We start from the raw sequence: 115,343 nt of genomic DNA, 5'->3' as shown, positions 1-115,343 counted from the left end.
CTGGCGGCGGTCGTCACGTTGAGCGTCGCTGTCTCGACGTTCTCGACCAGTCTGGACAGGCTGGTGTCCACTCCCTCGCGCTACGGGGCGCCCGCCGACATCTCGCTGATGGACGCCAAGGCTCCGGACGTCGCACGCCTGGCCACCGATGCCAGAGTCGCGGCGATCGACGTCGTGAGCATCGGTGAAGTCGTCCTTGGAGGCGACATGGTGCGCGCCTACGCCTATCGGCCGGTCAGCGGGGCCCGAGAAGTGACCGTGATCTCGGGTCGGCGCCCCGCCGCGGCGGATGAGGTGGCCCTCGGGCCACGGCTCGCCGACCAGCTCCAGGCCCGGAAGCGGGACGGCCGTCTCGTCGTCACCCTCGCCGACGGATCCACCGCGACGCTGCGCGTCGTCGGCGTCATCACCAACCAGCCGACCGATGCGAGCGAGCGTCTCGGTGCGAGCGCGGTCTTCTCCCCATCCGGTCTCGACCGAGTGGCGGTGACACCGCCGAGACAGGACGCCCGCATCACGGCGGAGCCCGGCCAGCTCGAAGCCCTGCGGGCGTCCATGGAGCGGAACCTCGAAATCTACGGTGCCGAGACGCCCCAGGAGATCACGACGCTCGACGGGCTGCGGCCCCTGCTCGGCTTCCTGACCGGCGTGATGGCCTCCGGGGTGGTCGTGGCCGTCACCCATTCCCTGTGGCAGACGCGGCGGCGCAGCCGGCGGGCGACGGCCGTGGCCCGGGCACTGGGCTTCACCCCGGTCCGGGTCGGAGCGCTGCGCGTCACCATGGCCGCGGCGCTCGTAGCACCGGCCCTGGCACTCGGTGTGCCGATGGGGCTGGGCCTGGGGCGGCTGGTGTGGTGGGAGGTGGCGACCGCGTCGGGGGTGGAGGGGGATGTGCTCCTGCCGGGCGCATGGGTGGCGGCCGCTGCCGCGGCGGTGCTCGTCGCGAGCATCGTGCTGCCGACCGCCTGGACGCGGCGGGAAGACCGCGCGGTGGCCGCCGAGCTGCGGGCGGAATGAGGGCTGCCGCACGGCCCGTTTCCTTCCACGGGGCGGTCCCGGGGGCGTGCCCGTCCGCGCGGCGCCGGACGCTACCCGTCCTGGTCGAGGAAGAGCAGCACCGCCCGCACCCGCTTGTTGATGTCCCGTTCCTCTGCGATACCGAGCTTGGCGAAAATGGCGTTGGTGTTCTTCTGGACCGCCCCCTCCGTCAACCCGAGCACCTTGCCGATCGCCGCGTTGCTCTTTCCCTGCGCCATGTGACGGAGCACCTCCAGCTCCCGAGGCGTCAGTGCGTCCAGCGCGGACCGCTTGCCGCTGCTGCGGGTCCGCACCATGGTCTCGACCACGGCAGGGTCGACGACGGACAGTCCCGCGGCCACCTGCCGGACGGCATCCGTCAGATCCCGCACCTCCGCGACCCGTTCCTTGATCAGGTACCCACGACCAGCGACACCGTGTTCGAACAGCGCGTAGGCGTAGGCCGGTTCCTTGTGCTGGCTCAGCACCACCACACCGATCGAGGGGTGTTGCTCCCGCAGCAGCGCGGCGAGCCGGATACCTTCGTCCTTCTTCATGGGTGGCATCCTGATGTCGGTCACGACGACGTCGGGACGCAGCGTGTCGATCTGCTCGAGAGCCGTCGAAAGGTCCGCCGCCTCCCCTGCGACCTCCAAACCGGGCTCCGCGTCGATCAGTTGGGCCAGACCCTTGCGCAGGAGTACGTCGTCTTCGGCCAGTACGACTCGGATGGGCATGGCCACAAGCCTACTCAACGAGCCGAGCACACATGGGCCGACCTGACGGGTGATGGCAGCTACCCCTCGGAGGGGGAGGTTTCCATCCCCGTACACACACCCTGGGAGGATCGTCGGCTGCTCGCCGCTCTGCGACCGTGGAAGGGCGGCTCCCCGCGGGAGCCAGCGGGCGCAACCCGCGTCCCGACCACGAGGAGGCACAGTGACCGGCGAAGTCCCGGAGGAAGCCACCGCAACCAGGTCCACCATCGCCCAGCGCCTTCTGCGCGCCGTCCGGAAGGACGGGGACGGCGACGGCGACGGCGACCAGGTGGATCTCCGCCTCGTGCACCACAAGCGAGATGTGTACCGCCGGGTGGCGGACCGGATGGCGCAGCTCTTGCCCGCTCCGCCCGCGGCCCTGCGGGTGGCTCTGATGCGGCTGTGCGAGGAGGACGACCCCCGTGTCCTCTCGCCCGGGGGCGGAGAGCGGGTGGACGAGGCGCTCGTCGACCAATTGAGGGAGATCCTTATCGCCCTCACGGTGATCTTCGAGTACATCGAAGGACCGTACGTGCGGGTTGTCGAACTCGTCGTCCGCAACGGCGACAAGCCGGTGGTCTACCGGAACAAGACGTACGCGGACGGTCTGGACGTCCCGCACCGGGTCACCGAGGCGCGGATCATGGCCGGCGAGACGGAGACCCGCTTCACCGTTTATCCACCGACCGCGGCGGAGGTGTGACATGCCGCTTCCCATCCTGATCTGGATGGCTTTCGCCGGGGGTGCCGCCTGGCTGGCCGTCAAGGCCGTGGAGACCCTTTGGCTCCGGGTCCTGCAATGGGCCGAACAGAGCCTTCTGCCGTGGGCCGAGGCCCGGTTCCCCGCGCTGGCCCAAGACCTGCGGCTCGCCTACCTGCACATCCACGACCTCTCCGCGCGGAAGCTGGACGAGGTACGCAGGGCATGGCTCCGCGTCCGCCAGGTACTGCTCGACCAGACCGCCGAGCTGGTTCGCCGGCCGAACGGACACTGGGCCTTGAAGCTCACCAGCGTGGTGGTCGACGCCGCCCGACAGGGGCAGCCCCCAAGAAAGCAGCAACAGGAGGTGTGGACCGAGCTCGGCAACCTCTCCGAGGAGGAGCTGGCCCGCTGGCGCGCATTCCACGAGAAGGGGACGCTCCAGATCGTGCAGACCAGGGACAACGAGCTGTTCGGTGACGAGAACGGGGAGCGCTGACATGCCGGCATGGAGCACCAACGGAACAGCCCGGCCCGCCGCCGTCGCCGCACTGCCACCGGCCGCCAAAGACCCGGTCGCGGGCGAGCGGCGACGGCCCGTACGGAAGCTGGACGAGCTGATCGTGGCGGACGTCGTCCTCGAGCAGCTCCGGCAGACACTGACCATCGTCACCCACCGGCAGACGCTGCTGGAAACCTGGAACCTCGCCCGGCTGGTACCGCACCGGACCGGTATGGCCGTCAACCTGTACGGCCCGCCGGGCACGGGCAAGACGCTCTGCGCCGAGGTGATGGCCTCGGCGCTGGAGCGGGAGCTGCTCGTCGTCGACTACACCGCGCTCGTCTCCAAGTACGTGGGGGACACGCCGAAACACATCGCTTCGGTGTTCCGCGCCGCTGAGCGGACCGGTGCCGTGCTGTTCTTCGACGAGGCCGACGCGCTGCTCACCGCCCGGGAACACTCGGGCGGTGAGGCGGCCGACTCCGCCAACCTCAACCGTTCCGTGCTGCTCGGTGAACTCGACCGAGGCGGCTCGGTCGTGGTCTTCGCCACCAACCGCGCCGCCGACTACGACCCGGCGTTCGTGCGCCGCATGATCGCCCATATCGAGATTCCGTTGCCCGACGAGGCGACCCGGGCGCGCCTCTGGGAGCGCATGCTGCTCGACGAACTGCCCCGGGCCGCGGATGTCGATCCGCGCGAACTGGCTTCCCGCTCCGAAGGACTGTCCGGTGCCGACATCGTCAACGTCATCGTGCGTGCCGCCGCGCGGGCCGTCCAACGGGAGGGGGACGAGCGGCGCGTCGCCCTCGCGGACCTGCTGCGCGAGGTCGAGGCGGTACGTGAGGCGGCACGCCGTATCGGCTCGTCCTGGCAGGCGTCGTGTTGAGGTGCGCGCGGTGCGGCGCCTCGTTCCAGGGGGGCGCCGGGAGCAGCGTTCGTCTGATCGGTGAGACCGATGTCGTCCTCCTCGGCGCGCTCCTGCGCGGCGATCTGGACAGTGTGCGCTGCCCGGCATGCCGGGCAGCGCTGGGGCGGACCCCCATGCTCATCGCGGTCCTCCCCAGTAAGGGCGCCGCCTACTACACAGCGGGACAGGTAAGGGGACACAGCCCCACTGCCTCCGTCATGTGGGCGAATCTGCGGGCGTTGCTCCCCGGTGCGGCAGCCCCCCGGCTCGTCGAGCATCCGGACGCGGAAGCCCTGCGGCGGGCCGTCACGACGGAGCTGGCCGGGCAGCTCGGACCGCTCCGTTCCGTCGTCCGCGCGGTCGCCGACGGCACGATGCCGGTGCTGATCTCCGCCCAATGGCGGACGCTCACCCCGGCCGTGTTCGCCGCTGGACACCTCGCCGTGGCCGGCGAGTTCCCCCGGCTGGAGCTTGGTGGCGCCGACGCGGACGAATCCGACGACTCGGCGCTGGCCCCCCTGGTCGCGCCCCACCGATACGCCCACGCCGACCGCCTGGCCGCGCTGACCCTCGTACAGCTTGCCACGCTGGACGAACTGTGCAGGGAATGGAGCGCGTTCATCGACGCCAAGTGCGCGCCGCCGCCCGGCGTGACCTTCGAGGAGGATCTGCACGCCTACGTCGACCGGGGCCCGGACCGGTCCCGGCTGGCCGCGGCGGCGCACGAGGTCCTCCACGGGCAGGAGGGACTGGTGCCCTACGTCCTCGAAGCCGTCCTGGCAAGCCTTCACTCCGGCACCGGAGTTCCCAACCCCCGGGGCAAGCAGTGGGCGGAGCTCTACTTCGCGCACGAACTTGCGGCACGGGCGCGGCGGCCCCCGGCGCGGTACATCACGGCGAGCCGCGTAGCGGCCGAACGCGCGCGGGCGACCATCCCCCACGAGCACGCCTGGGGGGCCGCCGGAGCGGTACTGGCCACGCACATGACCGAAGGGCGCGGGGGCCTGGACCTGCCGGGCGGGCCCGCACTCCTCGAAGAGATCGCCACGGACGCCGGGCACCCCCACCTGATGGAAGCGGTGGGCCAGGCGCACCTGCGCAGCACCGTCAGCACGGTGGAGGGCGTGGTTCAGGAGTTGCGCCGCGAGGCGGCCACGCGCGGCCCCGATGAGCTGGTCGCGCTCGTCCGGCTCCATGCCGAGTTCCTGGTCGCCCAAGGACGGGTGGAGGACCTGGAGGCCGTCGAGGTGACCCTGCGGGAGTGTCTGGGCGGGGACGGCGTCGCGCGGGGCCGCTCGGAGACCTGGCTGGCCGGAGCGCTGAACCGTGCGCACCGGCCCGCGTCGGTGATCACCAGGCTCGGCACCGCCCCCCAGCCGTGGGAAGCGGAACTGGACACGGATCTGAAAGTGAACCTCCACCACGAACGGGCCACCGCGCTGGAGGGTTCGGGACGCTTGGCAGAGGCGCTCGCCATCCGGGTAGCGGTCCTCGGTCTGCTGGACGAGACGTCCCCGAGGCACCCTTGGGCGCTCACCAATCTCGCCCTGACCCAACTCGGCCTGGGCCGACCCGACCTGGCGCTGCCCGGAATCGAGAAGGCGATACAGCTCTCGGGGCCGGACCCGTCACTGCTCGAGTACAAAGCCATGGCGCACGAGGCAGTCGGCGACCGGTCGGCTGCCGAGGCCGCCCTGGCCATGGCCGAGAGGCTCTCGTCCTTGGACCGCTCCCGGCACTATGCCCTGCTCCGGGCGCACCAGCTGGCCGTCCGTGGGCGGAGCGACGAGGCGATCGGCCTCCTGACCAGTGGTTCGGGGCTCAAGGGCGCGGCAGCCGCCACAGCGGACGGACCCGATCTGCTGACGGAGTCCCGCGCCTGGGCGGCCCTCCTCGACAGGCGGGCCGAGCTGCACTCGGCGGCCGAGGCGCGGGCCGCCGCTCTGCCCCCGCTGCTGCACGCCTTCGCGGGGCGGAGCGAGGCGGCGGGTCACGCGACGCTCGCCGCCGCCGCCCACAGGTGCCGCGCCGAGCTTCTCGACGCCATGAACACCGGCGCCCCGGGGGACGACCTCGTGGCCGAGGCGTGGCGCGAGGCCCACGCGGTCGGGGAACGCCATGGCCTGGCGCCCGACGGGATGACCCTGCTGAAGCTGGCCTTCGACGCGTACGCCCACGCGGACACCGAAGCGGCCCGGCTTCACCTGGCGGCGGTCCCGACCGCCGTGGCCGCCGAGATCGGAGGCGTACCCGACGTCAGCAAGGTCGTCCACGGACCGGCGAAACTGGGCGCCCCGCTTGCCGATATCGGCGGCCTCCTGCTCGGCGTCCTCACCGACGGCGGGCCCGAGCCGTCGCAACGGAGCCACGGTGCCGCGCGAGTGGAGTGGCCGGACTTCCGCATGGTGGCCGAGCTCCAGCGCGACGCCGCCGGGCGGGCCGCATCCCGGCGCCGGTTGCCGGACGTGACCGTATTGGACGAGGGGTTCACCGACGCTGCCGTGGCCCGGCTGGCCCAGCCGGGCCACGGCCTGGTGGTGGTCGAATGGTTCTACGTACGTCACCAGGACGATCAACGCGACAGCGGTCTCTGCTCCGTGCTGACGCGCATCGACGCAGCCGGCCACGTCACGACGTATTTCCTCCCGCAGGAACAGATCGACTACGCCCGACTGGGGGCGCGTCTCCGCAAGCGCCTGTTCGACTGGAGCCCCCGCCGTCGGGGCGACCCCCTGGACCAGGCGGAGTGGCGCCGGGCCGAAGAGTGGATGGTCAATGTGCTGCGCACCTGTGCCGAAGCCGACGATCACGTCGTCGTCCTGCCCCACGCGGCGATGGCCGGCCTGCCGTGGCACACGGCGATCGGACCGCACTGGTCGGTGTCGTACGCATCGGGCTGGACGGCCCTCCACTCGCTCCTGCGGCAGCCTGTGCCGCCGAGGGAACGCATTGGGGTCCTGACCGTGCCGCGTTCGGGCGAACAACCCGAGGTTGCTGCGGCGCTGCGCGCGTCCGCAGGCCGCGCCGCGGCGCTCGGGGCGAGTGCGGTGGCGCCGCAGGAAGGCGCCTGTGACATGGCGGCCTTCGAGGAGGTGATGCGCCGCTGTGATGTCGCGGTTCTGCTGTGCCATGGCCTCGTCAACCACGTCGAGCGTGAAGTGGCGTTGATGCTCGCCCATCGCGGAAACGCGCCGCTGGCCGATTCGGTCGCCGCCGGCAGCTCGCTGGGCAATGCCCACCGGCTCAGTTGGCGTGACTGCGCCCTGCTGCCCCACGCCTCGCGCACGGTGTTCTCCGCGGCCTGCTCCAGCGGCGTGAGCCACCACGCCGGGCTGGGCGACCGTCTCGGCATCTTCGGGGCGCTGCGCCATGCGGGAACCTCGGCGGTTGTCGCTCCCGGCTGGGACGTGGTGGCCTCGGCGACACTGCCCGTCCTCGACGCCACCCTAGCGCGCTTCATGGAAGGACATCCCTTGGGACGAGCACTCCGGCAGGCGTCCCTGGACGCGACCGAGGACCTGCCGACCTGGTTGGCGTGGTCCCTGACCCTCGAAGGAGACTGGCGATGACGGAATCCCTGGCAGCGTTTCTCGAGCACATCGGGGCCGACGCCGACACCGTGCAGCAAGCGGCCCGCTACTACCTCGCCGCACACACAGACGACCTCGACTACGAGGAAATGAGGGACGAGGTACTGGCAGCAGCACCTGACGCGGCGGAGGCGGAGGAACTTCTCCACCTCCTGACCTCGCATTCGGAGTACCTCGAACAGGGTGCGCTGGTGATCCTTTCGACGGCCTGGGAGGAACCGGGAGAAAGGGACATGGTCCGCGACGCTCTGCTGGACGCCAAGGCGAAGCTGCCGGTCATCGAGGTCGCCATCCTGGGAATCGTGATGATGTACGGCATGTACCTGTTGGCCACACGCGGCCGGAAGAAGCACAAGAGGGTTGTGGAGCGCAGGCGGGACGGGTCGTTCAAGGAATCCGTGGAGACCGAGTACTTCCGGCCGGGCAATCCGCTTTCCGCGCTGGTCCAACTGTTCAACCAGCCGCCTCCGTAGAGGCTCCCGCTGCGGCGAGACAGCCTTCCTCAGGCGCGCGCCGGGCCCGGGCAACCGATGACCGGTGACCCGCTCAGCGAGTACGCGGGCCGCCGGTGACCCATCACCGACGGCCCGCGCCAGTCCCGGCGGTGGCCGTGCGGCCCACCGAACAGCGCTTGCGCCGTAACGGCGGCAATGCACAGCCGGTCAGGCACCTCGTAGGAGCCAGCGAGGCTAGGTTCCCTGCGAGGGCGTCCCGCAGGGCGACGGGGCCCGTACCGCGTCCGGGCCCTCGCCGGCGGACATCTCCCGCACCACGGTGCCCGCCTTCGCCGAGTGCCCGGGGACACGTTTGCCGCCGCTGCCCAGCTCCAGCGGCACCCTCAGACCGGGCCAGCCGACGAGTTTCATAGCCTGCGTGGCGACGACCGGTGTCCGGCCGCCGGGGGCGTGATCGACGTAACCCACGGTGTCGCCCTTCTCGACGACCGTGGCCGTGGTGAGGCCCTTGTGCGCCGCCTCGAACAAGCCACGGCTGCACATGTACATCGCCAGCCTGAACTTCTCGCGCAGTGTGCCCGCGTTCGCACCCCCATCACCATGCCGATGACGCGTCGCTCCTCGCCGTCCACGACGGCGTCGGCGGTCCAGAGCAGATTGGCGCCGGCTGGGGCGAGGAACCGGTCTTGACGCCAATCACCCCGGCAGGGTGAGGTTCGCACGAGGCTTTTCACGCCTGTCGCCTTTTGATGCCAGCTATCTGTGAGGGAAGCACAGCCGCTGCCCGAACTCGTGACGGCCGGACCACGACCCGACGGTCTATACGCGAACGCGCCGTGGTGGAGCGTGCCGCGCTGGAGGGAGTGGTGGGCGCCTGTGTCGAGTTCGCATCAAAGGTGACAACCCATCAGAACGGGCGTCAGCCGAGCGTCAAGACCGTCGGCCACCATCCATGCCGAGAGGGAATCGGAACTCAACCGTCATCCTCATTCCCCCTAACGAAACCCCATGTCAGACGGGAGGGTTCCGAGCGTATGGCGCCCTTCACCTGGTGGGGGTCGGGAAAAAGGTCGAGCACACCCGGCCGCGCCTGAGCGACCTAGGAAAACTCCAGGTCAGAGCCCCTTTGCCGTCGGTTCAAGAATCGCCACACACTCCACATGCGAGGTCATCGGAAACAGGTCGAACGCCCGCAGTGTGCGCGGCTTGTAGCCGCCCTCGCGGAAGTACGCCAGGTCGCGCGCCAGCGCCGCCGGGTCGCAGGCGACATACGCGATGCGCCGTGCGCCCAGGCCCGCCAGGTGCTTCACCGTCTGCTTGCCCGCCCCCGCGCGCGGCGGGTCGAGCACGATCAGGTCCGTCTCGGTGATCCCCGTGCGCGGCAGGACCTGTTCGACCTTGCCGTGCTCGATGCGTACCCGCTCCAGGTCCTGGAGGTTGTGCCGGGCGTCCTCGACCGCGCGCTTGGTGGACTCGATGCCGAGCACCCCGCCGCCCTCTCCGATCCGTTCCGCGATCGCGCCCGCGAACAGGCCCACACCGCAGTACAGATCGAGCGCCGACTCGCCCTTGCGCGGCATCAGGCCCTGCATCACGGCCTTGACCAGGATGTCCGCGGCCTGCGGGTGCACCTGCCAGAAGCCGCCCATGCCGACGCGGTACGTACGCTCGTCGGCGCGCTCCCGTACGAAGGCGCGGCCGTGCACCCGGTGCACTCCGCCGTCCCGCTCCTCCACGCGCAACACCGAGACCGGCTTGTCCAGTTCGACCAGCGGCAGCCGGCCGCCCGGGCGCGGGGTGAGGATGACCTGGCGGTCGTTGGATCCGGTCGCCGCGATCGCCTCGACCGAGGCCATCTGCGACCAGTCCTGCTTCTCGATGCCGAGCTCGGTGACCCCCGGGGCGGCGATCATGCAGTGGTCGATCGGCTGGACGTCGTGCGAGCGGTGCTTGCGCAGCCCCGCGCGGCCCTCCGTGTCGATCGCGTACTGCACGCGCGTGCGCCAGGCCGGCACCTCGCCCTTCGGCAGCTTGTCGCCCTCAGCGGGCACGACCGTGCCGTCCCAGCCGGCCTCCTCGGGGGTGAGGCCCGCGAGCCGCTGCAGCTGCTCGGCGATCACCTCGCCCTTGAGCCGCCGCTGGGCGCCCGGCTTGGCGTGCTGCCAGTCGCAGCCGCCGCAGTTGCCGGGTCCGGAGTACGGGCACGGGGCCTCGACGCGGTCCTTGGACGCCTCGATGATCCGTACGGCGTCGGCGCGCAGGAAGCGGGAGTCCTCCTCGCCCTCGGTGATCCGGGCGACGATCTTCTCGCCGGGCAGCGTGTGCCGTACGAACAGCACCCGCCCCTCCTCGGTGCGGGCGATGCAGTGGCCGCCGTGCGCTACGGGGCCGACCTCGACCTCGTACTCCTCCCCGACCAGCGAAGACTCAGGTGCGTTCTGCATGGTGGGGTGACTCCAGAAGATCAAAGGAAAAACGGCCGGACAACAACCCACCACTCTACGTGGGTGCTGCCCGGCCGCTCACCACAAGAACGCGGGAGCGTCAGCCAACGCGGGAGCCTCAGCCCTTGCCGCTCGGCTCCTTGGCACGCTGGTCCACGGGCCCGCGCCGGACCGAGCCCGGCGCGTTCCAGTCCTGGCGCTTCCTCGCCCGCTTCTTCGCGACCTCCGAGGACTCCAGCTGGTACGGCACCGAGGTCACCATCACCCCGGGGGTGAACAGCAGCCGCCCCTTGAGGCGCAGCGCGCTCTGGTTGTGCAGCAGATGCTCGTACCAGTGACCCACCACGTACTCGGGGATGATGACGCTGACCACGTCCCGCGGGCTCTCGCGCCGCAGCCCCTTGACGTACTCGATGACCGGCCGGGTGATCTCGCGGTACGGGGAGTCGAGGATCTTCAGCGGCACATTGATGCCGCGCCGCTCCCACTCCTCCTTGAGCGCCTTGGTCTCGGCCGGGTCGACGTTGATGCTGACGGCTTCGAGCTTGTCGGAGCGCATCAGCTTGGCGTACGCGAGGGCGCGCAGCGTCGGCTTGTGGATCTTGGAGACCAGGACGATGGAGTGCACGCGCGACGGGCGCACATAGTCGTCGGGGCGCTCCTCCGCGGCGGCGATCTCCTCGGCGACGCGGTCGTAGTGCTTACGGATCGCGGTCATCGTTCCGTAGAAGATCACCATGCCCAGCAGCGCCACCCACGCGCCGTGCGTGAACTTCGTCGCGAGTACGACGACGAGCACCAGGCCGGTGAAGAAGGCGCCGAAGGTGTTGATCGCCCGGGAGCGGATCATGTGGCGGCGCTTGGCCGGGTCCTTCTCGGTCCTCAGATGGCGGTTCCAGTGCCGCACCATGCCGGTCTGGCTGAGGGTGAAGGAGACGAAGACGCCGACGATGTAGAGCTGGATCAGCTTGGTCGAGTCGGCGCCGTAGACCCAGACCAGGAGGATGGCCGCCCCTGCCAGCAGCACAATGCCGTTGGAGAAGGCCAGCCGGTCGCCGCGGGTGTGCAGCTGCCGCGGCAGATAGCGGTCCTGGGCGAGGATCGAGCCGAGCAGCGGGAAGCCGTTGTACGCGGTGTTGGCGGCCAGGAACAGCACCAGCGCGGTCGCCGCCGCGAGCACCACGAAGAAGAACGTCCCGTCGCCGAAGACCGCGGCCGCGACCTGGGAGATCACCGGGTTCTGGACATAGTCGTCGCCGACCGGGGTGCCGTTTCGCAGCAGGTCGTGCGCGGGTGTCTCGGCCATCTTCACGTCGGTGGCCATGGCCAGGCCGATGATGCCGCAGAACATGGTGACGGCCAGGCCGCCCATGAACAGCAGGGTGGTCGCGGCGTTCTTGCTCTTCGGCTTGCGGAAGGCGGGGACGCCATTGCTGATCGCCTCGACGCCGGTGAGCGCGGCGCAGCCGGAGGAGAAGGCCCGCAGCAGCAGGAAGACCAGCGCGAAGCCGGCCAGGCCCTGCTGCTCGGCCTTGATCTCGAAGTCGGCGGTCGGGGCCTTCATGGTGTCGTCGAGCACGATCCCCTTGAAGGCACCCCAGGCGATCATGACGAATACGCCGGCGACGAAGACGTACGTCGGGATCGCGAAGAGCTTGCCCGACTCCTTCACGCCACGCAGGTTCATCAGGGTCAGCAGGATGATGATGGCGACGGCGCAGAGAACCTTGTTCTCGACGACGAAGGGGACCGCGGAGCCGAGGTTCTCCACCCCGGAGGAGATCGAGACGGCCACCGTGAGGACGTAGTCCACGAGGAGGGCGCTGGCGACGGTGAGACCGGCCCTGGGCCCGAGGTTGGTGTTGGCGACCTCGTAGTCGCCGCCGCCGCTCGGGTAGGCGTGCACGTTCTGCCGGTAGGAGGCGACGACGGTGAACATCAGCACCACGACGGCGACCGCGATCCACGGGCTGAAGTGGTAGGCCGACACACCCGCGATGGAGAGCACCAGAAGGACTTCGCCCGGTGCGTACGCCACCGAGGACAGCGGGTCGGAGGCGAAGACGGGAAGGGCGATGCGCTTCGGGAGGAGCGTTTCCCCCAGCTTGTCGCTGCGCAGCGCCCTGCCGATCAGGATCCGTTTGGGCAGGTCGGTCAGTTTGGACACGCAGAGGATCGTAAGCGTTCCGTATGGGTCAGGCCCACCCAGCACCCCCCTCCTTTGCGGAATCTCCCGCTCCATGCGCGCGAGGGGTCCCTGGGCGGACCGCGCGTGTGTAGCTTGGGCCGCGGTCTGAGACCCTGACCCTGTTAAGTCCTGCCGCGCAGGACCTAAGCCTGAGCAAAGACCATTGACAGCCGGAAGGACGGTCGTGCACATCGTCATCATGGGATGCGGGCGAGTGGGAGCAGCTCTCGCGCAGACCCTGGAGCAGCAGGGGCACACGGTCGCCGTTGTCGACCAGGACCCCACGGCCTTCCGCCGCTTGGGCTCCGGGTTCGGTGGCCGCCGCGTGACCGGAGTCGGGTTCGACCAGGACACGCTGCGCGAGGCTGGGATCGAGGAAGCCGGCGCCTTCGCCGCTGTCAGCAGCGGCGACAACTCCAACATCATCGCCGCCCGGGTGGCACGCGAGATGTTCGGCATCGAGAACGTCGCGGCCCGTATCTACGACCCGCGCCGTGCGGAGGTGTACCAGCGCCTGGGAATCCCGACCGTCGCCACGGTCCGCTGGACCGCGGACCAGATGCTGCGGCGGCTGCTGCCGTCCGGCGCCGAGCCGCTGTGGCGCGACCCGAGCGGCGGGGTGCAGCTCGCCGAGGTGCACACCTCGGCCTCCTGGATCGGCCACAAGGTCAGCACGCTGCAGGAGGAGACGGGCGTGCGCGTCGCGTTCCTCACCCGGCTGGGCGAAGCGATTCTGCCGTCGTCGCAGACGGTGCTGCAGGAGGGCGACCTCGTCCACGTGATGATGCGTACGGACGAGATCGAGAAGGTCGAGGCGGCCTTCGCCGAGGGCCCTGAGGAGGGCGGTCACTGATGCGGGTCGCTATTGCGGGCGCGGGCGCGGTGGGCCGTTCCATCGCGGGCGAGCTCCTGGAGAACGGGCACGAGGTGCTCCTGATCGACAAGGCGCCGACCGCCATTTCGGTGGAGCGGGTGCCGCAGGCGGAGTGGCTGCTGGCCGACGCCTGCGAGATCACCTCGCTGGACGAGGCCGCACTGCAGCGGTGCAACGTCGTGATCGCGGCGACCGGTGACGACAAGGTCAATCTGGTCGTCTCGCTGCTGGCGAAGACCGAGTACGGGGTGCCCCGGGTGGTCGCCCGGGTCAACAACCCCAAGAACGAGTGGCTGTTCAACGAGTCCTGGGGCGTCGATGTCGCGGTGTCCACACCGCGTCTGATGTCGGCGCTGGTGGAGGAGGCGGTGAGCGTCGGCGATCTCGTACGGCTGCTGCGCTTCAGCCACGGCGACGCGAACCTGGTCGAGCTCACGCTGCCCCCGGAGTCGGCACTGGCCGGCACCCAGGTCAGCGATGTGGCCTGGCCGGAGGACACCTCCCTGGTCACGATCATCCGCGGCTCGCGGGTGCTGACGCCGGGCGACGAGGAGACGCTGGAGGCGGGCGACGAGCTGCTGTTCGTGGCTGCGCAGGCGCGCGAGGAGCAGCTGGAGGACCTGCTGTCGGTCCGCCGCGAGGACGCGACGAGCTGAGTTCCGCCGGTCATACGCCGATGGGGCGCCCGGAGTGATCCGGGCGCCCCATCGGCGTATGCGCAAGCAGAGCTACGGCTTGCGGTGCTTGGCCGGGCCGTCCGCGACGCTCTGGACGGTCTCGTCGACCAGAGGCTCCATCGCCTCCCCGAACCGCTCCGCGGTGCGCTCGCGCTCCTTCTCGGCCTGCTCCTGCGCCTCCATCTCCGCGAAGACGTCGATCGGCGCCGGTGCCTTCGCCAGGAAGACCCACGTCAGATACACCGCGAGCAGGAACGGCGGGATCTTCAGCGCCACCAGCACCCAGCCGAGCTGGGCCGTGTCCGCCCACCAGTAGAGCGGGAAGAGGATCGCGCACTTGGCGAGCAGGATCAGGCCCCACGCCCAACTCGCTTTGGCGTACGCCTTCTTCCTGCCGGGGTTACGGGTCCGCCAGGAGAGGTTCTCCTTGAAGACCGGGCCGAGGATCAGGCCGATCAGCGGGACGCCCGCGATCGTCGTCGCGATGTACGCCACGGCCAGCCCGAGCGTGTAGAGCATGCCCGGCAGATAGAAGTCCTTCGCGTTGCCGGTCATCATCGCGAAGACCACACCGAAGGCCACGCCGAAGACGCCGCTGAAGGCGTGCTTGACGGTGTCCCGGCGGATCAGCCGCACCGCGACGAGCAGCAACGAGACCGCCAGGGCCGCGATGGCCGAGATATGGAGGTCCTTGTTGACCGTGAAGATCGACACGAAGAGCAGTCCGGGCAGGACCGTCTCCACCATGCCGCGCACGCCGCCGAAGGCCTCGAACAGCGCGGCCTCCGTAACGGCCTTCGCGTCGTTCTCCTGCTGCTTCTGGTCGTTCGTCGTGGTGGTCGGCTTGTCGAGAGACGTCACCGGCTACTCCTGTCCGAGCGGTCGGAGTTCGTATTTGGGGTTGAACAGCACCCGGCGGCCGTGGCTCATGGAGATCCGGCCCGAGGCGATGAGCCTGCGGCCCGGCTCTATGCCCACGATGGAACGGCGGCCGAGCCAGACGACGTCCAGCGGGGCCGTACCGTCGAAAAGCTCCGCCTCCAGCGCTGGCACTCCGGCCCGCGGACGCAGGGTGACCGTGCGCAAGGTACCAGTCACCCGGACTATCTGGCGGTCGCGGCATTCGGCGATGCGAGTACACCCCGAGGCCTGGGCGTCCTCCTGCAGCTCCTCGGACTCGAGGTCCTCCTGGGAGGTGGACAGCCGGTCGAGCATGCGGCGGAACCGGCCGGCGGGCTTCGCCGGCCGGTCGGCCTTCTCGGAACGGGGTACGGCACTCATACAGAAAGCGTACCGGCCACCGGAGTGCCGGTGCGGGGGCCGGGGGGTGTCAAACGGAGAACTCAGGAACGCTCGAAGCGGTATCCCATACCCGGCTCGGTGACGAAGTGCCTGGGGTGCGAGGGATCGGCCTCGAGCTTGCGGCGCAGCTGGGCCATGTAGACCCGCAGATAGTTGGTCTCTGTGCCGTACGAGGGGCCCCAGACCTCCTGGAGCAGCTGCTTCTGGCTGACCAGCCGGCCCGTGTTCCGTACGAGCACTTCCAGCAGATGCCACTCGGTCGGGGTCAGCCGGACATCGCGCCCGTCCCGGTGCACCTTCTTCGCCGCCAGGTCGACGGTGAAGCCCTCCGTCTCGACGGTGACGACATCGTCGTCACCGCTGCCGACCGGCTCGGCCCGGCGGACCGCGGCGCGCAGCCGGGCCAGCAGCTCGTCCATGCCGAAGGGCTTGGTGACGTAGTCGTCGGCGCCGGCGTCCAGCGCCTCGACCTTCTCGTCGGAGGTGTGGCGGGCGGACAGCACCAGGATCGGGACTCGGGTCCAGCCGCGCAGGCCCTTGATCACCTCGACGCCGTCCATGTCGGGCAGACCGAGGTCGAGGACGATGACGTCGGGGTGGCGTGCCGCGGCCAGCTGGAGCGCGGTCGCACCGTCGGGAGCCGCATCCACCTCGTACTTGCGCGCCTTCAGGTTGATCACGAGGGCGCGTACGATCTGCGGCTCGTCGTCGACCACGAGCACCCGGGTCATGGCGGGCCTGCCTTTCTGCACTGTCACTGTCGGCAGTGTCGCTGCCGACACTGCCACGGTCGCCCCGGTCATGAGGTGACCTGAGCGGAGAGATCGGGGCTGACCGGTGCGATCCCGGGCGCCGCCTTGAGGGTGAGGACCATGGTCATGCCACCTCCGGGGGTGTCCTCGGCGGTGAGTGTGCCGCCCATGGCCTCGACGAAGCCGCGGGCGACCGCGAGACCGAGTCCCACTCCGGCACCGCGTGGAGCGTCACCGTAGCGCTGGAACGGCTCGAAAATCCGCTCCTTCTCCTCATCCGGGACACCGGGTCCGCGGTCCGCGACCCGCACCTCGACACGGTCGCCGAGCGCGCTCGCTGCCACCGTGACGGGTGTGGCGTCGGGGCTGTACTTGACGGCGTTCTCCACGATGTTGGCGACGGCCCGCTCCAGCAGTCCCCGGTCGACGGCCACCATCGGCAGCGTCTCCGGGATGTCCAGCCCGACGCTCTCGGCGGGCACCCCGACGAGCGCCATCGGGACGACCTCGTCGAGGTCGGTCACCCGGATCAGCGGGGTGACGGTGCCGGTCTGCAGCCGCGACATGTCGAGGAGGTTGCCCACCAGATGGTCGAGTCGGTCGGCGCCGTCCTCGATGCCCTCCAGCAGTTCGGCCTCGTCCTCCTCGGACCAGGAGACATCGTCGGACCTGAGCGAGGAGACGGCGGCCTTGATGGCGGCGAGCGGGGTGCGCAGATCGTGGCTGACGGCGGCGAGCAGGGCCGTACGGATGCGGTTGCCCTCGGCGAGCCTGCGGGCCTCCTCCGCCTGCCCGACCAGACGCTGCCGGTCCAGCACGACCGCGGCCTGGGCGGCGAAGGCGGCCAGTACCCGGCGGTCCTCGGCGGGCAGTACGCGGCCCGACAGGGCCAGCGCCATATGGTCGCCGACCGGCATGTCCACGTCCGCGTCCTCGGGACGTACGACGGAGCTGGGGCCGACGCTGCCCGCGCAGGTCCAGGGGTCGACGTCGCTCACCCGCTCCAGCAGCGCCACCGACTCCATGCTGAAGGTCTCCCGCACCCGCTCCAGCAGCGCGTCCAGCGAGGTCTCACCGCGCAGCACGCTGCCGGCCAGGAAGGAGAGGATCTCGGACTCGGCGCGCAGCCGGGCCGCCTGGTGGGTACGGCGGGCCGCCAGGTCCACCACGGACGCGACCGCGACGGCCACGGACACGAAGATCACGATGGCGACGATGTTCTTGGGGTCGGAGATCGTGAGCTTGTGCAGCGGCGGAGTGAAGTAGTAGTTCAGCAGCAGCGAGCCGAAGGCGGCCGAGGCCAGTGCCGGGAGAAGTCCGCCGAGCAGTGCGGCCGTCACGGTCAGCGACAGGAACAGCAGCATGTCGTTGGCGAGACCGAGGTCCGCGTCGACGTTCGTCAGGAGCAGCGCCAGCGCCGCCGGTCCTGCGACGCCGACCAGCCAGCCCGCGATGATGCGGGAGCGGCCGAGCCGCGCGCCGCGTGCCACCGGCAGCCCGCGGCCCTTGCCGACCGCGTCGTGCGTGACGATGTGCACGTCGAGGTCGGGCCCGGAGTCACGGGCGACGGTCGCGCCGACGCCGGGTCCGAAGATGTACTGCCAGGCCTTGCGGCGGCTGGATCCGAGCACGATCTGGGTGGCGTTGACGCCGCGCGCGAACTCCAGCAGCGAGGACGGTACGTCGTCGCCGATGACGTGGTGGAAGGTGCCGCCGAGGTCCTCGACGAGGGTCCGCTGGACGGCCAGTTCCTTGGGCGAGGCGGAGGTCAGTCCGTCGCTGCGGGCGATGTAGACGGCGAGGATCTCACTGCCGGAGCCCTTGGCGGCCATCCGCGACGCACGGCGGATGAGGGTACGGCCCTCGGGGCCGCCGGTGAGGCCGACGACGATGCGCTCGCGGGCCTGCCAGGTGGAGCGGATGTCGTGCTCGCCGCGGTACTGCTGGAGGTATTCGTCGACCCGGTCGGCGACCCAGAGGAGGGCGAGCTCGCGCAGGGCGGTGAGGTTTCCGGGGCGGAAGTAGTTGGAGAGGGCCGCGTCGACCTTGTCCGACGTGTAGATGTTGCCGTGCGCCATCCGGCGACGGAGCGCCTGGGGTGACATGTCGACAAGCTCGATCTGGTCCGCCCGGCGGACGACCTCGTCGGGGACGGTCTCCCGCTGGCGTACGCCGGTGATCGACTCGACGACGTCGCCGAGTGACTCGAGGTGCTGGATGTTGACAGTGGATATGACGTCGATACCGGCCGCGAGCAGTTCCTCGACGTCCTGCCACCGCTTGGCGTTGCGCGAGCCGGGCACATTGGTGTGTGCCAGTTCGTCCACGAGAGCGACGGCGGGCTTGCGCTCGAGGACGGCGTCGACGTCCATCTCGGTGAAGACGGTGCCGCGGTACTCGATCTCACGGCGCTGGATCTGCTCCAGGCCGTGCAGCATCACCTCGGTGCGGGAGCGTCCGTGGTGCTCCACGAAGGCCACGACGCAATCGGTGCCACGCTCGACGCGCCGATGCGCCTCGGACAGCATCGAGTACGTTTTGCCGACGCCCGGCGCCGCGCCGAGATATATCCGTAGCCTGCCGCGTCCCATGGCCCCATTGTCTTTCAGAATCAGCTGCGTACGCTGCGTCGACCCTACGGCCAGAGATTCGGACAAATCGGACCGAAGGGGGCCCCTCTGCTGCGTATTGACGCGATTCTGATGCGGCCGGGGCCCTGCTGGGGCTCCGCCCCGGACCCCGCGCCTCAATCTCCGGCGAGGCTCGATCTGCCGGGCTCGGATACGTGGCCGTCGGTCAGGTCCAGGACCCGGTCCGCCAGGCCGAGCAGCTGGGCGTCATGGGTCGCCACCAGCGCCGTCACGCCCTCACCGCGTACCACCGCGCGCAGCAGCTCCATCACCGCGAGCCCGGTCTCCGCGTCCAGCTGCCCCGTCGGCTCGTCGGCGATCAGCAGCGCCGGCCTGTTGGCCAGCGCGCGGGCGACGGCGACGCGCTGCTGCTGGCCGCCGGAGAGCTCACCGGGGCGCTGTGCCGCGTGACCGGCGAGACCGACCAGGGCGAGCAGCAGCTCGACGCGCTCCTCGCGCTCGCCCGGGTCCGTCCTGCGCAGCCGCATCGGCACGCCGACATTCTCCGCGGCCGTCAGGATCGGGATCAGGCCGAATGACTGGAAGATGAAGCCGATCCGGTCGCGGCGGAGCTCGAGCAGCCCGTTCTCGCCGAGGCCGGAGAGGTCCGTGCCGTCCACGGTGACGCGGCCCTCGTCCGGCGAGTCGAGGCCGCCGACCAGGTTGAGGAGCGTCGTCTTTCCGGAGCCCGAGCGGCCCTTGAGCGCGACCAGTTCACCGCGCGGGATGTCGAAGGAGACGCCGCGCAGCGCGTGCACGGCCGAGGCCCCGGTCCCGTACGAGCGGTGCAGGTTCTGCACGCGCACCATGGGCCCGGCGGCCGGGTCCTCGGCAACGGCCGTCCCCGAGTGCGCGCTGGTGTCTTCGGTCATCTTCGGTCCCCCGTACGGAATCGGTCCGGGCTCAGTATGTGCAGGGGGCACCCGGCCCGGCAACGGCCCTCCCGCACGCGCACTCCCTCCCGCCTCCCGCCCGTGGGCGTACGACGAAGCGGCCCGCAATGGACTGGGACACCAGAACCACTGCGGGCCGCAGCCGAGTTGACGGAGATCAGCCCGTCACTCGATCAGCCGGTCCTCGATCAGCCCTTCGCAATGAGCTGCTTGAGTGCGATGTTGAGCTCGAGGACGTTCACCCGGGGTTCGCCGATGAAGCCGAGGGTACGGCCGTCGGTGTGCTCCTGGACGAGCTTCTCGACCTGCTTGACGTCGAGGTTGTTCTTCTCGGCGACCCGGTGGACCTGGATCTTGGCGTACGCCGGGGAGATCTGCGGGTCCAGGCCGGAGCCGGAGGAGGTGACGGCGTCGGCCGGCACGTCCGAGGGCTTCGGCGTGTAGTCGGCCGTGGTGTTGTCCGCGACGACGGCGTCCTGGGCCTCGACGACCCACTTGCAGAGGGTGCCTTCCTCCGCGTCCTTCGCGTCCTTCGGGCAGCGGCCGTCCTCGCCGACGCCGTTGTCGCCGGAGCGGTTGGTGGCGCCGGACAGGATCAGCGAGTACTGCGGGTTGACGCTGTTGCTGCCGAGGCCGTTGGACGGGCGCGGCTGGAACCACTTCAGGTCCGGGACCGCCGCCTCCTCCGCGTCGTCGGCGTTCTTCTTCGGGAGGTTGTACGTCTGCCCGATCAGCGAAGAGCCGACGACCTTGCCCTCGGACTTGACCTCGGAGCCGTTGGCCTTGTCGTTGAACAGGGCCTGCGCGACGCCGGTGATGGCGAGCGGGTAGATGACGCCGCAGATGACGGTCAGTACGAGGAGGGCACGGAGCCCGGCCCCGATCAACCGTGCAGTGCTGCCTACGGAGTTGTTCATCGTGAATCAGCCGATTCCGGGGATGAGGGAGATGAGCAGGTCGATGAGTTTGATGCCGATGAACGGGGCGACCAGTCCGCCCAGACCGTAGATCCCGAGGTTGCGCCGGAGCATCTTGTCCGCGCTCGTCGGCCGGTACCGGACGCCCTTCAGGGCGAGCGGCACCAGCGCGATGATGATCAGCGCGTTGAAGATGACCGCGGACAGGATGGCGGACTTGGGCGAGGACAGGTCCATGATGTTGAGCTTGTCCAGGCCCGGGTAGACCACCGCGAACATCGCCGGGATGATCGCGAAGTACTTCGCGACGTCGTTGGCGATCGAGAAGGTCGTCAGCGCGCCCCGGGTGATGAGGAGTTGCTTGCCGATCTCGACTATCTCGATGAGCTTGGTCGGGTTGGAGTCCAGGTCCACCATGTTCCCGGCCTCCTTGGCGGCCGAGGTACCGGTGTTCATGGCCACACCGACGTCCGCCTGGGCCAGCGCGGGCGCGTCGTTGGTACCGTCACCGGTCATCGCGACGAGCTTGCCACCGGCCTGCTCGCGCTTGATCAGCGCCATCTTGTCCTCGGGCGTGGCCTCGGCGAGGAAGTCGTCGACTCCGGCCTCGTCCGCGATCGCCTTGGCGGTCAGCGGGTTGTCACCCGTGATCATGACCGTCTTGATGCCCATGCGGCGCAGCTCGTCGAACCGCTCCCGCATGCCCTCCTTGACGACGTCCTTGAGGTGGATGACGCCCAGGACGCGGGCGCCCTTGTCGTCCTCGACGGCGACCAGCAGCGGCGTGCCGCCTGCCTGCGAGATCTTGTTGGCGGTCGTGTCCGCGTCCTCGGCCACCTGGCCACCGCGCTCGGTGACCCAGGAGACGACCGAGCCGGTCGCGCCCTTGCGGACCTTGCGGGCCTCGCCGTTCTCGGACAGGTCCACACCCGACATCCGGGTCTGGGCGGTGAAGGGCACCCACTCGGCCTGCGAGAGCTCACCCTGGTGGCGCTCGCGCAGGTTGTACTTCTCCTTGGCGAGGACCACGATCGAGCGGCCCTCGGGCGTCTCGTCGGCGAGCGAGGAGAGCTGCGCGGCATCCGCGAGCTCGCCCTCGGTGACGCCCTTGACCGGGACGAACTCGGCGGCCTGGCGGTTGCCGAGGGTGATGGTGCCGGTCTTGTCGAGCAGCAGCGTGGAGACGTCACCGGCGGCCTCGACCGCACGACCGGACATCGCGAGCACGTTGCGCTGCACGAGCCGGTCCATACCGGCGATGCCGATGGCGGAGAGGAGCGCGCCGATGGTGGTCGGGATCAGACACACCAGCAGAGCGGTCAGCACGACCATCGACTGCCTGGCGTCGGCGTAGATCGCGAACGGCTGCAGGGTGACGACCGCGAGCAGGAAGACGATCGTGAGGGACGCGAGAAGAATGTTCAGCGCGATCTCGTTGGGCGTCTTCTGGCGGGCGGCGCCCTCGACCAGGGCGATCATCCGGTCGATGAACGTCTCGCCCGGCTTGGTCGTGATCTTGATGACGATGCGGTCGGAGAGGACCTTCGTACCGCCGGTGACGGCACTGCGGTCGCCGCCGGACTCGCGGATGACCGGAGCGGACTCGCCGGTGATGGCCGACTCGTCCACCGACGCGACGCCCTCGACGACGTCACCGTCGCCGGGGATGACATCGCCCGCCTCACAGACGACCAGATCGCCGATGCGCAGCTCGGTGCCGGGCACCTGCTCCTCGGCCTTGCCGTTCAGACGCCGCGCGACGGTGTCGGTCTTGGCCTTGCGCAGGGTGTCGGCCTGCGCCTTGCCGCGGCCCTCGGCCACCGCCTCCGCCAGGTTGGCGAAGATGGTGGTCAGCCAGAGCCAGGCAGCAATCGCCCAGCCGAACCAGTCGGTCGGGTCCTTGATCGCGAAAATGGTGGTCAGCACGGAGCCGACCAGGACCACGAACATCACGGGGGACTTGACCATCACCCGCGGGTCGAGCTTCCTGACGGCGTCCGGGAAGGACTTGATCAGCTGCTTGGGGTCGAACAGACCCCCGCCGACCCGGCCGGGCTCGGTCTTGTGACCGGTGGGCACATCGCTGTGCGGCGCCCGGGTCGCAGTGGCGGTGGACATGGAGCCGGGCTCCTCTTGCTTCTTTACGTTGGTGGTCATGACGCCAGCCCTTCGGCGAGCGGACCCAGCGCCAGCGCCGGGAAGTAGGTCAGACCGGTGATGATCAGGATCGTTCCGACCAGCAGCCCGGTGAACAGGGGCTTCTCGGTGCGGAGCGTGCCCGCGGTGGCAGGGACCGGCTTCTGCTCGGCGAGCGAGCCCGCGAGCGCCAGGACGAACACCATCGGGAGGAAGCGGCCGAGCAGCATCGCGAGACCGATGGTGGTGTTGAACCACTGCGTGTCGGCGTTCAGACCCGCGAAGGCCGAGCCGTTGTTGTTGGCGCCCGAGGTGAAGGCGTACAGGATCTCCGAGAAGCCATGGGCACCCGAGTTGGTCATCGAGTCGCCCGGGGTCGGCAGAGCCATCGACGCGGCGGTGAAGCAGAGCACCAGCGCCGGGGTGATGAGGATGTAGCAGGCCGCCAGCTTGATCTCGCGGGTGCCGATCTTCTTGCCGAGGTACTCGGGCGTACGGCCGACCATCAGACCGGCGATGAACACCGCGATGATCGCCATGATCAGCATGCCGTAGATGCCGGAGCCGACACCACCGGGGGCGATCTCACCGAGCTGCATCCCCAGCATGGTGATGCCGCCGCCGAAGCCGGTGAAGGACGAGTGGAAGGAGTTGACCGCACCGGTCGAGGTGAGCGTGGTGGCCACCGCGAAGATCGACGAGCCGCCGACTCCGAAGCGGGTCTCCTTGCCCTCCATCGCACCGCTGGCGACGTCGAACGCCGGGGCGCCGTGGTGGAACTCGGTCCACATCATCAGCGCGGTGAACCCGATCCAGATGGTCACCATCGCGGCGAGGATCGCATATCCCTGCTTCAGCGAGCCGACCATCCGGCCGAAGGTGCGGGTCAGCGCGAAGGGGATGAGGAGGATCAGGAAGATCTCGAGGAGGTTCGAGATCGGGTTGGGGTTCTCGAAGGGATGGGCCGAGTTGGCGTTGAAGTAGCCGCCACCGTTGGTGCCGAGCTCCTTGATGGCCTCCTGGGAGGCGACGGCGCCGCCGTTCCACTGCTGCGTGCCGCCCGTGAACTGGCCGACCTCGTGGATGCCCGCGAAGTTCTGGATGGCGCCGCAGGCGACCAGCAGGATCGCCGCGATCACCGAGATCGGGATCAGGATGCGGACGGTGCCGCGGACCAGGTCCGCCCAGAAGTTGCCGAGCTCACCGGTGCGGGAGCGGGCGAAGCCCCGTACGAGAGCCACCGCGACGGCGATGCCGACGGCGGCGGAGACGAAGTTCTGCACCGCGAGGCCGCCGGTCTGTACGACGTGGCCCATGGCCTGCTCGCCGTAGTACGACTGCCAGTTGGTGTTCGACACGAACGACGCGGCGGTGTTGAACGCCTGGTCCGGGTCGATGGAGGAGAAGCCGAGCGAGCCGGGCAGACTGCCCTGGAGCCGCTGCAGCAGGTAGAGGAAGAGGACGCCCACGGCGGAGAAGGCGAGGACACCGCGCAGATAGGCGGGCCAGCGCATCTCTGCGGTGGGGTTGGCGCCGATGGCCTTGTATATCCACTTCTCGACACGCAGATGCTTCTTCGAGGAGTAGACGCCGGCCATGTAGTCGCCGAGCGGACGGTACGCCAGCGCGAGCGCGGCGATCAGCGCAAGCATCTGGAGCACACCAGCGAGGACGGGGCTCATATCTGTGCTCAGAACCTCTCCGGGTAAAGAAGGGCGAGGACGAGGTATCCAAGCAGGGCGACGGCCACGATCAGGCCGACGATGTTCTCGGCGGTCACAGCTTTGCCACCCCCTTGGCGATGAGAGCCACCAGCGCGAAGACCGCGACCGTGGTGACGACGAAGGCCACGTCGGCCATCGTGTGCTCCTAGATGAGGTTCGGATTCCTGGACCCCTTGAGGAAACCCCCTAATGGCCTGTTCCAGCCTCCCGTTGACGGCTCCCTTACGGCCATGGGCGCCCCCTTGACGACTCTCTTACGGGTGCGCCGCCAACCTGGCGCTGACCTGCGAAAAGGCCGGTGGCCCGTACTCCCTTCGGGGGAGTACGGGCCACCGGCCTCGTCGATTTTCGGTCGAGGTGTCAGCGCACCTCGGTGATCTCGGGTCCGCGCTGCAGCTGCCCCATGCCTCCGGAGAAGCGGGAGCCTTCCTGCTCCTCCTGCTGGACGCCCTCGGGCACCATCTGCGCGTCCTCCGGCAGCTTCAGGACGATCGGGTCACGCGGCGCCATCGGCCCGTCGCCGCGTACGACGACGGCGTCCCGGAAGATCTGCTCGAGCAGACCGGCGGCCTCGGGCTGCACCGCGCCCTGCCCGGAGATCACTCCGCGCAGGAACCACCGCGGCCCGTCGACGCCGATGAAGCGCACCAGCTGTACGCCGCCCGTGCCGTCGGGCAGCTGTACGGGCACCTGCGCCCGCAGCTCCCAGCCCAGCGGACCCTCGACCTCGTCGATGATGCCGCCCTGCTTGGTGATGCCTGAGGCGATCTCCTCGCGGACCTCGCCCCAGATGCCTTGCTTCTTGGGCGCCGCGAAGGCCTGCAGCTGTACGGCGCTGTCGCGCAGTACGACGGTGGCGGCGACGATCGCGTCACCGGCGACCTCGACGCGCAGCTCCATTCCCTCGACTCCGGGCACGAAAAGACCGCCCAGATCGACCCGGCCCTCGCCGGGCTTGGATACCTCGGAGACGTCCCAGGGGCCGTCGGGCCGGGGCGCCGGCGGAAGGTTCGCCCGGCGGGGCGCCCCCTCCTCGTCGGCGTACTCCGTGTCGCGCTCGTCGACGACCTGCTCGGCCTCGCCCGTTGCGTCCGCCGCGTCCTCGGCGGAACCACTCTTCTTGCGACGTCCGAACACGTCACTGTCCTTCCCGGTCGGATACGACCGAAGCGTATCGATTCCCACCCGTAGAGCCGTCCACAGCGGCATGACCGCCGGTGGACCCGAAGCCCCCCTCGGCCCGCGCCGAGCCGGGAAGCTCCGCCACCTCGTGGAAGCGCACCTTCTCGACCTGCTGGACGACCAGTTGGGCAATCCGGTCGAACCGATCGAACCGCACCGTCTCGCGCGGGTCGAGATTGACCACGATTACCTTGATCTCCCCACGGTACCCGGCATCCACCGTCCCCGGGGCATTCACGAGGGCCACTCCGCAGCGGGCTGCGAGACCGGAACGGGGGTGGACGAAGGCGGCGTACCCGTCGGGGAGAGCGATGGACACCCCGGTGGGCAGCACGACCCGCTCGCCAGGGGCGAGTTCGACGGCCTCGCAGGTCACCAGATCGGCTCCGGCGTCGCCGGGGTGCGCATACGTCGGGAGCGGTACTTCCGGGTCCACACGACGGATCAGGACATCGACAGGGTCACGCATCAGGGGTTCACCTCGAAGGCGCGGGCGCGCCTGATCTGATCGGGGTCGGACATGGCTGCCCTGATCTCCTCCGGGCGGCCGTTGTCGATGAAGTGGTCGACCTTGACCTCGATGAAGAGAGCGTCGGCACGTACCGCGACGGGCCCGTCCTGGCCGCCGATGCGGCCCACGGCGCTGGAGAAGATCTTGCGTCCGGCGACCGCGGTCACCTCGGCCTGCAGATGCAGCACGGTGTCCACGGGCACGGGTCGTACGAAGTCGGTCTCGAGCCGGCCGGTCACCGCGATCGTCCGCAGCAGCCAGTTCAGCGAGCCCAGCGTCTCGTCCAGGGCCGAGGCCAGCACACCGCCGTGCGCGAGACCCGGAGCGCCCTGGTGGGCGGGCTTGACGGTGAATTCCGCGGTGACCCGTACGCCTTCACCGGCGCGCGCCTCCAGGTGAAGCCCGTGGGGCTGTGCCTCGCCGCAGCCGAAACAGTGCTCGTAGTGCGCACCGAGGAGCTCTCCGGGGGCCGGGGCTTCGGGGTGCCGTACCGGCGGTACGGCGTCGGCCGGGGGGATCATCGCCGCAGCCCGGCCCGAGGGTCCGGGGGTCGCCCCCCGGGATTTCGCAGTGCTCACGGCGCAGACCTTACCCGCGCGGCTACCCGCTGGTCGCACCGTGCCAAGCTTGGCTTCATGCAGCCTTCCGCCCCGCACTACGAAGAACGTCTGACCGCTCCCCGTTCGTGGTGGCTGATCACCGCGCTGGTGGGTGTCGCGGGCGGTCTCATCATGCTGCCGATCGGTCCTTTGGCGATGCTCGGCGGCCTGATCGGCGCGGCCGCGGTCGCGGGCGTCGTGGTCAGTTCGTACGGGTCGGTCCGCATCCGCGTGGTGGCCGGCTCGCTGGTCGCGGGCGAGGCCCGGATCCCGCTGTCGGCGCTCGGCGAAGCCGAGGTGCTGGACGAGGAGGAAGCGCGCGCCTGGCGTTCGTACAAGGCCGACGCGCGGGCCTACATGCTGCTGCGCAGCTACATCCCGACAGCGCTGCGGATCGAGATCACGGACCCGGCCGACCCCACGCCCTACGTGTATGTGTCGACCCGGGACCCGAAGGCGCTGGCCGCCGCTGTGACGGCGGTGCGCGCGGCCTGACGGCCGTGACGGCTCAGGTCTCCAGCTCCCGGCGGGTGACCGTCGTGTCCAGGGGGCTCTTGGGCTGCTCCAGCGGCGGGAGCGCGGGCAGCGCGTCCCAGGGGATCTGTCTGCTGCGCAGGTCCTTGCGGATGCGGTCCGCGACCTTCTTGGTGTCACGGCGGTTCATCCACGCGCCGACGGTCGCGCCCACCATGAACGGAATCAGGTTCGGCAGATTGCGGACCATGCGCTTCATGATCTGCTGCCGCAGCTCGCGTTTGAGGTGACCGCCGAGTGCGGCGTCGACCGTCGCCGGCCTGGCGGCGTCGATCCCGCGCTCCTCCGACCAGGAGGCCAGATACGCGGTGCTGCGCTCCTTGAGGTTGCCGGGCGGTCGCAGTCCATAGACCTCGTGGAGCTCGGCGATGAGCTTCATCTCGATCGCGGCGACGGCGACGATCTCCGTGGCCAGCTCGGCCGGCATCGCCGGCGGTACGGGCAGCATCGCGGCAGCGCCGATGCCCGCACCCACCGTGGATGTGCCGATCGCCGCGCCCGCGACCAGCTTGTCAGCGAGCTGCTCGGGAGCGAGGCCGGGGAACTGCTTGCGCAGTTTCGCGAGATCGCGCACCGGGACGCGTGGTGCGTTCTCGATGATCCGGTCGGCGATGTAGGCGAGCCCCACTTTGGCGCTCTCGCCGCTCTTGCGTACGCCTTGCCTGACTGCGGCCAGGCGGGGGGTCCTCGTCGGGGGCCCCGCCTGATCCGCGGTTTCGAGTGCTTTCTGTCCTTCGAGTCCTTCGAGCGAGGCCGTCAGGCCCCGCTCGTCGTCTCCTGCGCCGTGGGGCAGGAGGGCGGCCGAGTGCTCGGCAGACGCCGTGGCGCCTTCTGCCGGGCCCGTACCGCCCTGATGTGCCTCCGGCGGCTTCTGACGCCGGAAGCGCCGTTTCCTGGACGGTGTCTCGCCTGCCACGGCCGACCGGACCTCAGTCGCAGTCGCGGCAGATCGGCTGACCGTTCTTCTCGCGCGCCAGCTGGCTGCGGTGGTGCACGAGGAAGCAGCTCATGCAGGTGAACTCGTCGGCCTGGCGGGGCAGCACGCGAACGGACAGTTCCTCGTTGGAAAGGTCCGCTCCGGGCAGCTCCAGGCCTTCAGCCTGCTCGAACTCGTCTACATCGACGGCCGAGGTGGTCTTGTCGTTCCGGCGGGCCTTCAGTTCCTCAAGGCTGTCCGAATCGACGTCGTCATCGGTCTTGCGTGGGGTGTCGTAGTCCGTTGCCATGTGCCTCTCCCCCTCTGGGTGTCTGCGGTGTCTCCAGCGCACGTAACGCGTGAGAGGCCGGACTTGTGCCCGACCCGAGGCGGAGATTTTGCCTCACATCAAGGTCTGTTACTCAATCGACACCCAACCGGAGCCCTCAAGAGTGCTCGGGTTGGATGGCGATCGGGACCGTACACGGTCCGAATGTCGCACTTCACGGGCGCCACCCCGTGTACTTCCCGTGATCTCGACCCCCGGAAACCCGGACTTTTACCGGCTTTCCGGTAAGAGTCTTGATCACAGAGAGTAGATGGCCAGAAATTCGCCCCTGTGATCGATGCCACACGGACCTCTCGGACACGGGTCCCGAAAATTCAGCGTAAAGCGAACGAAGCGAACTCGCCGAGTCGCGTCGATCAGCATCTCAGACAGGGAGGGTGACACGCATCACGAGCCCGCCTCCCTCGCGAGGCTCCGCGATGATACGGCCTCGGTGGGCCCTCGCGACCGAGCGGGCGATCGAAAGCCCCAGGCCGACACCCTTGTCGCTGCCGGTCCGCTCCTGGCGCAGCCGCCGGAAGGGCTCGAAGAGATTGTCGATCTCGTACGCGGGAACCACCGGCCCCGTGTTCTCGACGACCAGGACCGCCTCGCCCTGCTGGAGCTCGGTGGAGACATGCACCCACCCGCCTTCCGGGATGTTGTAGCGCACGGCGTTCTGCACCAGGTTCAGGGCGATGCGCTCCAGCAGGACGCCGTTGCCCTGTACGACGGCGGGCGCGCGCTCCCCGCGGATCTCCACGCCGTTGGCCTCCGCCTCGGCGCGGACCTGGTCGACCGCGCGGGTGGCGACCTCGGCCAGGTCCACCGGTTTGCGTTCGACGATCTGGTTGTCGCTGCGGGCGAGCAGCAGCAGGCCCTCGACCAGCTGCTCGCTGCGTTTGTTGGTGGCCAGGAGGGTCTTGCCGAGCTGCTGGAGCTCCGCGGGGACCCCGGGGTCGGAGAGGTGGACCTCCAGCAGCGTGCGGTTGATCGCGAGCGGTGTACGCAGCTCGTGCGAGGCGTTCGCGACGAACCGCTGCTGCGCGCTGAAGGCGCGCTCCAGCCGGTCCAGCATCTCGTCGAAGGTGTCCGCGAGCTCCTTGAGCTCGTCGTCCGGACCGTCCAGCTTGATCCGGCGGGTGAGGTCCGAGCCGGCCACCTGCCGGGCAGTGCGGGTGATCTTGCCGAGCGGCGAGAGCACTCGTCCTGCCATGGCGTAGCCGAAGGCGAAGGCGATGACGCTCAGGCCGAGCAGTGCGAAGAGGGAGCGGCGCAGCAGGTCGTCCAGGGCGTGCTGGCGCTGCTCGTTGACACAGGCGTTCATCGCCGCGTTGAACTGCTCGGGCGGCGCCTCGCTGGGGAAGTTGCAGATGTCGCTCTTCACACTGCCGTTCACGATCTTGAACGGCAGCTCGCTGCCGATGTGCAGCGCCTGCGCGGCCAGCAGATAGATGATCGACAGCAGCAGGATGCCGGCGATCAGGAACATCCCGCCGTAGAGCAGCGTCAGCCGTATCCGGATCGTGGGGCGCAGCAGGGGCCGCACGGGATCGCGCGGGTCCCAGGTGGGTTTCGGAGGTGCCTGCGGTGGCGCCGGGGCGGTGGCCATCCGGTCAGATCCGGTAGCCGGAGCCTGGCACGGTGACGATCACCGGCGGCTCGCCGAGCTTGCGGCGCAGGGTCATCACGGTCACACGCACCACATTGGTGAACGGGTCGGTGTTCTCGTCCCAGGCCTTCTCCAGGAGCTGCTCGGCCGAGACGACCGCGCCCTCGCTGCGCATCAGGACCTCCAGGACCGCGAACTCCTTGGGCGCGAGCTGGATCTCCTTGCCCTCGCGGAAGACTTCGCGTCGGTTGGGGTCGAGCTTGATGCCGGCGCGCTCCAGGACGGGCGGCAGGGGCACGGTCGTACGGCGGCCCAGGGCGCGGACCCGGGCGGTGAGCTCGGTGAAGGCGAAGGGCTTGGGGAGGTAGTCGTCCGCGCCGAGCTCGAGTCCCTCGACACGGTCGCTGACATCACCGGAGGCGGTCAGCATCAGTACCCGGGTCGGCATGCCCAGCTCGACGATCTTGCGGCAGACGTCGTCACCGTGGACCAGGGGGAGGTCGCGGTCCAGCACCACTACGTCGTAGTCGTTGACCCCGATACGCTCCAGGGCGGCTGCGCCGTCGTACACGACGTCGACGGCCATGGCCTCCCGGCGCAGTCCGGTGGCCACCGCATCGGCGAGCAGCTGCTCGTCCTCGACGACGAGTACGCGCACGTCGCTGTCCTTCCGCTGTGCCCGTCAGACGTGATCGGGCAGATGTGTGAGCACTGGCTGTGCGCATCCATCCTGCCTGTTACGCGCGTAAACCGGCTGTAAGGCGAAGCCGGTCGACAACCGCCGACCTGGGGCTGAAGGAATTCACCGGATTCTCGGGCCAGTTGAGGTTTCTCTGAGGGAGCCCCTGGGGAGGACGACTAAACACCCTAGATCACGCCCTGTAAGTGGCACGCCACGACCTGTTCCAGGGTTGATCACCCACCGTCGGCACACCCCCGTGCCACCGACCCACGACGAGGGGGCGCACCATGGACGCATTCACCGCAGGACTTCTGCAGCGCATAAAGGCCGCCGAGACCGACCTCACGCTGGCTCAAGAGGCGGGCGACGACTTCCTGGCGGATGTCGAGCAGGCCGAGCTGGACGACCTGCACCGCCTGGCCGCGGAGCACGGCGTGCACGTCAGCGCCGCGTAGCGCCGGACCGTACAGGTACCGGACCTGAGAAGGGCCCCGACGCCGCGGGACGGTGTCGGGGCCCTTCTGTTGTGGCTCGGTTCACGCGCATCTGTTGTGGCTCGGTTCACGCGCACGGCCGGGTGTCAGTCGTGCCAGGCGCCGAGCTCGTCCAGCAGGGACTGGAGCGGCGCGAATACGCCGGGGCTCGCCGCCACCGCCAGATCGCCGCTCGCCGGTTCGCCGGGGCGTCCGCCGGTCAGGGCGCCCGCCTCGCGGGCGATCAGATCGCCCGCGGCGAGGTCCCAGGGGCTGAGGCCGCGCTCGTAGTAGCCGTCCAGGCGGCCGGCGGCGACGTCGCACAGGTCGATGGCCGCCGAGCCGCTGCGGCGGATGTCGCGCAGGCGCGGGATGAGCCGCTGGGCGACGTCCGCCTGGTGGCTGCGTACGGTCGTGACGTAGTTGAAGCCGGTGGAGACCAGGGCCTGCTCCAGCGGGGCCGTGGGACGGCACTGGAGGGGCTTGTCGTCGGCGTACGCGCCGCCACCGAGCACCGCGCGGTAGGTCTCGCGGCGCATCGGGGCCGCCACCACCCCCACGACCGTCTCGCCGTCCCGCTCGGCGGCGATGGAGACCGCCCAGGTCGGCAGGCCATAGAGGTAGTTGACGGTGCCGTCGAGCGGGTCGATGACCCAGCGGACGCCGCTGGTGCCGACGGAGGAGGCGCCCTCCTCGCCGAGGAAACCGTCGTCGGGGCGGTGCTCGGCCAGGAAGCCGGTGATCAGCTTCTCCGCCGCGATGTCCATCTCGGTGACGACGTCGATGGGGCTGGACTTGGTCGCGGCGACGCCCAGGTCGGCGGGGCGGCCGTCGCGCAGCAGCTCCCCCGCACGGCGGGCGGCCTCCAGGGCGAGACCGAGGAGTTCGGACAGCAGCGGATCGGACACGGGAGCGTCGGTCACAGGGCTTCCTTACGCGTACGGGCTGTCGGCACCGGCGGCCGCGGGCTTGGGCGCCCTGGCCGGGCAGCAGCCGACCGGGCAGAGGTCGTGGGAGGGGCCGAGGGCGCCCAGCGCGCAGCGCTCGGCGTGGACACCCCGCTCGGTCGCCGCGCGCTCCAGGACGAGATCGCGGACCGCGGCGGCGAAGCGCGGATCCGCGCCCACGGTCGAGACACGGCGCACGGGCAGCCCCAGTTCGGCGGCCTTGGCGGTGGCCTCGGTGTCGAGGTCGTAGAGGACCTCCATGTGGTCCGAGACGAAGCCGATGGGCACCATCGCCACCGCCGGTGCACCCGCGGCGTGCTGCTCCTCCAGGTGGTCGCAGATGTCCGGCTCCAGCCACGGGATGTGCGGGGCTCCGCTGCGCGACTGGTAGACGAGCTCCCAGGGGTGCTCGATGCCCGTCTCGTCGCGTACGGCGTCGGCGATCAGCCGGGCCACTTCCAGGTGCTGGCGTACATACGCCCCGCCTTCGCCGTGCTCTTCGGCCGGTCCTGAGGTGTCGGCCGCGGACGTCGGGATGGAGTGCGTGGTGAAGGCCAGCCGCGCGCCCGCCCGTACCTCCTCGGGAAGGTCCGCGAGGGACTCCAGGACGCCTTCGATCATGGGTCGCACGAAGCCGGGGTGGTTGAAGTAGTGCCGCAGCTTGTCCACGCGCGGCAGCTCAAGTCCCTCCGCCTCCAGGGTGGCCAGGGCGTCCGCCAGGTTCTCGCGGTACTGCCGGCAGCCCGAGTAGGAGGCGTACGCGCTGGTGGCGAGCACGGCGATGCGACGGTGGCCGTCCTGGACCATCTCGCGCAGTGTGTCGGTGAGATACGGCGCCCAGTTCCGGTTGCCCCAGTGCACCGGCAGGTCCAGGCCGTGCTCGGCGAAGTCCTTGCGCAGGGCGTCCAACAGGGCGCGGTTCTGGTCGTTGATGGGGCTGACCCCGCCGAACAGGAAGTAGTGCTGACCCACCTCCTTGAGCCGTTCCCCGGGGATGCCGCGGCCGCGCGTCACGTTCTCCAGGAACGGGACGACATCGTCCGGGCCCTCGGGTCCACCGAAGGAGAGCAGCAGCAGGGCGTCGTAAGGGGCTGGATCGCGCTGATCGGGCATGAGAACGATCCTGCCACCCCCTTCTGCCGGCGGGACAACCGCCGTGCGCGGGACAGCCACGGGGGCGTAACCTTCGAACGCCGCCTTTACGCCTTACGCTCGCGAAACCACCCACCGCACAGCAACCAACAACGCCCCCTGGCCCACGCCCACCACGGGCCACGGTGAGGCGCCTTACCGGAGAACTCCTTGCCCAGTCCGTACCGCGCCCTCTTCGCCGCCCCTGGCACCAAGGCGTTCTCCGCCGCCGGCTTCATCGGCCGGCTGCCCCTGTCGATGATGGGCATCGGCATCGTCACGATGATCTCGCAGCTCACCGGGCGCTACGGGCTCGCGGGCGCGCTCTCGGCCACGGTGGCACTCTCCGCCGCGGCGCTCGGCCCGCAGATATCCCGGCTGGTGGACCGGCACGGCCAGCGCCGTGTACTGCGGCCGGCCACCCTGGTCGCCGGCGTCGCGGCGGGCGGACTGCTGCTCTGCGCACACGAGGGCTGGCCGGACTGGACCCTGTTCGTCTTCTCGGCCGGGATCGGCTGTGTGCCGAGCCTCGGCTCGATGGTCCGGGCCCGCTGGGCGGAGATCTACCGGGGCTCGCCCCGTGAACTGCACACCGCGTACGCCTTCGAGTCCGTCGTCGACGAGGCCTGCTTCATCTTCGGGCCGATCGCCGCCATCGGTCTCTCCACGGTCTGGTTCCCCGAAGCGGGCCCGCTGGTCGCCGGCCTCTGTCTGCTGGCGGGCGTCTTCCTGCTGACCGCACAGCGGTCCACCGAGCCCGTACCGCAGCCGAAGGAACACCACACCAAGGGCTCGGCGCTGCGCGCTCCCGGCCTGCAGGTCCTGGTGGGCACGTTCGTCGCGACGGGCGCGATCTTCGGTTCGGTCGACGTGGTGACGGTGGCCTTCGCCGAGGAGCAGGGCCACAAGGCGGCGGCAAGCCTGGTGCTGGCCGTGTACGCGCTCGGTTCCTGCCTCGCCGGAGTGGTCTTCGGACTGCTGCATCTCAAGGGGTCGGGCGAGCGCAGGTGGCTGCTGGGCGTCTGTGCGATGGCCGTGAGTATGATCCCCCTCCAACTGGCCGGGAACCTGCCGTTCCTGGCCGTGGCGCTCTTTGTCGCGGGCCTTGCCATCGCACCGACGATGGTGACCACCATGGCCCTGATCGAGCAGCACGTACCACGCGCGAATCTGACCGAGGGCATGACCTGGGTGGGCACGGGGCTCGCGGTCGGGATCGCGGTCGGCTCGTCGGTCGCCGGCTGGGTGATCGATGCCGCCGGGGCGGACGCCGGGTACCTGGTCTCGAACGCGGCGGGAGCGCTCGCGGCCGCGGTGGCGCTCCTGGGGTACCGCCGGCTGAACAGGCCGGTGAAACCGGAGGGGATCGATGAGCAGGACGAGCGTGACCAGCGGGACGAGCAGTCCGTGGCGTAACTGGGCCGGGAACGTGACCGCCCGTCCGGTACGAGAGGTCTCGCCGGCCTCGACCGAGGAGCTCGTCGACGCCGTCCGCCGGGCGGCCGAGGACGGCCTGAAGGTGAAGGCCGTCGGCACGGGCCACTCCTTCACCGCTGCCGCCGCCACCGACGGTGTGCTGATCCGGCCCGATCTGCTGACCGGAATCCGGGAGATCGACCGCACGGCCATGACTGTGACGGTCGAGGCGGGCACCCCGCTCAAGCGGCTGAACACCGCCCTCGCGCGCGAGGGCCTCTCGCTCGCGAACATGGGCGACATCATGGATCAGACGGTCGCGGGCGCGACCTCCACCGGCACGCACGGCACGGGCCGTGACTCGGCCTCGATCGCCGCGCAGATCAAGGCCCTTGAGCTGGTCACGGCGGACGGCTCGGTGCTGACCTGCTCCGAGAAGGAGAATCCGGAGATCTTCGCGGCGGCCCGGATCGGGCTCGGCGCGCTGGGCGTCGTCACCGCGATCACCTTCACCGTCGAGCCCGTATTCCTGCTGACGGCCCGTGAAGAGCCGATGACGTTCGACAAGGTCACGGCCGAGTTCGACGCGCTCTTCGCGGAGAACGAGCACTTCGAGTTCTACTGGTTCCCGCACACCGGCAACTGCAACACCAAGCGCAACAACCGCAGCGCGGGCCCCGCCGCGCCGCCCGGACAGATCGGCGGCTGGATCGAGGACGAGCTCCTCTCCAACGGCGTCTTCCAGCTGGCCTGTTCGGTCGGCCGGGCCGTCCCCGCGACCATCCCGGCGATCGCCAGGATCTCCAGCCGCGCCCTCTCCGCCCGTACGTACACGGACATCCCCTACAAGGTCTTCACATCTCCGCGCCGGGTGCGGTTCGTTGAGATGGAATACGCGCTTCCGCGGGAGGCGGCGGTCGGGGCGCTGCGCGAGGTGCGGGCGATGATCGAGCGCTCGCCGCTGCGGGTGAGTTTCCCGGTGGAGGTGCGTACGGCCCCGGCGGACGACATCGCGCTCTCCACGGCATCGGGCCGGGAGACCGCCTACATCGCCGTGCATCTCTACCGGGGCACGCCGTACCAGTCGTACTTCACCGCGGTGGAGCGGCTCATGACCGCGCACGGCGGACGGCCGCACTGGGGCAAGGTGCACACGCGGGACGCGGAGTACTTCTCCGAGGTCTATCCGCGGTTCGGCGAGTTCACGGCGCTGCGGGAACGGCTGGACCCGGAGCGGCTGTTCGCCAACGACTACCTGCGCCGGGTCCTCGGCGACTGAGGGCAGTCACTCTCCGATCGCCGCACCGGCACCCGCGCCGGACCTGGGGTCCGGGGTCGTGCCGGTGGCTCGGTTCGTGGCTCGGGATCTGCGAAGGGGTGCTCGGCGGCGAGGACTTCTCACTGCCGCCGCGGACGACGGATGTCAGGGTCGTGCCCTTGCCGCCACTGAGGTCGGAGCCCGAGGCCAGTTCGTACCCGGTGACGCCGATCATGGCGACGCCGAACACGACAGCGGCGGCGACGGCGGAGCGCTTCCAGCCCCGGACGCGGGTGCCGTGCGTACTGGCCGGGCTGAACTCCTTCTCGCCGGGGGCGTCTTGTGGCCCGGAGTGCGGCAGCTGCGGCATCAGCCGGGTCGCCTCGGCGTCACCGTTCTGCGGCACCTGCGGGATCAGCCGGGTCCGCACATCCTCGGGCCAGGGCTCAGATCAAGCCGCCGTTCCTGCTCCCCGTCCTGTTCCGTCCGGTTTGTTTCGCTGTCCCACTTCTGATCCATCTCCAGCCCCTGCTTGCCCATCTGTCCCACCATGCACCAGGTAGGGACATTTGAGCGAAGCGAATAGTTCCCTTTGAGTGGGTTCTGTGAATCAGGACACCTCGTCATCCATGCCCCGGACGCCCAACTCCCGTGCCCCTGGAGAAGTTCGGCGGCGCGGCGGTCCACCCCCGTGGCCCGAATGGAGTACTGTGGCGAGCCCTGGGCCCGGGCTCCCTCGTGGGCGTTCGGACCCCAGGTGGGGGCCGAAAGCGGCGCTCGATCCGGCGGCGCCGCGGCACCGCACGGGTACCCGATGCGGAGAGTGACCAGCCAGTCACTCAGAGTCGCAAATAGGTAACCGTGCCATAACGGCGATCCAGGGCCTGTGCCCGACACGCCGGGCAACTCGGCAAGGTTGTGGCAGGCTGCACCCGGGCAGGCCACACTCGACTAGCGGAAGCAGCGACGCACGTGACGTCGGCAGGCACCACCCGGGAGGTCCCCATGCCCGAACTGCGTGTCGTGGCCGTCTCCAACGACGGCACACGACTGGTGCTCAAGGCTGCGGACAGCACGGAGTACACGCTTCCGATTGACGAGCGGCTGCGCGCTGCCGTACGCAACGACCGTGCCCGCCTCGGCCAGATCGAGATCGAGGTGGAGAGCCATCTCCGCCCCCGCGACATCCAGGCCCGTATACGTGCAGGTGCCTCCGCCGAGGAGGTCGCTCAGCTCGCCGGGATTCCGGTGGACAGGGTGCGGCGTTTCGAGGGCCCGGTGCTCGCGGAGCGCGCGTTCATGGCGGAGCGGGCCCGCAAGACTCCCGTACGACGTCCCGGCGAGAACAGCGGACCGCAGCTCGGCGAAGCGGTGCACGAGCGGCTGACGCTGCGCGGCGCCGAGAAGGACACCGTGCTGTGGGACTCCTGGCGCCGGGACGACGGCACTTGGGAGGTGCTGCTGGTCTACCGGGTGGCGGGCGAGCCGCACTCGGCGAGCTGGACGTACGACCCGCCGCGGCGGCTCGTCCAGGCCGTCGACGACGAGGCGCGTGCGCTGATCGGCGAGACCGACGACACGATCGCGGCGACGCAGGAGCCGAGCTTTCCGTTCGTACCGCGCATCGCGCGGCTGCCGAGGGACCGGCCGCTGGACCGGGCACTCGACCGTCAGCTGGAGCGTCCGACCGCACCGGCACCGCCGGGTGAACCGGAGAGCGAGCGGGACTCCCTGACGAGTCTGCTCGAGGCGGTGCCGAGCTTCCGGGGCGACATGGTCGTCCCCGAACGCCCCGCACCGCCGGAGCCGCCGACGGCAGAGCCGGTGCAGGAGCCCGAGGCGGAGGAGCCGGTGGCCCCTGCGGCCTCGGCGGGCGCGGGGTCGGCGTACGCGGATGTGCTGATGCCGCGTTCGGTGGCCGGTCACCGCGACCGCCTGACGGGCACGACGGACCGCCAGGCGGAGGCGGACGGCGTCCGCCCGGGCCGCCGCGCGGCGGTCCCGAGCTGGGACGAGATCGTCTTCGGCACGCGCCGCAAGAAGCAGGAGTAGGGGGCGCGGAGCCTCGCACAGGGGTCCGGCACCGAGAACAGGTGCCGGACCTTTTGCGTGCGGGGGGGTGTCCCACCCACTCGCCCTGGAGTTGGGGGTACGGGGTACTCCGTGGCCCCCGGCGGGAGCGCGGCGGCAGCTTCGCGCCGCTCGTTGGTTCCCACTGGCGCGCGCCGCCAACGCGCCTGTGTGCTCAGCCCGGTTGGGGGCCCGTCGCCACCGGGCGGGAGACGTCCGAGGACCATTCGGACCAGGAGCCCGCGTACAGCGCCGGCTCGAAGCCCGCGATCTCCAGGGCCAGGGCCTCGTGGGCGCCCGAGACGCCCGAGCCGCAGTAGACGCCGACCGGTTCCGCGGCCGCGGAGGCTCCCAGGGCCTTGAAGCGGGCCGACAGGGTCCCGGCAGGGAGGAAGCGGCCGTCCTTGTCGACGTTCTCCATCGTCGGGGCCGAGACCGCCCCCGGGATGTGCCCGCCCACCCGGTCGATCGGCTCCACGTCTCCCCGGTAGCGCTCGGCCGCCCGCGCGTCGAGCAGCACGCCCGAGCGGGCCAGGCCGGCCGCGGCGTCCGCGTCCAGCAGGGGAAGGGCGCCCGGGGCAGGGGTGAAGGCGCCCTCCGAAGGATCGGGAACCTTGGTCTCCAACGGGCCCGTCCACACGGCCAGACCGCCGTCCAGGACCCGGACATCCGCGTGGCCCGTCCAGCGCAGCAGCCACCACGCACGGGCCGCCGCCCAGCCCTGGCCGCCGTCGTAGGCGACCACCGGCGAGTCGGCCGAGACGCCCGCGCGGCGCATCACCGCGCCGAAGGCCTCCGGCTCCGGCAGGGGGTGACGGCCGCCGGCGCCCGGCGGGGCCGCCAGTTCCGCGTCCAGGTCGACGAAGACCGCGCCGGGGATGTGGCCCGCCTCGTAGTCGGACCGCCCGTGCGGCCCGCCGAGCTGCCAGCGGATGTCCAGGAGCACCGGAGGACGGGGTCCGGAGAGCTCGCTCGCGAGTTCCGTGGCGGTGACGATGGGGTTCATGTGGCCCATCCTCGCGCAGCGACCGGCCGACCCGTAACGCCGCCGAAACGGATGGGACATACCAAAACGGGCATCCTCCAGCGGGAACCCGCCAAATCCGGCGCGGCCGGGGCGCGCCGGGCGCTCTGTGGTGGAACCATCTGCACGGGGCGCACAGCCGCTCCGTACAGGGGCGCACAGCCGCCGTACAACGGCGCACGCCCGGTCCCCCCGCACGGCCACCACGATGGTCCGAGGAGAGAGTGACGATGACCGAGGCGACTCGGCACACGCCCGGCACACCCTGCTGGGTGAGCTTGATGGTGCACGGCCTTGACGCGACACAGGAGTTCTACGGAGCGCTGTTCGGCTGGGAGTTCTCCCCCGGCCCCGACCCGCTCGGCCCGTACGTCCGCGCTCTGATCGAGGGCAAGGAGGTCGCGGGCATCGGCCAACTCCCGACCAGCCGGCACCTGCCGATCGCCTGGACGCCGTATCTGGCGACCGACGACGCCGACGCGACCGCCGAGTCGATCAGGAGCTGCGGCGGCACCGTCGGCGTCGGCCCGCTGGACGCCGGGGACGCGGGCCGGCTGGCCATCGCGACCGACCCGGCGGGCGCGGTCTTCGGCGTCTGGCAGATGGGCGTCCACAGCGGCACAGCGGTGTACGGCACCCATGGCACTCCCGTGTGGAACGAGTTGGTGACCCTGGAGACCTCATCCGTCTGCAAGTTCTACGAGGCGGTGTTCGGCTACGAGACTGAGGCGGTCGTCTCGGCCGACTTCGACTACCTGACGCTGCACCTCGCGGGACGCCCGGTCGCCGCCCTCCACGGCGTGGGCCAGGCCCTGCCGCGCAAGGGCAGTCACTGGATGACCTACTTCGAGGTCGAGGACACCGACGTGGCCGCACACCATGTGGTGGAGCTCGGCGGGCATGTGGTGCAGGCGCCGAGGGCGAGCACCAGCGGCCGGGTCGCGACCGTCGCGGACCCGGAGGGCGCGGTCTTCACGATCGTACGGTCGGCCGCTCACTGACCTCGGCGGCCTCCACGGGCAGCACGTCCGGCGACAGTGCGGCCGCATGCGCGTTGGCGGCCGTCATCTGCCTGCGGTGGTGGCGCCGGCACAGCACCTCGTAGCCGATCTCGTCCGCCGACCGGTTGACGTCACCGACCACGACCTGGGCGCCGTCGAGGTCCGCTCCGCCGGCTCGGTCCCCGGTGACCAGGTCAACCCCTCGGCCGTCACCGCCATGGCCGAGCTGGGCATCGACATCTCCGACCTGAAGCCGAAGTTCCTCACCCCGGAGGCCACCCAGGCCTCCGACTACATCATCACCATGCCGGCGTCCATGGTGCGTTCATACCTCTGAGTGAGGTCGGTGGGGTTCAGGGGGGCGGGAGCAGAGATCTGCCTAGGGTGACTCCTGGGGTGGCGGGCAGCCTCTCCGATCGGCGCGTCGACTCATGTACGGGAGCTTGTGTGGCACAGCAGCACACGACGTCACTCCGGCTCCGTCTCCGGTACCGCTTCGACCATCTGGTCTCGGGGGGAACGACCGCGCTCATCGGCTGGCTCGCCCTGGCCTGCCTCGCCGTCGTCGTTCCGGCGAGCATGGTCCTCGTCTGGTCCGACCGGGCCGCTCCGGCCACGCTCTCCGGCCGGCTCACCGCCGTGTGGGCCAGCGTCGGCCAGACGCTGAAGATCGGGGGTGCGGTCGGCTCCCCGCTCTACGTGCTGGCCTCCGTATCGCTCGCGCTCGTGGCGCTGCTCTTCGTGTCGACCCTGGTCAGCCTGATCACCACGGGTATCAACCGGCGCATCATGTCGCTGCGCCTGGGTCACTCCACCGTGCTGGAGACGCGGCACACCGTCGTACTGGGGTGGTCGGACCAGGTCTTTCCCGTGATCGGGGAGCTGGTGGCCGCCAACGCGAACCAGCGCCGCTCCGCCATCGCCGTGCTCGCCCCGCAGGACAAGGTGTGGATGGAGGACGAGATCTCCACCCGCGTCAGCGACAGTGGCAGAACGCGGATCATCTGCCGCAACGGGAGCACCACCGACCCCGCCGAGCTGTGCCGGGTGAGTCCGCGCACCGCGAAGGCGGTGCTGGTGCTGCCTCCCACCGGGGACACCGGCGACGCCCACGTGGTGAAGACGCTACTCGCCCTCGACGCGGCCGCCCCCGGGTCCGGCGAGGGGGAAGCGGTGGTGGTCGCCGCCGTCCGTGACTCTCGCAACCACAGGACCGCCAGGCTGGCCGCCGGGCCCACGGGACACGTCCTGTGTGTCGACGACATCGTCGCCCGGCTCCTCGTCTCGACGGCCCGGCAGCCCGGCCTCTCGCTCATCTACTCGGAGTTGCTGGACTTCGAGGGCGACGAGTTCTACCCGGTCGCCGCCGAGGGCCTCGTGGGGCGGACGTTCGGCGAGGCGCTGCTGTCGTTCGCCACGTCCTCGGCGGTCGGCCTGCTGCACACCGACGGGAGCGTCACCCTCAATCCGGATCCGCGGGCGGCGATCGGCCCGGCCGACCGGATCATCGTCATCTCCCAGGATGACGACACGGGCGTGCGGGCGGACGTGGCCTCCCATGTCGAGGAGGACGCGATCGTGACAGCCGGGCCCAGGATCGCCCAGGCCGAACGCCTCCTCCTGCTCGGCTGGAACCGCCGCGCCCCGCTCGTCATCGAGCAGCTCGGCCAGTACGTGAGCCCGGGAACCACCCTGGACGTCGTGGCGCTCGGCGAGTACGCGGCCACGCGCGGCACCCGAGCCGTCACGGCCGAGCGGTCCCGCCTCGAAGTCTCCTTCCACGACGGCGACATCACCGACCCGCTCACCCTGGCCAAGCTGGACGTGCCCTCGTACGACAGCCTGATCGTGATCGGTGAGACGGAGCCCGCGGCCTCGGCCTCGGCCTCGGTCTCAGCCTGCGGCTCGGCCTCGGACACGCCCGTCGCCCCCCTCGCTCCGGTGACGGATCCGGATGCGCGGGCGGACGACAGGACGCTGGTCACCCTGCTGCATCTGCGGGCCATCGGGGACGCCGCGCAGCGGGAACTCGCGCTCACCACCGAGATGTCCGACGACGGCAACCGGCTCCTCGCGCCGGCCCGGGGCGGCGCCGACTTCATCGTGAGCGGCAGGCTGATCAGCCTTCTGATGACCCAGATCTCGGAGAGCCCGTATCTCGCAGAGGTCTTCGAGGAGTTGTTCAAGGCGGAGGGCCACGAGTTCCACCTCAAGCCGGCCGCGGACTACGTCCGGGCCGGTCATGAGGTCTCGTTCGCCACCGCCGTCGAGTCGGCGCGGCGGCGCCGGGAATGCGCGGTCGGCTACCGGCTGCGCGCGCGGAGCGCCACGGGCCCCGACTACGGGGTGCGGATCAACCCCGACAAGCGGCGACGGGTCCGGTTCTCCGAGGAGGACTGGCTGATCGTGCTCGCCGAGAGCTGACGGCGCCGGGGCGGCCGCTACGCCGTGTGCGCTTCCAAGGCGGTCCGCACCGCGGATTCCAGGGCTCCCTCGATCCACGCGGGCTTGATGGAGGTGTGGCATCCGGCGAAGTGCAGGTTGCCCTCGGCCTTTCGGACGTGGGGGAAGAGCTCGGTGTGCTGGCCGGGCAGCAGTACGGACGCCTCACCGTAGGCGTACGGGTCGCGCATCCAGGACTGGGTGCGGCCGACGCCGGTGTAGAACACCTCGATGCGCTGTCCGAACACCTCTTGGACGCCCGCGAGGGCGCGCGGGTAGCGCTCCTCGTCGTCCAGGGAGTCCCACTTCAGGGCGTCGTCCGACCAGCTGTAGGAGGCGAGGATGACGCCGCCGGCGCTGCCTTCGACGGGGTAGGAGGGCTGGAACATGAAGCGGTTGGGGTTGTCGGTGGCCGAGCCGCCGCCGATGACGCCGGCCGCCTCGGGCTGGTCGCGGGTGACCACGCGGCTGGCAGCGTAGTGGGAGCGCTGGCCTGCGGAGATGTGGCCCTCGGGTACGGAGGAGTGGGCGCCCAGCAGGGTTCCGTTCGCCGGGGTCTGCCCGGTCTGGTACTTCCGGTACAGGCCGGGCTGCACGGCCTCGAGCTCGCGCTTCCAGTCGGCCTCGTCGAACTCCCACCAGCGGAGGCTGAATTCGAGCAGCACCTTGGTGGCGGCGTCGTAGTGCAGCTCGGTGACCGCGCGCCGCTTGCCGTACGAGAGCGCCGGGGTGATGGGGATGTGGCGCAGCCCGGAGAAGGGGACGGTGATGATGGCGGTGTCGGCGGTGAAGGTCTCGCGCCGCACGGGGCTGCCGCCCCGGCCCTCGGACACGGTTTCGACGGTGACCTTGCCCTCGCCGTGGGTGATGCGGGTCGCGCGGCGGTCGAGCCGTACGAGGTCCTTGACGCGCGCGTACAGCGCGTCGGCCAGAGTGGCGGTGCCGTCGGGCAGTTCGTAGAAGGCGGTGTCGGGGCTGATCAGCGAGGCGCCGATGAAACTGTGTACGAAGGCGAGGTGCAGGCGGGAGGTGAGGTTCTCGACGGTTCCGATCAGGTCGATGGTCCGCTCGTCGAGCTTGGCCTCCTCCGTCAGGAAGCGATACATCGACATGTGGCCGTAGCGCTGGATGACGCGTGCCCAGCCCTCGACGAGTTCCTTGTCCTTCTTGCCCTCGATCTCCTTGCGTACGGGGGCGAAGGCGTCGCGGACGATCTGCGAGGCGGGGACGGACTCGTACGCCTGCGGCACTCCGAAGGAACGATTGAGCGCCTGCGGGGCGCGCGCGTAGTCGGCACGGCGGACGCGGATGCCGTTGACGTAGATCCACGTCCGGTAGGCGGGGCGGCCGGCCCCGTCCACGTCGACCAGGTGGAAGCGCCGGCGCTTGAGGCCGAGGCTGTCCATCAGTCCGGTGACCAGCGGGTGGCTGTCGGGGATGCGCATCGCGCCGGCCTCGGCGTACTGCTTCGGGTCGGCGAAGGCCGGGGCGGCGTTCTCGTGGCCGCCGGTGCGGAAGGTCTTGATCCGGCCGCCCACCCGGTTGGCGTTGGCCTCGATGACGGTGACCTGATGGCCGGCCTCGCGCAGGAGGTGTGCGGCGGTGAGGCCGGCCGGCCCGGCCCCGACGATCAGCACCTTCTTGCCGGGGCGGCGCGAGCGGGGCAGGCCGTTCTTCAGGAGGATGTCGGCGTAGCGCGGTACGAGCGGCTGGTCCTCGTCGTCCCGTACGAGGATGGCCCGGGCGATCGTCAGGCAGGCGCCCCAGTCGGCGACCGCGGCGCCGGGGACGGCCTGCGAGGTCTCGGCGGAGGTGACGGCAACCGTCAGCCCGCCGGCGGCCGCGACGGCGGCCGCGCCGGCGATGACGGTACGGCGGGAGGGCGCCGGTGCGGGCTCGGCGGGGGTTCCGGAGTTGGCATCGGGATCCATGATCATGACCCAACTCTTGCCGCCCGCCCGGGCCCGAACGGCCAGAATGCGCCCGCGCGGGCAAGTACCACCCGGACGTGCGTCGCCCGCCGTCCCTCACTGACGAACTGGGTTTCGAACGGACGGCCTTGGGTCCGGTCGGGTGGTCGCTGCGCGGGAGCGGTCGGGGTCAGGGTCGGGTCCGCGGTATCTCACAGGTCACCAACGGCGCCGACGGGCCATCGAAGCCGGCCGGCTCGGCCAGGCGGCTGTGCGCGCACGTACCTCAGGAGGTCCCGCCCACCTCGCGGCCGAGCGTCCGCGCGTGTGGCGGCGCGGGTGACGGCCTACGCGATGACTCGGCCGAGCAGCGGTGAGAGCGCCGCCGGGACGAGGGCCCGACCGCACCTTCGCCTTCGACGAGTTCGGCCCTCTGGGTATCCGTCCCACGGCCGGGTCGTGCTGGGCGCCCAAGGGCCGGCCCGACCGGTTGCCGGCGACCTTTCACCGCACCCATGGAGTCACCTATTTCCACGGCTGCTACTCGGTCGGTGACGACACCCTGTGGGGTGTCAACCGGCGCCGCAAAGGCATCGCCCCGACCTGGGCCGCGCTCAAGAGCATCCGTGCGGCGCGTCCGGACGGCGCTCCGATCTACGTGATTCTGGACAACCTGTCCGCCCACAAGAACTGGCGCATCCGCCGCTGGGCCGCGCAGAACAAGGTCGAGCTGTGCTTCACGCCGACGAACGCGTCCTGGGCGAACCCGATCGAGGCGCACTTCGGTCCGCTGAGTTCACCCTGGCCAACTCCCACCACCCCAACCACACCGTCCAGACCCGTGAGTTGCACCGCTACCTGCGCTGGCGCAACCAGAACACCCGACACCCCGACATCCTGGCCGCCCAGCGACGCGAACGCGCCCGAATCCGCAGCGAGAAAGGCGTCCGCTGGGGAGGCCGCCCAGCACCCGCACGGCAAGACACGACAGGCCGTGAGCAGACTCAATGGGCAGGGAGCCTCTCGCGCAGGAAGCCGAGAAGCAGATCGGTGACGACGGATGGCCGCTCCAAGCTGGGCAGATGACCTGCCCAGGGCAGTTCGAGGTGGCGGGCGTCCGACAGCAGATCCGGCAGGCGGGCAGCGATCCGCCGGAAGTCCGCCAGATCATGCCCACCGGACAGGGCGAGGCAAGGGGCTTCGATCGTCCCCAGGTCGAACTCCGCCTCGATCGGCTCGAACTCCTCGGCGGCGAGTTGCACCTCAAAGGCATGCCGCTGCATCAGGTGCACCGCCTCCCGAGCGGCCTCGTCGGCGTCCGGGCCCAGCCAGGTATCAGCCATCAGCTCAACCGCCCCGGCGATATCCCCAGCCTCAAGCAGCGCATCCTCACGCTCACCGACAGCCTCAAGTGCAGGACCGGGCTCATGGCCGGGAAGCGCGGAACACACCAGCACCATCGCGCTCACCCGGCCTGGCCACCGGGCGGCGATTTCCAAGGTGACCTGCCCGCCGTACGAGGCTCCAACCAGCGCCGCCTGGCCGATGCCGAGAGCGTCCAGGAGTTCCAGCACATCCTCAGCGTCGCTGTGGGGTCCACCCGCCGCAGCAGTCTGGCCGAAGCCCCGAAAGTCGCAGCGCACCAGCCGGTAGCCGGCATCGATCAAGGCAGGCGCCTGCGCGTCCCACATCCGCCGGTCACACACCCCGGAATGCAGCAGCACCAGTGCAGGACCGCTTCCGGCCACGTCATGGGAGATCGTCATCCGACAGACCTTACGCAGCAGGTACTTGAAACGCCTCCCAAATACCACCACCGTCGACCCACCCGCCAACCCGGTGAACCTTCCCGGTCACAGCACTGGCAACCATGCTCATCTGGAGCCGAGGTCGGCGATGATCCACAACAAAGCCGCCGGATCCAAGGACCCGATCCTCAGGTGTGTTCATCGGCGAGAGCGTCGAGCTCGGAGCCGCCGCGAGCCGACCGTTACTGTGCAGGCCATCCGATCGCGTTGAAGACTGCGACGGGGTCCAGGTAGTCCCGCCAGTGCGTGACTTTGCGGTCCTTGATGGTGATCACAGAGACGAAGTGGTTGTCGTAGGTCCGCCCGGTTTGGACTGCCTGCCCGTGCACCGCGTACTCGAGCACGATCACCGACGCCTCATGATCCCGGTGAACGGCCAGTTCGTCCGCGCTCCGAAGGAGCATGTTGCTGCCGTAGCTGCGGTACAGCTCGGCCACGGCCCGGCGTCCCTCGACCCGTCGCGGGTATCCGGGAACGGAAATCACGTAGTCGAAGATGACGTCTTCGGCCAGGAGATCGAAGAAGTGCCGTCCGTCAACGAAGCCTGCCAGTCCTTCCTCGATGATTCGGAAGAAGGGGTCCAGCGCCGCGAAGTCGTCGAAGTCGGCGATGGGCGTGGTCACTTGGACGCCTAGAGGGTCCATGCGGCAGCATTCCGCCGGGCGAAGTCCTGGAAGGTGACCGGCGGCCTGCCCGTGACCTTCTCGATGTCGTCATTCGGCCGGGAACCGTTGCCGGAGATGATGGTCCCCGTCAGCCAGCGGAGCATCACGGCGTAGTCGGCGGGTACGAGGCCGGCTGCGATCGCACCGCCGATCCATGCGTCAGGGTCGATGTCGTTGTGGGTGACGGGTCCGCCGGTCACATCGGCGATGATGTCGGCGACCTCGCCGACCGTGAGCGACTGAGGGCCGGTCGGGGCGTACTGCGCGCCGGCATGGGCGTCAGGGTCGACCAGCGTCTCGACCGCGACCGCCGCGATGTCCGCGGCATCGACGAAGGCTTCCGCGCCGCCGCCGGTCGGTACGGTGATGGCGCCTTCGATGACCGGCGTGTGTTCGTCACTGAAGTTCTGCATGACCCATGCGGGACGCAGGATGGAGTGTGTGAAGGCTCCTCGGCGCGCGAGGTCGAGCTCGACGGCCCGGATGTCGACCTCCGGTGGTGCCTGGTCGCTGCCGTAGGCGCTGAGGTACGTAACGTGCCGCACCCCGGCTCCTGCGGCAAGATCGAGGAAGTCGGACACCGGGCGGGCGTACTTGACCCGCATGACGGGTGTGACGAGGTAGACGCGGTCGACGCCGTCCAGGGCACGGGCATGTGTAGTCGGGTCGTCCCAGTCGAACAGCACGTCGGCGCCGTGGCGCGAGGCCGTACGCGCATTCAGGCCCCGCTCGATGAGTTTCCGCGCCACCAGCGATCCGGTTCGTCCGGTACCACCGAGCACAAGTGTCGTCTGCTGTGAATCGGTCATGACTCCATGGTGAGACCCAATTTCGATCGAATCAATGCGTGATCCTCTCAGTTCTTTGTTTCAAACGCTCACAGAATTGACTGCTGTGATTGTCCTGCTCAATGCTTGGCGCATGGATCTGCTGTACGACCACATCGCGAGAGCGCGCGCTTCGGGCGCTGTTTTCGCTCGAACGGTGGCCACGCCCCCCTGGGGGTTGCGGCTGGGGGGCTCTATCCAGCTCGCGGTGCACGCTGTCGTACGGGGGCGGGGGTGGCTGTGGTTCGACGACGACTCTCAGAGCCCGATGGAGCTCTCGCCGGGCGACGTGACGCTTGTCCGCGGGGGCCCCGATCACTACATCGGCCATGAACCCGGTGCCGACTGCCTCGAACCGGAGGAGTTCCGGGCCCATCACGGGCGCGACGGACGCTCGGACGACCCACAGGCCACAGTGTTCCTGTGCGGCGCCTACCGGCTTTCGGGGGACATCGGCAGCGGCCTGCTCGATGCGCTGCCCCAGGTGCTGCCACTCTCGGCAGCCGTCGGCGATCCCCTGCGCGACGTCATTGGCCTGCTGTCCCGCGAGCTGGCTTCCCCTGAGCCAGGTCAGCCCACTGTGCTGGACCGGCTCCTCGACATACTTCTGGTTCTTGCCATCCGTACCAGTTTCCGTCAGAGCACCACCGCACCTCGCTGGTACCGGGCGTCGGCGGATCCCCGGCTGAACGCAGCGTTGCAAGCCATACACGAGGATGCCGGGCACCCTTGGTCGGTCCCGGAGCTCGCCGAGATCGGCGGACTGTCCCGGGCGGCCTTCGCACGAACCTTCCGAGACGCGCTCGGCCAGACCCCGATGCAATACCTGACGGATTGGCGAATGACCTTGGCCCGCGACTACCTGCGCAACGGCGAGCTGGGCCTTGCGAAAATCGCCAACGTCATCGGCTACGGCTCGCCCTACGCGTTCGCCGCAGCCTTCCGGCGCCATCACGGAGAGCCGCCCGGAGTATGGCGGCAACGGGAGTTGACCCGCACCAGCAGTCCGGTAGCCGACGACCGCATCCACCTCCGCTGACGCCCGCACTCCTCAGCCAGCCTTCCAGATGGGCCGTGGTCAATCAGATGCGACTGGCAGAACGTCCGACGACAGTGCGCCCGCATGCACTGCCGCGCTGGTCATTCTGCGTTGATGATGACGTCGGCACAGCACCTCGTAGCCGATCTCGTCCGCCGACCGGTTGACGTCACCGACCACGACCTGGGCACCCTCGACGACCATCGCCCCGCCGACGGTACGGGCGTTGTGCGTGGCCCGCGCCCCGCACCAGCACAGCGCCTCGACCTGCAGCACCTCGACCCGGTCGGCGAGCTCGACGAGCCGCTGCGAGCCGGGGAAGAGCCTGGAGCGGAAGTCGGTGGTGATCCCGAAGGCGAAGACGTCCAGGTCCAGGTCGTCGACGACCCGGGCGAGCTGGTCGACCTGCTCGGGCGCGAGGAACTGCGCCTCATCGGCGATGACATAGTCGCAGCGGCCGCCCTTGGAGAGATGGGCGACGAGGTACGCGTAGAAATCGAAGCCCTCCGCGGCCTCGACCGCGTCGGTGACCAGGCCGAGCCGGGAGGAGAGCTTGCCCTCGCCCGCACGGTCGTCGCGCGTGAAGATCATGCCCTGGAGCCCCCGGGTGGACCGGTTGTGCTCGATCTGAAGAGCGAGGGTCCTTTTGCTTGGGCATCCACCATCTCAAAGGACATGTCCCGTAAATGATCTTCGAGTGAGTGTGGGTGCCGCTCATGGCGTGTTGTACGTCGCCGCCCTTGAGGCGCCGACAGCCCGGTCGACCGCTCTCGGCGCCCCCAGCGGGGCCATCCTCGAACGCACCTTTCCGCCGCCGGAAGGCCTGTCATGACGGTCGCGAGCGGTACCCACGCTCAGCGGCTACTTCGGCGGTGACCGTCCACGCCGGAAGAACACCGCCACCAGTCACGCTCAGGGCCGACCGCGCGGGAAGCACCAATCGACGCCCATCAATCCCCGCCGGGTCACACCCCGGTGAGAGCTTCCTCCGGCGCGTTCTCCTCCGCGGCGAGCGCCTTGTTGCGGCGCAGCGAGGACCAGAACGACCAGGCGATCAGGATCACGCCGACCAGGCCGGTGATGATCTCGCTGATCTGGTACTGGATGGTGACGAGCAGGATCACGGCGAGCGCGCCGATCGCGTAGTGCGCGCCGTGCTCCAGGTAGACGTAGTCGTCCAGGGTGCCCTGGCGGACCAGGTAGACCGTGAGCGAACGGACGTACATCGCGCCGATGCCGAGGCCGAGCGCCATCAGCACGATGTCGTTGGTGATGGCGAAGGCGCCGATGACACCGTCGAAGGAGAAGGACGCGTCCAGGACCTCGAGGTAGAGGAACATGAAGAACGCGGCCTTGCCCACCATCACCGCGGCCGAGGCGGGCTTGCCGGCCTTCTTGGCCTCCTCCTCGGCCTCGTGCTCGCGCTCCTCGGACTCCTCGAGCCTGTTCTCGAAGAAGCCGGAGAGCCCGCCCACGACCAGATACGTGATCAGACCGGCGATACCGGAGACCAGCACCGTCTGGGCCTTGTCCGCGTGCCCGGCGTGCTGGTGGGCGTTGACCGCGAAGGTCATCGAGCTGACGAGCAGGACGATCAGGGCGAGGCAGACCGACAGCATGTCGACCTTGCCGAGCTTGGCCAGCGGGCGCTCCAGCCAGCCCAGCCACTTGATGTCACGGTCCTCGAAGATGAAGTCGAAGAAGATCATCAGCAGGAACATACCGCCGAACGCCGCGATCGACGGGTGCGCGTCGGTGACCAACTGCTCATAGCGCTCGGGCTCGTTGAACGCCAGGTCGACGGCCTCCACCGGGCCCATACTGGCGCTGACGGCGACGATCACGACAGGGAAGACCAGTCGCATACCGAACACGGCGATGAGCACGCCGATCGTGAGGAAGATCTTCTGCCAGAAGGCACTCATCTTCTTCAGGATTCCGGCGTTGACCACCGCATTGTCGAAGGACAGCGAGATCTCGAGGATGGACAGGATCAGGACGACCCCGAACGCCGTCCACCCGCCGAAGAGCACCGCTGCGACCAGACCGAGCGCGGTGACCGCGAACGACCAGCCGAAGGTTTTCAGAACCACTGGTACCCAATCGTGTAAGTACGGGGCGCGCTGACGAACTCGCGCATGGTTGGCCATGACGCACTCTGAGGCGACGGAATGTCAGGAATCTGCTTTCACCGCGAGGACCGGGCATGGCGAATCCAGGAGGATCCGCTGCGCCGAAGAGCCCATGAGGAGCTTGCCGACCGCACTGCGGTGCCTCAACCCGATCACCACCAGAGAGACTTCGGACGACGCCGCCAGGTCGAGGATTTCCTCGGCGGCATCGCGCCCGCCGACCACCTGGCGTATGTCGAAGTCGACGCCCAGCTCGGTCAGGTCCCGTCGGACATGGTCGAGGTCTTTTTGCTGGGCGAAACCGCGGTCGACATACGCGTCGCCTCGCGAGGTGTTCATCACCAGCAGGGTCTCGCCTCGGGTGCGGGCCTCGTCGACTCCCGCGCGCAGGGCCGCCTCTCCTTCCGGCGAGGGCACATATCCAACCAGTACCGTCATGACTGCCCCTTTCAGGCCCGTCGCTCGACGAGTGGACGTGCGATGTAGCGGCGGACCAGCGGCCAGGCCAGTACGAGCACGATCACCGTGTAAATCACATAGGACACCGGTCCGCCCAGCAGACCGGACAGTTCGCCGCCCGACAGCTGAAGCGACCGCCGGCCCTGCAGTTCCGCGCGGGGGCCGAGGATGACGCCGATGATCAGCGGCAGCACCGGCAGCCCGAATCGCCGCATGGCGAAACCGATCAGCCCGAGCGTCAGCAGGAGGAACAGGTCCAGAGGCTGTGCGTTGACCGCGTAGGCGCCCATCGACGCGAAGAACACAATCCCCGCGTACAGATAGGGGCGCGGTATCCGCAGCAGCCTGGCCCAGGCCGGCGCAAGCGGCAGATTCAGCAGGAGCAACAACAGATTGCCGATGAACAGGCTGGCGATCAGCGCCCAGACAAGCCCCGATTCGCGCTCGAACAGCAGAGGGCCGGGCTGGATGCCGTACGACTGGAATGCCGCGAGCATCACCGCGGCGGTCGCGTTCGTCGGCAGCCCGATGGCGAGCATCGGCACCAGGGTGCCCGCCGCGGACGCGTTGTTGGCCGCCTCGGGGCCGGCGACTCCCTCGATTGCTCCCTTGCCGAACTGCTCGGGGTGCTTGGTCAGCTTTTTCTCTGTGGCGTACGACAGGAACGTCGGGATCTCCGCGCCACCGGCCGGCATGGCCCCGAAGGGGAAGCCGAACGCGGCGCCGCGCAGCCATGGCTTCCAGGACCGTTTCCAGTCCTCCCGGCCCATCCACGGCACGCCGACGGGGATCACCCCCGCGGGCTTGCGCCGCAGATGTGCCGCCACCCAGAGGGCCTCGCCGACAGCGAAGATACCGACGGCGACCACCACCACATCAATGCCGTCGGCGAGCTGGGGGACGCCGAAGGTGAGCCGCTGCTGCCCGGAGACCGAGTCGATTCCGACGATGCCGATCACCAGGCCGACGAGCAGCGAAGCGAAACCGCGGATACGCGACGAGCCGAGTACCGCGGTGACCGCGACGAAGGACAGCAGCATGAGCGCGAAGTAGTCCGGTGCGCCGAGGCTCACCGCGAACTCCACCACGAGCGGGGCGACGAACACCAGCAGCAGGGTGCCGATCGTTCCGGCGACGAAGGATCCAATCGCCGCGGTGGCGAGCGCCTGCGCCGCCCGGCCGGTCTTGGCCATCTTGTTACCCTCGATGGCCGTGACGACCGAGGACGACTCGCCGGGCGTGTTCAGCAGGATAGAGGTGGTCGACCCGCCGTACATGCCTCCGTAGAAGATGCCGGCGAACATGATGAATGCCTGGGTCGGCTCCATTCCGTAGGTCACCGGCAGTAGCAGGGCCACGGTCATGGCCGGACCGATGCCGGGCAGGACCCCGACCGCCGTGCCGATCGTGACGCCGATCAACGCCAGCAGAAGGTTCATCGGGGTGGCGACGTGCGCGAACCCCTCGAGCAGATGATTCAGGTTGTCCATTACAGGATTCCTTGCAGCACACCGGCCGGGAGATTGACACCGAGCCCGATCGCGAAGGCGTAGAAGGTGATCAGCGACAGCGACACCGCGATCGCCAGGTTGCGCACGTAGTGCCGGTTGCCCAGGGCGAAGGCCGTTCCCCAGAACAGGAGGGCCCCGCTGATCACCCAGCCGAGGGGTTCGATCAGCACCGCGTTGACGACGAACGCGCCGATCAGCAGCAGCACGGTGCGCCAGTCGATCGCATTCGTCAGGTCAACGTCCTCGCCGGACTCCGGTTCGGCGCGGCCGCCCCGCGCGACATCGACGACGTACACCAGGGCGATCACAAGGAGCAGGACGCCGAGGAGCATCGGTACCGTGCGCGGCCCGATCGGGTCGGTGCTGCTCGTCGAGTGCGCGATCCCGGTGGCGTCGACGATCACCAGCACGCCCAGCAGGGCGAGGAACGCGCACACACCGTACTGTGCGCGGTCCCCGCCCTCAGACTGGCGGGAACCCGAGTCGTTCCGCTCGTTGACGTCCAGGCTCATGCCAGGCCGAGCTCTGTGAGGATGTCGGCGACGGCCTTGTCCTGTTCCGTCAGGTAGGTGGCGAACTCGTCGCCTGCCGTGAACGCGTCGGTCCAGCCGTGCTTGGTCAGCTCGGCCTTCCACTCCTTGGAGTCGTGCATCGCGGTCAGAGAGTCGACCCAGACCTTCTTGTCTGCGTCGCTGATGCCGGGCGGGGCGACGATTCCGCGCCAGTTGGTGAAGACCAAGTCGATACCCGAGGACTTCAGCGTCGGGGCATCCTTGAGGGCTTGGACCGGCTTCTCGCTGGTCACCGCGAGCACCCGCACCTGACCGGCCTCGATCTGGTCGAGGAACTCACCGAAACCGCTGGCACCGAAAGCGATCTTGTTGCCGAGGATCGCAGGAAGCAGCTCACCACCGCCGTCGTAGCCGATGTAGTTGACTTCCTTCGGCTCGATGCCGACCGCCTTGGCGAGCTGCATCGGCAGCAGGTGGTCCGGTCCGCCGGGCGACGAGCCGCCGCCGACCGCGATGCCCTTGGGGTTCTTTTTCCAGGCGGTGACGAGATCGTCGATCGTCTTGTACGGAGAGTTCTTGGGCACGACGATCGCGCCCGCCTCCTCCATCAGCTTGGCGATCGGCGTGGTGTCCGAGAGCGTCGCCTTCGACTTCGAGGCGTACGACGCACCGACGACTCCCAGCCCCATCTGCATGGCGAGCTTGCCGTTGCCCTTTTCGTTCACGGTGCGCTGCAGACCGACCGTGCCGCCGGCGCCCGGAAGGTTGAACACCTGAACACCGGACGCGATCTTGGTGTCCTCCATCACCTTGGCCGCGGTCCGCGCCGTGGTGTCGTACCCGCCGCCCGGGGTGTTGGGGACCATGATCCTCAGGCCGGTGACGGGCTCGTCGCTGTTGCCCGTCCCCTTCTTCTCCGCGGTGGCGCCGCAGGCACCGACGGCGAGCATGGACATGGCGGCCAGGGCACTGACGACAGCAGCTCTGCGAGTTCTCATGGCTTGTCTCTTTCACTTCCGGCAGTCGGACGCCATGATTGTGCGACTCGGCAGACACCACGTCTGTGTTGTGTCAGCATTGAAGATTGAGTTAATTGTGGTCGTAAGATTTCGCCGCCACACCCTCGCGGGCGAGCTGTTGGTACTCCAGCTCGCCATCGTCGTCGTGGTGCTGCTGGCGGTCGCCGCGGTCTCACTGGCCCAGTCGGAAGCGACCTTCAACCGGGTCGAGGGACGCCGGGTCACCGCGCTGGCCGAGCAGCTGGCCGGCAACCCCCTGGTGCCCAGCCAGCTCGTCCGGCCGGCGCCGCGAGAGACGCTCGCCCCGCTCGTCCAAGCCACGCTGACCCAGTCCGGCGTCACCTCCGTGACGGTCGCCGACAGCAACGGCAAGATCGTCAGCTCTACGAATCCCACGGTGGTCGGTACCCGCTTGTCGCTCGGCCCCGGCGTCGCCGAGGCCCGCGGCTGGTCGGGCGAGCTGGTCCTGGACGGTGCCCAGGAGCTGGTGGCCCAGGTCCCGGTGATCGGAGCGGCTCAGCCCGACTCCGGCCGGCATCTCGGCACGGTGATGATCGGTGCGGCGTCACCGACGATCTGGCAGCGGCTGAGTGGCGCGTCGTCGTATCTGCTCGCCTACCTCGGCATCGCGAGCGGGCTCGGCCTGATCGGGTCGTGGCTGCTGGCGCGGCGTACCAAACGCCAGACCCTCGGTCTCGAGCCACGCGAGATCGCGGGGCTCGCCGAGCACCGCGAGGCAATGCTGTACGGGATCGCGGAGGGCGTGATCGCCCTTGACCCGCAGTTGCGGCTCACCCTGGTGAACGAGGTCGGCAGGCGGTTGCTCGATCTGCCTGAGCACTGTGTGGGGATGAGCCTGGCCGACCTCCGGATCGAGGGCCGACTGCTCGACGTACTCGCCGGATCCCCCGGCGGCACGGCCGAGCGGCGCGACGAAGTCGTCATACGCCGGGGCCGGGTGCTGGTGATGAACCGGATGACCATCACCAAGGACGGCCGCCGGCTCGGCTCTGTCACGACCTTGCGGGACCGGACCGAGCTGGCCCAGCTGGAACGCGAGATCGGATCGTTCCGGAGCTCCGCCGAACTGCTGCGCGCCCAGGCCCACGAGTTCGCCAACCAGCTGCACACGATCTCCGGGCTGGTCCAGATCGGCGAGAACGACGAGGTGGTGCGGTACGTCCGCGCGCTGAGCCGGCACCGCCAGTCACTGGACATGACACTGAGCAGGCGGGTCCGCGACACCACCGTCGGCGCCCTTCTGATGGCGAAGTCCTCGCTCGCAGCCGAACGGAAGGTCGCGCTGCGCGTTTCGGAGCGCACGGCGCTCGACCGGCTGGCGCCGGAAGATTCAGCCGACGTGGCGACGGTGATCGGCAACCTCGTCGACAACGCCGTCGACGCCGCCGCGCCGGGCGACGACGGTCAAGACGCCTGGGTGGAGATCGAATTGCGGCAGGACGCGTCCAGCCTGGAGATCGTGGTACGCGACTCCGGCCCTGGCATCGCGCCCGAACTCGCCCAAGAAGTGTTCTCGCACGGCTTCACCACGAAGGCCGCCCAGGAGGGAGAGCGCGGCATCGGGCTGGCGCTCACCCGGCTCGTCTGTGAGCGCCGCGGCGGCGAGATCGCAGTGACAAACACACCCGAGGGTGCCATGTTCACCGCTCGGATGTCGGTCGGTCACCCGGCCGACGCGGTACCGGAAGGGGCCCGATGATCGACGTACTGATTGTTGACGACGACTTCATGGTGGCAAGGGTGCACCGCGCCTTCGTCGACCGTGTTGAGCCCTTCCGCGTCGTCGGCACGGCGAACACCGGCGAACAGGCCATCGCGGCCGTCGGCGAGCTGCGCCCCGACCTGGTCCTGCTCGACCTCTATCTCCCGGACATGTTCGGCCTGGACGTCATTTCGCGTCTTCGGACCGCCGGGCACGACTGCGACGTCATGGTGATCAGCGCCGCGCGCGAGGCCGACGCGGTCCGCAACGCCGTCCGCCAGGGGGTGGTCAATTACCTGCTGAAGCCGTTCGAGTTCGAAGACCTGCGCCATCGCCTCGAGCGGTATGCCGCCAAGCGCAACAGCCTGCTCACCACGGTCGTCAGAGGCCAGGCCGACGTGGACCGGGTACTGACCGGGACCACCTTGGCGGCACCGAGCGTCTCGCTGCCGAAGGGCATGAGCGTGGAGACCGCAGAGCTGATCGAACGCACACTGCGCGGTACCGACGGAACGCTGTCCGCCGCCGAGTGCGCGGCCCGGACCGGCATATCCCGGGTCAGCGCACGCCGTTACCTCGAACACTTCCACGACACCGGCAACGCCGAGGTGTCCCTGCGGTACGGAGCCGCCGGCAGACCCGAGCGACGCTACGGTTGGCGCGCCTGAGTTCGCTCTGCCGCTCCCGCCGCCATGGAGCCGGCCCCTCCCCACTCACAGCAGCGAAGGCATGGGGAGCAATGTGCGCAACGCGACGTGAGCCCAGCGGCAAGGCCGTGACTCTGTTGGTGATGTTGGTGGGGTGCGGGCGGTATCCCTGCGGCCGGAGAGCCATCAGCGGATCCCGGTGAGGACGGCGCGGGTGGCGTGTGCTGCGCCTTCCCAGAAACGACCACGGGGACGGGCATAGAGGAGGACGGTCAGGCGTGGTTGACCGGCAGGACGTCCGGGGAGAGGGCGCCGGCGTGGGCCGAGGCACTGGTCATGCGGCGGCGGTGGTGGCGGCGGCACAGAACCTCGTAGCCGACCTCCTCGGCCGGGCGGTTCACGTCGCCGACCACGACCTGTTCGCCTTCGACGACCATCTCACCGCCCACCGTACGAGCGTTGTGGGTGGCACGGGCGCCGCACCAGCACAGCGCCTCGACCTGGAGGTGCTCGATCCGGTCTGCGAGCTCGATCAGCCGCTGGGAGCCGGGGAAGAGCTTGGTGCGGAAGTCCGTCGTGATACCAAAGGCGTAGACGTCCAGTCCCAGGTCGTCGACGACCCGGGCCAGTTGGTCAATCTGCTCAGGGGCGAGGAACTGCGCCTCATCGACGATGACGTAATCGACCTTGCCGCCCCTGGAGAGCTGGTCGACGAGGTACGCGTACAGGTCCATGCCCTCGGTGGCCTCGACCGCCTCCGTCACCAGGCCCAGCCGGGACGACAGTTTGCCCTCGCCCGCCCGGTCGTCACGGGTGAAGATCACGCCCTGGAGCCCGCGGGCCGAACGGTTGTGTCCGATCTGGAGCGCCAAAGTGCTCTTTCCGCAGTCCATCGTTCCGGAGAAGAACACCAGCTCGGGCATGGGGAGTTGAGGACCTTTCGAGTCTGCGTGAGGGGAGGCGGTCAGGGGGTGTCTTTTGGATCAGGCCGGATCAGTGAGCGGGGTCTGGCGTGGTGCATCGCAAGGCGGAGGAAGGAGCCGACGCGGAGCGTCGGCGACTGACGACCACGCAACGAGGTGCCGTGCCGGGGCACGCGAGCCCGGCAAGATCCGAAAGACACCCCCTAGGAGCGTACTTCGAGGAGCGGGACGAGCTGCTCGACGGGGGTCATGGAGCCGTGCATCCCGACCATCGCCGACTCGTGCGGCTCATTGACGGAGGCGGTGATCACCACGTCGTCGTGGGCCGCGGCGACGACGTCGCCGATTCGTCCGTACACCCGCTCGTCGACCGTCGGGCCGAACCAGCCGGCCGCGATCGCCTCGTCGCGGCTCGCCACCCAGAACTGCTCGCCGAGCACCTCGCGCCAGACGGTGAGCACATCCGCCTCGGCGCCCGGGACGGCGTAGATGTGGCGGGCGCGGCCCTCACCGCCCAGCAGGGCGACTCCGGCACGCAGCTCCCAGTCCTCGTCGAAGTCGATGCGCGACTGCTCGTCGAAGGGGATGTCGATCATGCCGTGGTCGGCGGTGACATACAGGGTGGCGCGGGGCGGGAGCTGCTCGGCGAGCCGCTGTGCCAGCCGGTCGGCATACATCAGCTGGCCGCGCCAGGCGTCGGAGTCGACACCGAAGCGGTGGCCCTTGCCGTCCACGTCGCTGTAGTACGTGTAGACCAGCGACCGGTCCCCCGCGGCCAGTTGCTCGGCCGCCAGGTCCATCCGCTCCTCGCCGGAGAGCCGGCCGAGGAAGCTGCCGCCGCTGAGCGCGATCTTGGTGAGCGGGGTGTGCTGGAAGGTCGGCGAGGACACCTGCGCGGTGTGCACGCCCGCCTCGTCGGCGAGCTGGAAGACCGTGGGGTACGGCTGCCAGACGCGCGGCTGCGTCCACGGCTTCCAGCGCAGCTGGTTCATCAGCTCGCCGGTCTCCGGGTTGCGCGCGGTGTAGCCGGGCAGGCCGTGCGCGCCGGGCGGCAGGCCGGTACCGACGGAGGCGAGCGAGGTGGCGGTGGTGGCGGGGAAACCGGCTGTGATGGGCCGGCCCGTGCCGCCGCGCGAGGTGGCGAGCAGCGAGGTGAGGTACGGCGCCTCGTCCGGGTGGTTCTTGATCTGCTCCCAGCCGAGGCCGTCGATCAGGAAGACGCAGTTCCGGTCGGCGGGGGTGAGCTCGGGGATCTGCTGGGCCAGGCCCGGTACGCCCTGGCCCGCGGCGAGCGTCGGCAGCAGATCGGCGAGCGATCCGGTGCCGTACTCGGGGACGGGTGCGGTGTCGAGCGCGAGGGGAACGGGGTCGTCCGGCCAGGGGGCGTGCTGGGCCATCAGCGCGTGGCTGCCGTGGCTTCGGAGAGCGACTGGGCGAAGACGAGGGTCTGGCGGACCGCGTCCGGGCCGTCGCCGGCCTCGCTGACGCGCAGGCTCAGATCGTCCGCGGTGGAGTTGCCGGTGTAGCCGTGATCGGCCTCGCAGTTGGGGTCGCCGCAGGCGGCGGGCTCCAGGTCGAGACGGGCGACGGCGCCCCAGCCGATGGTGAGGACGACCTCGCGGGGCAGGGTGCCCGGGGTGTACGACTCGGGGTTGGCGACGACGCGGCTGACCACGACCGACGAGATACGGCCGAGCTTGACCGATTCGGTGGAGGTGGTGGCGTACGGCGTCGGGGAGCTGGTGTCGGCGGCCTGCTCGTCGGTGTGGCTGACGATGAAGCGGTTGGCCGTCAGGACGAGGACGGTGACATGGCGACGCACCTCGTTCGCGTCGAAGGTGGTCTCCTGGTGCACCAGGAACGACGCGATCTGCTCGCCACCGACAGCGGCCTCCACCGCCTCGGCCACGAGGGCCGGGTAATAGCCGCTTCGCTCGATCGCCGCGCGCAGCCCCTGGGTCGTCGTACCGGTCTTCGCCATGGGGTCCATCCTACGGGGCCCCGGGGGGCGCTGAGCGCTCAGTAGCTGGGGAGTCGGCGGGGGCCGAGGTCGGTGCGGGCGGGCGGCGGCGCGAGCCGTACGGACGCGCCGAGCACGGACAGACCACGCTGAGCGACAACGACCGGTTCGAGGCTGATCGCGACCACTTCGGGATGGTCGTCGACCAGTCGTGACACCCGCAGCAGCAGCTCCTCGAGAGCCGGGGTGTCGACGGGCGCGGAGCCGCGCCAGCCGAAGAGGAGCGGGGCCGTCCGGATGCTTCTGATGAGCTCGGCGGCGTCCCGGTCGGTGGCGGGGACGAGCCGGTGGGCGGTGTCGCCGAGCAGCTCGGAGGCGGCTCCGGCCAGCCCGAAGGAGAGCACGGCGCCGACGGCGGGGTCGATGGCCGCGCGTACGACGGTGTCCACGCCGCGTGGGGCCATCGCCTGGACGACCGGCTGCAGCTCCGCTGGCTTGCCGAAGGCGTCGGTCAACTCTCGGTAGGCCTGCCGCAGTTGCTCCTCATTGGCCAGATCCAGCCGTACGCCGCCGAGGTCGGCGCGGTGGCGCAGGTGCGGGGCGGTGGTCTTGAGGGCGACGGGGTAGCCGAGGCGATCTGCTGCCGCCACGGCGGCGTCGGGGCCGGGTGCGGGGTGGGTCGGGCGTACACAGATGCCGTACCGGCCGAGCAGCTCGCGGGCGGCGGCCGGGTCGAGGGTGCCGCCACGGTCCGAGATCCCTCCGAGCAGGCTCTCGATCCGGGCGGCGGCGCCCACCTCGTCGATGTCCTCGTACTCGGGCACCTTGCCGGGCTCGGCGGCCTCCCGGCGCCACTGGGCGTACTTCACGGCCTCGGACAGAGCACGGACGGCCCGCTCGGCGGCCGGGTAGGCGGGGATACGGGCGGCGTGCGGGGCGCTCGCGGGAGCCGGGGCCGCGTAGCGGACGGCCGCGGACACACCGGCCGTGCTCGGCGCCGGTGGGCGGGTGGGGTGGCGGGGCCGGGCGGCGGCATCCGGGACTCCCCTGGTGTCGTCCTCGGGATCGTCCGCCTTCGGGGCCGGGCCCGTGCGCGTACTGGAGGCGGCCGCCAGGGCCTCGGCCAGGCCGCCGATCTCCACATGGACCACCGCCACCGGCTTGGCCGGGGCAGTCGTCGCCGCCGCGCGCAGGGCTGCCGCCAGCACCTCGCCGTCGCCCGACTCCGTGACGCCGTTCTCCCCCACCCACGGGATGGCCGTAACCACGACCGCGTCGCAGGACTTGTCCAGCAGGGCCTCGGCCAGGGCGGCGCGGAAGTCCGCGGGCGTGGCCGCCGTCGTGAGGTCCCGGGGCCGGAGCGGGCGCAGGCCCTCGGCGAGGCAGGCGTCGTACGTGAGGAGGCCGAGCGACTCGGAGTTGCCGAGGATCGCGACCCGCGGCCCCGCCGGCAGCGGCTGGCCGGCGAGGAGCAGGCCCGCGTCGACGAGTTCGGTGACGGTGTCGACGCGGATCACGCCCGCCTGACGGAGCAGCGCGCCGACCGTGGCGTCCGGGATCCGGGTCACCGGGACAGCGTGTCCGGGCGGCGCGCTTCCGCTGTGCCGGGCGCCCTTGACCACGACGACCGGCTTCACCGCGGCCGTACGCCGGGCGAGCCGGGTGAACTTGCGGGGGTTGCCGATCGATTCCAGGTAGAGCAGGACCACATCGGTGTCCGGGTCCTCGTACCAGTACTGCAGAAAGTCGTTGCCGGACACATCCGCGCGGTTGCCCGAGGAGATGAAGGAGGACAGCCCCGCGCCACGCCTGTGCAGCCCCGAGAGGAGGGCGATGCCGATCGCGCCGGACTGGGTGAAGAGGCCGATGCGGCCTGGGGCAGGGGCCTCGGGGGCCAGCGAGGCATTGAGGCGGACGGTGTCCGAAGTGCTGATGATGCCGAAGGAATTGGGACCGATGACGCGCATGCCGTACGAGCGGGCCAGCCGCACCAGTTCGCGCTGGAGCTCCAGTCCGGCGGCCCCGCTTTCGGCGTATCCCGCGGTGAGGACGACCAGGCCCTGGACGCCGTGCTCGCCGCAGTCGGCGACGACCTCGGGCACCCGTTCGGCCGGAACGGCGACGACCGCGAGATCGACGGTCTCCCCGATCTCGCCGACGGAGCGGTGGGCCGGGACGCCGTCCACCTCGGTCAGGTCCTCGGGGAAGGCGGTGTTCACGGCGTATGTGCGACCGGTGAATCCGGCGTTGAGGAGGTTGCGCAGGGCGGTGCGGCCCACGCCGCCGGTCGCGCGGCCGGTGCCGATGACGGCGACCGACCCGGGTGCGAGGAGGCGTTGCACCGAGCGGGCCTCCGCGCGCTGTTCGCGGCCGCGCTGGACCGCGAGGGACTCGGCGGTCGGTTCAAGGTCGAGGGTCAGATGGACGGAGCCGTCCTCGAAGCTGCGCTTCTGGGTGTAGCGGGCATCCCGGAACACCTTGATCATCTTGTTGTTGGCGGGCAGCACCTCGGCGGCGAAGCGCCGGATGCCGCGCTCGCGGGCGACCTCGGCGATGTGCTCGAGCAGGGCGGAGGCGACGCCGCGCCCCTGGTGGGCGTCCTGGACGAGGAAGGCGACCTCGGCCTCGTCGGCGGGGGCGGTGGCGGGCCGGCCATCGGCGTTGATCCGGTCGTAGCGGACGGTGGCGATGAACTCGCCGCCCACGGTGACAGCCAGACCCACCCGGTCCACATAGTCGTGATGGGTGAACCGGTGGACGTCCTTGTCGGAGAGCCTGGGATAGGGCGCGAAGAAGCGGTAGTACTTCGACTCGTCGGAGACCTGCTCGTAGAAGCTGACCAGGCGTTCGGCGTCGTCGGTGGTGATGGGCCTGATGTGCGCGGTGGCACCGTCGCGCAGCACCACGTCCGCTTCCCAGTGGTCGGGGTAAGCGTGATCCGACGAGGTCTGCATGGGGAAAGCGTACGGCTCACGCACCGGTCGCGGAGGAGGTTGCCGCGGGGCAGTCTGAGGAGGCCGATCGGCGGCGTTCCGGGGCCCGGGGTCGCTATGAGCACGCGGCAACGCATGAGAGACTGGTCTAGACAACCCGCTAAGACTTGAAGGGCAACACCATGGCTGAGCGCCGCGTCAATGTCGGCTGGGCCGAGGGCCTGCACGCCCGCCCCGCTTCCATCTTCGTCCGTGCCGCCACGGCCGCCGGCGTCCCCATGACGATCGCCAAGGCGGAGGGCAACCCGGTCAACGCCGCCTCCATGCTCGCGGTGCTCGGCCTGGGTGCCCAGGGTGGCGAGGAGATCGTGCTCGCCTCCGAGGCGGACGGCGCCGACGCCGCCCTGGACCGTCTGGCCAAGCTGGTCGCCGAGGGTCTCGAGGAGCTCCCCGAGACCGTCTGAGCCGGACTGCCGAATGACCCATCACGAAGCCGTGGCGTCCCGAATTCGGGGCACCACGGCTTCGTTCTTTTCCGGGTCCCGGTGCCATTCAATTTCGGGCAGCAGAAAAGAAGTCCCGCGGATATCTTTCCTTTGTATACGGCGCCACTGTTAATGCTGGACGCTCGCGGTGTTTACGGGATGTTGCGAAGTCCTCACGCGCTCGGGGCGGCGCAGCCGGTGCGCGGCGGTGGCCCGTTCGGTGTGCAGGGCCGTCAGCGCCCGCGCCCTCTCCACGTCGCCGCGCGCCACGGCGTCCACGATCGCGCCGTGCTCGGCCCAGGACTCCATGGGCTTGGCCGGCTGCTCGACGGCGTACATCCAGGCGATCTTGTGCCGCAGCTGGGTGAGCAGGGCGATCAGCGCGGGGCTGCCGGAGGCCTGGGCGAGCGTCTCGTGGAACCATCCGCCCAGTGACCGCAGATCCTCGCCCTGGCCGCGGCGGGCCCGCTCCTGACCCAGTCTGACCAGGCCACGCAGCACTTTGAGGTGTGCGTCGGTACGACGCTGGGCGGCACGCGCCGCGCCCATGGGCTCCAGCAGCATCCGGATCTCCAGGAGGTCGGCGGCCTCCCGCTCGGTGGGCTCGGCGACGCAAGCGCCGGCGTGCCGGCGAGTGGTGACGAAGCCCTCGGACTCCAGGGTGCGAAGGGCTTCGCGCACCGGGACGCGGGAGACGCCGTAGCGGCGGGCCAGCTGCTCCTCGGTGAGCCGGCTGCCGCGCTCGAATACACCGGAGACGATGTCGTCGCGGATCGCCGTGCATACCGAGTGCGCGGGAATGCGCATGACCGAACCTCCGCTTTAATCCGCGCGAAACGCAGCCGATTGACGTCTGTCCGGTGACTCTATTGCAGTGGGCCGGATTTTCCGATGGCCCACCGGAATCCATGGATATCTTTTGGCCAGGGGTCCAGGTGCGCGGCAAACACCGAAGGCCCCGGCGGGGGGTGCCGGGGCCTTCGGTGAGCAGTTCCGCGGAGCTGCGCTCAGACGTTCACGCCGTGCGCGCGCAGGTACGCGAGCGGGTTGATGTCGGAGCCGTACTCGGGGCTGGTCCTGGCCTCGAAGTGGAGGTGCGGCCCGCTGGTGTTGCCGGTCGCGCCGGAGAGGCCGATCCGCTGACCCGGGGTCACGCTCTGGCCGACCGAGACGCTGATGGACGAGAGGTGGCCGTACTGCGTGTACGAGCCGTCGTTCATCTTGATCACGACGTTGTTGCCGTACGCGCCGCCCCAGCCGGCCTCGACGACGGTGCCCAGGCCCACCGCGTGCACGGACGTGCCGGACGCGGCGTGGAAGTCGATGCCGGTGTGGCTGCCGGAGGACCAGACGGCGCCGCCGGCCTGGTAGCCGGTGGAGACGTAACTGCCGCTGATCGGCGACACGAAGGAGTTCAGGCGCTTGCGCTCGGCCTCACGGGCGGCGCGCTCCTTGGCCTCGCGGGCCTCCTTGGCGCGGGCTTCCGCCTTGCGCTTCGCCTCGGCCTCGGCCTTCGCCTTGGCGGCGGCCTCAGCGGCCTCCTGCTTCTGGGCGGCGGCCTGGTCGGCGATCTGGTCGGCGAGGGAGTCGGCGGCCACGATCTGGGTCAGGCCGGTGTCCTCCACGGTGGTCGCGCCGGTCTCGGCAGCGAGCGCCGGGGAAGCGAGGGTTCCGATGACGCCAGTGGTGGCGAGAGCCGCGACGCCGGCGAAGTTCGCCTTCTTGCGCGTCATTCGGCCCGGGGCACGGTGCTTCCCGGTGGCACGGGTGAACGCCATGAAGTGGCTGATCCTTTCCTTCCTTCTCGCCTACCGGGTTAGCTGACGGGTTCGGAGCAGGAAGGTCTCCTACGGGCCCCTCCAGGTGCGAAGGCGCCCGATTCACCCCAGGGACTGAGTGGGTCCCCGGCTCCCCAGGCTCGCGCCTGACGGGGACTCGGCGATGGCTGTCCGATGCCGCGGATGCGGCGGGCTACTGGCGGACAGCCGCACCGACGCTAGGCGGCTCATCTTTCAATCACCAAACAGACAGCCCCTTTTGTAGCGCACGCCACAGGGCAGACAGGCAACCTCTCCAATAAAACGGACAAAAGGCGGAACCCCGGCAACGCTCTGGATGCCGGGGTTCCGCTTGCGCGTCCGGAATTGTTTGCCGGACGTACTCAATCAGCCTGTGACAACAGTCACTTCACCGATGCCCAGCGCCCTGACCGGCTCCTCGATCTTCGAAGCATCGCCGACGAGCACGGTGACCAGACGGTCCACCGGGAAGGCGCTGACGGCCGCGGCCGTCGCCTCCACGGTGCCCGTCTCGGCCAGGCGTACGTACAACTGCGCCTGGTAGTCGTCCGGGAGGAACTGCTCGACCTGGTCGGCGAGCGTGCCCGCGACGGACGCGGCCGTCTCGTACTTCAGCGGGGCGACGCCCACCAGGTTCTGCACGGCGACATCGCGCTCGGCGTCGGTGAGCCCCTCCGCCGCGAGCGTGCGCAGCACCTTCCAGAGGTCGTCGAGCGCCGGGCCGGTGTTGGGGGTGTCCACGGAGCCGCTGATGGCGAGCATCGCGGCGCCCGACCCGTCGGGCGCGGAGCGCAGCACCTGGCCGAAGGCCCGCACGCCGTAGGTGTAGCCCTTCTCCTCGCGCAGGACGCGGTCGAGACGGGAGGTGAGGGTGCCGCCCAGGCAGTACGCGCCGAGCACCTGGGCCGGCCACACACGGTCGTGGCGGTCCGGGCCGATGCGGCCGATCAGCAGCTGCGTCTGGACCGCGCCGGGGCGGTCCACGATCACCACACGGCCGGTGTCGTCGGCGGTGATCGCCGGTACGGGACGGGGCGACGCGCTGTTGCCCGTCCAGGTGCCGAGGGTGTCGGCGAGCACCGCGTCCACATCGACGCCGGTGAGGTCGCCGACGATCACCGCGGTGGCGGTGGCGGGCCGGACATGCGCCTCGTAGAAGGCCCGTACGGCCGCGGAGTCGATCCGGGCGACGGTCTCCTCCGTGCCCTGGCGGGGGCGCGACATACGCAGCGTTGCCGGGAAGAGCTCCTTGGAGAGCTGCTTGGCGGCACGGCGGGACGGGTTGGCCGTCTCGTGCGGAATCTCGTCCAGGCGGTTGCGTACGAGCCGCTCGATCTCGTTGTCCGCGAAGGCAGGGGCGCGCAGCGCCTCGGCGAGCAGGCCGAGCGCCTTGGGCAGCCGGGAGACCGGGACCTCGAGCGACGCGCGGACACCGGGGTGGTCGGCGTGCGAGTCGAGCGTGGCGCCGCAGCGCTCCAGCTCGGCGGCGAACTCCTCGGCCGTGTGCTTGTCGGTGCCCTCCGACAGGGCGCGCGCCATGATCGTGGCGACGCCGTCCAGGCCGTCCGGCTCGGCGTCCAGCGGGGCGTCGAGGGAGATCTCGACGGCCACCACCTGCTGACCCGGGCGGTGGCAGCGCAGCACGGTCAGGCCGTTGTCCAGCGTGCCGCGCCCGGGGGCCGGGAACGCCCAGGGGCGGGCTTCTCCGGCCGTCGGCTGCGGGTGGAACTGCATGGTCACGGCAGCGTCGCTCACTGGTCCGCCCCTTCGTGCTCGTCGTTCTCGTCGCTGTCGCTCGCGTCACCGTCGTCCGCGGAGAGCGGCTCATAGACCAGTACGGCCCTGTTGTCGGGGCGCAGCCGGGCCTTGGCGACGGCCTGCACCTCTTCGGCGGTGACATCCAGCACCCGCTGTACGGCGGTCAGCGCCAGCTGCGGGTCGCCGAACAGCACGGCGTACCGGCACAGTTCGTCGGCGCGGCCGGCGACCGTACCGAGCCGGTCCAGCCACTCGCGCTCCAACTGGGCCTGCGCGCGCTCCATCTCCTCGGGCGTGGGGCCCTCCGCGGCGAACCGCGCGAGCTCCTCGTCGACCGCGGCCTCGATCTGCGGGACCTCGACACCGCCCGACGTCTTGACGTCCAGCCAGCCCAGCGAGGGTGCTCCGGCCAGGCGCAGCAGGCCGAAGCCGGCCGCGACGGCCGTCTGGTCACGGCGCACCAGGCGGTTGTGCAGCCGCGAGGACTCGCCGCCGCCGAGGACGGTGAGCGCCAGGTCGGCGGCGTCGCACTCGCGCGTGCCGTCGTGCGGCAGGCGGTAGGCGGCCATCAGCGCGCGCGCCGGGACCTCCTCGACGATCTCCTCGCGCAGCTGCTCACCGATGTTCTCCGGGAGCGAACCGTCGCGCGGCGGCTGCTTGCCGTCGTGGGAGGGGATGGAGCCGAAGTACGTCTCGATCCAGGCGAGCGTCTGCGCCGGGTCGATGTCGCCGACGACCGACAGCACGGCGTTGTTCGGCGCGTAGTACGTACGGAAGAAGGCGCGCGCGTCCTCGAGGGTCGCCGCGTCCAGGTCGGCCATCGAGCCGATCGGGGTGTGGTGGTACGGGTGGCCCTCCGGGTAGGCGAGGGCGGTCAGCTTCTCGAAGGCCGTGCCGTACGGGACGTTGTCGTAGCGCTGGCGGCGCTCGTTCTTGACGACGTCGCGCTGGTTCTCCATCGACTCGTCGTCGAGGGCGGCGAGCAGCGAGCCCATCCGGTCGGCCTCCAGCCAGAGCGCCAGCTCCAGCTGGTGGGTGGGCATCGTCTCGAAGTAATTGGTGCGCTCGAAGCTGGTGGTGCCGTTCAACGAGCCGCCGGCCCCCTGCACCAGCTCGAAGTGGCCATTGCCGTGGACCTGCTTCGAGCCCTGGAACATCAGGTGCTCGAAGAGGTGGGCAAGGCCGGTACGGCCCTTGACCTCGTGGCGCGAGCCGACGTCGTACCAGAGGCAGACCGCGGCGACCGGGGTCAGGTGGTCCTCGGAGAGCACCACGCGCAGGCCGTTGGCCAGCCGGTGCTCGGTCGCTGTCAGGCCGCCGGAACCGGCCTGCGCTGTGGCCGTGTGACCCATGGGCATGTACGTCCCTTCGATCGCTGTGCTGCGTCTTCTTTGTCAGCCCTGCCACTTTAGAGGGGAGGTCTGGGCCCGGGCGGCGCCGCGGGCCGATCCCGGACCTCCCCCCATGCAAGCGCGCCGGCACCTGGCGAAGTTCCCGGGTCGCGGTCGGCGTTGTCAGTGGGACGGTCCACAATGGTCGGCGTCAGCCCCAGACCTGGTACGTGAAGGAGCAGCAGCCGCGATGGCCCGCCGCAGCACGAAGACCCCGCCTCCGGACGATTTCGAGGAGAAGATCCTCGACATCGACGTCGTCGACGAAATGCAGGGCTCCTTCCTCGAGTACGCGTACTCGGTGATCTACTCCCGGGCTCTGCCGGACGCCCGCGACGGCATGAAGCCGGTGCACCGCCGCATCGTGTACCAGATGAACGAGATGGGCCTGCGCCCCGACCGCGGCTATGTGAAGTGCGCCCGCGTCGTAGGCGAGGTCATGGGTAAGTTGCACCCGCACGGCGACGCGTCGATCTACGACGCCCTGGTGCGGATGGCACAGCCGTTCTCGATGCGCCTGCCGCTGGTCGACGGCCATGGGAACTTCGGCTCCCTCGGCAACGACGACCCGCCGGCCGCCATGCGGTACACCGAGTGCCGGATGGCCGACGCCACCAGCCTGATGACGGAGTCGATCGACGAGGACACCGTCGACTTCGAGTCGAACTACGACGGCCAGGAGCGCGAGCCCCTCGCGCTGCCAGCCGCCTACCCGAACCTGCTGGTCAACGGCGCGTCCGGGATCGCGGTCGGCATGGCGACGAACATGCCCCCGCACAATCTGGGCGAGGTCATCGCCGCCGCGCGCCATCTGATCAAGCACCCGGGCGCGGACCTCGAGACGCTGATGCGCTTCGTCCCCGGACCCGACCTGCCGACCGGTGGCCGGATCGTGGGCCTGAGCGGAATCAAGGACGCGTACGAATCCGGCCGCGGCACCTTCAAGATCCGCGCGACGGTCGCGGTGGAGGACGTCACCGCGCGCCGCAAGGGTCTGGTCGTCACCGAGCTGCCCTTCACGGTCGGCCCGGAGAAGGTGATCGCGAAGATCAAGGACCTGGTCTCGTCGAAGAAGCTCCAGGGCATCGCTGACGTCAAGGACCTCACCGACCGTTCGCACGGCCTGCGCCTGGTCATCGAGGTGAAGAACGGCTTCATCCCCGAGGCCGTGCTGGAGCAGCTCTACAAGCTGACGCCGATGGAGGAGTCCTTCGGCATCAACAATGTGGCGCTGGTGGACGGCCAGCCGCTCACCCTCGGCCTCAAGGAGCTGCTGGAGGTCTATCTCGACCACCGCTTCAATGTCGTGCGGCGGCGCAGCGAGTTCCGGCGGACCAAGCGGCGCGACCGGCTGCATCTGGTCGAGGGCCTGCTCGTCGCGCTGATCGACATCGACGAGGTCATCCGCCTCATCCGGTCGAGTGACAATTCCGCGCAGGCGAAGGAGCGGCTGATCGAGCACTTCTCGCTCAGCGAGGTCCAGACCCAGTACATTCTGGATACTCCGCTCCGCCGGCTGACCCGGTTCGACCGGATCGAGCTGGAGAGCGAGCGCGACCGGCTCACCGGCGAGATCGACGAGCTGACCGGGATCCTGGAATCGGACGCCGAGCTGCGCAAGCTGGTCTCCTCCGAACTGGCCGCGGTGGCGAAGAAGTTCGCCAACGAGCGGCGCACGGTACTGCTGGAGTCGGCGGGCACGCCGGTGGCGGCGGTGGCGCTCGAGGTGGCGGACGACCCGTGCCGGGTGCTGCTGTCCTCGACCGGCCTGCTGGCCCGTACGGCCAACGGCGAGCCGCTGGTGGACGAGGGCGGCAAGCGCGCCAAGCACGATGTGATCATCTCGGCCGTGCCGGCGACGCAGCGCGGCGACGTGGGTGTGGTCACTTCGGCCGGTCGGCTGCTGCGGCTCGCGGTGATCGATCTGCCGCAGCTGCCGGACACGGTGTCCGCGCCCAACCTCTCGGGCGGGGCGCCGATCGCGGAGTTCCTGTCGCTGGACGAGGACGAGACGGTCGTCTGTCTGACCACGCTCGACGAGTCCTCGCCGGGCCTCGCACTCGGCACGCTGCAGGGTGTGGTCAAGCGCGTCGTGCCCGACTACCCGGCGAACAAGGACGAGTTGGAGGTCATCACCCTCAAGGACGGTGACCGGGTCGTCGGCGGTGCCGAGCTGCGTACGGGCGAAGAGGACCTGGTCTTCATCACCTCCGACGCCCAGCTGCTGCGCTACCAGGCCTCGCAGGTGCGGCCACAGGGCCGGGCGGCGGGCGGTATGGCCGGTATCAAGCTGACGGACGGCGCCGGGGTGATCTCGTTCACGGCGGTGGACCCGGCCGCGGACGCGGTGGTCTTCACGATCGCGGGCTCGCACGGCTCGCCGGCCGACTCGGAGACGACGGCGAAGCTGACGCCGTTCGACCAGTATCCGCGCAAGGGCCGGGCCACCGGCGGGGTGCGCTGTCAGCGCTTCCTCAAGGGTGAGGACGTGCTGGTGCTCGCCTGGGCGGGCGCGGCTCCCGCTCGTGCGGCGCAGAAGAACGGCACACCGGCCGAGCTCCCGGAGCCGGATCCGCGCCGCGACGGCTCGGGTACGCCGCTGACATCGGCGGTGGCGGTTCTGGCTGGCCCAACCGGCTAGGGAGTCCCTAGGCCTCTTCCGGTACGAACCGCAGGACGCCCCACATGCTGTGCTCGTCGGGGATGTCCTGCGGTTCGTTCTGTACGCAGGCCTCCAGCTCCTTGCGCAGCGCACCCGCGTCGACTCCGGAGCCGATGAGCACCAGCTGAGTGAGTCGCTGAGCACCGCGCGGCCAGGGCTCGGGGTAGAAGCGCAGAAAGCGGCCGACCGCGTGCACGGCGTATCTGTTGCCCGGGTCGGCCGCGCCGAAGTCGACGAAGCCCTTGATCCGGTAGAGCCCTTCGGGCCGGGTGTCGAGGAAGTCCATGAGCCGGCGCGGGTTCATGGGCTCCTGCGCGGTGAAGTCCACGCTCTCGTACGCGGCGTGCAGATGGTCCGCGTGATCATGCTCGTTGTACTCGTCCGCGTACAGGTCCTCGAAGGAGAGCTGGCGCACCCTCTCCTCGCGCTCCGGCCGTGCGGCGGGGTCGAAGAGAACCTCCGCATCGACCCGCCCGTACTGCGCGGTGATCACCGGCGTGCCGCCGCCGATCTCGCCGAGCGTGCCGCGCAGCCGGTCCAGCGCCGCCTCCCCCACCCGGTCCGCCTTGTTCAGGACGACCAGATCGGCGATCGCGAGATGCCGGTCGATCTCGGGATGCCGCTCGCGGGTGGCGCCGAACTCGGCCGCGTCGACGATCTCGACGAGTCCCCCGTACACAATGCGCGGATTGTCGCTGGCCAGCAGCATCTTGACGAGCTCCTGCGGCTCGGCGAGCCCGCTCGCCTCGATGACGATGACATCGATCCGCGCGGCGGGCCGGGTGAGCGTCTGAAGATACTCGTCCAGCTCGCTCGCGTCGGCGGCGCAGCACATACAGCCGTTCCCGAGGGAGACGGTCGAGCCGACCTGCCCGGCGACGGTCATGGCGTCGATCTCGATGGACCCGAAGTCATTGACGATCACGCCGATGCGGTTGCCCCCGTTGCGGCGGAGCAGCTGGTTGAGCAGGGTGGTCTTGCCGGACCCCAGAAAGCCCGCGAGTACGACGACGGGGATCTGCGGCTTGCTCAAGGGGGCACCTCGGGGCTTCTCGGCTGCGGTCCTGACTGCCATGGCGGCTCCCCAGGATATGGCGGTCCCGCAACGGCCCCCGCCCGCCCCGGGCCGTAGCCGTGAGCGGGCGGGAGCGTACGGTCGGGGGGAAACGGTGACGCATGACCGGCGACGCCGGCCGCGGCTTCAGGTCCGCAGCCAGACCGCCGTGTCCTGGGGGAGCCGCCCGTCCTCGTCCAGGGGGCCGCTCGTCAGCAGGACGCTTGTGTGACCGGGGAGTTCGGCGGGTTGCCCGGCGAGATTGACGACACAGATCAGGCCGCCGGTGCGGACAAAGGCGAGGGCTCCCGGGGCGGACCGCAGCCAGGTCAGCGGCCCGTCTCCGAAGCCTTCTTCGGTACGGCGCAGGCGCAGGGCCTCGCGGTAGAGAGCAAGCATCGAGTCCCCCGACGCCTCCTGCCGGTCGGCGGCGTACGAGGCCCAGTCCGCGGGCTGCGGAAGCCACGGCCCCGTCTCCGAGCCGAATCCGTAGTACGGCGCGTCCGCCACCCACGGCAGCGGCACCCGGCAGCCGTCACGCCCCGGATCCACGCCGCCGGAGCTGAAGTGCATCGGATCCTGGATGCGGTCCCGGGGAATGTCCGCCTCGGGCAGCCCCAGTTCCTCGCCCTGGAAGAGATAGACGCTGCCGGGCAGGGCGAGCGACAGCAGGGCCGCGGCCCTCGCCCGCCGGGTGCCGACGGCCAGGTCGGTGGGGGTGCCGAAGCGCTTCTTCGCGAAGTCGAAGCCGGTGTCGTCCCGCCCGTAGCGGGTGACGGTGCGCGTCACGTCGTGATTGCACAGCACCCAGGTCGCGGGCGCGCCGACCGGAGCGTGGTACGCGAGCGTGGTGTCGATGGAGGCGCGCAGCTCGGCGGCGTCCCAAGGGCGGGCCAGGAAGTCGAAGTTGAAGGCCGTGTGCAGCTCGTCCGGGCGCAGATAGCGGGAGAAGCGGTCCGGGTCGGGCACCCACAGCTCGCCGATGAGCACCCCGTCGTACTCGTCGGCGACGGCACGCCAGGCGCGGTAGATGTCGTGCAACTCGTCACGGTCGACGTAGGGGGCCGTATCGTCCTCGTCGGCGTCCGGCAGGGCGGGGTCCTTGGCGCACAGGGCGGCCGAGTCGATCCGTACACCGGCGGCTCCGCGCTCGAACCAGAAGCGCAGCACGTCCTTGTGCTCCTGGCGTACTGCCGGGTGGTCCCAGTTCAGGTCGGGCTGCTCCGGTGTGAACAGGTGCAGGTACCACTCGCCGTCGGGGACCCTGGTCCAGGTCTCCCCCGAGAACTGCGACGGCCAGTTGTTGGGCGGCAGTTCGCCCCTCTCACCGCGGCCCGGACGGAAGTGGAACAGCTCACGCTCGGGACTGCCGGGACCCGCTGCGAGGGCCGACCGGAACCACAGGTGCTGGTCCGAGATGTGGTTCGGGACGATGTCGATGATGGTGCGGATGCCCAGCTCACGGGCCTCGCTGATGAGCTTCTCGGCCTCGGCGAGGGTGCCGAAGGCCGGGTCGATGGCGCGGTAGTCGGCCACGTCATAGCCGCCGTCGGCCATCGGGGAGAGGTACCAGGGGTTGAACCAGATCGCGTCGATGCCCAGTTCGGCGAGATGGGGCAGCCTGGCTCGCACCCCCGCGAGATCGCCGGTGCCGTCGCCGTCGCCGTCGGCGAAACTCCGTACGTACACCTGATAGATGGCGGCGCTGCGCCACCAGTCGTCCGTGCGATCCACGTCCGTGTGATCGGAATGAGGGGCTGCCACGTGACGGTCCTTTCGGGCAGGGTGGGACTCCGCCGCCGGCCCGGACAGCGGGGCGCCGGAGAGAGGCCGGCGGCGGAGGCTTGTGGGCAGGCAGGGAGGTCAGCCCTTGAGGCCGCCCGCCGTGAGACCGCTCATGATGTTGCGCTGGAAGACCAGGAAGATCAGCAGCGTCGGTACGGACGCGATGGTCAGCGCGGCGATGAGCACGTTCTCGGGCACTCCGTTCGAGAGCGAGTAGATGCCGACGTTGAGTGTCTGTTTGGACGGATCGGGCAGCGTGAGCATCGGCCAGAGGAAGTCCTTCCAGACGCCGACGATCGCGAAGATCGAGACGACGCCCAGGATCGGCCGGGAGATCGGCAGCACGACCGACCGCAGGGTCCGCAGCGGGGACGCCCCGTCGATGGACGCGGCATCGAGGAGCTCACGCGGTATCGAGTCGAAGAACCGCTTCAGCAGGAAGATGTTGAAGGCGTTGGTGACGGACGGAAGCCAGATCGCCCAGGGCGAGTTGAGCAGATTGCGCTCGACGATCGGCACGTCGAGCACCGTCAGATACTGCGGTACGACCAGGACGGTGGCCGGGATCATCAGCGTGACCAGCATCATCGCGAGGATGGCTTTGCCGAACACGGGCCGGAGCTTGGAGAGCGAGTAGGCCGCGGCGACATCGAGGATCAGCTGGAAGGCGAGCGCGCCGAAGGCGTAGTAGAGGGTGTTGAACAGCAGCCGGGACAGGTCCATCACATCCCAGGCCCGGGAGTAGTTCTCGGGGTGCACGGTCTTCGGCAGGAAGGTCGGCGGTGACTGGACGACCTCCTGGGTGGTCTTGAGACCACCGGAGACCATCCAGTACAGCGGGCCGAGGAAGACCAGCGTGAAGAGCCCGACGACCAGGACGAAGACCACCCAGTAGAGGAACTTGCCCCGTGGCCGGGCGAGTTGGGCCGGTGAGATGAGTGTGCGTGTGGTCATGCCGTTTCCCCCGTCCTACTCGTCCTCGCCGCCGCGGCTGAGCCGTACGTACGCCGCGGAGAACCCCGCGAGCAGTACGAGCAGGATCAGACCGAGCGCAGCCGCGCTGCCGTAGTTGTTGAAGTTGAAGGCGTACTGGTAGATGAGGTAGACGACGGTCGTCGTCGATCCCTCGGGACCCGCGCCGTTGGTGAGCAGGAACGGCTCGGTGAAGACCTGCATCGTCGCGATGATCTGCATCAGCAGCATCAGCGAGAGGATCAGCCGGGTCTGCGGAATGGTGACGTACCAGATCTTGCGCAGCACGCCGGCGCCGTCGAGCTCGGCCGCCTCGTAGAGCTCCCCCGGTATGCCCTGCAGTGCGGCGAGGTAGATCAGCGTGGCGCCGCCCATGTTCATCCAGGTCGCGGCGATGACCACCGAGAGCATGGAGGTGTCGGGGTCCTGCAGCCACTGCTGCTGCGGGAGGTGCAGCAGCTCCAGGACGCGGTTGAAGAGTCCGTATCCGGGGTCGTACAGATACTTGAAGAGCAGGACGGACGCGACCGGCGGGAGCATCACCGGCAGATAGACCAGCAGCCGCAAGTAGCCCTGGGCGTGCCGGAATTCGTTGAGCACGAGGGCGACGACGAACGGAACGGCGAAGCCGAGAACCAGTGCGAGACCGGTGAAGAGCAGGGTGTTGCGCCAGGCCTGCCAGAAGGCCGGGTCGTTGAGGACGGTGGTCAGGTTGGACCAGCCGGCCCAGGTGGTCTCTCCGCCCTCGGTCTTCTGGAAGGCCAGAATGAACTCCCTGACCATCGGATACCAGGAGAAGAACGAGAAGCAGAGCACGGCGCCGATCAGGAAGCCGTGTGCCGAGAGATTGCGGCGCAGGTCCCGTACGAACGCCTCGCGGGAGGCGTTCGGACGGGACCCGGCACCGCGCCCCGGGGGCGGTGCGGCCTTGTGCGGGGAGAGGGTGGGAGCCGACATCGTCTACTGGTTCGCGAGGATCTGGTTGACCTGCGACTCCGCGGTGGAGAGCAGCTTGTTCACGTCCGCGTTCTTGTTGGTCAGCACTCCGGACATCACGTTGTCCAGAACCTTGTAGATCTCCTGGGCCTTGGGCGGTTCGGCCTTGCCCTTGACCGGGTTGTCCATGAAGGCCTTGAAGTTCTCGACCGGCATCGTCGCGCTGGCCGCGCGCGCCGCGTCGTCCTGGGTCTTGCTGGTGTTGAGCCAGAAGTTCGGCTGCGGGACTCCGACGGGCAGGCCGTCCGCCTTGGTGCGCGCCCAGTCGAACTGGCCCTTGCCGACGGTGAGGTTCTTGTAGGTGAGCCAGGCGACCGCAGCCTTGATCTTGTCGGAGGACATCCCCTTCTTGATCATGTAGTTGTTGCCGCCGAAGAGGGTGGCCTTGCCGCCGGGGATCGGTCCCATGCCGAAGTTCTCGAACGTGGCGCCGAGTTGCTGGACCATGTACGCGATGTCGTCGGGCGCGGCAAGGAACATGCCGAGCTTGTCGCTGGCTGTCTGCTTCTGCAGATCGCCCCACTTGAGCAGCTGGGTCTTGCCCATGCTCTCGTCGTCCCAGCGCATGGCGTGGAGGTTGGACACCACCTGCTTGCCCAGGTCGTTGTTGAACACGGACTTCTTGCCGCTCGCGTCGACGATGTCGCCGCCGAGGCCGTACATGGTGGCGGTGTAGTGCCAGCCGCCGGTGTTGCCGGCGCTGTACTCGCCGTAGCCCGCGATTCCGTTGCCGAGTCCGGCGATGGCCTTGGCGGCGCTACGGACCCCTTCCCACGTCGTCGGCGGGTTGTCGGGGTCGAGCCCGGCCTGCTGGAAGAGCTTGCGGTTGATGAGCAGGCCCATGGTGTAGTTGCTGGTCGGGAGACCGTAGAGCTTGCCCTCGTGCTTGAGGGAGTTCATGACGTCGGGCTGGATGTCCGCGAGCGCGGGGACCGTCTTGGCGGTGACGTACGCGGAGATGTTCTCGGCGCCGGCGTTGTCCAGCACCTGCTGGAGATCGGTGAAGTACGTGTAGAAGACGTCCGGTTGGGACTTGGCCTTCAGCATCGCGGTGAAGCGCGGCGGTTCAAGACACTGACCCGGCGTCGACCGGCCCTCGATCTTGATGTTCGGGTAGATCGTGTTGAACGCCTTGACGTCCTCGTTCCACTCCTTGAGCTCCGGCTGCTTGGCGGCCGGAGGCATGCAGTCGATCGTGAGCGTCAGCTTGGTCTTCGGGTCCAGCGGAGCTGACGGATCGGACGAACCGCCGCCGGATCCCTCGTCGTTGTTGCCGCTGCTGCTCGTGCCGCAGGCGGCCAGGGCGGTCAGGGCGAGCACGGAGACAAGGGCGGTCGCGGTGGTACGGCGCGTACGACGGAACCAAGCACTTCTCATCGGTGGTCCCCTTCGGGCATGAGCGTGGAAGACCCGCGGCTGACACGCAGCGGGGGCGCGGCACACTCAACCACCGGCAACAAGAGAGCGCAATATCTCGCGCCGATTTCGTAAATGCTTGACAGTCGGGTCTCAGTCGCGGACATGGGGCCACCGCGGAGCGGGCGTCGGGCCGAGCACGGGTCCCGACGCCCGACCTGACACGGGGCCGGACACGGGGCCTAGCGCGGCGCCTGCGCGGTCGAGCCGCGGACCACCAGCTCCGGCTCGAAGAGCAGCTCGCCGGGCGGGACTTCGCCGCCCTGGATCTGCGTGCACAGCAGCTCGACCGCGGCCCGCCCCATCGCCTCGATGGGCTGACGGACGGTGGTCAGCGGCGGCTCGGTGCAGTTCATGAAAGCGGAGTCGTCGTAGCCGACGACCGAGACGTCGCCCGGGACGCCAAGACCGCGCCGGCGAGCGGCCCGTACGGCCCCGAGAGCCAGCGGATCGCTCGCGCAGATGATTCCGGTGACCCCCCGGTCGAGCAGCCGCGTGGTCGCCGCCTGCCCGCCTTCCAGCGAGAACATGGAGCGCTCGATGCGCTCGTCGGGCAGCTCACGGCCGGCCGCCTTCGCAGCCGCGTGGGCAGCGGCCAGCTTGCGCCTTGACGGCACATGGTCGAGCGGGCCGAGGACAAGACCGATGCGCTCATGGCCCAGCGAGGCCAGATGCCGCCACGCCTGCTCGACCGCGACGGCGTCGTCGCAGGCGATGCAGGGGAAGTCGAGATTCTCGATGGAGGCATTGATGAGCACCACCGGAATCCTGCGGTCCGCGAGCAGCCTGTAGTGCGCGTGCGGCGCGTCCGCCTGCGCGAACAGCCCGCCCGCGAACACCACGCCGGACACCTGCTGCTGGAGCAGCAGCTCGACGTAGTCCGCCTCGGAGACCCCGCCCTTGGTCTGCGTGCACAGGACGGGGGTGAGCCCCTGCTGGGCCAGCGCCCCTCCGATCACCTCGGCGAACGCCGGGAAAATCGGATTCTGCAGCTCCGGCAGGACCAGTCCGACCAGTCGCGCGCGCTCGCCTCGCAGCTGGGTCGGCCGCTCATAGCCAAGGACATCCAGCGCTGTCAGCACGGACTGGCGGGTGGCCTCGGAGACTCCCGGCTTGCCATTGAGCACCCGGCTGACCGTGGCCTCGCTGACCCCTACCTTCTTCGCTACCTGAGCAAGTCGTCGCGTCATACACGCAAGACTAGCGCAAGCCTTGCAAACGGCTTGCGCTAGTCCGCGCTGACGGCGACGACTCGCCTGGGCCGTCCTAGGGGTTGATGTTGATCTTGAAGGTGGAGGTGGCGTTCTTCACGTCCTGCACGTTGTTGCTGAAGGTCAGGCCATTGAAGGTGACCTCACCGACCGGCGGGCCCTGACCCGCCTCGGGCATCTCGTTCGCCCAGAGCCCGAAGCCGGACTTGGCGTCGTACGCGTCCCCGCTCCTGCGAGCGCCGGAGATCGAGATGTCGCTGAGGATCGTGTCCTTGACCGGGAACTGCGGCTGTCCTCCCACGTAGTTGGTCTGGAACATGATTCCGCTGTACGTCGGATCGACGATGTCGACGTTGTTGACCCGGATCCCCTGGAACACCTTCGAGGCCGAGAAGAGCCAGATCCCGGGGAAGGTCTGCGCGCCCCAGAAGTGACCGCCTGCCCGGACGATGGAGACGTTCTCGACCGTCGTCGGTTCGGTCCCGAAGCCGTTCATCGGATAGCCGAAGTCCAGCGAGCTGATGGTGATCGCGGAGTAGACGAGCGTGTCCGCGATGTGGATGTTGCGGAAGGTGTTGTTGAAGCCGCCGTAGACGGCGATGCCTGCCGCACGCCAGGTGAGGATCGACGTCAGATTCTCGTAGACGTTGTTCTTCATGTCGCTGCCCCCGGCGTCGATCGCCGAGAAGAGCGCGAAGCTGTCGTCTCCGGTGGCCCGCGCCTCGTTGTTGGTCACGAGGTTGTCCGTCGACCCGTTGGTCATGTTGATGCCGTCGGCGAACATATTGCGGATGCGGGAGTTCTTGATGGTGATCCTGTCGGTGTTCAGGCCCCAGTAGAGGCACACCATGTGCTCGTTCCAGATGTTGTCGATCACGATGTCCGTGACATTCGAGAAGTCGAACACCTTGCCCGGGCCGTCGATGCGCGAGGTGTAGTTCCCGAAGTACGCGAAGTTCGCGAACGACGAGCCCTTCGCGGTCGCCTCCGCCCGGAAGCCGACATCGGTGTTGTCCTGTGTCGAGGGCGCGTTGAACCGGGTGTACCAGGGCCCGGCGCCGACCACCTTCACCGCCTTGCCGTAGACCTGGAACTTGCCGGCCGTCTGGTAGTCGCCGGCCGGCAGATGGACGCCGACCAGCGCGCCGGCGGTGTCCATCCGCACCTTGTCCAGGGCGTTCTGGACGTCCTGGTGGGTGAACCCGGCCGGCACCGTGTATGTCGCCGGATCGGGGTTGGCGATGGGCGCGACCTGCTCCAGGCTCACGAAGTCGATCGCGTACCGGGAGCCGTTGGCCGTGTCCTTCTGCAGCTTGATCCTGCTGCCGGCCGGGACGGAATCGCCCAGCATGATGTGCGCCTCGTCGTAGATGTGGCGCGGAGCACCGGATCCCGGAGAGTTCCCGGGACTGGCCTCCGCCCCGTACAGCCAGGCGTACTTGGACGTGAGGTCGACGGCCTTGCGGAAGGTCCCGTTGACGTAGACGTTGAGCGTGGACTCGGTGCCTCCACCGCCGGGCGAGTCCGGGATGGAGAACCGCGTCACCAGGGTGTTGGTGCTGGCCCGGGTCGTGAACTCCACATAGTTGCCGGTGTTGTTGAGGGTGACGGCCTTGCGGCCCGAGGCCTCGCCCGCGACGTCGCCGATGGTCCGGTTCGGCCCGACGACCTGTGCGCCGCCGCCGGCCGCACCGTCCTCCGCCTCGTACATGTCGTACGGCATATTGGCGCCGCGGCCGACGAACAGTGCCTGGGTGCTGGTGTTGTTCTCGCGCTTGACCGGCAGTTCATTGGCGTCGTCGGCGATGACGACCTTGACGGTGTACGAACCGTTCGCGGCCGTCCAGCTGCCGAGGTTCACCGGCACTGTGGTGGCGCCCACGGCGATGATTCCGCTGTGCGCACCGGTCAGGGTCTTGACCGTCGCCCCCTTGGAGTCGATCAGGGAGAGGGTCAGACCGTGGCTGCCGCCCGCGGACGGCTGTGTGCCCTGGTTTTTGACGGCCACGGAGAAGGTGACGCTGTCGCCGTTGGCCGGGGCCGAGGGCGAGGTGCTGACCGCGGCGGCGACCAGGTCCGAGCCGGCGACCGGCTTCACCACCAGGGACGTGGGGCTGGTGTAGGTGTTGTTGGTCTCGTTCTGCTCGATGACGGTGTTCGCGTCGTCGGCGACGGCGCTGAGCTGGTACGTATCGGCGTCACGCGCCCCAATCGACGCGCTGACGGTGGTCGAGGCCCCGGCCGCGAGTGCGCCGGCCTGGGCCGTGGCGACCTTGGTGCCGCCGAGCCGCAGGGCGACGGCGCTCGCCGCGGAGGCGAGGGGACCGCTGTTGTGCACGGTCGCGGAGAGGGTGATCACGTCCGATTCGACGGGAGCGGCGGGTGAGGCCGTCAGACCGGTGACCTCCAGATCGGGGTTGGGCGCCGGGACGCCCAGGATCTGGAACTCCGCCACCTGGCCCGCGGTCGCGCCGGTGTTGGACGTGAACCTCAGCTGCACCTCCGCGACTCGCGCGTCGACCGGGACACTGACCGAGTTGTCGCTCGCCGGGCTGAAGGTGTAGTCCTTCGCCGCCACCAGACTGGTGAAGCCGGACGCGCTCTGCTCGCGCCCGAGCACCTGGATGTTCTGGGTCCTGTTGCCCCAGCTGCTGTCCGGATTGAGCTTGACGACCACGCTGCTGAGATCGGCGTTGGCGCCAAGCTTCACGGTGAGGGTGCCCGGGTAGCTGCCCGCCGCACCCTCCCAGTAGGTCGTCAGGCTGTTGTCGTTGGCGTTCTCCGCGACGAAGGTGTGGATCACGGAGGACGCGGTGATCGGCTTGCCGACGGCGAGGTTGGACGCCGTGCCCGTGGATCCGTTACGGGTGACGGCGTTGCTGTTGACCGACTCGTTTCCGGCCGCGTCCTTCGCGCGCACGAAGTACGTCACCGTCGCGCTCGCCGGCTGCGTGTCGGTGTACGTCGTCACATCGCCCGCCACGCTCTTGCGCAAGGAGTTGTCGGCGTAGATGTCGTAGCCGGTGACCGCGGTGTTGTCGAAGGAAGCTCCCCAGCTCAACTTGACCTGCCCGGAGGTGGGTTCGGTGAAGGAGAGGCCGGCGGGTGCGGTCGGCGCCTGGGTGTCGCCCGTGTCAGCCCTGCGGGTGACGGTGTTGCTGTTGCCCGACTGGTTCCCGGCCGCGTCCTTGGCGCGTACGAAGTACGAGACCGTCGCGTTCGCCGGCTGCGTGTCGGCGTAGGTCGTGACGTTACCGGCGACGCTGGTGCGCAGTTCGTTGTTGGCGTAGATGTCGTAGCCGGTGACCGCGGTGTTGTCCAAGGACGCCTCCCAGGTCAGCTTGATCTGGCCGGTTGCCGGCTCGGTGTAGGCCAGCTCGGCCGGAGCGGTGGGGGCCTGCGTGTCACCGGTCGCCGGGCCGTAGATCTCCAGCTCCGACACTTGGGCTGCCGCCCGTCCGGTGTTGGCGGTCACCAGGACGCGTATGTACCGCGTGGTGGCGGCGTCGAAGGAGATCGTCACCGACTGGCCGCCGGCGGGGCTGAACTCGTAGCCCTTGGACGCGGTGAGATCGCTGAAGTCCGAGCCGTTGGCGCTGCCCTGGAGTTTCAGGGTCTGGGTTCTGGCATCCCAGCCGTCCGGCAGGCGCAGTACGACGCGGTCGACGCGGACGGAGGAGCCGAGGTCGGCCTGGATCCACTGCGGGAAGTCGCCATTGCGGCTCTCCCAGTAGCTGGCCCGGTTTCCGTCGTTGGCGTTGGCGGCCGTGTACACCTCGGTGTAGCTGCCGGCCGTGAGCGTTCTGCCCTGGGCGAGGTTCACCGAGGACTCACCGGCCGCGTGGACCTCGAGCTCGGACAGCTGAGCCGCCTGCCAGCCCGTGTTGGCCGTGATGTGCACGCGTACGAACCGGGTCTGGGTGGCCGGGAAGGCGACGGCCACCGTATTGGCCTGCCCCGGGTTGAAGGTGTGAGCGGCCGAGGCCTTCAAGGTCGAGAAGCTGGTGCCGTCGGCGCTGCCCTGGACGGAGAGGGTCTGCTGCCTGCTCTCCCAGCCGGCCGGGAGCTTGAGCACCACCTCGTCGATCCGGGCGGTGGAGCCGAGGTCGGCCTGGACCCACTGGGGGAAGGTACTGCCGGCGCTCTGCCAGTACGACCCCTGATTTCCGTCGGTGATGTTCCGGGCGGTGTACTCGGCGTGGGCGCTGCTCGCCGCCGCGGGACTGCCCGCGGCGGTATTCGGGCCGTCGGCCGCCGAGGCGGTGAGGGACGGCCGGCCGATCATCAGAAGACTGGTGGTGATCACGGCGGAGAGAACCCGCCATCTCCAGCGTTGCGGTCTCATATGTCCCCGATCTTCGGCCCCGTGCCCTGACGGCAACGAGGGTGCGGCTCTGTCGGCATAGCTGCGAGACAAGCATTTGTGCACTGATGGGCAGAGTCTTTGCGTTTTGCGGTCAGAGAGTTGCAGAGATATGCCAGGACGTCTACCGCCATGACCGCGTCAAGTCGCCGCTCTCACAGGGGTCGGAACCCAGCAATCTGCTGACACCAGCGGCTTTGTCGCCGACTTCCAAGAAGACGTAAGTCCACTGCAAAATGCGCAAGCCATTTGCGTTGAGGAGAAAATTTCAGAAACGGACGCTCCGCCCTTACCGTCTCTAGGCATGAGCCCCGTACCGACCGCACCGGCCCGACGCCGGCGGTTCGGCTGGCCGCAGCGGGTCTTCTCCCAGGTCCTGCTGATGCAGCTGGCCATAGCCACCGGTGTCACTGTGCTCGCCACCGGTCTCTTTCTCGCGCCTCTCAGCGCCCAGCTCGACGACCAGGCGATGCGCCGCGCCCTCGCCATCGCCGAGACCACCGCGTCTGCGGAGCTCGCCGACGAGCTCGTCGGCTCACGGCCGACGGCCGCCGGTCCTGTGCAGGCCAAGGCCGAGCGCATCCGGCAGGCCACCGGCGCCGAGTACATCGTGATCATGGACAAGCGCGGAGTCCGCTGGTCCCACACCGCGCCCGAGGAGATCGGCCGGGTCGTCTCCACCGACCCCAGCGACGCCCTCGCCGGCAAGGACGTGATGGAGATCGACAGCGGGACGCTCGGCCGTTCCGCCCGCGGAAAGGTGCCGCTGCGCGACGACAGCGGCCTGATCGTCGGCGCGGTGTCGGTCGGCATCGAGTACGACAGCGTGCGCGCCCGGCTGCTGGCGGCGATCCCGGGGCTGCTGGCGTACGCGGGCGGGGCGCTGGCCGCCGGCGCCCTCGCCGCCTATCTCATCTCCCGCAGGCTCCAGCGACAGACCCATGATCTGGCCTTCTCCGATATCTCGGCGCTGCTGGTGGAGCGCGAGGCGATGCTGCACGGCATCCGGGAGGGGGTCGTCGCGCTCGACCGGGCGGGCAGGATCCGGCTGATGAACGACGAGGCGCAGCGGCTGCTGGGCCTCGGCCCCGAAGCGATGGGGCAGCCGCTCGACGAAGCGCTCGGCGACGGTCGCACCACCGATGTACTGGCGGGACGGGTCACAGGCGAGGATCTGCTGACCGTACGGGGCAGCCGGGTGCTGATCGCCAACCGGATGCCCACCGACGACGGCGGCGCCGTCGCCACACTGCGCGACCGCACCGAGCTGGAGCAGCTGGGCCGCGAGCTGGACTCCACCCGCGGCCTGATCGACGCCCTCCGCGCACAGGACCACGAGCACGCCAACCGGATGCACACCCTGCTCGGACTCCTCGAGCTGGAGATGCACGAGGACGCGATGGAGTTCGTCACCGAGGTGGTCGGGGTGCACCGGGCCACCGCGGAACAGGTCACCGAGAAGATCCACGACCCACTCCTGGCCGCGCTGCTCGTGGGCAAGGCGACGGTGGCGGCGGAACGCGGTGTCTCGCTGCGCATCGCGCCCGGGACACTGCTGCCCGACCGGCTGGTGGACCCGCGCGGTCTGGTGACGGTCGTCGGCAATCTCGTGGACAACGCGCTGGACGCGTCCGCGGGTTCCGAGAACCCCCAGGTCGAGGTCGAGCTGCGTGCGCAGGGCCGCACGGCCGTGCTGCGGATCGCGGACAGCGGCCCCGGAGTCCCGCCCGGACAACGGGAGTTGATCTTTACGGAGGGCTGGTCCACCAAGGAGCTTCCGGCCCACGGCAAACGTGGCCTTGGACTCGCGCTGGTGCGCAGGCTCGCGGAACGCCAGGGCGGCAGCGCGGGGGTGCGCGAGGCGGCGGGCGGTGGCGCCGAGTTCACCGTCGTACTCCCGGAGGCGCTGACCGAGCCGGGGCCGGCCACTGCCGTGGAGGTGCGATGAGCGAGCTGAAGGGCGAAGGACCGGCTGGTGGACTGATCGACGTCCTGGTGGTGGACGACGACGTCCGGGTCGCGGAGATCAACGCCGCCTATGTGTCCAAGGTGCCCGGTTTCCGGGTCTCCGCGACGGCCCACTCGGCCGCCGGGGCGCTCGCCCGGATCACGGACCGCCCGGTGGATCTGATCCTCCTCGACCACTATCTGCCGGACGGGAACGGCCTTGCGGTCGTACGGGAGCTGCGGCGGCTCGGCCACGAGACCGACGTGATCATGGTGACGGCGGCGCGCGATGTCGCCACCGTCCAGGCTGCGATGCGCCATGGGGCGCTCCAGTACCTGGTGAAGCCGTTCAACTTCGCGGGTCTGCGCACCAAGCTGGAGGCGTACGCCACGCTGCGCCGCACCCTGGAGAGCGGCGGCGAGGCGGAACAGGCCGAGGTGGACCGGATGTTCGGGGCCCTGTCGGCCGGCTCGGTCGCCCCGGATCTGCCCAAGGGCCACTCGCCGACCACAGCCGAGCTGGTACGCCAGGTGCTGCTGGCCGCCGAAGGGCCGCTCTCCACCCAGGAGATCGCGGAACGCGCGGGGGTGAGCAGGCAGACGGCGCAGCGCTATCTGAAGCTGCTCGAGCGGGCGAGCAGAGTGCGGCTCACCCTGAGGTACGGCGAGACGGGCCGCCCGGAACACCGCTACGTCTGGTCCTCCAGCCCGTCCGGCGCTTGAGCCACTCGCCAGCCCGTCAGGTGCCCGCATTCAAGCCCGTCCGGCGCTTGAGGACAAAACGGCCCCCGGACGGCTCCGGGCCCCACACCGCCCCGAGCCTCACGCGGTCCCGGGCTTCAGACCGCTCCCGCTCCCGTCAGCGCCCGCACCTCCGTCTCCGCGTGCTTCGCCTCATCCGGCGGCTCCGTGGACATGGCCGTGCCGATCCAGCCCGCCAGGAACCCGAGGGGAATGGAGACCAGACCCGGGTTCTGGAGCGGGAAGACATGGAAGTCCACGCCCGGGAAGAGCGCCTCGGGGCTGCCCGAGACGACCGGCGAGAGCACCACCAGCAGCATCGCGGGGACCAGCCCTCCGTACACCGACCAGACCGCGCCGCGCGTGGTGAAGTTCCGCCAGAACAGCGAGTAGAGCAGTACGGGCAGATTCGCGGAGGCGGCGACCGCGAAGGCCAGACCCACCAGGAACGCGACGTTCAGATCCCGGGCCAGCAGGCCGAGCGCGATGGCCGCCACACCGATGCCGACCGCGGCGACGCGCGCGACGGCGACCTCGCTGTGCGGTGAAGGGCAGTCCCTCCCGGGCGCGGCTCCGGGGGAGCGACGGCGCCGGAGCGAGGCGTACAGATCGTGGGCGACGGAGGCGGACGAGGCGAGGGTGATCCCGGCGACGACGGCGAGGATCGTCGCGAAGGCGATGGCCGCGACCACCGCGAAAAGGACCGTCCCGCCGGTGGATCCCGCTCCCCCGCCGAGGTCCAGCGCGAGCAGCGGGACCGCGGTGTTGCCCGCCGCATTCGACTTCCGTACCTCGTCGCTGCCGACCACGGCGGCGGCGCCGAAGCCGAGCACGATCGTCATCAGGTAGAAGCTGCCGATGAGACCGATCGACCAGATGACCGAACGGCGGGCTGCCCGCGCGGTCGGCACAGTGTAGAAGCGGGACAGGATGTGCGGCAGCCCGGCCGTACCCAGCACCAGCGCCAGGCCGAGGCTGATGAAGTCGAGGCGCGCGATCCAGTCCCCGCCGTACTTGAGGCCCGGCGAGAGGAAGTCCTTGCCGTGGCCGCTGCGTTCGGCGGCGGTGTTGAGCAGCTGGTTGACGTCGCCGTGGAAGCGGGTCAGTACGAGCACGGTCATCGCGATCGCGCCCGCCATCAGCAGCACGGCTTTGACGATCTGGATCCAGGTGGTGGCTCGCATCCCTCCCAACGACACATAGATCACCATCAGGGCACCCACTCCGATGACGGTCCACGAGCGCGCGGCCTCGCTCGTGCCACCGAGAAGCAGCGCGACCAGGCTCCCGGCTCCCACCATCTGCGCCACCAGATAGAGAACGGACACGGTGACCGAAGAAGTTCCCGCCGCGATACGGACAGGACGCTCACTCATCCTCGACGCGACGACATCGGCGAGCGTGAACCGGCCGCAGTTGCGTACGAGTTCGGCGACGAGGAACAGAACGACCAGCCAGGCGACCAGGAAACCCACGGAGTAGAGCATTCCGTCGTAGCCGAAGAGGGCGATGAGGCCGGAGATCCCGAGGAAGGACGCGGCGGACATGTAGTCGCCGGCGATGGCGAACCCATTCTCCATGGGGGAGAACAGCCGCCCGCCCGCGTAGAACTCCTCTGCCGAGCCATGCCTGTTGCGGCTCACCCAGGTCGTGATGGCGAGAGTCGCCGCCACGAACGCGCTGAACAACAGCAGCGCCAGGGTCTGGTGGTCGCCGCTCAACGCTCGAGCCCTCGCGTCATTTCCTGTGTGTCCCAGCGCAGATCGAGCGCGGCGCGGTCCCGGCGCAGCCGCGCATGGCGGGCGTACGCCCAGGTCAGCAGGAAGGTGGTGAGGAACTGTCCGAGCCCGGCGACCATGGCCACATTCACCGCTCCCGTCACCGGCCGGGCCATCAGCCCGGGAGCGGTGGTCGCCGCGACGACATAAGCCAAGTACCAGACGAGGAAGGCGAGAACGGTGGGGACGACGAACCGCCGGTAGCGGCTGCGCACCTCCTGGAAGGCGACGCTGCGCTGCACTTCCAGATAGATGTCGCCGGCGCTGGGGCCGGGGCTCTCCGGCGCCGCGGGCGGCGCCGGCACGACGGGCGCGGGGGCGCCGGTGCCGTCCAGCTCACCCCAGCCGGAGGCCAGCGCGTCGTACCACGGGTCGTCGAGCCGCACCGCCGCGGCATCCCGTCCTTCCGGCTTTTCCACCGATCAACTCTCCTTGTCAGCGAACCATTTCGGCTCACATGCCCAAGGATGGACAGAGTGGGAAGATCCCGGACTCTTCTCCCGGCGCACTTCACCCCATCAGGTGACGGTCGTGCCAGGTGGCTGCGCCAGACCCTCCCGATAGGCGTACCGGACCGCCTGGGCCCGGTCATGGATGCCGGTCTTCGCGAAGAGGTTGTTGATATGCGTCTTCACCGTGGCCGTGGAGATGTGCAGTCGGCGCGCGATGTCGGTGTTGGTGAGGCCCTCGGCGATCAGGGTCAGCACTTCGCCCTCGCGCGCGGTCAGTCCGTCGGGCAGCTTCGGCCCGGTCGGCTCGGGCGCCCCGGTGACCTGCTCGAGGAGGCGTCGCTGCACCACCGGTGAGAGCCCGGCCCGGCCCGCGAGGACGTCCTGGATGGCCCGTACGATCTCGTCGCCGTCGGCGTCCTTGGTGAGATAGCCGCGCGCTCCGGCCCGCAGCGCGGGGAAGAGCGAGTCGTCGTCTGCGTAGGTGGTGAGCACCACGACCTGGGTGCCGGGGTGTTCGCTGCGGATACGGCGGGTCGCCTCGACCCCGTCGCAGCGCGGCATCCGCAGGTCCATCAGGACGACATCGGGGGCGAGTTCGGCGACGAGGGCGACCGCCTCTTCGCCGTCCCTGGCCGAGCCGATGACCTCGATGCCGGGCAGCAGCCCGAGGAGCATCACAATGCCCTCGCGCACCACCGCCTGGTCGTCGGCGACGATCACTCTGGCGATCTGCCCGGTCATACCGGCACTCGCAGCCGCACCACGAAGCCCTCTCCCTCTGGTCCCGCCTCCAGGGAGCCGCCGAGCAGCTCGGCCCGCTCGCGCATTCCCAGCAGACCGTACCCGGCGCCGGACGCCCCGAGCTCACCGGCCGTGGCTGTGGTGCCCGAGTCCCGTACCTCCAGGGCCACTTCGCCCTCCGCGTACGCGAGCAGCATGCGCACCTTGGCGCCGGGCGCGTGCTTGCGCACATTGGTCAGGGCCTCCTGGGCCACCCGCCGTACCGCCTGCGACGCTTCGGCGCACAGCTGCCGCCGCTCCCCCGTCACCGCGGTCTCCGCTCCGTCCGCGACGGACAGCTCCCGCAGATAGTCCTCGACGGGAGCCGTCTCGCCGCGCAGGGCGGAGAGCGCCTGGCGGGTCTCCTCGAGGCCCTCGCGTGCCATGCCGCGTGCCGCCACCACCCGCTCCAGGATCTGGTCGCGGAAGGGCCCTGCCGGTCCTCGCTCGATCTGCAGCCGGGCCGCTTCCAGGTGCACGAGCTGCGCGGAGAGGCTGTGTGCGAGGACGTCATGGATCTCGCGTGCGATACGGGCCCGTTCGTCGAGTGCGGCGGAGGTGGCCTCGGCCTCGCGGGCGGCCCGTTCCTGGGCGAGCAGCAGGAATCCCGCGCCGCGGGCGCCGGCGTCGAGACGCAGTGAGTACCCGCCGAGCAGTACCGAGCCCACCGTGATCCCTGCCGCCAGGGCTCCGTTGTCCTGGGTCAGGGGGAAGAGTGCGACCGTCACCACGCCGATGACCAGGCCGGGGGCGAGCGGGAGTCGCTCCATCGCCATGACGGAGACGGAGATCCACAGCACCACCGAGGGAACCGCTGCCCCGGCTGCGTACGCCCCCGCCCCCACTACGGCGATGGCCGCCAGCAGGCCGAGGGAGGGCAGCAGTCGGTTTGCCAGCGTCGTCCGGTGGTAGCGCAGGACGGCCGCAGCGCAGCAGAGCAGGGCGAGCGGCGGGAGCACTGCGCGCCACCCGTGGAAGAAGCCCGATGTGTACGCGCCGGACATCGCCCAGGCCGCCATGCCCGCCAGCACGGCGACGTCGAGAGCGATACGGACGCGCGGTACACCGACGCGGGACAGCGCTTCCCGCGTGGGCCACGCGATCCACTTGCTGCTGGGCACGTCAGCCTCCTCCGTCGCCCTTGATGCTACGGAGCGGGAACCTGGCCCGGGATCGGGTCAGGGGTGGAGCCGACGGCTCCACCCCTGGGTGGGCGTGGCGGCGTCAGGTGTCGATCCGCGAGCGGTCCAGCGTCGCCGCGGAGCTGGTGATGAACTCCTTGCGAGGCGCCACCTCATTGCCCATCAGCAGATCGAAGACCTGCTCCGAGGACTCGAGGTCGCCGATGTTGATCCGGCGCAGCGTGCGGTGGCGCGGGTCCATCGTGGTCTCCGCGAGCTGGTCGGCGTCCATCTCGCCGAGACCCTTGTAGCGCTGAATGGAGTCCTTGAAGCGGACCCCCTTGCGCTGGAACTCCAGCAGTGTCGTCCGAAGCTCGCTGTCGGAGTACGTGTACACGTACTTGTCCTGGCCCTTCTTGGGCTGGGTCAGCTCGACGCGGTGCAGCGGCGGTACGGCGGCGAATACGCGGCCCGCCTCCACCATCGGCCGCATATAGCGCTGGAAGAGCGTGAGCAGCAGACAGCGGATGTGGGCGCCGTCGACATCGGCGTCGACGAGCAGGACGATCTTGCCGTAGCGGGCGGCGTCGATGTCGAAGGTCCGGCCCGACCCCGCTCCTATGACCTGGATGATCGCGCCGCACTCGGCGTTCTTGAGCATGTCCGAGACGGACGACTTCTGGACGTTGAGGATCTTTCCGCGGATCGGCAGCAGCGCCTGGAACTCGCTGTTCCGCGCGAGCTTGGCGGTGCCGAGCGCCGAGTCCCCCTCGACGATGAAGAGCTCGCTGCGCTCCACGTCGTCGCTGCGGCAGTCGGCGAGCTTGGCAGGCAGCGAGGAGGTCTCCAGCGCGGTCTTACGGCGCTGCGCGTCCTTGTGCTGACGGGCCGCGATACGCGTGCGGGCGGCGGCGACGGCCTTCTCCATCACCGCACGGGCCTGGGCCCTGTCGTCGCGCTTGGTGGAGGTCAGGAAGGCCTTGAGCTCCTTGGCGACGACATTGGCGACGATCCGGCTGGCCGCGGAGGTGCCGAGCACTTCCTTGGTCTGGCCCTCGAACTGCGGCTCCGCCAGCCGGACTGTGACGACCGCGGTGAGTCCCTCCAGGGCGTCGTCCTTGACGATGTCGTCCTCGGCGACGCGCAGCATCTTGGCGGAGCGCAGCACCTCGTTCATCGTCTTGGTGACGGAGCGCTCGAAGCCGGTCATGTGGGTGCCGCCCTTGGGGGTGGCGATGATGTTGACGAAGGATTTGACCCCGGTGTCGTAGCCCGTGCCCCAGCGCAGGGCGATGTCGACGCCGAGCTCGCGGGTGACCTCGGTGGGGGTCATATGGCCGCGGTCGTCGAGGACCGGCACGGTCTCCTTGAAGGTGCCCTGCCCGGTGAGCCGCTGCACGTCGCAGACGGCCTTGTCCTGGGCCAGGTACTCGCAGAACTCACTGATGCCGCCGTCGAACCGGAACGTCTCTTCCGTCTTGCCCTCGCCGTCGATGCCGCGCTCGTCGCGGACGACGATGGTGAGGCCCGGCACGAGGAAGGCGGTCTGGCGGGCGCGCTGGTAGAGGTGGTCCAGTGAGAGCTTGGCGTCCTTGAGGAAGATCTGCCGGTCGGCCCAGTACCGCACGCGCGTGCCGGTGCGGCCCCTGGGTACCCGCTTGCCCTTGAGCAGCCCGTTGGCCGGGTCGAAGGGGCTGTCGGGGCCCTGCTCGGTGAACATGCCGGGGGCGCCGCGCCGGAAGCTGATGGTGTGGGTGGCGCTGTTGCGGTCCACCTCGACGTCGAGGCGGGCGGAGAGGGCGTTGACGACGGAGGCGCCCACGCCGTGCAGTCCGCCCGATGCGGCGTACGAGCCGCCGCCGAACTTCCCGCCAGCGTGCAGCTTGGTCATCACGACCTCGACACCCGAGAGGCCGGTCTTGGGCTCGACGTCGACAGGGATGCCCCGGCCGTTGTCCTTGACCTCGACGGATCCGTCCTCGTGAAGGACCACCTCGATGTGGTCGCAGTGGCCGCCGAGAGCCTCGTCGACAGAGTTGTCGATGATCTCCCAGAGGCAGTGCATCAGGCCGCGGCTGTCGGTGGACCCGATGTACATGCCCGGGCGCTTGCGGACCGCCTCGAGCCCCTCGAGTACGAGCAGGTGCCGCGCGGTGTAGTTGGAACCGTCACGGTCTGCAGTCAGCAGCGCTGTGGACGGCACGGACGTTTCGGCGGTCACGCGGTTCGCTCCTCGCTGAATTTGAGATGTGGCCCAAGTGGGTAAAGGCCCGGCGTCGGTCGCCGGTCAGAGGGTACCGAGGCCTGGTAGAGCCGATGTAACGCCACCCTCGTGATTTCTCATGCTAGTCCAGCGTCGCATGCATGTTCGATCCCTCGATGGAGTGACGTGGACATCACGTTCCCTTCGAGGCATGAACCATTTAGGCTCCGGGCACGTCCTCATCAACAACCGGCAACCCAGCCGGGAGGAACCCAAGAGACAAGCAACGCGAAATCCGTAGAGCGAAGCAATACGGCTCATTCGCCGCCAACCGGCAGCAGACAGCCACCTCGGGAAGAAGTTTCGAGGAAAAGCCACGAGCGGGAACGTTTTCGGCCTGGTTGGATGTTGACCCTGGTACGACAGCTCGTCGAGCTAGAGAAGAGGCGACGTGACTACTGTTCTGACCCCCGCGAGCCCGCTGACGGCCGCTGACCGCTGCGACCGCTGCGGCGCCCAGGCTTATCTGCGCGTCGTCCTGACCAGCGGTGGCGAGCTGCTCTTCTGTGCCCACCACGGGCGCAAGTTCGAGCCGGAACTCAAGAAGATCGCCGCAGAAATACAGGATGAGACGGAGCGACTGACGGCTGTGCCGGCCAGCGTCGGCGAGGAAGATCGCTGACACCTTCGCATCCACGACGAGCGAAAGGGCCGGTCCAGGACCGGTCGACGGGCGGACGCCCCTGGCTACCAGGGGCGTCCGCCCGCTCTCATAACGTGACCTCGGAGCGCGCCGTTGAGACGCTCGGGCCGTTGAGCACCCGTGGTGCCGTCTACGACGCGGCCACCGCCGAGATGCGTGTGTACACCCCTGGGCTGTCGGCCCGGCCGCAGCCACTGCCCCAGGAGACAAGTCCGATGAGCCGCCCTCGGGCGACCAGCGGCCCTCCGCTGTCCCCCTGACAGGCGTCGCGCCCGCCCCGCGGGTGTCCGGCGCAGAGCATCGTGGACTCCAGGTACCTCCCGCCCAGGCCACCGGGATACGCCTGCCCGCAAGCCGAGTCCGGCAGCACGGTCACGCTCGCCGCCCGCAACGAGGACGCATAGCTTCCGCTGCCCGTCATATCGCCCCAGCCGTAGACGGTGGCGCTCGTACCGGGCGCGTACGCCGGATCGCCGACGCCCGCGAGGCCGATCGCATGGGAGGCGGGCAGCGCCTCCGCCAGCGTCAGCACCGCCAGGTCCGAGCTGTTCGTCCCCGGGGAGTACTCCGGCGCGATCCAGGTGGCGCTCACCGGGATCTCGCGGCCGCCCGTACCGAGCAGCCGCGTGCGCCCCGAGACGACCGCCAGATCGCGCACACCAGTCACGTCCGTGCCGAGTACGGTCCGGCTCAGGCAGTGGGCGGCGGTCATCACTTTCGTCGGCGCCACCACCACACCGCCGCAGAACTGACCGGCTCGCGTTCCGCCGAACCGGTCACGGCTGGACAGCGCCACCACCCATGGACTGTCCTCGACCTGCACCGAATAGCCGCCCACGACCACACTGTCGGCGGCCGCGGGGGCGGGTGAAGCGAGCGGCGCCACGGCAGCCACCGTGATCAGGGCCAGCGCCCCGGTCAGGGCTCGGGCGAGAGGATGACGCATACGGCCTCCTGACTCTGCGTTAAGCGTGTCCACTCAGAGTCGGCCAACGCGCCACGGCACGCACCCGCACACGGCCGAGGGCCCGGTCCCCTGACGGGATCCGGGCCCTCGGCCGACTGCTGCCTACTGCTGTGACGACCTAGTCGAGGTAGTCGCGCAGAACCTGCGAACGCGACGGGTGACGCAGCTTCGACATGGTCTTGGACTCGATCTGACGGATGCGCTCACGCGTCACGCCGTAGACCTTGCCGATCTCGTCCAGGGTCTTCGGCTGGCCGTCCGTGAGACCGAAGCGCATGGAGACCACGCCCGCCTCACGCTCGGACAGGGTGTCGAGCACCGAGTGCAGCTGCTCCTGCAGGAGCGTGAAGCTGACCGCGTCGGCCGGTACGACCGCCTCGGAGTCCTCGATGAGGTCACCGAACTCGCTGTCGCCGTCCTCACCCAGGGGGGTGTGGAGGGAGATCGGCTCGCGACCGTACTTCTGGACCTCGATGACCTTCTCGGGGGTCATGTCGAGCTCCTTGGCCAGCTCCTCCGGGGTGGGCTCACGGCCCAGGTCCTGGAGCATCTGACGCTGGACGCGCGCGAGCTTGTTGATGACCTCGACCATGTGCACCGGGATACGGATGGTGCGGGCCTGGTCAGCCATGGCGCGGGTGATCGCCTGACGGATCCACCAGGTGGCGTACGTGGAGAACTTGTAGCCCTTGGTGTAGTCAAACTTCTCGACCGCGCGGATCAGACCCAGGTTGCCCTCCTGGATCAGGTCCAGGAAGAGCATGCCGCGGCCGGTGTAGCGCTTGGCCAGCGAGACGACCAGGCGGAGGTTGGCCTCCAGCAGGTGGTTCTTGGCGCGGCGGCCGTCCTCGGCGATGATCTCCAGCTCGCGCTTGAGCTTCGGCGCGAGCTTGTCGGCGTTCGCCAGCTTGTCCTCGGCGAACAGGCCCGCCTCGATGCGCTTGGCGAGCTCGACCTCCTGCTCGGCGTTGAGGAGCGGGACCTTGCCGATCTGCTTGAGGTAGTCCTTGACCGGGTCGGCGGTGGCGCCGGCGACCGCGACCTGCTGCGCAGGCGCGTCGTCCTCGTCGTCGTCGGAGAGGACGAAGCCCTTGTTCTCGCCCTCGGCCTCTTCCTCCTCGCCCTTGGCACCGGGCTGGGCCTCATCGACCTCTTCGCCCTCGGCGGCCTCGTCGGAGTCCTTCTTGCCCGCGGTCTTCTTGGCCACGGTCTTTTTGGCGACGGTCTTCTTCGCCGCCGTCTTCTTGGCTGCCGTCTTCTTGGCGGCCGCCTTCTTGGCAGGCGCGTTCGCCTCAACCTCGTCGGCCTGGACGTCGACGGTCTCGGCCGCCGGCGCCGCGGTGGCCGCGACGGTCTTCGCCGTGGCGGTCTTGGCCGCGACGGTCTTGGTGGCGGTGCGCTTTGCCGGGCTCTTCGCTGCGACGCTCTTGCGGGCGCGCTTCGGCGACTCCGCGGCACTGACCATCAGCGTCACACCCTCTTCCTCGAGGATCTGGTTGAGGCTGCGCAGAACATTCTTCCACTGGGTTGGCGGAATCTGGTCAGCCTCGAAGGCCCGACGCACGTCATCGCCGGCGATCTGCCCATCAGCCTTTCCCCGCTCGATGAGCGCCATCACAGATTCGGACTCGGCGATCTCCGGCGGGAGCGTACGGGATGTGCTGGCCGACACGAACAACCTCTCGGAACGATGGAAAAGAATTCCGGCCCCACCCATGATCGGGCCGGAACCGACGACCACCAGGCTGCGGATGTGCCGGTGGCGCGGGCTGAGCCTCGGAGCTGAACAGCGCCGCAAATGGCTGCTGTATTCCCTCTTCGGCTATCACCTCTTAGGTCATCGCACTGCTCCGAGGAGTGTTACGCCCAATCCGCGTGGCCCGAGTCACACCTCATTTGCGACGAATCGGCCAGAAGGGGCGTTCACCACACAATCGTGCCGCCGGACCCCCGTGGAATCCGGCGACACGCGATGCCTACGCCTTCGTACTCCCCGACCGACTTCTGCGGTCAGTGCTCGCGCGGAGCGGGCACGACTCGCTCCACCTCCTGGTGAACCGTGAGCAGTTGACGCATGGCGGACTCGGCTGCGTGCGCATCGCCGGTGGCGAGGGCGTCGGCAATCCGCGCGTGGTGGGCCAGGGACGCCTCGGTAGGGCGGTCACAGCCGGCGACCGGGCCGCCGGAGACCTGAAGGGCGGCCGAAACGATGCCGGAGAGGTGCTCCAGCATGCGGTTGCTCGCGAGCTGGATCAGGAGGGAATGGAACTCCGCGTCCGCCCGGGAGAAAGTAATCCCGTCACCCTGAGTGAGGGCGTGGCCCATGATCTCGACCATGTCGCCGAGACGCTGCTGAACGTCCTCGCGGCCGTGCCCCGCGGCGAGGCGCGCGGCGAGCGGCTCGATGGTCCACCGCAGCTCGCTCAGCTCCCGGCGCTGATCGTCACGCTGCGGACCGAAGGCACGCCACTCGATGATGTCGGGGTCCAGCAGATTCCAGTCGCTGACCGGACGGACCCGGGTGCCGACATTGGGGCGGGCGCTGACAAGGCCCTTGGCCTCGAGGACGCGCAGGGATTCACGGACGACGGTGCGGGAGACCTCGAAGCGCTGGCCGATCTCCTCGGGTACGAGCGGGCGGTCGGCGCCGAGGTCCCCGGAGACGATCATCTGGCCGAGCTGCTGGACGAGTTGGCCGTGCAGTCCGCGGCCCCGGTTGCCTGCCGCGCGGCGGCCGACCCGGCCCAACTCGACGTCGGCACCGTCCCAGGGGGGAGGGCCTACGCGGCCGGCGCCGGGCGACTCCGCGTAGGGGTATCGGTCGAGGTCGCCCGGGCCGGCGAGGCCGGACTCGGCGGGGCGGGCGGCGGTCATCATGGTGTGCGCAAGGGTACTCACGCATCCTTTGTCGGCGTGGCTCCCGAGACCCTTGAGGTCTTTGGTGAAAAGCACACGAAAGGGTGATCGGCGCTCGCCTCGCAATTGACGCCTTATCGGAAAGAAACGGGCGCACTCAAGGGAGTTGCGAACAGTTCGTCGAGTCCCGGTCGATCATGGTCACCAACGTGCGCCGCGACGAAGGCCCGTGAACAGATATGCGCAGATCAGGGCCGACAACGACAACGTCAGTGCCGCACCGACAGGTTGGGCGACGAGGCGTACGACTGCCATCAGCAGGAGGTCGGCCTGCTGCGGCAGCTGCACCCAGGCCAGCTCGCGCAGCCTGCTCGGCAGTCCGGCGATCGAACGTGCTGACGGAACGACGAGGGCCTTCTGTACGAGGGGGGCGATCAGGACGGGTACGGCGAGCACGGCGGCCACTCCGGCGGCCGCGACCCGGAAGACCCCGGCGGCGAGCAGCCCGGCCCAGGCGCAGCCGACCGCCAGCCCGCCCCAACTGGCGATCAGCGCGGGCCAGTTCTGCAGGACGGGGGTCAAATCGCTTCCGTACACGAGGCGGAGGGCCTGGGAGTCGGCGGCCGCGACGAGCACTGCGAGCAGCAGGGCGGTCGCCGCGGTCACCGCGAGTTTCGCGAGGAGCAGGCCGAGGCGGCGGGGCACGGTGCCGCGTGCGGTCGCGAGGGCGGGGTAGCGGAACTCCTCACCGAAGGAGAGCGCCCCGACGAGGCCGGCACCGAAGGCGGCGGGCGGCAGGGGCAGGAAGTCGGGCCAGGCGGCGAGGAGGGCGGGCAGCGGGGTGTCGCCGATGCGGGCGAGCAGAACGCACAGGGCGACAGAGGCGACGAGCACGGCGGTTGCGATGAGCGCGGCAGTACGGACTCCGAGGAGACGGCGGAGTTCATAGCGCAGCGGCCTCAGGGGGCTGCGTACGGGGCGCGGAGGGGACGGGTGGGACAGTGCGCCGGGGCGCTCCGCCGAGGGCGGGACGAGCCGTTTCTCGCCGTCGGTGCCCGCGGTCGCCGCAGATGCCGCTCCCCGTGCTGCTACGGGGGCAGGTGCGGGGGCGGGGCCCCTGTCACCCACCTCGTCGGTGAGCCGGTGGACCAGTACACCGTGCCGGAAGGCGGTCTCGCCGATCTCGGCGCAGTTGCTGCCGTAGACGGAGAGGAGGTTGCCCTCCTCGGTGACCACTTCGACGGAGCGCTGAGCGGCGCGCGCCTCGCCGGCGACAACCGCGGCGAGGCGGGCGGCGTGCGGGGTGCGGACGGCGACCCGGGGGCGGAGCCTGGTTCTGGAGAAGGCGGCCGCGTCCTGATCGGCGACGAGTCGGCCACCGTCGAGGGTGACGACGCGGTCGGCGAGGCGGGCCGCCTCCTTGGGGTCGCTGGTGGTGTAGAGGACGGTTCCGCCGTAGGAGGCGTGCGTACGCAGCAGTCCGGACAGCCAGCTGTTCTCGCGGGGCGAGAGGCCCTTCGACGGCTCGTCGAGAATGAGCGTCTGCGGGTCGCCCAACAGCGCGGAGGCGAACCCGAGTCTGCGGTCCATGCCGAGGGAGAGCGTGCCGAGCCGCCGGCCCCCGAGGCCCGCGAGACCGACGACGTCCAGCATCTCGTCGGCGCGGGACACGGGCACCCCGGCAGCCGCGCAGAGCAAACGGAGCTGGCCCCGGGCCGTCCGCGCGGGATGACCCGGTACGTCGCCGAGGAGCACCCCGACCTCACGGGCCGGGTGGGCGATGCTGTGGAGGGGATTGCCGCGGAAGTACGTGACACCCCGGCCGGACTCGAGTTCGAGCATCAGCCGAAGAGCCGTTGTCTTGCCGGAGCCGGGGGCGCCGAGCAGGGCCGTGACACAACCGGACCGGGCTTCGAAGGTGAGATCGTCGACGGCGGGCGGAAGGTCTCGGCGGTGGGTGCTGGTGAGTCCGATGGCCTGGAGCATCGCTTCTCTCGCGGGAGGTGAGACCGCTCGGCGGCAGTGGGTACCGCAGCAAGATAACGCGACATTTCAGACTTTTTGCGCAGCGAGGAGACCCCGGGTGTCAAACCTCCGCCGCACCCTCCGTCAGACCTCCGGGCGCAGCATCGGCGGATTGAGTACGGTGGCGCCACCAGCCCGGAAGAGCTGAGCGGGGCGGCCGCCCTGGCGGGTGGTGGTCCCGCCGGCCGGGACCAGGAAGCCCGGGGTGCCGGTCACCTTGCGGTGGAAGTTCCGGGGGTCGAGAGCGACGCCCCACACCGCTTCGTACACCCGTCGCAGCTCACCGACCGTGAACTCCGGCGGGCAGAAGGCCGTGGCCAGCGAGGAGTACTCGATCTTGGATCGGGCCCGCTCCACCCCGTCCGCCAGGATCCGCGCATGGTCAAAGGCGAGCGGGGCGGGCTGCTCGCCCTCCCGGCCGAACCCGTTCTCCTGGCCCAGGTGGTCCTCGACCGAGGCCCAGCGCGCGCTGTTCGCGTCACCGCCCGCGCGGGGTGCGGGCAGGTCCGGTGCGAGCACCAGATGGGCGACGCTCACGACCCGCATACGGGGATCCCGCTTGGGGTCGCCGTAGGTGGCGAGCTGCTCGAGATGCGCGCCATTGCCCGGCGCCGGCGAGGCGGGGTCGTGGGCACACAGCCCGGTCTCCTCGGCGAGCTCGCGCGCTGCCGCCGCCGCCAGATCCTCGTCGCCCCTGACAAAGCCACCGGGCAGCGCCCACCGACCCTGGAACGGCGGCTCTCCGCGGCGTACGACCAGCGCGCAGAGTGCATGGCGGCGCACGGTGAGCACGACCAGGTCGACGGTGACGGCGAAGGGCGGAAAGGCCGACGGGTCGTAGGGCGACATGCCGCGATCATAGTCGTCTGCCTGACGATAAACACTCCCTTCTCCGGCAGCGGTGACTGTTTCTTCACGCACTCCCCCGCTCTGCCCGCCCACCCGGCTCACACCCCCAACTGGAGGCCGTCGGCGGCCTGCTCGACCATCGAGAGACCGAGCCGGCTGATCCGTACGGCAAAGGGTTCACCGGCGACGCACAGCCCCGAAATCTGTACGGCTCCGAGGGGTGCGGAACGCACCGGATTCAGCGAGACGGTGCGGGCGGGGACATGGGGGCGGATGCCCGCGAGGGTGGTCAGGAGCTGGATCCCGGCCGCGACGGCCAGGTGCTCCGACACGATGGTGAACGGTGGACACGGGCATCCGGGTCAAGGGCGTCATCGCCCGCTCCTGGTGCCGCGGTCCCCGCTGCGCCTGCGGGCGCGGCTGCGATTCCCCGGCGCCGGCGCTCCGGGACGTGTCCCGGAGCCCGGCATGCCCTTCTTACCGGTGGCCGGCCGGGCCTGCTGCGGCCGTGGACGGTGCTTGCGCGCGCCGCTCCTGCGGGTCCCCGAGTCCGCCGCCGCACCGCCTGCCGTGCGCAGACAGCTGCGCAGCGTCTCCGGGTCCAGGCCCTCATTACAGGCTTGGTGCAGCAGTCGGGCGAACACGTACTCCGGGTCGACGCTCAGGGCGAGTCCGAGGGCGACTCGTGCGCCGGTTTCGTCGCCGGCGGACCAGGCGACCCAGCCGGCGAGGGTGAGCGGTGCGGCGGCGTGCTCGGAGTACGGGCCGACGCACCGGCGGGCCATCGCCCGCCAGAGCCGCAGCGCCGGGTCTGCGTCCGGTCCCTCCATCCATTCCGCGGCCCGGTCTCGGGTCTCCCGGTCCTGAAGGCCGAGGATCAGTGCGGCGGCTTCGTCATGCGCGATGAGCCGGTCGTCCGCGACATCGGACTCGGCCCAGCCACCGGTCCTTGGTGTCTCGGCGATGCGCTTCATCATTCGGCCGGCCAGCGCGAGGGTCTCCGTAGCAACCTGCTCACGACCCGCTCCGTCAAGGATCCGGGGCAGCAGCGCGGCACCTGCGGCGTCCAGCGCCTTCTCCTGGTCGGCAACTGCCGGGGTCGTCCAGGGAGCGAGCCTGCCCTCCATCTCCCGGAGGGAGCCGCGTACTTGGATTCCGGCGTAGGCGGCGGCCGCGGCCATCACCGAAGTACCCGGCAGGGCCAGTGCATTGCCTTCGGGCGGACAGCAGCGCGCGTCGGGGCAGCAGTAGGACCAGAATCGGCCGCCGGAGATGCAAAGAGCCTCGTAGACAGGCACTTCGAAGGTGCCGCAGGCGGTGCGCAGCCGTTGTGCGAGGGGGCGCAACCGCTCCATCACCAACCGGCTCGTCTCGCCTTCGGCCGGGTCCTGGCAGAGGAAGACGACGATGCCGTCGGGGCGGGAGCCGCGGCGCTCACTGCCTTCGATCAGGCACTCCGCGAGCTGCTCGGCCACGGGCGACCATTCACGCGGCGAGCGTGGAATGCCGAGCCTCAGCCGCCCGCCGAAGCGGCCGCGGCTGCCGTGCAATGCGACGAGCACAATCGAATCGTTCGGATGGAAGCCCATCATGTACGGGAGGGCATCGGCCAATTCGGACGGACCGCGCAGGGTGATCTGCTGCTCGTCGGCCGGACCGGTGGGTTCGTGGTGCTTGTTCATGGCACGAAGATCCCGTGGCGGTCCCCGCGGCGCGACCCCTGTGGATAACTTTATCCACAGGCTTGTGGCCCCGTTCGCGCTTTGTCGGCGCCATCGGGTTGCATGGGGGCATGACCAACCCAGACCGCGCAGACCTCAGGGCCTCGGCCGACTCAGTACTCGCCCGTCTCGTCTCGGACACCACGGGCAAGGCCCGCCTGCGCGAGGACCAGTGGCGGGCGATCGAGGCACTGGTCGCCGACAAGCGCCGGGCGCTGGTCGTGCAGCGGACCGGCTGGGGCAAGTCCGCGGTGTATTTCGTGGCGACCTCGCTGCTGCGGGAGCGCGGCAGCGGCCCGACCGTGATCGTCTCTCCCCTCCTCGCGCTCATGCGCAATCAGGTGGAGGCCGCGGCGCGGGCCGGCATCAGTGCCCGCACCATCAACTCCTCCAACACGGAGGAGTGGGACACGGTCCAGGCCGAGGTGGCCGCGGGCGAGGTGGATGTGCTGCTGGTCAGTCCCGAGCGGCTGAACAACCCCGATTTCCGTGACCAGGTGCTCCCCAAGCTGGCCGCCGCCACCGGACTGCTCGTGGTGGACGAGGCGCACTGCATCTCCGACTGGGGCCATGACTTCCGGCCCGACTACCGGCGGCTGCGCACCATGCTCGCTGACCTGCCGGCCGGCGTCCCGGTGCTCGCCACCACCGCCACGGCCAATGCCCGTGTGACAGCCGACGTCGCCGAGCAGCTGGGCACGGGGGCGGGCACGGACGCCCTCGTCCTGCGCGGCGCGCTGGACCGCGAGAGCCTCAGCCTGAGTGTGCTGCGGCTGCCCGATGCCGCGAACCGTCTGGCCTGGCTCGCCGATCATCTCGGCGAGCTGCCGGGCTCCGGGATCATCTACACCCTCACGGTCGCGGCAGCCGAGGAGGTCACGGCGTATCTGCGCCAGTGCGGGCACACGGTGGCCTCGTACACCGGCCGTACGGAGAACGCCGACCGTCAGCAGGCCGAGGAGGATCTGCTCGCCAACCGCGTCAAGGCCCTGGTCGCCACGTCTGCGCTGGGCATGGGCTTCGACAAGCCCGACCTCGGATTCGTCGTGCACATGGGGTCGCCCTCCTCCCCCATCGCCTACTACCAGCAGGTGGGCCGCGCGGGCCGTGGTGTGGAGCACGCGGAGGTACTGCTGCTGCCGGGCAAGGAGGACGAGGCGATCTGGCAGTACTTCGCCTCGGTCGCCTTCCCGCCGGAGGAGCTGGTCCGGCGCACCCTCGCTGTGCTGGGGCAGGCGGACCGGCCGCTCTCGCTGCCCGCCCTGGAACCACTGGTCGAGCTGCGGCGTACGCGGCTGGAGACGATGCTCAAGGTCCTCGACGTGGACGGCGCGGTGCGCCGGGTGAAGGGCGGCTGGACCACGACCGCGCAGCCCTGGTCCTACGACTCCGAGCGCTACGCCTGGGTCGCGCGGCAACGTGAGTCCGAGCAGCAGGCGATGCGCGACTACGCGACGTCGACCGACTGCCGGATGGAGTTCCTGAGGCGGCAGTTGGACGACGACGAAGCCGCGCCGTGCGGGCGCTGTGACAATTGCTCGGGGGCCCGGTTCAGCGACAAGGTGTCCGGGGCTGCCCTGGATGCCGCTCGCGGGGAGCTGGGCAGGCCGGGTGCGGACGTGGAGCCCCGTAAGATGTGGCCGACCGGGCTGGCGGCTGTGGGCATCAGCCTCAAGGGCCGTATCCCCGAAGCGGAGCAGTCATTCCCGGGACGGGCACTGGGGCGGCTCTCCGACATCGGCTGGGGCAACCGGCTGCGGCCGATGCTGGCGGCGCAGGCCCCCGATGGCCCAGTGCAGGACGATGTGGTGAAGGCCGTCGTGACCGTGCTCGCCGACTGGGCCAAGGGCCCCGGCGGCTGGGCGTCCGGAGCGGCTGACGCACCGCCCCGGCCGGTAGGTGTGGTCACCGTCGCCTCGCGCGGCAGGCCCCAGCTGGTCGGATCCCTCGGCAGCCGGATCGCCGAGGTCGGCCGGATGCCGCTGCTGGGCTCCGTCGAGTACGCGCCCGAGGCAATGGATACACGGATCTCACGTACCAACAGCGCCCAGCGGGTGCGAGCGCTGCACGAGGCGTTCACCGTGCCGCCCGAACTGGCCGAGGCGCTGGCGGCGGCCGACGGGCCCGTGCTGCTGGTCGACGATCTTTCGGACAGCGGCTGGACTCTCGCGGTGGCGGCGCGGCTGCTGCGCAGGGCAGGTGCAAGGGGGGTGTTTCCGCTGGTCCTTGCCATTCAAACGTGACAGGAGGGGTCGCTGGGGCGGAAGCTGGGCAGGGATATGAACGTCAAACCCGCCGATTCCCGTCGGTGGGGCCAAAATGCGCGTTGCCGCATGCGCACGCGGCAGCAAGAATTGGACCGCTCCCCGCACGGTCCGTTCGCGGTCCGGAAGGGCCGTGCCGCGGTGCGCCCTCATCCGACCTCGCCCGCACTGTGGGCGCGTATGCGAAGGGAGGACCGTGACCTTCGGATTCGCTACGTCCGCAGCCACTTCGATCAACACATCGGCCAACTCCGCGAGCCGCCTTGCCAGGATGCTCGAGCCCGCCGAGTGGGCGGCAGCCGGGATACCGCTGCTGCGCAATCCGCGTGAGGTGGTCAGCGGACTGCACACCCGGCACACGCCGGCACCGGCGACTGCCGTCGTCGCCGTGCTCGACCACGAGGAACGGCTCGCGGCCAGCGCTTCGTTCTACCGGCGTTCCACCCCTGCGGACGGCTGGGAGTTCCGCAACGTCCTGCTGGCCAATCTGCGCCGGGTCATCCCGCACGATCTGCGTCGCCGCACACCGGTACGCACCGCCGTACTGCTCTACTGCCGCGAGGGCGACGAGCGCTGGACGGAGGAGGACGGGGCGTGGATGTGGGGGCTGCGGGACGCGTGCACGCTGCACGGGCTGCGCTGCGGTGCGTACATCACGCTCACACGCGGTGGCTGGCAGGTGCTCGGCGAAGGCCGCGGTGGCCGCCGGCCCAGCTCCCTGTCGTCGCCGGGCGATCTCTCCGATGTCGGTGCCGAAGTCGAGCCGTTGCCGCTGCGCACCGCGAGTGGCGCGGCCGAAGCGCTGCGGCGCGCAGCGGCGCGCTGACATCGACGTCCGGCTGCCCATTGTCTGGGCAGCCGGTTCACGACCGGACCAGTGGTCCGTGCAAGCCGTGCACGCCGTGCGGCGAACGGGCGGTACGGCTCAGGCGCCCGTGCCGAGCACAGCGTTGATCCGCTTGGGGTCACCGCACACGATCAGCAGCGCGGTGGCCTTCGCCATGGCCGCGGGAAGTGCGCCGGCGGCCACGTCGTCGGCGCCTCCGTTGACCGCGACGACCACCACGGGCCGGGCCGAGGCCCGGCCCGCCGCAGCGGCGTCGGCGTAGAAGACGTCGTCGCCGGCGTCGTGCTGGCCCCAGTAGGCAGCCTCGCCGAACGACAGCTCGTGCGCGGCCCAAGGGTGCTGCTCACCCGTGGTGAGCACCAGGACGTCGCCCGGACCACGGCCGGAGTCAAGCAGCAGGTCGACCGCCTCGTCGGCGGCGTCGAGCGCGCCGTCCGCAGGGGCGGGGATCAGCTGGATCCGCGGTACGGAAGGAGTCTCCGGCCGGGCAGCCTGCGGCTGCCCGGCGGAGGTGTGCGTACGCGGCGGCGCGGGCCTGGCCGAACCGGGGCCCGGGTGTCCGGGGCGCGGCGAGGCCGCGGAACGCGGTCCGGGTACGGGACGAGGGGTCGGCGCGGTACGGCCTGCGGCCGGAGTGGCGCGGGGACCCTGGGCACTCTCGTGAATCTGAGGCTCCTCGGGGATGAGAGGCATGGGTGGATGTCTATCAAATGCCGGTGCGCAAAGCATCGGCGGGTGGGCACATAGGTGCGATCCTGCTACGGGAAGGGCGAGTTCAGAATTCGAAGCCGAGCTGGCCCCCGCTTTCCAGTGCGAGCGCCTCCGCGGAGACGCGGACCTTCTTGAGGTGCCGCCACTGGGGCAGCGCGTCGAGATAGGACCACGAGAGCCGGTGGTAGGGCGTGGGTCCCCGTTCCTCGAGCGCGGCCTTGTGCACGGGCGAGGGGTAGCCGGCGTTGGCGGCGAAGCCGAAGTCCGCGAATTCTCCCTGCAGTTCCGCCATCATCGCGTCCCGGCGCACCTTGGCGATCACCGATGCGGCCGCGACGGCCACGCAGGACTGGTCACCCTTGATGACCGTACGGACCTTCCAGGGCAGTCCCAGGTAGTTGTGCTTGCCGTCGAGGATGACGGCGTCCGGACGTACCGGAAGCGCCTCCAGCGCACGGATGGCGGCCAGCCGCAGCGCTGCGGTCATGCCGAGTTCGTCGATCTCCTCCGGCGAGGCGTGCCCGAGGGCGTGCGAGGTGACCCAGTCCTCCAGCAGCCCGGCCATCTCCGTGCGGCGCTTGGGGGTGATCAGTTTGGAGTCGGTGAGCCCCTGGGGCGGTCTGCGAAGTCCGGTGACGGCCGCGCACACGGTGACCGGCCCGGCCCACGCGCCGCGTCCGACCTCGTCGACACCAGCGACGATCTTGGCGCCGGTGGTGGCTCGGATCGAGCGCTCGACTGCGTGGGTGGGTGGTTCGTACGGCATGGCGCCAGCAAGGTTACGCCGCCGGACCCCGGCGGTGACAACCGGATTCCCTTCAGCGGCTCAAGGTCTGCGCTCAGCCGGTACGCGGGCGGAGCAGAGGGACCATGACCTGATCGATCATCTCGGCGATGTCGTCGTCCGGCCATTCACTTCCGCACACCTTGGACCGGTACATCATCAGCCCCGGAATCACATCGAAGACCAGCTCACAGGTGGCATCCGGACGCACGTCGCCACGTGCCACGCCACGGCGCACCACCTCCCGGAAGAGCTGGGTGGACGGCTCGATCACCCCGCGCACGATCACGGCGTGGAAGCGCTCTGCGGCGGTGGTGTCGCACTCGTAAAGCACGGAGCGGAGTGCAAAGCCGGACCGTGAGTACATCGTGTCCCGCACCCGCCGGCACAACTGAAAGAGGTCCTCGCGGATACTGCCGTGGTCCGCGGCCACGTCGAGCGTCGGCAGCCCGGCCTCCAGCGCGTCCGCGACCAGGTCCTCCTTGGACGGCCAGCGCCGGTAGACGGCGGCCTTCCCGGTCTGGGCCCCGGCGGCGACGCCCTCCATGGTGAGCCCGCTCCAGCCGACCGTACTCAACTGCTCCAGAGCGGCCTCGAGGATCGCCCGTTCCAGCACAGGTCCTCGACGGCGCAGCGAGACCGGGGGCGTCTCTGCGGCGGCAGTCCAGCGCGAATTGGCCATGTTCTTCTCTCCGTTGGGGACAGGAGGTTCAGTGAACGCTTGCGTTCACTGACGGGGATTCTCTACGGTTGACGAGACAGTGAACGGCTGCGTTCACTAACTCACTTGTGGGGGATCCATGGTGACAACCTCTCAACTAACAGCTCCAAGCAAACCGGGAGCGGCCCGCAGGCAGGGACGCCCCGGCATCGCCCTCACCGTCATCGCCGCCCTGCAGCTCATGGTGGTCCTCGACACCACGATTGTGAATATTGCGCTCCCTCACATTCAAGGAGCGCTCGAGTTCACCACAACCCAGCTGTCATGGGTGGTCAACGCCTACACCCTCACGTTCGGCGGGCTTCTGCTGCTCGGAGGCCGGGCAGGCGACATTCTCGGCCGCCGTCGGGTGTTCGTCTTCGGTGTGCTGCTCTTCACCTTCGCCTCACTGCTGTGCGGTGTTGCGCAGGAGCCTTGGCAGATGCTCGCGGCACGCGCGCTTCAGGGTGTCGGCGGCGCCATCGCCTCGCCCACGGCGCTCGCGCTCATCACCACGACCTTCCGCGAAGGCCCGGAGCGCAACCGCGCGTTCGGGATCTTCGCCGCGGTCTCGGCCAGCGGCGCGGCCATCGGTCTCCTCGCCGGCGGAATGCTCACCGAGTGGCTGAACTGGCGCTGGGTGTTCTATGTGAACCTGCCGATCGGCATTCTGATCGCCGTCCTCGCGCCGGTCTTCATCAATGAGTCCGAGCGGCACTCCGGCCGGTTCGACATCACGGGCGCGCTGACATCGACCGTGGGCATGGCGTCCCTGGTCTACGGCTTCATCCGGGCATCCGAGGACGGCTGGAGCGACGGGCTCACGCTCGCGGCGTTCGCGGCGGCGATCGTGCTCCTCACGGCCTTCGTACTGACCGAGCGGCGGGCGAAGGAACCGATCACTCCGCTGCGGATGTTCGCCGACCGGAACCGCTCCGGCACGTATCTGATCATGATGAGTCTCGCCGCGGCGATGTTCGGGATGTTCTTCTTCATCGTCCTGTTCGTGCAGAACGTGCTGGGCTACAGCCCCATCACCTCCGGTCTCGCGTTCCTGCCGGTCACGGTCATGATCGTGACCGCGGCCGGAATCTCGTCGAAGCTGCTGCCGGTGCTCGGGCCCAAGCCGTTCCTGGTCGCGGGTGCGGTGCTCACCGGGGGCGGCATGGCCTGGCTCACCGCGCTCGACCCGGGCAGCTCGTACGCGGGCGGGGTGCTGGGCCCGATGCTGCTCTTCGGGTTCGGCATGGGTCTGGTATTCGTGACGGCGACGCTGACGGCGGTATCGGGCGTCGCGCAACACGAATCCGGTGCGGCCTCCAGTCTGCTCAACGCCACACAGATGGTGGGTGGTTCCCTGGGACTGTCGATTCTCATGACCGTCTTCAGCACCGCCGGCCGCGACGAGGCCGAACGGCAGCTGCCTTCGTTCCTTGCGGATTCGACACCTGCCCAGAAGGCGGTCTTCGAGAAGACGCACGAACTGCCGCCCCCGTGGGGGCACCAGGTGCTCGCCGAAGGCATCGCGACATCGTTCTGGGCCGGGGTGGGTCTGGTCGGACTCGCCGTGCTGACCGCGGTGTTCGTCCTCCGGGTCCGCAAGAGCGACATGGAGGCGCTCAGCGGGTCGGCCGGGGCGGGCGGCCCCGCCGCATAGACCGGGGACCGGGGATCGCGAGGTACGGGACGTGCGCAGAGGGACGGCCCGTACCTCGGCCTTCGTCTTTCAGTGACGAGTCCCGCCGGCCGCCGTTCGGAGCGTCCTACGGACCGTCCTACGGGCCGATCTCGCCGTCCTCTTCGAACTCCGCGTCCCCGTCGTACTGATCGCGCTCCCCACCCTGCAGACCCTGATCCGCGCAGGCGTACCGGAAGGTGTCGACCTTCCGCTCCGCCAGGATCTGCCGCGCCCGCCGCTCGCCCCAACTGGTCGCATACCAGGGCTTGTCCATGTCCTCGAGCTCTCGCGCCAAGCCTCCCAGCGCGCAGGAGCGCAGCGGTTCCGGCAGCGTGTCGAGGGCCGGTACGGCATCGGCCGACAGCTCCTGGAAGTACCCGATGTCGATCTTTCCGGTGCGCTCGTAGCGCTGCACGTTGCGCTCCGCGACCATCCCGTCCGGGGAGAGCAGGCCGAAAACGAGAACGGCGGCCGCCGCACTCGCGGCGACTGCGCGCGGCAGCCACTTCGCGCCGAAAGCACCGGCTGCCAGGATCAGGAGGATCACCAGGCCGAGCCACAGCTCCATCGCGGCCACCGAAACCCTTAGCCGCGTCAGCCCGTACGCGTCGACGTAAAGATCCATCCTGCGCAGCGCAGAGGCGACCACGACGAGCGTGAGCACGCACAGGGCGCCGAGGACCGCGCGGACCAGTGTGCGGTCGCGGCCATCGCCGCGCGGGGCCCAGCGCAACGCGAGCGCGATCACCAACAGCGTGAGCAGGGTGGCCCAGAGCAGCTGCCAGAAGCCCTGACGTGCGTACTCGGCGTACGTCAGTCCGGTTTCCTTCAGCACCTTGTCGTAGCCGCCGAAGAGAACGGCGAGCTGGACGGCGATGAAGGCCGCGAAGAGCAGATTGAGCACGACGAGCGGCAGCGCCCACTCCCAGCGGCCCCGGGCCCGGCCGGGACGCACGCCGAGTCGGTCCCAGCGCACCGGAGCCGCGGCGGTGTGTGCGGCCGCGAGCGCTCCGATCAGGCCGAGGAGGAAGAGGAGCAGGCGCCAGGGGCCGTCCTCCACCGAAACATCCGGTATCAGTCCGCCGAGCAGATCGGCGAAGGCCGCGTCGGCGCCCGCGAAGAGCGCACCGAAGACGACGAGGAGCACCGCGGCCACCGCTGTCGTACGTACAACCGGCCCCCAGCGGCCGCGCGAGGTGTCCGCGCGCTCGCGCAGTCCCCGCACCCCCCACGCCACGCCGGAGCCGATCGAGTCCAGCAGTCCCAGCGAGCCCAGGAGTACGCCCGGCCAGGTGCGGCCGCCGTGCAGGGCGAGGGATCCGGCGGCGAGCGCGCCGACGATGGCGAGGAAGGTCGGCCAGCCCGCGTCCCTCAGCGCTGGAACGGCCAGCAGCACAAGCCCGCCGACCGCCCATACGAGCGTCCATGGACGGAGGCGGCGGCCGGCGGTCCGGGCGGCGAAGTACGCGGCGAGGGCCGCGGGAACCGACACGATCAGCAGGTTGAGGCCGAGTCCGTCGCCCAGCAGAAGGGCGCTGAGCAGTGCGGTGGCCAGGACCGACCACAGCGTGGCGGCCCGGATCCCGGCCGGTGGGTCCGGGCGTACCCGTGCGAGCCAGGCCGCCGGCTCGGTGGTCTGCCACTGCTGCCAGTGCGGCGGCGGCTTGTACGGATCGGCCGGCACCCGCTTCGGCTCCGTGACCGGGACCCGCGGCGTGTTGCCCGGATCGGGCTCGGAAGCCGACGGCGGCGTGGAGCGTACGTCTGGCACGGGACCCCCTCCCGACCGGGCCCCGCGCGCCAACAGGAAGGCGCGTACGGCCCGGTGTCTCGTCTGCGCCCGCCCGTGATGATCAGCGGGCGGCGTGCCGGACACGCTAGCTCCAGCACACCGGATCGACCCAGCGGTTACCCGCCTGAGGCCGGACCGTGACCGACAAACAGCGCAGGAGGTGATCAACAGCCCGGCACTACGGCCGGCGCGACCTCAGCGGGACTGGCCGGGCACCCACTGCGGAAGGGCTTCGGTCTGCTCCAGCCAGTCGGCGGGCGGCTGTCCCGACTTGCCCGCGGCGACCACTCCGCAGGCGATGGCACAGGTGGTGTCGACATCGCCGCCCACCTGGGCGGTCGTCCAGAAGGCCCGCTCGAAGTCGCCGAGCGAGCGGGCCGCCGACCACAGTGCGAACGGCACCGTGTCGTGCGCGCTGGTGCGCCGACCACAGCCCAGTACGGCGGCGACGGTGCCGGCATCGCTGTAGTCGAGCATGTCGCGCGCCCGGCGCAGACCGGCGCCCACCGCGCTGCGCGGTACGAGCGCGATGACCCCGTCGAGCAGATCCGAGGGCCCGGGGGGTCCGGCCGGATCCGCGGCGAGTGCGGCGGCCGCCGCCACGGCCATGGCGCCGACCACGGCCTCGCGGTGCTGGTGCGTGGTGTACGAGGAGATCTCGGCCTGGTGGGTCGCCTGCTCAGGGTCGGAGGCGTACCAGGCGCCGAGCGGCGCGATACGCATGGCGGAGCCGTTGCCCCACGAGCCCTGACCGTTGAAGAGTGCGGCGGCCAGCTCGCGCCAGTCGCCACCCTCCCTGATCAGCCGGAGCATCCGGTTCACCGCAGGCCCGTAGCCACGGTCGAAGTCATGGTGCTCGGCGAAGGAGCGGGCGAGTGCGTCCTGGTCCACGCGGCCGTGGTCGGCGAGCACGGCCAGTACCGAGCAGGCCATCTCGGTGTCGTCGGTCCACTGCCAGGTACCGGGCGGCAGCTCGCGCCGCTTCAGCAGTGGATAGTTCGAGGGTACGAAGAACTGGGAGCCCAGGGCGTCTCCCACGGACAGTCCGCGCAGGCTGTCCAGGGCGCGTTCGAAGCGCCGGTCGCGAAGGGAATCAGCGGTCATCTTCCTGCCACTCTATCCGGTGACGCCGTACGGCTCCGGGGTGCGCCAGCGTTCGAACGGCCGGTCCAGCGTGTAGCGCCCGTCGTCACCGAGCTGCAGTATCCGGGTCTCGCCGTTGCCGGGGTTGGACAGCGACTCGAACTCCGCCACCGACCAGTGGAACCAGCGCATACAGAACAGCCTCATGGTGAGTCCGTGCGTGACCAGGAGCACGTTCGGCGGGTGGTCGGGCGCCTCGAAGCTGCGGTACAGGCTCTCCAGGAACGCCCCGACCCGGTCGTACACATCCGCGCCCGACTCGCCCTGGGCGAAGCGGTAGAAGAAGTGGCCATAGGCGTCCCGGTACGCCTTCTGCAGCCTTACGTCCTCCCTGTCCTGCCAGTTCCCCCAGTCCTGCTCGCGCAGTCGCGGCTCCTCCCTGATCCTCACCCGCTCCGGGTCGAGGTCGAAGGCCCGGAAGGTCTCATGGGTGCGGCGGTAGGGCGAGACATAGACGCTGACGGGCTCGCGGCCGAACAGCTCACGGAGCCGCGCCCCCGTCGCCTCGGCCTGGTCCCACCCGGTCGCGGTCAGCCGCAGCGCATGGTCGGGCTCGCGTTCGTACACCGTGTCATCGGCGTTCCCCTCCGACTCGCCGTGCCGGACAAGGACGATTCGTCGCGGTCGTGCCATGCCATGACCCTAGATCGGTCCGGACCCGGTCGAGCGGTCGACCCGAGTCCATCCGGCGTATCCGCGGGTGGAGCGGCGAGGCGGGGGGAGTCCTCACACCGTCCAGGACGGTTCGAGCTGTACGACGTCACCGGCCAGCGCCGCGACATCCGCCTCGGTCTGCGCGCGCAGCAACAGCCGTTCCACCCGCTCCCGCCGGTACTTTCCGTGCTCTCCCGCCGACTGCCACATCGACATCACCAGGAACTCGCTCCCCGGCGCCTCCCCGAACACCCCGCGCACCATCCCGGGCGACCCGGCCATCGCCGGGTTCCAGACCTTCTCCTGCATCAGCGCGTAGTGCTCGACCCGGTCCTGGTGCACCCTGCAGTGGGCGACCCGCACGACGTCGGCGTCCGTGAACCGCGGCTCGAACCCCGTCTTCACATCGAAGCGGTAGTCGAACAGCTTGACCTGTATGTCCTTGTACGTGCCCGACTGCCCGGACGCCAGCCGGTCGTGGGAGCGCGCCATGAAGGAGTCGTAGAAGGCCCGGCTCTCCCAGAAGGCAAATACATGGGCGACATGCGGTCGCCCCCTGCTCCACCCACCGCCCTGTCCCCGGAATCCCGGCTCACCCAGCAGCCCCGCCCACTTCCGCTGCCCCCGCTCGAACCCTCGACGGTCCACCACGGTGCAGCGAATCCACTTGACCAGCACCGCGCCATCGTACGGCGCGGAACGTGGCGCGGGTCACGCTCGGGCGGACTGCTCCCGTACCAGCGCTGCCGAATCCCCGGGATCCAGTACCACCCGCGAGGTCGTACGGCAGCGGGCACCGCGTCATATCCCGCACTGGGCGGACGCCGCACCCCATGGTGCGGGAGTGTGAGCGTGACAGCATGGTCAACCGACGTAAGGGTCCTGGCAGTTATGGGGAAGGAGAGATCTGGTGAGCAGTCTCAACAAGGGGGTCCGCAGGGTCGAGGTGGCTCTCAGGTGGGATCCCAGCCCTCTGGGCGAGTCGGCCCATGATCTCGACATAGTCGCCGCTACGTACCGGGCGGACGCTCCGTACGGCGCACCTTCGTACGTCGTGCACTTCGACAGCCGGTCGCCCGACGGCACGATCACCCTCACCAGGGACAGCAAAACCGGCCAGGGCTTCGGCTCCGACGAGGTCATGACTCTGGAATTCGACCGCCTGGCGGCCACGTACGGCCGGGTCGTGGTGGGTGTGGTCATCCAGCAGCGGGACGGACGGAAGGTGTTCGGCGACGTGGCGAACACCGTCGTCCGCATCCTTGAAGGTCCCGTCGAGCTGGGGAAGAACGAATTCGCCGACGTCTCCGCGTCCACCGCCGCGGTCGTCGGGGAGTTCACCCGGAGCGACGCCGGCGAGTGGGAATTCCGCCCGGTGCTCCGTGGTTTCGACGCCGACCCGCAGTCCTTCGTCGGGGAAATGGGCAACAGTACCTACTGAGCACGCGTTGCACTGCGTACGCACGAGGGAGGGGCGCCGGCACGATGCCGACGCCCCTCCCTCAGTAATTACTGTGTACTACCGCTCGCGATCAGCTGCAGCCGCTGGTCGATCCGCAGCCCTCGCAGATGTAGCAGGACCCGGCCCGCTGCATCTTCGTCCCGCAGGAGAAGCACAGCGGCGCATCCGCGCTGATGCCCAGCTGCATCTCGACCAGCTCCGCCGAGGTGTGCGCCTCCTTCGGCGCCGGAACCTCCGCCTTCGGGACGACAACCGCCCTCAGGGGCTCCTGCTGACGCGGGGCCGACTGGGCCAGACCCTCAACGTCCATGTCGTCGTCGGAGGGCTCGTACGAACCGGTCTCCAGGTGGCGCTGACGCTCAGGGGCCGAGTGGATGCCGAGCGCCGAGCGAGTCTCGAAGGGCAGGAAGTCCAGCGCCAGGCGGCGGAAGATGTAGTCCACGATCGACTGCGCCATCCGCACGTCCGGGTCGTCCGTCATGCCTGCCGGCTCGAAGCGCATGTTGGTGAACTTCGAGACGTACGTCTCGAGCGGAACGCCGTACTGCAGACCCACCGAGACGGCGATGGAGAAGGCGTCCATCATGCCCGCGAGGGTGGAACCCTGCTTGGACATCTTCAGGAAGACCTCTCCGAGCCCGTCGTCCGGGTAGGAGTTGGCGGTCATATAGCCCTCGGCGCCGCCCACCGTGAAGGAGGTGGTGATCCCCGGACGGCCCTTGGGCAGACGCTTTCGGACCGGGCGGTACTCGACGACCTTCTCGACCGCGGCCCGGATCGTCTCCTCGGCCTTCGCGGTGACCTCCGCCTTCGCCTTGTCCTTGGTCTTGGCGGAGAGGGGCTGGCCCACCTTGCAGTTGTCGCGGTAGATCGCGAGCGCCTTGACGCCCATCTTCCACGCCTCGAAGTAGACCTGTTCGACGTCCTCGACGGTGGCGGTCTCCGGGAGGTTGACCGTCTTGGAGAGTGCGCCGGAGATCCACGGCTGGATGGCCGCCATCATGCGGACGTGGCCCATCGCGGAGATGGAGCGCTCGCCCATGGCGCAGTCGAAGACCTCGTAGTGCCCGGTCTTGAGACCGGGAGCGTCGATCACATTGCCGTGGTCGGCGATGTGGGCGACGATCGCCTCGATCTGCTCCTCCTGGTAGCCCAGGCGGCGCAGGGCCTGCGGGACGGTGCCGTTGACGATCTGCATCGAGCCGCCGCCGACCAGCTTCTTGAACTTGACCAGCGCGAGGTCGGGCTCAAGACCAGTGGTGTCGCAGGACATCGCGAGACCGATGGTGCCGGTGGGCGCGATGACCGAGGCCTGCGCGTTGCGGAAGCCGTTCTTCTCGCCGAGGCGGAGCACGTCCTGCCAGGCCTCCGTGGCCGCGGCCCAGATCGGCGAGTCCAGGTCGTCGACGCGGACGGCCTCTGTGTTGGCGTCGGCGTGCTGCTTCATGACGCGCTTGTGGGGCGCGGCATTGCGGGCGTAGCCGTCGTACGGGCCGACCACCGCGGCGAGCTCCGCGGAGCGCTTGTACGACCTGCCCGTCATCAGCGAGGTGATGGCGCCGGCCAGCGCACGGCCGCCGTCGGAGTCGTAGGCGTGTCCCGTGGCCATCAGGAGGGCGCCGAGGTTGGCGTAGCCGATGCCCAGCTGACGGAAGGCGCGAGTGTTCTCGCCGATCTTCTGCGTCGGGAAGTCCGCGAAGCAGATGGAGATGTCCATCGCGGTGATGACCAGCTCGACGACCTGGGCGAAGCGCTCGACCTCGAAGGACTGGTGGCCCTTGCCATCGTCCTTGAGGAACTTCATCAGGTTCAGCGAGGCGAGATTGCACGAGGTGTTGTCGAGGTGCATGTACTCGCTGCAGGGGTTCGAGCCGTTGATCCGGCCGGACTCCGGGCAGGTGTGCCAGTTGTTGATGGTGTCGTCGTACTGAATGCCGGGGTCGGCGCAGGCCCAGGCAGCCTCGGCCATCTTTCGGAAGAGCGACTTGGCGTCGACCTCCTCGATGACATCGCCGGTCATCCGGGCGCGCAGCCCGAACTTGCCGTCGGCCTCGACGGCTTTCATGAACTCGTCGTTCACGCGGACCGAGTTGTTGGCGTTCTGGTACTGGACGGACGTGATGTCGTCGCCGCCCAGGTCCATGTCGAAGCCCGCGTCACGCAGCGCGCGGATCTTCTCCTCTTCCTTCACCTTGGTCTCGATGAAGTTCTCGATGTCGGGGTGGTCGACGTCGAGGATGACCATCTTGGCCGCGCGGCGGGTGGCGCCGCCCGACTTGATCGTTCCTGCGGACGCGTCGGCGCCACGCATGAAGGAGACCGGTCCCGAGGCGTTTCCGCCGGAGGAGAGCAGCTCCTTGGAGGAGCGGATCCGGGACAGGTTCAGGCCGGCGCCGGAGCCGCCCTTGAAGATCATGCCCTCTTCCTTGTACCAGTCGAGGATCGACTCCATGGAGTCGTCGACGGACAGGATGAAGCAGGCGGAGACCTGCTGCGGCTGGGGCGTGCCGACGTTGAACCACACCGGCGAGTTGAAGCTGAAGATCTGGTGCAGGAGGGCGTACGCCAGCTCGTGCTCGAAGATCTCGGCGTCGGCGGGAGTCGCGAAGT

At 69.6% G+C, this 115,343-nt stretch carries 93 protein-coding genes, 5 pseudogenes and 1 riboswitch (2 of these 99 cut by a window edge); of the genes and pseudogenes, 29 read left to right on the top strand and 69 right to left on the bottom strand.

Annotation, left to right across the window (positions count from 1 at the left end; translation table 11 throughout):
- Positions 1-1,017 carry the 3' portion of a hypothetical protein gene (locus SLUN_RS29895; protein WP_108153077.1) on the top strand. It extends 1,329 nt beyond the left edge of the window, so the window shows 1,017 of its 2,346 coding nt (coding positions 1,330-2,346); the start codon falls outside the window, past its left edge; its stop codon occupies positions 1,015-1,017.
- A gap of 71 nt (positions 1,018-1,088) precedes the next feature.
- Here SLUN_RS29895 and SLUN_RS29890 read toward each other — a convergent pair whose 3' ends face one another.
- The gene (locus tag SLUN_RS29890; RefSeq protein WP_108155009.1) at positions 1,089-1,754 is read right to left on the bottom strand and encodes a response regulator transcription factor; all 666 of its coding nucleotides are present in this window, start codon (positions 1,752-1,754) and stop codon (positions 1,089-1,091) included.
- Positions 1,755-1,956: 202 nt separating this feature from the next.
- Between SLUN_RS29890 and SLUN_RS29885 the strand changes: the two genes are divergently transcribed.
- From SLUN_RS29885 to SLUN_RS29865, 5 genes are all read left to right on the top strand, one after another.
- A complete protein-coding gene (locus SLUN_RS29885) occupies positions 1,957-2,478 on the top strand; it encodes a hypothetical protein (RefSeq protein ID WP_108153076.1) in 522 nt (173 codons plus the stop codon).
- 1 nt (position 2,479) lies between these two features.
- Positions 2,480-2,974 carry a hypothetical protein gene (locus SLUN_RS29880; protein ID WP_108153075.1) on the top strand — a complete coding sequence of 165 codons (495 nt, stop codon included), beginning with the start codon at positions 2,480-2,482 and terminating at the stop codon, positions 2,972-2,974.
- A gap of 1 nt (position 2,975) precedes the next feature.
- A complete protein-coding gene (locus SLUN_RS29875; RefSeq protein ID WP_108153074.1) occupies positions 2,976-3,866 on the top strand; it encodes an ATP-binding protein in 891 nt (296 codons plus the stop codon).
- 155 nt (positions 3,867-4,021) lie between these two features.
- Positions 4,022-7,456, top strand: a complete 3,435-nt coding sequence (locus tag SLUN_RS29870) for a CHAT domain-containing protein (RefSeq protein ID WP_159100345.1) — start codon at positions 4,022-4,024, stop codon at positions 7,454-7,456.
- Complete coding sequence (locus tag SLUN_RS29865; protein WP_108153072.1) at positions 7,453-7,950, top strand: hypothetical protein; 498 nt, start codon at positions 7,453-7,455, stop codon at positions 7,948-7,950. Before SLUN_RS29870 ends, SLUN_RS29865 begins: the two co-directional genes overlap by 4 nt.
- A 216-nt stretch (positions 7,951-8,166) precedes the next feature.
- Here SLUN_RS29865 and SLUN_RS29860 read toward each other — a convergent pair whose 3' ends face one another.
- The 3 genes from SLUN_RS29860 to SLUN_RS29850 all read right to left on the bottom strand — a co-directional run bounded on the left by SLUN_RS29860 (position 8,167) and on the right by SLUN_RS29850 (position 12,543).
- Positions 8,167-8,475, bottom strand: coding sequence for a hypothetical protein (locus SLUN_RS29860; protein ID WP_159100344.1), 309 nt, complete (start codon positions 8,473-8,475; stop codon positions 8,167-8,169).
- A gap of 572 nt (positions 8,476-9,047) precedes the next feature.
- A complete protein-coding gene (locus tag SLUN_RS29855; RefSeq protein WP_108153070.1) occupies positions 9,048-10,376 on the bottom strand; it encodes a class I SAM-dependent RNA methyltransferase in 1,329 nt (442 codons plus the stop codon).
- Positions 10,377-10,494: 118 nt separating this feature from the next.
- Entirely contained in the window at positions 10,495-12,543 is a 2,049-nt protein-coding gene (locus tag SLUN_RS29850; RefSeq protein WP_108153069.1) for an APC family permease, read from the bottom strand.
- 205 nt (positions 12,544-12,748) lie between these two features.
- Between SLUN_RS29850 and SLUN_RS29845 the strand changes: the two genes are divergently transcribed.
- Positions 12,749-13,417 carry a potassium channel family protein gene (locus tag SLUN_RS29845; RefSeq protein ID WP_108153068.1) on the top strand — a complete coding sequence of 223 codons (669 nt, stop codon included), beginning with the start codon at positions 12,749-12,751 and terminating at the stop codon, positions 13,415-13,417.
- Positions 13,417-14,094 (top strand): potassium channel family protein, encoded by a 678-nt coding sequence (locus SLUN_RS29840; RefSeq protein WP_108153067.1) that lies wholly within the window; start codon positions 13,417-13,419, stop codon positions 14,092-14,094. The genes SLUN_RS29845 and SLUN_RS29840 overlap by 1 nt, the downstream gene beginning before the upstream one ends.
- A gap of 72 nt (positions 14,095-14,166) precedes the next feature.
- On the opposite strand, the gene SLUN_RS29835 is transcribed toward SLUN_RS29840, so the two are convergent.
- The 12 genes from SLUN_RS29835 to SLUN_RS29780 all read right to left on the bottom strand — a co-directional run bounded on the left by SLUN_RS29835 (position 14,167) and on the right by SLUN_RS29780 (position 26,683).
- Positions 14,167-14,976 (bottom strand): DUF3159 domain-containing protein, encoded by an 810-nt coding sequence (locus SLUN_RS29835; protein WP_257153813.1) that lies wholly within the window; start codon positions 14,974-14,976, stop codon positions 14,167-14,169.
- A gap of 3 nt (positions 14,977-14,979) precedes the next feature.
- Entirely contained in the window at positions 14,980-15,396 is a 417-nt protein-coding gene (locus SLUN_RS29830; RefSeq protein ID WP_170146619.1) for an OB-fold nucleic acid binding domain-containing protein, read from the bottom strand.
- A 62-nt stretch (positions 15,397-15,458) separates the two neighbouring features.
- Entirely contained in the window at positions 15,459-16,148 is a 690-nt protein-coding gene (locus SLUN_RS29825; protein WP_108153066.1) for a response regulator, read from the bottom strand.
- A gap of 68 nt (positions 16,149-16,216) precedes the next feature.
- Complete coding sequence (locus tag SLUN_RS29820) at positions 16,217-18,760, bottom strand: ATP-binding protein (RefSeq protein ID WP_108153065.1); 2,544 nt, start codon at positions 18,758-18,760, stop codon at positions 16,217-16,219.
- A 155-nt stretch (positions 18,761-18,915) separates the two neighbouring features.
- Positions 18,916-19,671, bottom strand: coding sequence for an ABC transporter ATP-binding protein (locus tag SLUN_RS29815; RefSeq protein ID WP_108153064.1), 756 nt, complete (start codon positions 19,669-19,671; stop codon positions 18,916-18,918).
- 209 nt (positions 19,672-19,880) lie between these two features.
- Positions 19,881-20,609, bottom strand: a complete 729-nt coding sequence (locus SLUN_RS29810) for a potassium-transporting ATPase subunit C (RefSeq protein WP_108153063.1) — start codon at positions 20,607-20,609, stop codon at positions 19,881-19,883.
- A 6-nt stretch (positions 20,610-20,615) separates the two neighbouring features.
- The gene (gene kdpB, locus SLUN_RS29805) at positions 20,616-22,766 is read right to left on the bottom strand and encodes a potassium-transporting ATPase subunit KdpB (RefSeq protein WP_108153062.1); all 2,151 of its coding nucleotides are present in this window, start codon (positions 22,764-22,766) and stop codon (positions 20,616-20,618) included.
- Positions 22,763-24,427 (bottom strand): potassium-transporting ATPase subunit KdpA, encoded by a 1,665-nt coding sequence (gene kdpA, locus SLUN_RS29800; RefSeq protein WP_108153061.1) that lies wholly within the window; start codon positions 24,425-24,427, stop codon positions 22,763-22,765. Before kdpA ends, kdpB begins: the two co-directional genes overlap by 4 nt.
- Before the next feature lie 8 nt (positions 24,428-24,435).
- Positions 24,436-24,525, bottom strand: coding sequence for a K(+)-transporting ATPase subunit F (gene kdpF / locus SLUN_RS29795; RefSeq protein ID WP_037701211.1), 90 nt, complete (start codon positions 24,523-24,525; stop codon positions 24,436-24,438).
- A gap of 304 nt (positions 24,526-24,829) precedes the next feature.
- A complete protein-coding gene (locus tag SLUN_RS29790; protein ID WP_108153060.1) occupies positions 24,830-25,606 on the bottom strand; it encodes a DUF3710 domain-containing protein in 777 nt (258 codons plus the stop codon).
- 1 nt (position 25,607) lies between these two features.
- Positions 25,608-26,120 carry a dUTP diphosphatase gene (gene dut, locus SLUN_RS29785; RefSeq protein WP_108153059.1) on the bottom strand — a complete coding sequence of 171 codons (513 nt, stop codon included), beginning with the start codon at positions 26,118-26,120 and terminating at the stop codon, positions 25,608-25,610.
- A complete protein-coding gene (locus SLUN_RS29780) occupies positions 26,120-26,683 on the bottom strand; it encodes a PaaI family thioesterase (RefSeq protein ID WP_108153058.1) in 564 nt (187 codons plus the stop codon). The genes dut and SLUN_RS29780 overlap by 1 nt, the downstream gene beginning before the upstream one ends.
- A gap of 114 nt (positions 26,684-26,797) precedes the next feature.
- Here SLUN_RS29780 and SLUN_RS29775 point away from each other — a divergent pair, with 114 nt between their 5' ends.
- A complete protein-coding gene (locus tag SLUN_RS29775; RefSeq protein WP_108153057.1) occupies positions 26,798-27,256 on the top strand; it encodes a DUF3093 domain-containing protein in 459 nt (152 codons plus the stop codon).
- 13 nt (positions 27,257-27,269) lie between these two features.
- On the opposite strand, the gene SLUN_RS29770 is transcribed toward SLUN_RS29775, so the two are convergent.
- The 4 genes from SLUN_RS29770 to SLUN_RS29755 all read right to left on the bottom strand — a co-directional run bounded on the left by SLUN_RS29770 (position 27,270) and on the right by SLUN_RS29755 (position 30,809).
- The gene (locus SLUN_RS29770; protein WP_108153056.1) at positions 27,270-28,211 is read right to left on the bottom strand and encodes a hypothetical protein; all 942 of its coding nucleotides are present in this window, start codon (positions 28,209-28,211) and stop codon (positions 27,270-27,272) included.
- 13 nt (positions 28,212-28,224) lie between these two features.
- On the bottom strand, positions 28,225-28,521 hold the full coding sequence (locus tag SLUN_RS29765; protein WP_108153055.1) for a DUF4193 domain-containing protein: 297 nt from the start codon (positions 28,519-28,521) through the stop codon (positions 28,225-28,227).
- Positions 28,522-28,924: 403 nt separating this feature from the next.
- The gene (locus tag SLUN_RS29760; RefSeq protein ID WP_108153054.1) at positions 28,925-30,151 is read right to left on the bottom strand and encodes a sensor histidine kinase; all 1,227 of its coding nucleotides are present in this window, start codon (positions 30,149-30,151) and stop codon (positions 28,925-28,927) included.
- Between the two features lie 4 nt (positions 30,152-30,155).
- The gene (locus SLUN_RS29755; RefSeq protein ID WP_108153053.1) at positions 30,156-30,809 is read right to left on the bottom strand and encodes a response regulator transcription factor; all 654 of its coding nucleotides are present in this window, start codon (positions 30,807-30,809) and stop codon (positions 30,156-30,158) included.
- A gap of 311 nt (positions 30,810-31,120) precedes the next feature.
- Between SLUN_RS29755 and SLUN_RS40135 the strand changes: the two genes are divergently transcribed.
- Positions 31,121-31,288 carry a hypothetical protein gene (locus SLUN_RS40135; protein WP_170146618.1) on the top strand — a complete coding sequence of 56 codons (168 nt, stop codon included), beginning with the start codon at positions 31,121-31,123 and terminating at the stop codon, positions 31,286-31,288.
- 125 nt (positions 31,289-31,413) lie between these two features.
- Here the strand turns inward: SLUN_RS40135 and SLUN_RS29750 are convergent, their stop codons facing one another.
- Together SLUN_RS29750 and SLUN_RS29745 are read right to left on the bottom strand one after the other, a co-directional pair.
- Positions 31,414-32,214, bottom strand: a complete 801-nt coding sequence (locus SLUN_RS29750; RefSeq protein ID WP_108155006.1) for an inositol monophosphatase family protein — start codon at positions 32,212-32,214, stop codon at positions 31,414-31,416.
- Positions 32,215-32,238: 24 nt separating this feature from the next.
- Positions 32,239-33,366 (bottom strand): ferrochelatase, encoded by a 1,128-nt coding sequence (locus SLUN_RS29745; RefSeq protein WP_108153052.1) that lies wholly within the window; start codon positions 33,364-33,366, stop codon positions 32,239-32,241.
- A 189-nt stretch (positions 33,367-33,555) separates the two neighbouring features.
- Between SLUN_RS29745 and SLUN_RS29740 the strand changes: the two genes are divergently transcribed.
- The 3 genes from SLUN_RS29740 (at position 33,556) to sepH (ending at position 38,110) form a co-directional block, all read left to right on the top strand.
- Positions 33,556-34,800, top strand: coding sequence for an MFS transporter (locus tag SLUN_RS29740; RefSeq protein ID WP_108153051.1), 1,245 nt, complete (start codon positions 33,556-33,558; stop codon positions 34,798-34,800).
- Positions 34,754-36,079, top strand: a complete 1,326-nt coding sequence (locus SLUN_RS29735; protein WP_108153050.1) for a D-arabinono-1,4-lactone oxidase — start codon at positions 34,754-34,756, stop codon at positions 36,077-36,079. Before SLUN_RS29740 ends, SLUN_RS29735 begins: the two co-directional genes overlap by 47 nt.
- A gap of 984 nt (positions 36,080-37,063) precedes the next feature.
- Entirely contained in the window at positions 37,064-38,110 is a 1,047-nt protein-coding gene (gene sepH / locus SLUN_RS29725; protein WP_108153049.1) for a septation protein SepH, read from the top strand.
- Positions 38,111-38,303: 193 nt separating this feature from the next.
- Here sepH and SLUN_RS29720 read toward each other — a convergent pair whose 3' ends face one another.
- A complete protein-coding gene (locus SLUN_RS29720; RefSeq protein WP_108153048.1) occupies positions 38,304-39,134 on the bottom strand; it encodes a sulfurtransferase in 831 nt (276 codons plus the stop codon).
- Positions 39,135-39,382: 248 nt separating this feature from the next.
- Between SLUN_RS29720 and SLUN_RS29715 the strand changes: the two genes are divergently transcribed.
- Positions 39,383-40,153 carry a VOC family protein gene (locus SLUN_RS29715; RefSeq protein ID WP_108153047.1) on the top strand — a complete coding sequence of 257 codons (771 nt, stop codon included), beginning with the start codon at positions 39,383-39,385 and terminating at the stop codon, positions 40,151-40,153.
- Here the strand turns inward: SLUN_RS29715 and SLUN_RS41585 are convergent.
- Positions 40,125-40,313: pseudogene (locus SLUN_RS41585) on the bottom strand (hypothetical protein); the annotation flags it as partial. The gene SLUN_RS29715 and the pseudogene SLUN_RS41585 overlap by 29 nt on opposite strands.
- Here SLUN_RS41585 and SLUN_RS41580 point away from each other — a divergent pair.
- Together SLUN_RS41580 and SLUN_RS29705 are read left to right on the top strand one after the other, a co-directional pair.
- Positions 40,308-40,460: pseudogene (locus tag SLUN_RS41580) on the top strand (arsenate-mycothiol transferase ArsC); the annotation flags it as partial. The pseudogenes SLUN_RS41585 and SLUN_RS41580 sit on opposite strands and share 6 nt — an antisense overlap.
- A gap of 140 nt (positions 40,461-40,600) precedes the next feature.
- On the top strand, positions 40,601-42,577 hold the full coding sequence (locus SLUN_RS29705) for a CASTOR/POLLUX-related putative ion channel (RefSeq protein WP_108153045.1): 1,977 nt from the start codon (positions 40,601-40,603) through the stop codon (positions 42,575-42,577).
- 17 nt (positions 42,578-42,594) lie between these two features.
- Here the strand turns inward: SLUN_RS29705 and lgoX are convergent, their stop codons facing one another.
- Positions 42,595-44,532 (bottom strand): L-glutamate oxidase LgoX, encoded by a 1,938-nt coding sequence (lgoX, locus tag SLUN_RS29700; RefSeq protein WP_108153044.1) that lies wholly within the window; start codon positions 44,530-44,532, stop codon positions 42,595-42,597.
- A 370-nt stretch (positions 44,533-44,902) separates the two neighbouring features.
- Here lgoX and SLUN_RS29695 point away from each other — a divergent pair.
- Positions 44,903-45,474 (top strand): annotated as a pseudogene (locus SLUN_RS29695) (transposase); the annotation flags it as partial.
- Between the two features lie 35 nt (positions 45,475-45,509).
- Here the strand turns inward: SLUN_RS29695 and SLUN_RS29690 are convergent.
- From SLUN_RS29690 to SLUN_RS29680, 3 genes are all read right to left on the bottom strand, one after another.
- Positions 45,510-46,271 carry an alpha/beta fold hydrolase gene (locus SLUN_RS29690; protein ID WP_108153043.1) on the bottom strand — a complete coding sequence of 254 codons (762 nt, stop codon included), beginning with the start codon at positions 46,269-46,271 and terminating at the stop codon, positions 45,510-45,512.
- A 224-nt stretch (positions 46,272-46,495) separates the two neighbouring features.
- Positions 46,496-46,936 (bottom strand): nuclear transport factor 2 family protein, encoded by a 441-nt coding sequence (locus SLUN_RS29685; protein WP_257153812.1) that lies wholly within the window; start codon positions 46,934-46,936, stop codon positions 46,496-46,498.
- A gap of 8 nt (positions 46,937-46,944) precedes the next feature.
- Positions 46,945-47,787 carry an NmrA family NAD(P)-binding protein gene (locus SLUN_RS29680; protein ID WP_108153041.1) on the bottom strand — a complete coding sequence of 281 codons (843 nt, stop codon included), beginning with the start codon at positions 47,785-47,787 and terminating at the stop codon, positions 46,945-46,947.
- Positions 47,788-47,899: 112 nt separating this feature from the next.
- Here SLUN_RS29680 and SLUN_RS29675 point away from each other — a divergent pair, with 112 nt between their 5' ends.
- The gene (locus SLUN_RS29675) at positions 47,900-48,844 is read left to right on the top strand and encodes an AraC family transcriptional regulator (protein ID WP_108155005.1); all 945 of its coding nucleotides are present in this window, start codon (positions 47,900-47,902) and stop codon (positions 48,842-48,844) included.
- Positions 48,845-48,883: 39 nt separating this feature from the next.
- Here SLUN_RS29675 and SLUN_RS29670 read toward each other — a convergent pair.
- From SLUN_RS29670 to SLUN_RS29645, 6 genes and pseudogenes are all read right to left on the bottom strand, one after another.
- A pseudogene (locus tag SLUN_RS29670) lies at positions 48,884-49,492 on the bottom strand (thymidine kinase); the annotation flags it as partial.
- Between the two features lie 317 nt (positions 49,493-49,809).
- Positions 49,810-50,937, bottom strand: coding sequence for a DUF475 domain-containing protein (locus tag SLUN_RS29665; protein ID WP_108153040.1), 1,128 nt, complete (start codon positions 50,935-50,937; stop codon positions 49,810-49,812).
- Between the two features lie 81 nt (positions 50,938-51,018).
- A complete protein-coding gene (locus SLUN_RS29660) occupies positions 51,019-51,414 on the bottom strand; it encodes a universal stress protein (protein ID WP_108153039.1) in 396 nt (131 codons plus the stop codon).
- An 11-nt stretch (positions 51,415-51,425) separates the two neighbouring features.
- Complete coding sequence (locus SLUN_RS29655; RefSeq protein WP_108153038.1) at positions 51,426-52,925, bottom strand: tripartite tricarboxylate transporter permease; 1,500 nt, start codon at positions 52,923-52,925, stop codon at positions 51,426-51,428.
- Positions 52,925-53,458: a tripartite tricarboxylate transporter TctB family protein gene (locus tag SLUN_RS29650; RefSeq protein WP_108153037.1), complete on the bottom strand. Its 534-nt coding sequence runs from the start codon at positions 53,456-53,458 to the stop codon at positions 52,925-52,927. The genes SLUN_RS29655 and SLUN_RS29650 overlap by 1 nt, the downstream gene beginning before the upstream one ends.
- Positions 53,455-54,456 (bottom strand): Bug family tripartite tricarboxylate transporter substrate binding protein, encoded by a 1,002-nt coding sequence (locus SLUN_RS29645; protein ID WP_108153036.1) that lies wholly within the window; start codon positions 54,454-54,456, stop codon positions 53,455-53,457. The genes SLUN_RS29650 and SLUN_RS29645 overlap by 4 nt, the downstream gene beginning before the upstream one ends.
- Positions 54,457-54,553: 97 nt before the next feature.
- On the opposite strand from SLUN_RS29645, the gene SLUN_RS29640 reads away from it, so the two are divergent.
- Together SLUN_RS29640 and SLUN_RS29635 are read left to right on the top strand one after the other, a co-directional pair.
- On the top strand, positions 54,554-56,197 hold the full coding sequence (locus tag SLUN_RS29640; protein ID WP_108153035.1) for a sensor histidine kinase: 1,644 nt from the start codon (positions 54,554-54,556) through the stop codon (positions 56,195-56,197).
- Positions 56,194-56,868: a response regulator gene (locus SLUN_RS29635; RefSeq protein WP_108153034.1), complete on the top strand. Its 675-nt coding sequence runs from the start codon at positions 56,194-56,196 to the stop codon at positions 56,866-56,868. Before SLUN_RS29640 ends, SLUN_RS29635 begins: the two co-directional genes overlap by 4 nt.
- A gap of 251 nt (positions 56,869-57,119) precedes the next feature.
- Here the strand turns inward: SLUN_RS29635 and SLUN_RS29630 are convergent, their stop codons facing one another.
- The 4 genes from SLUN_RS29630 to SLUN_RS29615 form a co-directional block, all read right to left on the bottom strand.
- On the bottom strand, positions 57,120-57,770 hold the full coding sequence (locus SLUN_RS29630) for a thymidine kinase (protein WP_108153033.1): 651 nt from the start codon (positions 57,768-57,770) through the stop codon (positions 57,120-57,122).
- A gap of 203 nt (positions 57,771-57,973) precedes the next feature.
- Entirely contained in the window at positions 57,974-59,167 is a 1,194-nt protein-coding gene (locus tag SLUN_RS29625) for an alkaline phosphatase family protein (protein WP_108153032.1), read from the bottom strand.
- A complete protein-coding gene (locus SLUN_RS29620; RefSeq protein ID WP_108153031.1) occupies positions 59,167-59,751 on the bottom strand; it encodes a DUF5998 family protein in 585 nt (194 codons plus the stop codon). Before SLUN_RS29620 ends, SLUN_RS29625 begins: the two co-directional genes overlap by 1 nt.
- A 38-nt stretch (positions 59,752-59,789) precedes the next feature.
- Positions 59,790-62,684: a bifunctional acetate--CoA ligase family protein/GNAT family N-acetyltransferase gene (locus SLUN_RS29615; protein WP_108153030.1), complete on the bottom strand. Its 2,895-nt coding sequence runs from the start codon at positions 62,682-62,684 to the stop codon at positions 59,790-59,792.
- A 161-nt stretch (positions 62,685-62,845) separates the two neighbouring features.
- Between SLUN_RS29615 and SLUN_RS29610 the strand changes: the two genes are divergently transcribed.
- Positions 62,846-63,127, top strand: coding sequence for an HPr family phosphocarrier protein (locus tag SLUN_RS29610; protein ID WP_108155004.1), 282 nt, complete (start codon positions 62,846-62,848; stop codon positions 63,125-63,127).
- Positions 63,128-63,277: 150 nt separating this feature from the next.
- Here the strand turns inward: SLUN_RS29610 and SLUN_RS29605 are convergent, their stop codons facing one another.
- The 4 genes from SLUN_RS29605 to SLUN_RS29590 all read right to left on the bottom strand — a co-directional run bounded on the left by SLUN_RS29605 (position 63,278) and on the right by SLUN_RS29590 (position 68,063).
- Positions 63,278-63,955, bottom strand: coding sequence for a GntR family transcriptional regulator (locus SLUN_RS29605; protein WP_108153029.1), 678 nt, complete (start codon positions 63,953-63,955; stop codon positions 63,278-63,280).
- Between the two features lie 200 nt (positions 63,956-64,155).
- On the bottom strand, positions 64,156-64,926 hold the full coding sequence (locus SLUN_RS29600; protein ID WP_108153028.1) for a M23 family metallopeptidase: 771 nt from the start codon (positions 64,924-64,926) through the stop codon (positions 64,156-64,158).
- A gap of 13 nt (positions 64,927-64,939) precedes the next feature.
- Positions 64,940-65,099, bottom strand: a riboswitch (cyclic di-AMP (ydaO/yuaA leader).
- Between the two features lie 214 nt (positions 65,100-65,313).
- Complete coding sequence (locus SLUN_RS29595) at positions 65,314-66,681, bottom strand: M16 family metallopeptidase (RefSeq protein WP_108155003.1); 1,368 nt, start codon at positions 66,679-66,681, stop codon at positions 65,314-65,316.
- 17 nt (positions 66,682-66,698) lie between these two features.
- Positions 66,699-68,063 carry a M16 family metallopeptidase gene (locus tag SLUN_RS29590; RefSeq protein ID WP_108153027.1) on the bottom strand — a complete coding sequence of 455 codons (1,365 nt, stop codon included), beginning with the start codon at positions 68,061-68,063 and terminating at the stop codon, positions 66,699-66,701.
- A 223-nt stretch (positions 68,064-68,286) separates the two neighbouring features.
- Here SLUN_RS29590 and SLUN_RS29585 point away from each other — a divergent pair, with 223 nt between their 5' ends.
- Complete coding sequence (locus tag SLUN_RS29585) at positions 68,287-70,737, top strand: DNA gyrase/topoisomerase IV subunit A (RefSeq protein WP_108153026.1); 2,451 nt, start codon at positions 68,287-68,289, stop codon at positions 70,735-70,737.
- 7 nt (positions 70,738-70,744) lie between these two features.
- Here SLUN_RS29585 and SLUN_RS29580 read toward each other — a convergent pair whose 3' ends face one another.
- The 7 genes from SLUN_RS29580 to SLUN_RS29550 form a co-directional block, all read right to left on the bottom strand.
- Positions 70,745-71,833 (bottom strand): CobW family GTP-binding protein, encoded by a 1,089-nt coding sequence (locus SLUN_RS29580; RefSeq protein WP_108153025.1) that lies wholly within the window; start codon positions 71,831-71,833, stop codon positions 70,745-70,747.
- 126 nt (positions 71,834-71,959) lie between these two features.
- Positions 71,960-73,576, bottom strand: coding sequence for a glycoside hydrolase family 13 protein (locus tag SLUN_RS29575; RefSeq protein WP_108153024.1), 1,617 nt, complete (start codon positions 73,574-73,576; stop codon positions 71,960-71,962).
- A 99-nt stretch (positions 73,577-73,675) separates the two neighbouring features.
- Entirely contained in the window at positions 73,676-74,551 is an 876-nt protein-coding gene (locus tag SLUN_RS29570) for a carbohydrate ABC transporter permease (protein WP_108153023.1), read from the bottom strand.
- Positions 74,552-74,566: 15 nt separating this feature from the next.
- Entirely contained in the window at positions 74,567-75,526 is a 960-nt protein-coding gene (locus SLUN_RS29565; RefSeq protein ID WP_108153022.1) for a carbohydrate ABC transporter permease, read from the bottom strand.
- A 3-nt stretch (positions 75,527-75,529) separates the two neighbouring features.
- The gene (locus tag SLUN_RS29560) at positions 75,530-76,942 is read right to left on the bottom strand and encodes an extracellular solute-binding protein (RefSeq protein ID WP_108153021.1); all 1,413 of its coding nucleotides are present in this window, start codon (positions 76,940-76,942) and stop codon (positions 75,530-75,532) included.
- 221 nt (positions 76,943-77,163) lie between these two features.
- The gene (locus SLUN_RS29555) at positions 77,164-78,171 is read right to left on the bottom strand and encodes a LacI family DNA-binding transcriptional regulator (RefSeq protein WP_108153020.1); all 1,008 of its coding nucleotides are present in this window, start codon (positions 78,169-78,171) and stop codon (positions 77,164-77,166) included.
- A gap of 76 nt (positions 78,172-78,247) precedes the next feature.
- The gene (locus tag SLUN_RS29550; RefSeq protein ID WP_108153019.1) at positions 78,248-82,537 is read right to left on the bottom strand and encodes a discoidin domain-containing protein; all 4,290 of its coding nucleotides are present in this window, start codon (positions 82,535-82,537) and stop codon (positions 78,248-78,250) included.
- A 322-nt stretch (positions 82,538-82,859) separates the two neighbouring features.
- Here SLUN_RS29550 and SLUN_RS29545 point away from each other — a divergent pair, with 322 nt between their 5' ends.
- Positions 82,860-84,503: a sensor histidine kinase gene (locus SLUN_RS29545; protein ID WP_108153018.1), complete on the top strand. Its 1,644-nt coding sequence runs from the start codon at positions 82,860-82,862 to the stop codon at positions 84,501-84,503.
- A 32-nt stretch (positions 84,504-84,535) separates the two neighbouring features.
- Positions 84,536-85,225 carry a DUF7342 family protein gene (locus tag SLUN_RS29540; protein WP_170146664.1) on the top strand — a complete coding sequence of 230 codons (690 nt, stop codon included), beginning with the start codon at positions 84,536-84,538 and terminating at the stop codon, positions 85,223-85,225.
- 116 nt (positions 85,226-85,341) lie between these two features.
- Here SLUN_RS29540 and SLUN_RS29535 read toward each other — a convergent pair whose 3' ends face one another.
- The 5 genes from SLUN_RS29535 to SLUN_RS29515 form a co-directional block, all read right to left on the bottom strand.
- A complete protein-coding gene (locus tag SLUN_RS29535) occupies positions 85,342-86,964 on the bottom strand; it encodes a monocarboxylic acid transporter (RefSeq protein WP_108153016.1) in 1,623 nt (540 codons plus the stop codon).
- Entirely contained in the window at positions 86,961-87,440 is a 480-nt protein-coding gene (locus SLUN_RS29530) for a DUF485 domain-containing protein (protein ID WP_108153015.1), read from the bottom strand. The genes SLUN_RS29535 and SLUN_RS29530 overlap by 4 nt, the downstream gene beginning before the upstream one ends.
- A gap of 99 nt (positions 87,441-87,539) precedes the next feature.
- On the bottom strand, positions 87,540-88,214 hold the full coding sequence (locus SLUN_RS29525) for a response regulator transcription factor (RefSeq protein WP_108153014.1): 675 nt from the start codon (positions 88,212-88,214) through the stop codon (positions 87,540-87,542).
- Positions 88,211-89,374: a sensor histidine kinase gene (locus tag SLUN_RS29520; protein WP_175313526.1), complete on the bottom strand. Its 1,164-nt coding sequence runs from the start codon at positions 89,372-89,374 to the stop codon at positions 88,211-88,213. The genes SLUN_RS29525 and SLUN_RS29520 overlap by 4 nt, the downstream gene beginning before the upstream one ends.
- Before the next feature lie 103 nt (positions 89,375-89,477).
- Positions 89,478-91,595 carry a DNA gyrase/topoisomerase IV subunit B gene (locus tag SLUN_RS29515; protein ID WP_108153013.1) on the bottom strand — a complete coding sequence of 706 codons (2,118 nt, stop codon included), beginning with the start codon at positions 91,593-91,595 and terminating at the stop codon, positions 89,478-89,480.
- 433 nt (positions 91,596-92,028) lie between these two features.
- On the opposite strand from SLUN_RS29515, the gene SLUN_RS29510 reads away from it, so the two are divergent.
- Positions 92,029-92,259, top strand: coding sequence for a DUF7455 domain-containing protein (locus tag SLUN_RS29510; RefSeq protein WP_108153012.1), 231 nt, complete (start codon positions 92,029-92,031; stop codon positions 92,257-92,259).
- Between the two features lie 151 nt (positions 92,260-92,410).
- Here the strand turns inward: SLUN_RS29510 and SLUN_RS29505 are convergent, their stop codons facing one another.
- The 7 genes and pseudogenes from SLUN_RS29505 to SLUN_RS29475 all read right to left on the bottom strand — a co-directional run bounded on the left by SLUN_RS29505 (position 92,411) and on the right by SLUN_RS29475 (position 100,659).
- Positions 92,411-93,226 carry a S1 family serine peptidase gene (locus SLUN_RS29505; protein ID WP_108153011.1) on the bottom strand — a complete coding sequence of 272 codons (816 nt, stop codon included), beginning with the start codon at positions 93,224-93,226 and terminating at the stop codon, positions 92,411-92,413.
- Positions 93,227-93,365: 139 nt separating this feature from the next.
- Positions 93,366-94,919, bottom strand: coding sequence for an RNA polymerase sigma factor (locus SLUN_RS29500; protein ID WP_108155001.1), 1,554 nt, complete (start codon positions 94,917-94,919; stop codon positions 93,366-93,368).
- 338 nt (positions 94,920-95,257) lie between these two features.
- Complete coding sequence (locus SLUN_RS29495; RefSeq protein WP_108153010.1) at positions 95,258-96,145, bottom strand: FadR/GntR family transcriptional regulator; 888 nt, start codon at positions 96,143-96,145, stop codon at positions 95,258-95,260.
- Between the two features lie 159 nt (positions 96,146-96,304).
- Positions 96,305-98,089, bottom strand: coding sequence for an ATP-binding cassette domain-containing protein (locus tag SLUN_RS29490; RefSeq protein ID WP_108153009.1), 1,785 nt, complete (start codon positions 98,087-98,089; stop codon positions 96,305-96,307).
- Between the two features lie 123 nt (positions 98,090-98,212).
- Positions 98,213-98,977: an NUDIX hydrolase gene (locus SLUN_RS29485; protein ID WP_108153008.1), complete on the bottom strand. Its 765-nt coding sequence runs from the start codon at positions 98,975-98,977 to the stop codon at positions 98,213-98,215.
- Positions 98,978-99,075: 98 nt separating this feature from the next.
- A pseudogene (locus SLUN_RS29480) lies at positions 99,076-99,294 on the bottom strand (glycogen debranching N-terminal domain-containing protein); the annotation flags it as partial.
- Between the two features lie 54 nt (positions 99,295-99,348).
- Complete coding sequence (locus SLUN_RS29475) at positions 99,349-100,659, bottom strand: DUF4192 domain-containing protein (RefSeq protein ID WP_108153007.1); 1,311 nt, start codon at positions 100,657-100,659, stop codon at positions 99,349-99,351.
- A 110-nt stretch (positions 100,660-100,769) separates the two neighbouring features.
- Between SLUN_RS29475 and SLUN_RS29470 the strand changes: the two genes are divergently transcribed.
- Positions 100,770-102,941 carry a RecQ family ATP-dependent DNA helicase gene (locus tag SLUN_RS29470; protein WP_108153006.1) on the top strand — a complete coding sequence of 724 codons (2,172 nt, stop codon included), beginning with the start codon at positions 100,770-100,772 and terminating at the stop codon, positions 102,939-102,941.
- A gap of 217 nt (positions 102,942-103,158) precedes the next feature.
- The gene (locus SLUN_RS29465; RefSeq protein WP_108153005.1) at positions 103,159-103,788 is read left to right on the top strand and encodes a hypothetical protein; all 630 of its coding nucleotides are present in this window, start codon (positions 103,159-103,161) and stop codon (positions 103,786-103,788) included.
- A 99-nt stretch (positions 103,789-103,887) separates the two neighbouring features.
- Here SLUN_RS29465 and SLUN_RS29460 read toward each other — a convergent pair whose 3' ends face one another.
- The 3 genes from SLUN_RS29460 to SLUN_RS29450 form a co-directional block, all read right to left on the bottom strand.
- On the bottom strand, positions 103,888-104,502 hold the full coding sequence (locus SLUN_RS29460; RefSeq protein ID WP_108153004.1) for a hypothetical protein: 615 nt from the start codon (positions 104,500-104,502) through the stop codon (positions 103,888-103,890).
- 82 nt (positions 104,503-104,584) lie between these two features.
- Positions 104,585-105,286, bottom strand: a complete 702-nt coding sequence (gene rnhB / locus SLUN_RS29455; protein WP_108153003.1) for a ribonuclease HII — start codon at positions 105,284-105,286, stop codon at positions 104,585-104,587.
- Positions 105,287-105,359: 73 nt separating this feature from the next.
- A complete protein-coding gene (locus tag SLUN_RS29450; RefSeq protein WP_108153002.1) occupies positions 105,360-105,986 on the bottom strand; it encodes a TetR/AcrR family transcriptional regulator in 627 nt (208 codons plus the stop codon).
- Between the two features lie 121 nt (positions 105,987-106,107).
- On the opposite strand from SLUN_RS29450, the gene SLUN_RS29445 reads away from it, so the two are divergent.
- Positions 106,108-107,661 carry an MFS transporter gene (locus tag SLUN_RS29445; protein ID WP_108155000.1) on the top strand — a complete coding sequence of 518 codons (1,554 nt, stop codon included), beginning with the start codon at positions 106,108-106,110 and terminating at the stop codon, positions 107,659-107,661.
- 118 nt (positions 107,662-107,779) lie between these two features.
- Here SLUN_RS29445 and SLUN_RS29440 read toward each other — a convergent pair whose 3' ends face one another.
- The 4 genes from SLUN_RS29440 to SLUN_RS29425 all read right to left on the bottom strand — a co-directional run bounded on the left by SLUN_RS29440 (position 107,780) and on the right by SLUN_RS29425 (position 111,949).
- Positions 107,780-109,453: a DUF4153 domain-containing protein gene (locus SLUN_RS29440; protein ID WP_257153811.1), complete on the bottom strand. Its 1,674-nt coding sequence runs from the start codon at positions 109,451-109,453 to the stop codon at positions 107,780-107,782.
- 216 nt (positions 109,454-109,669) lie between these two features.
- Positions 109,670-110,578: an ADP-ribosylglycohydrolase family protein gene (locus SLUN_RS29435; RefSeq protein WP_108153001.1), complete on the bottom strand. Its 909-nt coding sequence runs from the start codon at positions 110,576-110,578 to the stop codon at positions 109,670-109,672.
- A gap of 12 nt (positions 110,579-110,590) precedes the next feature.
- Positions 110,591-111,250, bottom strand: coding sequence for a histidine phosphatase family protein (locus SLUN_RS29430; protein ID WP_108153000.1), 660 nt, complete (start codon positions 111,248-111,250; stop codon positions 110,591-110,593).
- Between the two features lie 93 nt (positions 111,251-111,343).
- Positions 111,344-111,949, bottom strand: a complete 606-nt coding sequence (locus SLUN_RS29425) for a YdbC family protein (RefSeq protein WP_108152999.1) — start codon at positions 111,947-111,949, stop codon at positions 111,344-111,346.
- 232 nt (positions 111,950-112,181) lie between these two features.
- Between SLUN_RS29425 and SLUN_RS29420 the strand changes: the two genes are divergently transcribed.
- On the top strand, positions 112,182-112,712 hold the full coding sequence (locus SLUN_RS29420; RefSeq protein WP_108152998.1) for a TerD family protein: 531 nt from the start codon (positions 112,182-112,184) through the stop codon (positions 112,710-112,712).
- 91 nt (positions 112,713-112,803) lie between these two features.
- On the opposite strand, the gene SLUN_RS29415 is transcribed toward SLUN_RS29420, so the two are convergent.
- Positions 112,804-115,343: the 3' portion of a vitamin B12-dependent ribonucleotide reductase gene (locus tag SLUN_RS29415; protein WP_108152997.1), read on the bottom strand. Its footprint extends 346 nt past the window's final position; 2,540 of the gene's 2,886 nt are visible here — the last part of the coding sequence; the start codon falls outside the window, past its right edge; the stop codon is at positions 112,804-112,806.

The sequence above is a fragment of the Streptomyces lunaelactis genome, assembly GCF_003054555.1.
GTDB lineage: Bacteria > Actinomycetota > Actinomycetes > Streptomycetales > Streptomycetaceae > Streptomyces > Streptomyces lunaelactis.
The sequence above is the reverse complement of the archived record's forward strand: the minus strand, read 5'-3'. Positions and strand labels throughout refer to the sequence as shown.

Coding starts and splice junctions, on each gene's coding strand:
- SLUN_RS29615 (WP_108153030.1), bottom strand. CDS start 62,684: ATGCAGACCTCGTCGGATCACGCTTACCCCGACCACTGGGAAGCGGAC.
- lgoX (WP_108153044.1), bottom strand. CDS start 44,532: ATGATCATGGATCCCGATGCCAACTCCGGAACCCCCGCCGAGCCCGCA.
- SLUN_RS29570 (WP_108153023.1), bottom strand. CDS start 74,551: ATGACCACACGCACACTCATCTCACCGGCCCAACTCGCCCGGCCACGG.
- SLUN_RS29860 (WP_159100344.1), bottom strand. CDS start 8,475: ATGTGCAGCCGTGGCTTGTTCGAGGCGGCGCACAAGGGCCTCACCACG.
- SLUN_RS29825 (WP_108153066.1), bottom strand. CDS start 16,148: ATGACCCGGGTGCTCGTGGTCGACGACGAGCCGCAGATCGTACGCGCC.
- SLUN_RS29650 (WP_108153037.1), bottom strand. CDS start 53,458: ATGAGCCTGGACGTCAACGAGCGGAACGACTCGGGTTCCCGCCAGTCT.
- SLUN_RS29880 (WP_108153075.1), top strand. CDS start 2,480: ATGCCGCTTCCCATCCTGATCTGGATGGCTTTCGCCGGGGGTGCCGCC.
- SLUN_RS29595 (WP_108155003.1), bottom strand. CDS start 66,681: ATGCAGTTCCACCCGCAGCCGACGGCCGGAGAAGCCCGCCCCTGGGCG.
- SLUN_RS29610 (WP_108155004.1), top strand. CDS start 62,846: ATGGCTGAGCGCCGCGTCAATGTCGGCTGGGCCGAGGGCCTGCACGCC.
- SLUN_RS29815 (WP_108153064.1), bottom strand. CDS start 19,671: ATGACCGAAGACACCAGCGCGCACTCGGGGACGGCCGTTGCCGAGGAC.
- SLUN_RS29820 (WP_108153065.1), bottom strand. CDS start 18,760: ATGGGACGCGGCAGGCTACGGATATATCTCGGCGCGGCGCCGGGCGTC.
- SLUN_RS29505 (WP_108153011.1), bottom strand. CDS start 93,226: ATGCGTCATCCTCTCGCCCGAGCCCTGACCGGGGCGCTGGCCCTGATC.
- SLUN_RS29470 (WP_108153006.1), top strand. CDS start 100,770: ATGACCAACCCAGACCGCGCAGACCTCAGGGCCTCGGCCGACTCAGTA.
- SLUN_RS29580 (WP_108153025.1), bottom strand. CDS start 71,833: ATGGCAGTCAGGACCGCAGCCGAGAAGCCCCGAGGTGCCCCCTTGAGC.
- SLUN_RS29855 (WP_108153070.1), bottom strand. CDS start 10,376: ATGCAGAACGCACCTGAGTCTTCGCTGGTCGGGGAGGAGTACGAGGTC.
- SLUN_RS29490 (WP_108153009.1), bottom strand. CDS start 98,089: ATGCTCCAGGCCATCGGACTCACCAGCACCCACCGCCGAGACCTTCCG.
- SLUN_RS29430 (WP_108153000.1), bottom strand. CDS start 111,250: ATGGCACGACCGCGACGAATCGTCCTTGTCCGGCACGGCGAGTCGGAG.
- SLUN_RS29485 (WP_108153008.1), bottom strand. CDS start 98,977: ATGTCGCCCTACGACCCGTCGGCCTTTCCGCCCTTCGCCGTCACCGTC.
- SLUN_RS29680 (WP_108153041.1), bottom strand. CDS start 47,787: ATGACCGATTCACAGCAGACGACACTTGTGCTCGGTGGTACCGGACGA.
- dut (WP_108153059.1), bottom strand. CDS start 26,120: ATGCGTGACCCTGTCGATGTCCTGATCCGTCGTGTGGACCCGGAAGTA.
- SLUN_RS29830 (WP_170146619.1), bottom strand. CDS start 15,396: ATGAGTGCCGTACCCCGTTCCGAGAAGGCCGACCGGCCGGCGAAGCCC.
- SLUN_RS29720 (WP_108153048.1), bottom strand. CDS start 39,134: ATGAACCCCATCGTCACCGCCACGGAACTCGCGAGCGAGCTCTCCGGA.
- SLUN_RS29765 (WP_108153055.1), bottom strand. CDS start 28,521: ATGGCAACGGACTACGACACCCCACGCAAGACCGATGACGACGTCGAT.
- SLUN_RS29630 (WP_108153033.1), bottom strand. CDS start 57,770: ATGCCCGAGCTGGTGTTCTTCTCCGGAACGATGGACTGCGGAAAGAGC.
- SLUN_RS29620 (WP_108153031.1), bottom strand. CDS start 59,751: ATGGCGAAGACCGGTACGACGACCCAGGGGCTGCGCGCGGCGATCGAG.
- SLUN_RS29545 (WP_108153018.1), top strand. CDS start 82,860: ATGAGCCCCGTACCGACCGCACCGGCCCGACGCCGGCGGTTCGGCTGG.
- SLUN_RS29745 (WP_108153052.1), bottom strand. CDS start 33,366: ATGCCCGATCAGCGCGATCCAGCCCCTTACGACGCCCTGCTGCTGCTC.
- SLUN_RS29550 (WP_108153019.1), bottom strand. CDS start 82,537: ATGAGACCGCAACGCTGGAGATGGCGGGTTCTCTCCGCCGTGATCACC.
- rnhB (WP_108153003.1), bottom strand. CDS start 105,286: ATGCCGTACGAACCACCCACCCACGCAGTCGAGCGCTCGATCCGAGCC.
- SLUN_RS29760 (WP_108153054.1), bottom strand. CDS start 30,151: ATGGCCACCGCCCCGGCGCCACCGCAGGCACCTCCGAAACCCACCTGG.
- SLUN_RS29675 (WP_108155005.1), top strand. CDS start 47,900: ATGGATCTGCTGTACGACCACATCGCGAGAGCGCGCGCTTCGGGCGCT.
- SLUN_RS29840 (WP_108153067.1), top strand. CDS start 13,417: ATGCGGGTCGCTATTGCGGGCGCGGGCGCGGTGGGCCGTTCCATCGCG.
- SLUN_RS29780 (WP_108153058.1), bottom strand. CDS start 26,683: ATGATCCCCCCGGCCGACGCCGTACCGCCGGTACGGCACCCCGAAGCC.
- SLUN_RS29565 (WP_108153022.1), bottom strand. CDS start 75,526: ATGTCGGCTCCCACCCTCTCCCCGCACAAGGCCGCACCGCCCCCGGGG.
- SLUN_RS29625 (WP_108153032.1), bottom strand. CDS start 59,167: ATGGCCCAGCACGCCCCCTGGCCGGACGACCCCGTTCCCCTCGCGCTC.
- SLUN_RS29735 (WP_108153050.1), top strand. CDS start 34,754: ATGAGCAGGACGAGCGTGACCAGCGGGACGAGCAGTCCGTGGCGTAAC.
- SLUN_RS29890 (WP_108155009.1), bottom strand. CDS start 1,754: ATGCCCATCCGAGTCGTACTGGCCGAAGACGACGTACTCCTGCGCAAG.
- SLUN_RS29460 (WP_108153004.1), bottom strand. CDS start 104,502: ATGCCTCTCATCCCCGAGGAGCCTCAGATTCACGAGAGTGCCCAGGGT.
- SLUN_RS29525 (WP_108153014.1), bottom strand. CDS start 88,214: ATGACCGGGCAGATCGCCAGAGTGATCGTCGCCGACGACCAGGCGGTG.
- sepH (WP_108153049.1), top strand. CDS start 37,064: ATGCCCGAACTGCGTGTCGTGGCCGTCTCCAACGACGGCACACGACTG.
- SLUN_RS29690 (WP_108153043.1), bottom strand. CDS start 46,271: ATGACGATCTCCCATGACGTGGCCGGAAGCGGTCCTGCACTGGTGCTG.
- SLUN_RS29810 (WP_108153063.1), bottom strand. CDS start 20,609: ATGAACAACTCCGTAGGCAGCACTGCACGGTTGATCGGGGCCGGGCTC.
- SLUN_RS29865 (WP_108153072.1), top strand. CDS start 7,453: ATGACGGAATCCCTGGCAGCGTTTCTCGAGCACATCGGGGCCGACGCC.
- SLUN_RS29775 (WP_108153057.1), top strand. CDS start 26,798: ATGCAGCCTTCCGCCCCGCACTACGAAGAACGTCTGACCGCTCCCCGT.
- SLUN_RS29660 (WP_108153039.1), bottom strand. CDS start 51,414: ATGACGGTACTGGTTGGATATGTGCCCTCGCCGGAAGGAGAGGCGGCC.
- SLUN_RS29450 (WP_108153002.1), bottom strand. CDS start 105,986: ATGGCCAATTCGCGCTGGACTGCCGCCGCAGAGACGCCCCCGGTCTCG.
- SLUN_RS29475 (WP_108153007.1), bottom strand. CDS start 100,659: ATGAACAAGCACCACGAACCCACCGGTCCGGCCGACGAGCAGCAGATC.
- SLUN_RS29590 (WP_108153027.1), bottom strand. CDS start 68,063: ATGCCCATGGGTCACACGGCCACAGCGCAGGCCGGTTCCGGCGGCCTG.
- SLUN_RS29655 (WP_108153038.1), bottom strand. CDS start 52,925: ATGGACAACCTGAATCATCTGCTCGAGGGGTTCGCGCACGTCGCCACC.
- SLUN_RS29870 (WP_159100345.1), top strand. CDS start 4,022: ATGCTCATCGCGGTCCTCCCCAGTAAGGGCGCCGCCTACTACACAGCG.
- SLUN_RS29435 (WP_108153001.1), bottom strand. CDS start 110,578: ATGACCGCTGATTCCCTTCGCGACCGGCGCTTCGAACGCGCCCTGGAC.
- SLUN_RS29635 (WP_108153034.1), top strand. CDS start 56,194: ATGATCGACGTACTGATTGTTGACGACGACTTCATGGTGGCAAGGGTG.
- SLUN_RS29585 (WP_108153026.1), top strand. CDS start 68,287: ATGGCCCGCCGCAGCACGAAGACCCCGCCTCCGGACGATTTCGAGGAG.
- SLUN_RS29645 (WP_108153036.1), bottom strand. CDS start 54,456: ATGAGAACTCGCAGAGCTGCTGTCGTCAGTGCCCTGGCCGCCATGTCC.
- SLUN_RS29555 (WP_108153020.1), bottom strand. CDS start 78,171: ATGACGCGACGACTTGCTCAGGTAGCGAAGAAGGTAGGGGTCAGCGAG.
- SLUN_RS40135 (WP_170146618.1), top strand. CDS start 31,121: ATGGACGCATTCACCGCAGGACTTCTGCAGCGCATAAAGGCCGCCGAG.
- SLUN_RS29560 (WP_108153021.1), bottom strand. CDS start 76,942: ATGAGAAGTGCTTGGTTCCGTCGTACGCGCCGTACCACCGCGACCGCC.
- SLUN_RS29875 (WP_108153074.1), top strand. CDS start 2,976: ATGCCGGCATGGAGCACCAACGGAACAGCCCGGCCCGCCGCCGTCGCC.
- SLUN_RS29600 (WP_108153028.1), bottom strand. CDS start 64,926: ATGGCGTTCACCCGTGCCACCGGGAAGCACCGTGCCCCGGGCCGAATG.
- SLUN_RS29715 (WP_108153047.1), top strand. CDS start 39,383: ATGACCGAGGCGACTCGGCACACGCCCGGCACACCCTGCTGGGTGAGC.
- kdpA (WP_108153061.1), bottom strand. CDS start 24,427: ATGAGCCCCGTCCTCGCTGGTGTGCTCCAGATGCTTGCGCTGATCGCC.
- SLUN_RS29605 (WP_108153029.1), bottom strand. CDS start 63,955: ATGCGCATTCCCGCGCACTCGGTATGCACGGCGATCCGCGACGACATC.
- kdpB (WP_108153062.1), bottom strand. CDS start 22,766: ATGACCACCAACGTAAAGAAGCAAGAGGAGCCCGGCTCCATGTCCACC.